The organism is Nocardia abscessus (assembly GCF_015477775.1).
In the GTDB taxonomy this organism is placed as follows: Bacteria; Actinomycetota; Actinomycetes; order Mycobacteriales; family Mycobacteriaceae; genus Nocardia; species Nocardia abscessus_A.
Map to the genome: position 1 here is coordinate 970,045 of NZ_JADLQO010000002.1, position 113,741 is coordinate 1,083,785.

General features: G+C 68.6%; 107 protein-coding genes and 2 pseudogenes. 61 read left to right on the plus strand and 48 right to left on the minus strand.

Annotated elements, in window-relative coordinates; translation table 11 throughout:
- The first annotated feature begins 674 nt into the window (after positions 1-674).
- The 4 genes from IU450_RS10165 (at position 675) to IU450_RS10180 (ending at position 4,619) form a co-directional block, all read left to right on the plus strand.
- Positions 675-1,757, plus strand: coding sequence for an ABC transporter substrate-binding protein (locus IU450_RS10165; protein WP_195149439.1), 1,083 nt, complete (start codon positions 675-677; stop codon positions 1,755-1,757).
- A complete protein-coding gene (locus tag IU450_RS10170) occupies positions 1,754-2,611 on the plus strand; it encodes an ABC transporter ATP-binding protein (RefSeq protein WP_195149440.1) in 858 nt (285 codons plus the stop codon). Before IU450_RS10165 ends, IU450_RS10170 begins: the two co-directional genes overlap by 4 nt.
- Entirely contained in the window at positions 2,604-3,494 is an 891-nt protein-coding gene (locus tag IU450_RS10175; protein ID WP_195149441.1) for an ABC transporter permease, read from the plus strand. The genes IU450_RS10170 and IU450_RS10175 overlap by 8 nt, the downstream gene beginning before the upstream one ends.
- A 177-nt stretch (positions 3,495-3,671) precedes the next feature.
- Positions 3,672-4,619, plus strand: coding sequence for a TauD/TfdA dioxygenase family protein (locus tag IU450_RS10180; protein WP_195149442.1), 948 nt, complete (start codon positions 3,672-3,674; stop codon positions 4,617-4,619).
- 154 nt (positions 4,620-4,773) lie between these two features.
- Here the strand turns inward: IU450_RS10180 and IU450_RS10185 are convergent, their stop codons facing one another.
- Positions 4,774-5,316, minus strand: coding sequence for a hypothetical protein (locus IU450_RS10185; protein ID WP_195149443.1), 543 nt, complete (start codon positions 5,314-5,316; stop codon positions 4,774-4,776).
- A 244-nt stretch (positions 5,317-5,560) separates the two neighbouring features.
- Between IU450_RS10185 and IU450_RS10190 the strand changes: the two genes are divergently transcribed.
- Positions 5,561-6,553, plus strand: a complete 993-nt coding sequence (locus IU450_RS10190; protein WP_195149444.1) for an LLM class F420-dependent oxidoreductase — start codon at positions 5,561-5,563, stop codon at positions 6,551-6,553.
- Between the two features lie 244 nt (positions 6,554-6,797).
- On the opposite strand, the gene IU450_RS10195 is transcribed toward IU450_RS10190, so the two are convergent.
- From IU450_RS10195 to IU450_RS10215, 5 genes are all read right to left on the minus strand, one after another.
- On the minus strand, positions 6,798-7,619 hold the full coding sequence (locus tag IU450_RS10195) for an SAM-dependent methyltransferase (protein ID WP_195149445.1): 822 nt from the start codon (positions 7,617-7,619) through the stop codon (positions 6,798-6,800).
- A 182-nt stretch (positions 7,620-7,801) separates the two neighbouring features.
- Positions 7,802-9,883 carry a class 1b ribonucleoside-diphosphate reductase subunit alpha gene (gene nrdE, locus IU450_RS10200; RefSeq protein WP_228834405.1) on the minus strand — a complete coding sequence of 694 codons (2,082 nt, stop codon included), beginning with the start codon at positions 9,881-9,883 and terminating at the stop codon, positions 7,802-7,804.
- A 62-nt stretch (positions 9,884-9,945) separates the two neighbouring features.
- Positions 9,946-10,407 (minus strand): class Ib ribonucleoside-diphosphate reductase assembly flavoprotein NrdI, encoded by a 462-nt coding sequence (gene nrdI, locus IU450_RS10205; RefSeq protein ID WP_181718825.1) that lies wholly within the window; start codon positions 10,405-10,407, stop codon positions 9,946-9,948.
- A 69-nt stretch (positions 10,408-10,476) separates the two neighbouring features.
- Positions 10,477-10,710 carry a redoxin NrdH gene (locus IU450_RS10210; protein WP_039799742.1) on the minus strand — a complete coding sequence of 78 codons (234 nt, stop codon included), beginning with the start codon at positions 10,708-10,710 and terminating at the stop codon, positions 10,477-10,479.
- 392 nt (positions 10,711-11,102) lie between these two features.
- Positions 11,103-11,729 carry an NAD(P)H-dependent oxidoreductase gene (locus tag IU450_RS10215; RefSeq protein WP_195149447.1) on the minus strand — a complete coding sequence of 209 codons (627 nt, stop codon included), beginning with the start codon at positions 11,727-11,729 and terminating at the stop codon, positions 11,103-11,105.
- Positions 11,730-11,873: 144 nt separating this feature from the next.
- On the opposite strand from IU450_RS10215, the gene IU450_RS10220 reads away from it, so the two are divergent.
- Positions 11,874-12,479 carry a TetR/AcrR family transcriptional regulator gene (locus IU450_RS10220; protein ID WP_228834406.1) on the plus strand — a complete coding sequence of 202 codons (606 nt, stop codon included), beginning with the start codon at positions 11,874-11,876 and terminating at the stop codon, positions 12,477-12,479.
- Between the two features lie 22 nt (positions 12,480-12,501).
- Positions 12,502-13,326, plus strand: a complete 825-nt coding sequence (gene nadE / locus IU450_RS10225) for an ammonia-dependent NAD(+) synthetase (protein ID WP_195149449.1) — start codon at positions 12,502-12,504, stop codon at positions 13,324-13,326.
- A gap of 4 nt (positions 13,327-13,330) precedes the next feature.
- Here the strand turns inward: nadE and IU450_RS10230 are convergent, their stop codons facing one another.
- The 4 genes from IU450_RS10230 to moaA form a co-directional block, all read right to left on the minus strand.
- On the minus strand, positions 13,331-14,563 hold the full coding sequence (locus tag IU450_RS10230) for an RNA polymerase sigma factor (protein WP_195149450.1): 1,233 nt from the start codon (positions 14,561-14,563) through the stop codon (positions 13,331-13,333).
- Between the two features lie 2 nt (positions 14,564-14,565).
- Positions 14,566-15,279 (minus strand): YciI family protein, encoded by a 714-nt coding sequence (locus IU450_RS10235; protein WP_195149451.1) that lies wholly within the window; start codon positions 15,277-15,279, stop codon positions 14,566-14,568.
- A gap of 380 nt (positions 15,280-15,659) precedes the next feature.
- A complete protein-coding gene (locus IU450_RS10240; protein ID WP_195149452.1) occupies positions 15,660-15,902 on the minus strand; it encodes a MoaD/ThiS family protein in 243 nt (80 codons plus the stop codon).
- Positions 15,895-16,953 carry a GTP 3',8-cyclase MoaA gene (gene moaA, locus IU450_RS10245; RefSeq protein ID WP_195149453.1) on the minus strand — a complete coding sequence of 353 codons (1,059 nt, stop codon included), beginning with the start codon at positions 16,951-16,953 and terminating at the stop codon, positions 15,895-15,897. Before moaA ends, IU450_RS10240 begins: the two co-directional genes overlap by 8 nt.
- Positions 16,954-17,130: 177 nt before the next feature.
- Between moaA and glp the strand changes: the two genes are divergently transcribed.
- From glp to IU450_RS10265, 4 genes are all read left to right on the plus strand, one after another.
- Positions 17,131-18,375, plus strand: a complete 1,245-nt coding sequence (gene glp / locus IU450_RS10250; RefSeq protein WP_195149454.1) for a gephyrin-like molybdotransferase Glp — start codon at positions 17,131-17,133, stop codon at positions 18,373-18,375.
- Positions 18,372-19,424 (plus strand): bifunctional molybdenum cofactor biosynthesis protein MoaC/MoaB, encoded by a 1,053-nt coding sequence (moaCB, locus tag IU450_RS10255; RefSeq protein ID WP_195149455.1) that lies wholly within the window; start codon positions 18,372-18,374, stop codon positions 19,422-19,424. Before glp ends, moaCB begins: the two co-directional genes overlap by 4 nt.
- Complete coding sequence (locus IU450_RS10260) at positions 19,411-19,845, plus strand: molybdenum cofactor biosynthesis protein MoaE (RefSeq protein WP_195032463.1); 435 nt, start codon at positions 19,411-19,413, stop codon at positions 19,843-19,845. The genes moaCB and IU450_RS10260 overlap by 14 nt, the downstream gene beginning before the upstream one ends.
- 169 nt (positions 19,846-20,014) lie before the next feature.
- Complete coding sequence (locus IU450_RS10265) at positions 20,015-21,037, plus strand: AraC family transcriptional regulator (RefSeq protein WP_195149456.1); 1,023 nt, start codon at positions 20,015-20,017, stop codon at positions 21,035-21,037.
- Here the strand turns inward: IU450_RS10265 and IU450_RS10270 are convergent.
- From IU450_RS10270 to IU450_RS10280, 3 genes are all read right to left on the minus strand, one after another.
- The gene (locus tag IU450_RS10270; protein WP_043695958.1) at positions 21,027-21,218 is read right to left on the minus strand and encodes a hypothetical protein; all 192 of its coding nucleotides are present in this window, start codon (positions 21,216-21,218) and stop codon (positions 21,027-21,029) included. The genes IU450_RS10265 and IU450_RS10270 overlap by 11 nt on opposite strands.
- A 188-nt stretch (positions 21,219-21,406) precedes the next feature.
- On the minus strand, positions 21,407-22,441 hold the full coding sequence (locus tag IU450_RS10275; protein ID WP_195149457.1) for a CobW family GTP-binding protein: 1,035 nt from the start codon (positions 22,439-22,441) through the stop codon (positions 21,407-21,409).
- Between the two features lie 94 nt (positions 22,442-22,535).
- Positions 22,536-23,840: an N-acetylmuramoyl-L-alanine amidase gene (locus IU450_RS10280; RefSeq protein ID WP_195149458.1), complete on the minus strand. Its 1,305-nt coding sequence runs from the start codon at positions 23,838-23,840 to the stop codon at positions 22,536-22,538.
- Between the two features lie 549 nt (positions 23,841-24,389).
- Here IU450_RS10280 and IU450_RS10285 point away from each other — a divergent pair.
- From IU450_RS10285 to IU450_RS10295, 3 genes are all read left to right on the plus strand, one after another.
- Positions 24,390-24,761 (plus strand): hypothetical protein, encoded by a 372-nt coding sequence (locus tag IU450_RS10285; protein ID WP_195149459.1) that lies wholly within the window; start codon positions 24,390-24,392, stop codon positions 24,759-24,761.
- Positions 24,762-24,822: 61 nt separating this feature from the next.
- Entirely contained in the window at positions 24,823-25,572 is a 750-nt protein-coding gene (locus tag IU450_RS10290; RefSeq protein ID WP_195149460.1) for an SDR family oxidoreductase, read from the plus strand.
- Between the two features lie 108 nt (positions 25,573-25,680).
- Positions 25,681-26,082 carry a PaaI family thioesterase gene (locus IU450_RS10295; RefSeq protein ID WP_195149461.1) on the plus strand — a complete coding sequence of 134 codons (402 nt, stop codon included), beginning with the start codon at positions 25,681-25,683 and terminating at the stop codon, positions 26,080-26,082.
- Here IU450_RS10295 and IU450_RS10300 read toward each other — a convergent pair.
- Positions 26,079-27,203, minus strand: coding sequence for an MAB_1171c family putative transporter (locus tag IU450_RS10300; RefSeq protein ID WP_195149462.1), 1,125 nt, complete (start codon positions 27,201-27,203; stop codon positions 26,079-26,081). The two genes, IU450_RS10295 and IU450_RS10300, sit on opposite strands and share 4 nt — an antisense overlap.
- A gap of 804 nt (positions 27,204-28,007) precedes the next feature.
- Between IU450_RS10300 and IU450_RS10305 the strand changes: the two genes are divergently transcribed.
- Entirely contained in the window at positions 28,008-28,733 is a 726-nt protein-coding gene (locus tag IU450_RS10305) for a TetR/AcrR family transcriptional regulator (protein ID WP_195149463.1), read from the plus strand.
- A gap of 21 nt (positions 28,734-28,754) precedes the next feature.
- Here the strand turns inward: IU450_RS10305 and IU450_RS10310 are convergent, their stop codons facing one another.
- On the minus strand, positions 28,755-29,303 hold the full coding sequence (locus IU450_RS10310) for an ester cyclase (protein WP_195149464.1): 549 nt from the start codon (positions 29,301-29,303) through the stop codon (positions 28,755-28,757).
- Between the two features lie 460 nt (positions 29,304-29,763).
- Here IU450_RS10310 and IU450_RS10315 point away from each other — a divergent pair, with 460 nt between their 5' ends.
- From IU450_RS10315 to IU450_RS10340, 6 genes are all read left to right on the plus strand, one after another.
- Entirely contained in the window at positions 29,764-36,087 is a 6,324-nt protein-coding gene (locus IU450_RS10315) for a type I polyketide synthase (RefSeq protein ID WP_195149465.1), read from the plus strand.
- Positions 36,084-37,508, plus strand: a complete 1,425-nt coding sequence (locus IU450_RS10320; RefSeq protein WP_195149466.1) for an aminotransferase class I/II-fold pyridoxal phosphate-dependent enzyme — start codon at positions 36,084-36,086, stop codon at positions 37,506-37,508. Before IU450_RS10315 ends, IU450_RS10320 begins: the two co-directional genes overlap by 4 nt.
- Positions 37,505-39,517 carry a CRTAC1 family protein gene (locus IU450_RS10325; protein WP_324197608.1) on the plus strand — a complete coding sequence of 671 codons (2,013 nt, stop codon included), beginning with the start codon at positions 37,505-37,507 and terminating at the stop codon, positions 39,515-39,517. The genes IU450_RS10320 and IU450_RS10325 overlap by 4 nt, the downstream gene beginning before the upstream one ends.
- A complete protein-coding gene (locus tag IU450_RS10330) occupies positions 39,514-40,734 on the plus strand; it encodes an enediyne biosynthesis protein (protein WP_195149467.1) in 1,221 nt (406 codons plus the stop codon). Before IU450_RS10325 ends, IU450_RS10330 begins: the two co-directional genes overlap by 4 nt.
- A 91-nt stretch (positions 40,735-40,825) precedes the next feature.
- On the plus strand, positions 40,826-41,788 hold the full coding sequence (locus tag IU450_RS10335) for a DUF1702 family protein (RefSeq protein WP_195149468.1): 963 nt from the start codon (positions 40,826-40,828) through the stop codon (positions 41,786-41,788).
- Between the two features lie 11 nt (positions 41,789-41,799).
- Positions 41,800-42,603, plus strand: a complete 804-nt coding sequence (locus IU450_RS10340) for an SDR family oxidoreductase (RefSeq protein ID WP_195149469.1) — start codon at positions 41,800-41,802, stop codon at positions 42,601-42,603.
- 61 nt (positions 42,604-42,664) lie between these two features.
- Here the strand turns inward: IU450_RS10340 and IU450_RS10345 are convergent, their stop codons facing one another.
- The gene (locus IU450_RS10345) at positions 42,665-43,102 is read right to left on the minus strand and encodes a hypothetical protein (RefSeq protein ID WP_195149470.1); all 438 of its coding nucleotides are present in this window, start codon (positions 43,100-43,102) and stop codon (positions 42,665-42,667) included.
- Positions 43,103-43,202: 100 nt separating this feature from the next.
- Between IU450_RS10345 and IU450_RS10350 the strand changes: the two genes are divergently transcribed.
- The 4 genes from IU450_RS10350 to IU450_RS10365 all read left to right on the plus strand — a co-directional run bounded on the left by IU450_RS10350 (position 43,203) and on the right by IU450_RS10365 (position 47,465).
- Positions 43,203-43,772, plus strand: coding sequence for a TetR/AcrR family transcriptional regulator (locus IU450_RS10350; protein ID WP_195149471.1), 570 nt, complete (start codon positions 43,203-43,205; stop codon positions 43,770-43,772).
- An 85-nt stretch (positions 43,773-43,857) separates the two neighbouring features.
- Positions 43,858-44,232 carry a hypothetical protein gene (locus IU450_RS10355; protein ID WP_195149472.1) on the plus strand — a complete coding sequence of 125 codons (375 nt, stop codon included), beginning with the start codon at positions 43,858-43,860 and terminating at the stop codon, positions 44,230-44,232.
- Between the two features lie 170 nt (positions 44,233-44,402).
- Positions 44,403-46,937 (plus strand): tetratricopeptide repeat protein, encoded by a 2,535-nt coding sequence (locus IU450_RS10360; protein ID WP_195149473.1) that lies wholly within the window; start codon positions 44,403-44,405, stop codon positions 46,935-46,937.
- Positions 46,938-47,132: 195 nt separating this feature from the next.
- On the plus strand, positions 47,133-47,465 hold the full coding sequence (locus IU450_RS10365; protein ID WP_195149474.1) for a hypothetical protein: 333 nt from the start codon (positions 47,133-47,135) through the stop codon (positions 47,463-47,465).
- 10 nt (positions 47,466-47,475) lie between these two features.
- Here the strand turns inward: IU450_RS10365 and IU450_RS10370 are convergent, their stop codons facing one another.
- From IU450_RS10370 to IU450_RS10400, 7 genes are all read right to left on the minus strand, one after another.
- The gene (locus IU450_RS10370) at positions 47,476-48,753 is read right to left on the minus strand and encodes an MFS transporter (RefSeq protein ID WP_195149637.1); all 1,278 of its coding nucleotides are present in this window, start codon (positions 48,751-48,753) and stop codon (positions 47,476-47,478) included.
- A 420-nt stretch (positions 48,754-49,173) separates the two neighbouring features.
- Positions 49,174-49,938: a 3-oxoacyl-ACP reductase gene (locus IU450_RS10375; protein ID WP_195149475.1), complete on the minus strand. Its 765-nt coding sequence runs from the start codon at positions 49,936-49,938 to the stop codon at positions 49,174-49,176.
- 26 nt (positions 49,939-49,964) lie between these two features.
- Entirely contained in the window at positions 49,965-51,326 is a 1,362-nt protein-coding gene (locus IU450_RS10380) for an aldehyde dehydrogenase family protein (protein ID WP_195149476.1), read from the minus strand.
- Complete coding sequence (locus tag IU450_RS10385) at positions 51,323-52,069, minus strand: gamma-glutamyl-gamma-aminobutyrate hydrolase family protein (RefSeq protein WP_195149477.1); 747 nt, start codon at positions 52,067-52,069, stop codon at positions 51,323-51,325. Before IU450_RS10385 ends, IU450_RS10380 begins: the two co-directional genes overlap by 4 nt.
- Positions 52,050-53,414, minus strand: a complete 1,365-nt coding sequence (locus IU450_RS10390) for a glutamine synthetase family protein (RefSeq protein ID WP_228834211.1) — start codon at positions 53,412-53,414, stop codon at positions 52,050-52,052. The genes IU450_RS10385 and IU450_RS10390 overlap by 20 nt, the downstream gene beginning before the upstream one ends.
- A gap of 129 nt (positions 53,415-53,543) precedes the next feature.
- Complete coding sequence (locus IU450_RS10395) at positions 53,544-54,926, minus strand: lipase family protein (RefSeq protein WP_195149478.1); 1,383 nt, start codon at positions 54,924-54,926, stop codon at positions 53,544-53,546.
- A 166-nt stretch (positions 54,927-55,092) separates the two neighbouring features.
- Positions 55,093-56,229 (minus strand): esterase/lipase family protein, encoded by a 1,137-nt coding sequence (locus IU450_RS10400; protein WP_228834212.1) that lies wholly within the window; start codon positions 56,227-56,229, stop codon positions 55,093-55,095.
- A gap of 276 nt (positions 56,230-56,505) precedes the next feature.
- Here IU450_RS10400 and IU450_RS10405 point away from each other — a divergent pair, with 276 nt between their 5' ends.
- The 8 genes from IU450_RS10405 (at position 56,506) to IU450_RS10440 (ending at position 63,644) form a co-directional block, all read left to right on the plus strand.
- On the plus strand, positions 56,506-57,777 hold the full coding sequence (locus IU450_RS10405; protein ID WP_195149480.1) for a PucR family transcriptional regulator: 1,272 nt from the start codon (positions 56,506-56,508) through the stop codon (positions 57,775-57,777).
- A gap of 25 nt (positions 57,778-57,802) precedes the next feature.
- Positions 57,803-58,510 (plus strand): class I SAM-dependent methyltransferase, encoded by a 708-nt coding sequence (locus IU450_RS10410; RefSeq protein ID WP_195149481.1) that lies wholly within the window; start codon positions 57,803-57,805, stop codon positions 58,508-58,510.
- 90 nt (positions 58,511-58,600) lie between these two features.
- Positions 58,601-58,999, plus strand: a complete 399-nt coding sequence (locus IU450_RS10415; protein WP_195149482.1) for a TOBE domain-containing protein — start codon at positions 58,601-58,603, stop codon at positions 58,997-58,999.
- A 6-nt stretch (positions 59,000-59,005) separates the two neighbouring features.
- The gene (modA, locus tag IU450_RS10420; RefSeq protein WP_195149483.1) at positions 59,006-59,782 is read left to right on the plus strand and encodes a molybdate ABC transporter substrate-binding protein; all 777 of its coding nucleotides are present in this window, start codon (positions 59,006-59,008) and stop codon (positions 59,780-59,782) included.
- Positions 59,779-60,591, plus strand: coding sequence for a molybdate ABC transporter permease subunit (gene modB, locus IU450_RS10425; protein ID WP_195149484.1), 813 nt, complete (start codon positions 59,779-59,781; stop codon positions 60,589-60,591). The genes modA and modB overlap by 4 nt, the downstream gene beginning before the upstream one ends.
- Positions 60,588-61,637, plus strand: coding sequence for an ABC transporter ATP-binding protein (locus IU450_RS10430; RefSeq protein ID WP_195149485.1), 1,050 nt, complete (start codon positions 60,588-60,590; stop codon positions 61,635-61,637). The genes modB and IU450_RS10430 overlap by 4 nt, the downstream gene beginning before the upstream one ends.
- A 100-nt stretch (positions 61,638-61,737) precedes the next feature.
- Entirely contained in the window at positions 61,738-62,907 is a 1,170-nt protein-coding gene (locus tag IU450_RS10435; protein WP_195149486.1) for a thiolase family protein, read from the plus strand.
- Positions 62,904-63,644 carry an SDR family NAD(P)-dependent oxidoreductase gene (locus IU450_RS10440; protein WP_195149487.1) on the plus strand — a complete coding sequence of 247 codons (741 nt, stop codon included), beginning with the start codon at positions 62,904-62,906 and terminating at the stop codon, positions 63,642-63,644. The genes IU450_RS10435 and IU450_RS10440 overlap by 4 nt, the downstream gene beginning before the upstream one ends.
- 209 nt (positions 63,645-63,853) lie before the next feature.
- Here the strand turns inward: IU450_RS10440 and IU450_RS10445 are convergent, their stop codons facing one another.
- From IU450_RS10445 to IU450_RS10455, 3 genes are all read right to left on the minus strand, one after another.
- Entirely contained in the window at positions 63,854-64,183 is a 330-nt protein-coding gene (locus tag IU450_RS10445) for a transglycosylase family protein (RefSeq protein ID WP_174189259.1), read from the minus strand.
- Positions 64,184-64,864: 681 nt separating this feature from the next.
- Entirely contained in the window at positions 64,865-65,329 is a 465-nt protein-coding gene (locus tag IU450_RS10450) for a PaaI family thioesterase (RefSeq protein ID WP_195149488.1), read from the minus strand.
- Positions 65,330-65,474: 145 nt separating this feature from the next.
- On the minus strand, positions 65,475-66,620 hold the full coding sequence (locus IU450_RS10455) for an acyl-CoA dehydrogenase family protein (RefSeq protein ID WP_195149489.1): 1,146 nt from the start codon (positions 66,618-66,620) through the stop codon (positions 65,475-65,477).
- 111 nt (positions 66,621-66,731) lie between these two features.
- Between IU450_RS10455 and IU450_RS10460 the strand changes: the two genes are divergently transcribed.
- Complete coding sequence (locus IU450_RS10460) at positions 66,732-67,403, plus strand: TetR/AcrR family transcriptional regulator (RefSeq protein ID WP_195149490.1); 672 nt, start codon at positions 66,732-66,734, stop codon at positions 67,401-67,403.
- A 23-nt stretch (positions 67,404-67,426) separates the two neighbouring features.
- Here the strand turns inward: IU450_RS10460 and IU450_RS10465 are convergent, their stop codons facing one another.
- The gene (locus IU450_RS10465; RefSeq protein WP_195149491.1) at positions 67,427-67,993 is read right to left on the minus strand and encodes a type 1 glutamine amidotransferase domain-containing protein; all 567 of its coding nucleotides are present in this window, start codon (positions 67,991-67,993) and stop codon (positions 67,427-67,429) included.
- Positions 67,994-68,053: 60 nt separating this feature from the next.
- A complete protein-coding gene (locus IU450_RS10470; RefSeq protein ID WP_195149492.1) occupies positions 68,054-68,713 on the minus strand; it encodes a MerR family transcriptional regulator in 660 nt (219 codons plus the stop codon).
- Positions 68,714-68,821: 108 nt separating this feature from the next.
- On the opposite strand from IU450_RS10470, the gene IU450_RS10475 reads away from it, so the two are divergent.
- The 6 genes from IU450_RS10475 (at position 68,822) to IU450_RS39590 (ending at position 72,809) form a co-directional block, all read left to right on the plus strand.
- Positions 68,822-69,784: a hypothetical protein gene (locus IU450_RS10475; RefSeq protein ID WP_324197609.1), complete on the plus strand. Its 963-nt coding sequence runs from the start codon at positions 68,822-68,824 to the stop codon at positions 69,782-69,784.
- Positions 69,781-70,227, plus strand: coding sequence for an ABA4-like family protein (locus IU450_RS10480; RefSeq protein WP_195149493.1), 447 nt, complete (start codon positions 69,781-69,783; stop codon positions 70,225-70,227). Before IU450_RS10475 ends, IU450_RS10480 begins: the two co-directional genes overlap by 4 nt.
- Positions 70,224-70,823: a DoxX family membrane protein gene (locus tag IU450_RS10485; RefSeq protein ID WP_195149494.1), complete on the plus strand. Its 600-nt coding sequence runs from the start codon at positions 70,224-70,226 to the stop codon at positions 70,821-70,823. The genes IU450_RS10480 and IU450_RS10485 overlap by 4 nt, the downstream gene beginning before the upstream one ends.
- On the plus strand, positions 70,820-71,365 hold the full coding sequence (locus IU450_RS10490; protein WP_195149495.1) for a TetR/AcrR family transcriptional regulator: 546 nt from the start codon (positions 70,820-70,822) through the stop codon (positions 71,363-71,365). The genes IU450_RS10485 and IU450_RS10490 overlap by 4 nt, the downstream gene beginning before the upstream one ends.
- A complete protein-coding gene (locus tag IU450_RS39585) occupies positions 71,365-71,757 on the plus strand; it encodes a DUF6463 family protein (RefSeq protein WP_228834214.1) in 393 nt (130 codons plus the stop codon). Before IU450_RS10490 ends, IU450_RS39585 begins: the two co-directional genes overlap by 1 nt.
- Before the next feature lie 98 nt (positions 71,758-71,855).
- Positions 71,856-72,809: an alpha/beta hydrolase family protein gene (locus tag IU450_RS39590; RefSeq protein WP_324197610.1), complete on the plus strand. Its 954-nt coding sequence runs from the start codon at positions 71,856-71,858 to the stop codon at positions 72,807-72,809.
- 41 nt (positions 72,810-72,850) lie between these two features.
- On the opposite strand, the gene IU450_RS10500 is transcribed toward IU450_RS39590, so the two are convergent.
- Complete coding sequence (locus tag IU450_RS10500; protein WP_195149497.1) at positions 72,851-73,159, minus strand: hypothetical protein; 309 nt, start codon at positions 73,157-73,159, stop codon at positions 72,851-72,853.
- A 437-nt stretch (positions 73,160-73,596) separates the two neighbouring features.
- Here IU450_RS10500 and IU450_RS10505 point away from each other — a divergent pair, with 437 nt between their 5' ends.
- Both IU450_RS10505 and IU450_RS10510 read left to right on the plus strand, forming a co-directional pair.
- The gene (locus IU450_RS10505; protein WP_195149498.1) at positions 73,597-73,812 is read left to right on the plus strand and encodes a hypothetical protein; all 216 of its coding nucleotides are present in this window, start codon (positions 73,597-73,599) and stop codon (positions 73,810-73,812) included.
- 18 nt (positions 73,813-73,830) lie between these two features.
- Positions 73,831-74,109 carry a hypothetical protein gene (locus IU450_RS10510; RefSeq protein ID WP_195149499.1) on the plus strand — a complete coding sequence of 93 codons (279 nt, stop codon included), beginning with the start codon at positions 73,831-73,833 and terminating at the stop codon, positions 74,107-74,109.
- Between the two features lie 29 nt (positions 74,110-74,138).
- Here IU450_RS10510 and IU450_RS10515 read toward each other — a convergent pair whose 3' ends face one another.
- Positions 74,139-75,602: an MFS transporter gene (locus tag IU450_RS10515; RefSeq protein WP_324197611.1), complete on the minus strand. Its 1,464-nt coding sequence runs from the start codon at positions 75,600-75,602 to the stop codon at positions 74,139-74,141.
- A gap of 155 nt (positions 75,603-75,757) precedes the next feature.
- Between IU450_RS10515 and IU450_RS10520 the strand changes: the two genes are divergently transcribed.
- Complete coding sequence (locus tag IU450_RS10520) at positions 75,758-76,657, plus strand: LysR family transcriptional regulator (protein ID WP_195149500.1); 900 nt, start codon at positions 75,758-75,760, stop codon at positions 76,655-76,657.
- Between the two features lie 4 nt (positions 76,658-76,661).
- Here the strand turns inward: IU450_RS10520 and IU450_RS10525 are convergent, their stop codons facing one another.
- Positions 76,662-77,729, minus strand: a complete 1,068-nt coding sequence (locus tag IU450_RS10525) for an ADP-ribosylglycohydrolase family protein (RefSeq protein WP_195149501.1) — start codon at positions 77,727-77,729, stop codon at positions 76,662-76,664.
- A gap of 271 nt (positions 77,730-78,000) precedes the next feature.
- Between IU450_RS10525 and IU450_RS10530 the strand changes: the two genes are divergently transcribed.
- Positions 78,001-78,651, plus strand: a complete 651-nt coding sequence (locus IU450_RS10530) for a TetR/AcrR family transcriptional regulator (protein ID WP_195149502.1) — start codon at positions 78,001-78,003, stop codon at positions 78,649-78,651.
- On the opposite strand, the gene IU450_RS10535 is transcribed toward IU450_RS10530, so the two are convergent.
- Positions 78,631-79,935: a PucR family transcriptional regulator gene (locus IU450_RS10535; protein WP_195149503.1), complete on the minus strand. Its 1,305-nt coding sequence runs from the start codon at positions 79,933-79,935 to the stop codon at positions 78,631-78,633. The genes IU450_RS10530 and IU450_RS10535 overlap by 21 nt on opposite strands.
- A 224-nt stretch (positions 79,936-80,159) precedes the next feature.
- Here IU450_RS10535 and IU450_RS10540 point away from each other — a divergent pair, with 224 nt between their 5' ends.
- The 6 genes from IU450_RS10540 to IU450_RS10565 all read left to right on the plus strand — a co-directional run bounded on the left by IU450_RS10540 (position 80,160) and on the right by IU450_RS10565 (position 85,659).
- Entirely contained in the window at positions 80,160-80,918 is a 759-nt protein-coding gene (locus tag IU450_RS10540) for an ABC transporter ATP-binding protein (RefSeq protein ID WP_195149504.1), read from the plus strand.
- Entirely contained in the window at positions 80,915-81,634 is a 720-nt protein-coding gene (locus IU450_RS10545) for an ABC transporter ATP-binding protein (protein WP_195149505.1), read from the plus strand. The genes IU450_RS10540 and IU450_RS10545 overlap by 4 nt, the downstream gene beginning before the upstream one ends.
- A 2-nt stretch (positions 81,635-81,636) precedes the next feature.
- Positions 81,637-82,518: a branched-chain amino acid ABC transporter permease gene (locus tag IU450_RS10550; RefSeq protein ID WP_195149506.1), complete on the plus strand. Its 882-nt coding sequence runs from the start codon at positions 81,637-81,639 to the stop codon at positions 82,516-82,518.
- Between the two features lie 5 nt (positions 82,519-82,523).
- Positions 82,524-83,588, plus strand: a complete 1,065-nt coding sequence (locus IU450_RS10555) for a branched-chain amino acid ABC transporter permease (RefSeq protein ID WP_195149507.1) — start codon at positions 82,524-82,526, stop codon at positions 83,586-83,588.
- The gene (locus IU450_RS10560; RefSeq protein WP_195149508.1) at positions 83,578-84,828 is read left to right on the plus strand and encodes an ABC transporter substrate-binding protein; all 1,251 of its coding nucleotides are present in this window, start codon (positions 83,578-83,580) and stop codon (positions 84,826-84,828) included. Before IU450_RS10555 ends, IU450_RS10560 begins: the two co-directional genes overlap by 11 nt.
- Positions 84,829-84,906: 78 nt before the next feature.
- A complete protein-coding gene (locus IU450_RS10565; protein WP_195149509.1) occupies positions 84,907-85,659 on the plus strand; it encodes a hypothetical protein in 753 nt (250 codons plus the stop codon).
- A gap of 71 nt (positions 85,660-85,730) precedes the next feature.
- On the opposite strand, the gene IU450_RS10570 is transcribed toward IU450_RS10565, so the two are convergent.
- The 6 genes from IU450_RS10570 to IU450_RS10595 form a co-directional block, all read right to left on the minus strand.
- Positions 85,731-86,018, minus strand: coding sequence for a hypothetical protein (locus tag IU450_RS10570; protein ID WP_195149510.1), 288 nt, complete (start codon positions 86,016-86,018; stop codon positions 85,731-85,733).
- Positions 86,015-86,575: an RNA polymerase sigma factor gene (locus IU450_RS10575; protein WP_195149511.1), complete on the minus strand. Its 561-nt coding sequence runs from the start codon at positions 86,573-86,575 to the stop codon at positions 86,015-86,017. Before IU450_RS10575 ends, IU450_RS10570 begins: the two co-directional genes overlap by 4 nt.
- A 282-nt stretch (positions 86,576-86,857) precedes the next feature.
- Positions 86,858-87,742, minus strand: coding sequence for a metal ABC transporter permease (locus tag IU450_RS10580; protein ID WP_195149512.1), 885 nt, complete (start codon positions 87,740-87,742; stop codon positions 86,858-86,860).
- Between the two features lie 26 nt (positions 87,743-87,768).
- A complete protein-coding gene (locus IU450_RS10585) occupies positions 87,769-88,503 on the minus strand; it encodes a metal ABC transporter ATP-binding protein (RefSeq protein ID WP_195149513.1) in 735 nt (244 codons plus the stop codon).
- Entirely contained in the window at positions 88,500-89,444 is a 945-nt protein-coding gene (locus IU450_RS10590; RefSeq protein WP_195149514.1) for a metal ABC transporter substrate-binding protein, read from the minus strand. The genes IU450_RS10585 and IU450_RS10590 overlap by 4 nt, the downstream gene beginning before the upstream one ends.
- A 98-nt stretch (positions 89,445-89,542) precedes the next feature.
- Complete coding sequence (locus tag IU450_RS10595; protein ID WP_195149515.1) at positions 89,543-90,790, minus strand: cytochrome P450; 1,248 nt, start codon at positions 90,788-90,790, stop codon at positions 89,543-89,545.
- 234 nt (positions 90,791-91,024) lie between these two features.
- Between IU450_RS10595 and IU450_RS10600 the strand changes: the two genes are divergently transcribed.
- Together IU450_RS10600 and IU450_RS10605 are read left to right on the plus strand one after the other, a co-directional pair.
- On the plus strand, positions 91,025-92,389 hold the full coding sequence (locus IU450_RS10600; RefSeq protein ID WP_195149516.1) for a flavin monoamine oxidase family protein: 1,365 nt from the start codon (positions 91,025-91,027) through the stop codon (positions 92,387-92,389).
- 63 nt (positions 92,390-92,452) lie between these two features.
- Positions 92,453-93,343: a class I SAM-dependent methyltransferase gene (locus IU450_RS10605; protein WP_195149517.1), complete on the plus strand. Its 891-nt coding sequence runs from the start codon at positions 92,453-92,455 to the stop codon at positions 93,341-93,343.
- 10 nt (positions 93,344-93,353) lie between these two features.
- Here IU450_RS10605 and IU450_RS10610 read toward each other — a convergent pair whose 3' ends face one another.
- Positions 93,354-94,169: a DUF1206 domain-containing protein gene (locus IU450_RS10610; protein ID WP_195149518.1), complete on the minus strand. Its 816-nt coding sequence runs from the start codon at positions 94,167-94,169 to the stop codon at positions 93,354-93,356.
- Between the two features lie 599 nt (positions 94,170-94,768).
- On the opposite strand from IU450_RS10610, the gene IU450_RS10615 reads away from it, so the two are divergent.
- Both IU450_RS10615 and IU450_RS10620 read left to right on the plus strand, forming a co-directional pair.
- A complete protein-coding gene (locus IU450_RS10615; RefSeq protein WP_195149519.1) occupies positions 94,769-95,578 on the plus strand; it encodes an alpha/beta fold hydrolase in 810 nt (269 codons plus the stop codon).
- Positions 95,575-96,834: a PP2C family protein-serine/threonine phosphatase gene (locus IU450_RS10620; protein ID WP_195149520.1), complete on the plus strand. Its 1,260-nt coding sequence runs from the start codon at positions 95,575-95,577 to the stop codon at positions 96,832-96,834. The genes IU450_RS10615 and IU450_RS10620 overlap by 4 nt, the downstream gene beginning before the upstream one ends.
- 159 nt (positions 96,835-96,993) lie before the next feature.
- On the opposite strand, the gene IU450_RS10625 is transcribed toward IU450_RS10620, so the two are convergent.
- Positions 96,994-97,293: a hypothetical protein gene (locus IU450_RS10625; RefSeq protein WP_195149521.1), complete on the minus strand. Its 300-nt coding sequence runs from the start codon at positions 97,291-97,293 to the stop codon at positions 96,994-96,996.
- Between the two features lie 423 nt (positions 97,294-97,716).
- On the opposite strand from IU450_RS10625, the gene IU450_RS10630 reads away from it, so the two are divergent.
- The 7 genes and pseudogenes from IU450_RS10630 (at position 97,717) to IU450_RS10660 (ending at position 102,720) form a co-directional block, all read left to right on the plus strand.
- Positions 97,717-98,037, plus strand: a complete 321-nt coding sequence (locus tag IU450_RS10630; protein ID WP_195149522.1) for a hypothetical protein — start codon at positions 97,717-97,719, stop codon at positions 98,035-98,037.
- A complete protein-coding gene (gene cutA / locus IU450_RS10635; RefSeq protein WP_228834419.1) occupies positions 98,034-98,318 on the plus strand; it encodes a divalent-cation tolerance protein CutA in 285 nt (94 codons plus the stop codon). Before IU450_RS10630 ends, cutA begins: the two co-directional genes overlap by 4 nt.
- Positions 98,319-98,422: 104 nt before the next feature.
- Positions 98,423-98,963: pseudogene (locus IU450_RS10640) on the plus strand (aldehyde dehydrogenase family protein); the annotation flags it as partial.
- 74 nt (positions 98,964-99,037) lie between these two features.
- A pseudogene (locus IU450_RS10645) lies at positions 99,038-99,599 on the plus strand (type 1 glutamine amidotransferase domain-containing protein).
- Positions 99,600-100,006: 407 nt separating this feature from the next.
- Positions 100,007-100,948 carry an RNA polymerase sigma factor SigJ gene (gene sigJ, locus IU450_RS10650; RefSeq protein ID WP_195149524.1) on the plus strand — a complete coding sequence of 314 codons (942 nt, stop codon included), beginning with the start codon at positions 100,007-100,009 and terminating at the stop codon, positions 100,946-100,948.
- Between the two features lie 82 nt (positions 100,949-101,030).
- The gene (locus IU450_RS10655) at positions 101,031-102,218 is read left to right on the plus strand and encodes an NAD(P)/FAD-dependent oxidoreductase (protein ID WP_195149525.1); all 1,188 of its coding nucleotides are present in this window, start codon (positions 101,031-101,033) and stop codon (positions 102,216-102,218) included.
- 286 nt (positions 102,219-102,504) lie between these two features.
- Positions 102,505-102,720 carry a hypothetical protein gene (locus IU450_RS10660; RefSeq protein ID WP_195149526.1) on the plus strand — a complete coding sequence of 72 codons (216 nt, stop codon included), beginning with the start codon at positions 102,505-102,507 and terminating at the stop codon, positions 102,718-102,720.
- Between the two features lie 801 nt (positions 102,721-103,521).
- Here the strand turns inward: IU450_RS10660 and IU450_RS40540 are convergent.
- The 8 genes from IU450_RS40540 to IU450_RS10695 form a co-directional block, all read right to left on the minus strand.
- A complete protein-coding gene (locus IU450_RS40540; RefSeq protein ID WP_267470514.1) occupies positions 103,522-103,650 on the minus strand; it encodes a hypothetical protein in 129 nt (42 codons plus the stop codon).
- Positions 103,651-103,691: 41 nt separating this feature from the next.
- Entirely contained in the window at positions 103,692-104,615 is a 924-nt protein-coding gene (locus tag IU450_RS10665) for an RNA polymerase sigma-70 factor (RefSeq protein ID WP_063048669.1), read from the minus strand.
- Positions 104,616-104,790: 175 nt separating this feature from the next.
- Positions 104,791-106,524 (minus strand): L-aspartate oxidase, encoded by a 1,734-nt coding sequence (locus IU450_RS10670; protein WP_195149527.1) that lies wholly within the window; start codon positions 106,522-106,524, stop codon positions 104,791-104,793.
- A 64-nt stretch (positions 106,525-106,588) separates the two neighbouring features.
- Entirely contained in the window at positions 106,589-107,329 is a 741-nt protein-coding gene (locus IU450_RS10675; RefSeq protein ID WP_195149528.1) for an SDR family oxidoreductase, read from the minus strand.
- Between the two features lie 107 nt (positions 107,330-107,436).
- Positions 107,437-108,483, minus strand: coding sequence for a ferritin-like domain-containing protein (locus IU450_RS10680; protein WP_195149529.1), 1,047 nt, complete (start codon positions 108,481-108,483; stop codon positions 107,437-107,439).
- A 548-nt stretch (positions 108,484-109,031) separates the two neighbouring features.
- Positions 109,032-110,285: a tyrosine-type recombinase/integrase gene (locus IU450_RS10685; RefSeq protein ID WP_174190123.1), complete on the minus strand. Its 1,254-nt coding sequence runs from the start codon at positions 110,283-110,285 to the stop codon at positions 109,032-109,034.
- 73 nt (positions 110,286-110,358) lie between these two features.
- Complete coding sequence (locus tag IU450_RS10690) at positions 110,359-110,793, minus strand: helix-turn-helix domain-containing protein (RefSeq protein WP_195149530.1); 435 nt, start codon at positions 110,791-110,793, stop codon at positions 110,359-110,361.
- Positions 110,790-113,720 carry a PrgI family protein gene (locus IU450_RS10695; protein WP_195149531.1) on the minus strand — a complete coding sequence of 977 codons (2,931 nt, stop codon included), beginning with the start codon at positions 113,718-113,720 and terminating at the stop codon, positions 110,790-110,792. Before IU450_RS10695 ends, IU450_RS10690 begins: the two co-directional genes overlap by 4 nt.
- Between the last annotated feature and the right edge of the window lie 21 nt (positions 113,721-113,741).

A 113,741-nucleotide genomic window follows, 5' to 3' on the forward strand; every position in this document is an offset into this window, starting at 1 on the left:
CACCATTCGGATCAACATCTCGCGGACGCGGAAACGTCCTCGTGCAGCTTACATCGCTTCGGGGACGATGATCACCATACGGCAGCGCGTTGTGACCGAAGCCGCTCCATATTGATCGAATCCGGGTGTGTCGCGCCCGAGGATGCCGGTGTCGCATCGGCGCGGCGCGCCGACCGCGACGGTGACCGACCGAACCCGGCGCACCTGGCGACGCCACGACGCCCCGCCGCCCAGTGCCGTCGTCGCCTCAGGATGCGCACGCCGATCACGCAGCGTGGAATATCACCGCAACCGATGACCGTCGCACCAGGCTCGGCATCGATAAACCGCCGGAATACAGGGTTATACGCAGTCGGCGTCGAACTGTTGCTCCCATGCGCGGGAAGCGGGACAGTGTTTGCCAAGCAGGTGCCGAGCTTCGAAAGTCACCGGCACAGGCCCACACCCAGCACAGCTCACGGAAGTCTCGCATGTCGACAGCAACAGCATTGATCCGCCGTCGCGCGGTCGACTTCATGCGCATTCCGCACGGAATCTGTTGCCGCTGAGTCAGCGCGGCCGAGGTTTGCGACCGAATCCGCGCGGTCATCCACCGCCGCATCGCTCCGCTGTGGTGTCGCCGGATGCCGAGCATCGAACCGCACGGCGTCCTCTCGTCTTCGAAAGAACGAACAATGCCCTTCCCCCTACCCACCCGGCGCGTCACCCGCGCGCTCTCCGCCGCCGTCGCCGTGCTCACCGGCCTGTCCGTGCTCACGGGATGCGGCCAAACCGCTCCCGCCAAGACCGCCGACGGCAAGACCGTGCTCCGCTACCAGGGAGCGACCGGGCAGGTGAACCACTTCGAACTGGCCGAAGACCTCGGCTACTTCAACAAGATCAGCCTGCGCTGGGAGGGCGACACCACCAGTGGCCCCGCCAATATCCAGGCCGCGGCGACCAACCAGGTCGATTTCGGCAGCGCGTTCAACGGCGCCGTGGTGAAACTGATCGCCGGCGGGGCGAAGGTCACCTCCGTGCTCAGTTCCTATGGCGCGGACGAGCAGTCGTTCACCGGCTACTACGTGCGCGACGACTCCGGCATCACCTCGGCACGCGATCTGATCGGCAAGAAGGTCGCCGTCAACACCCTCGGCGCGCACCACGAATTCATCACCAGGGAGTGGCTGCATCAGCAGGGCCTCAGCGACGACGAGATCAAGCAGGTGCAGCTGATCGTCGTGCCACCGGCCAACACCGAGGACGCGCTGCGCAAGGGACAGGTCGACGTCGGCGCCTTGGGCAGCGTCTTCCGGGACACCGCCCTGCAGCGCGGCGGTCTGCGGCCGCTGTACACCGACAAGGCCATCTTCGGCACGTTCGACTACGGCACCTACGTCTTCCGCGACGACTACATCGCCAAGAATCCCGAGGCCGTGGAGGACTTCGTGCAGGGCACCGCACGCGCGATCCGCTGGTTGCAGGTGACGCCGCGTGATCAGGTGCGCGAGCGGTTCATCCAGATCATCGGCAAGCGCGGCCGCAACGAGAACACCAACCTGGTGCCGTACTGGCTCAGCTCGGGCATCCCGGTGCCGGGAGCGGTGGTCGCCGAGAAGGAGCTGCAGATCTGGATCGACTGGCTGGTACGCAACGGCGAACTGCCGAACGGCAAGTTGAAGGCCGCGGATCTGTACACCAACAAGTTCAACCCCTACGCCAACGGCAGATTCCAGCCGCAGGCGGGACCGACCGGAGAGGTGGTGGCCGCGAAATGACCACGGCGACGAAATTATCGCTCACCGGAGTGCACAAGCAGTTCGCGGTGCGCGGCTCCGCCGAGCGGTTCACCGCGATCGAGGACATCTCGCTGGAGCTGCGCGAAGGCGAGTTCCTGGTCCTGGTCGGGCCGAGCGGCTCGGGCAAGTCGACGCTGCTGGATCTGCTGGGCGGACTGAGCAAGCCGACCTCCGGTGAGATCCTGCTGGACGGCAAGCCGATCACCGGGCCGGGACTGGATCGCGGCATCGTCTTCCAGCAGTACGCGTTGCTGCCCTGGCGCACGGCGCGGTCGAATATCGAATTCGGTTTGGAGGCCAAGGGTTTGCGCCGCAAGGCACGGCGCGAGCTCGCCGAGCACTACCTGGAACTGGTAGGGCTCTCCGGTTTCGGCGACCGCTACCCGCACGAGCTGTCCGGTGGCATGAAGCAACGCGTCGCGATCGCGCGCAGTCTCGCGTTCGATCCCGAGGTGCTGCTGATGGACGAGCCGTTCGCCGCGCTGGACGCGCAGACGAGGGAATCGTTGCAGGACGAGCTGTTGCGCATCTGGCGAGCCACCGGCAAGACCGTCCTGTTCATTACGCACGGCATCGACGAAGCGGTGTACCTCGGTCAGCGCGTCGCCGTGCTGACCTCACGACCCGGCCGGATCAAGGCCATCGTCGACGTCGAGATCGATCGAGACACCGACGACGACGTCCGCTCGTCCGAACGCTTCCGCGACTACCGCCACGAGATCTGGACGCTGCTGCACAGCGAGGTCCAGCGGGCGGCGAGCCTGGAGCTGGAGTCCTTGTCCGACCACCCGGCCGATGTCGAATCCACCATCGAGAGGACAGCCGATGTCTAGTGCCATTCAGCTGAGCGAACGGCCGGTGCGCGAGCACACGGCCGCGCCCACCCTTCCGACTCCGGTGCGCCCGGCCGAGGCGCGTCCCGCTGCCGTGCCGCAAGCGCTGCGGGTGGTCAGCCGGTTCGCCTGGCGGGTGTTCAAACCGACGGTCGTGATCGCGCTGTTCTTGCTGCTGTGGCAGCTCGCCCCCACGCTCGGGCTGGTGGACGAGGTGTTCCTGCCGCCGTTCTCGGTGGTCGCCCAGGCGTTCGCCGACTTGGTGGCGAGCGGAGAGATGTGGACCCACCTCTCCGCGAGCCTGAATCGTTCGCTGGTCGGGTATGCGCTCGCTCTGGTCGCCGGCATTCCGGTGGGCATCGCGATCGCCTGGTACAAGCCGGTGGCGGACTTCCTGAACCCGATCCTCGAACTGTTCCGCAACACCGCGGCGCTGGCGTTGCTCCCGGTCTTCCTGCTGATCCTCGGCATCGGCGAAACCTCGAAGGTCGCCATCGTCGTGTACGCGAGCTTCTTCCCGATTCTGCTCAACACCATCACCGGTGTGCGCACCGTCGATCCCCTGCTCGTCAAATCCGCCGCGTCCCTGGGCTTCTCGCCGTTGCGATTGTTCCAGAAGGTGATTCTGCCCGCGGCGCTGCCGTCCGTCTTCACCGGTCTGCGGATGGCGGCCGCCAGTTCGATCCTCGTGCTGCTGGCCGCGGAGATGTTCGGGGCAAGGGCCGGGCTCGGCTATCTGATCACCGCCGCCCAGCAGAATTTCGCGATCCCGAACATGTACGCGGGAATCCTCGCCATCTCGCTGCTCGGCCTCGGCTTCAACGGCCTGCTGGTCGCCCTCGAACGCCGCCTGTCGCGGTGGCGCGCCCCGGCGAACGGCTGACCGATGACCGCCCGTCGCCGGGCTCGCCGCACCAGGAGGGCGGTCGTCGTCCGGGCGCTGACCAAACGACGCGTCGTCGACTTCATGCGGACCTGCGGCAGCGCCTGTCACCCGGCCGAACACCCGCATCTCCGGTCGCAGCCGGCCCGATCCGCTATCCCGAAATGAGTTCTTCCCATGACCGCCGTACACGAAACCCCTGTCTCGAACGCCACCGATCACGCGGTGCGCGTCGCACCCGTCGCCGGCTACATCGGCGCCGACGTCTCCGGCGTCGACCTGCGTGAGCCGCTGACCGACCAGCAGGTCGCGGCCATCACCGACGCGCTGCACACCTACAAAGTGCTGTTCTTCCGCGATCAGCACATCGATCACGCTCAGCAGATCGCCTTCTCCCGCCGGTTCGGCGCGGTCACGCCGTCGCACCCGTACGACGACGACGCGCCGACCGAGCACCCGGAGATCCTGGCGGTCGACAGCAGGCTGTACGAGAAGCGGTTCGGTGTGCGGAAATTCAGCTACACCAACCACTGGCACACCGACGTCTCCGCGCTGATCAACCCGCCCGCTGCCTCGATCCTGCGCGCGGAGATCGCGCCGGAGCGCGGTGGCGACACCGGCTGGACCAACCTCGTCGCCGCCTACGAGAACCTGCCGGAGTCGCTCAAGCGGTTCGTCGAAGGGTTGCGCGCCGAGCACCGCTTCGGCGGCAGCAGGCCGGCCTGGGACGCCGACAGCGACTACGCGAAGAAGGTGGCCGCCACGCCGCTGATCACCGAGCACCCGGTGGTCCGGGTGCACCCGGTGACCGGCGAGCGGGCGCTGTTCGTCAATCCGGGTTTCACCACCCGGATCGTCGGCCTCCGGCCGAGCCAGAGCGACGCGGTGCTGAAACTGCTGTTCGACGAGGTGACCAACCCGGCGTACACGGTCCGGTTCCGCTGGGAGACGGGCAGTCTCGCGTTCTGGGACAACCGCGCCACCGCGCATCTGGCACCGAGCGATCTCGACCATCTCGACGTCACCCGGGTGCTGTACCGCACGACGCTCGAGGGCGACATCCCGGTCGGCGTCGACGGCGAGCCGTCGAAGTCCATCGCCGGAGCGAAGTTCACCGGCGCGTAGGAATCGGATAGGCAAAGATCGGCCGGGTGCCTCGCGGGTACCCGGCCGATTCGCGCAGTCGCCACGGCACCGATTCGACCGGATGACGGGCTCTCGGCAGCCGGCGCCGGGAGGATCGAGCCGTACCCGAGCGCATATCCGGCCCGGTGCGCGCTCACACCGGCGGCGTCGGACTCGTGGTCTCCAGCACGGCGCGCTCCACGTCGTCCCAGGTCGGGACGTGGCGCACCCAGCCGGGAATCGGCTCCGGCTGCACGCCGAACAGGAACCGGTACGGCACCAGATCGCACAGCACGCGGTGCACGTCGAGGCGATCGTCGATCATGTGCGTGATGCCGAGTTCGGCGCAGTGCACCGCCTTGTCCGCCCGCGCACGGCAGAAGCGCACGTTCTCGCGTGCGATCCCGGTCCGGTCGTAGAAGTCGTGGTGATCGAGCCACTGGCGGGTGCGCTGCTCGATCCGGGGGCCGCATTTGGAAATGACCCAGGCGCGCCCCTCGAAGCGCCGGACCAGGCGCGGCAGGACGTCGAAAGCGCCCGTGGTGGGCGGTGTACGCAGTGCCTCTTCGAGTCCGCCGGAGAGGAAGACCGTGTCCTCGTCGCCCGGCGCCATGGCCGCCCCTTGGATGACTCGGCCGAAATCGACGCCGAGCCGAGGTTGCCTTTCTTCGTTCGGCTGTGTTCTCACTTCGTTCATACGGTTCCAGCCTGCGGCAATCGCACCGTCTTCCGCCAGCGGTTTTCCCCGCGGACAGTATCCGGCGGCATGGCGACCTGGCTTGTGACGATCTGGCTGTAGGGCGAGCCTCGGTGGCCGACGCGTTCCTCGCCGAATTCGATGCGTCGAGCGCCGAACGGTTGCCCACGAGCCGCGGACTGGGAACAGTGAGATATGGAGGCCGCGGCGTTCGCCGCGGCGGGTACACACGAGGGAGATTTTCGTGCGCTTCGGCATCTTCATTCCGCAGGGTTGGCGGCTGGATCTGGTGGGCATCGACCCGGCGGACCAGTGGGAGGTGATGCGAGACCTGGCCCAGCGCGCCGATGCGAACCCGGCGTGGGAGTCGCTGTGGGTCTACGACCACTTCCACACCGTCCCGGTCCCCACCGAGGAGGCGACGCACGAAGCATGGACGCTGATGTCGGCGTTCGCCGCGGCCACCTCGCGCATCCGCCTGGGCCAGATGTGTACCGCGATCAGCTACCGCAATCCGGCCTACCTGGCCAAGGTGGCCGCGACGGTCGACCTGATCTCCGGCGGCCGCGTCGAGATGGGCATCGGCGGTGGCTGGTACGAACACGAGTGGCGCGCCTACGGCTACGGCTTCCCCTCCGCGGGCGAACGCCTGGGCCGTCTCGACGAAGGCGTGCAGATCTTCCGGCAGGCCTGGACCGCGGGCTCGGCCACGCTCGACGGCAGGTACTACCAGGTCGACGGCGCCATCGTGCGCCCGCTCCCCTTGCAGGAGAACGGAATTCCGCTCTGGATCGCGGGAGGCGGCGAGAAGAAGACGCTGCGCATCGCCGCGAAGTACGCGCAGTACACCAACTTCAGCGGTGATCCCCAGGAGTTCACCCGCAAGTCCGACATCCTGCGCACCCACTGCGCGGAGGTCGGCACCGACTTCGAGGCCATCGTGCGCACGTCGAACTTCAACGTCGCGATCGGTTCGACGGAGGCCGAAGTCGAGGAGCGCCTCGCGACCCTGGCCGCGCGCCTGACCCCCTTCATCGGCGCCGACGGAGCCAAGACCCACATCGATGACGTCTACCGCGGCTCTGCCGCCGTCGGCACCCCCGAGCAGATCGTCGAAAACCTCACCCGCGTCCGCGACCTCGGCCTCGGCTACGCCATCCTCAACTTCCCCGAATCCGCCTACGACACCTCCGGCATCGAACTCTTCGAACGCGAAGTGATCCCCGCTCTGAACTGATCCGCTTCGGGGGCAGGCCCCTCGAGTGACCGAGCCCTCGAAAGTTCCTGCCCGGCACAACTTCGTAGCCCAGCTCACCGCTTACGCGCCACCGACGGAGCGAGTCTTACGAGCGACCGTTCGCGGCCGTCTCGCTGCCGAGCGATCGAAGCGCATGCGCCGCAGGCGCGAGTCTCGATTGCTCGGCTGCGAGACAGAAGGGGCCGCGAACACGCGGCGCCGCAGGCGCTGCCGAACACACAGCTCACCGCTTGAGGCCGACCGCGCTCCAGCAGTTCACTTGCGCGTCGAGCCAGGCCGGTGACTCGGTCGCCGGGCGCCACTGGTTGGCGACGACGACTCCTGGGTCCAGGAGTTCCAATCCGGTGAAGAATCGGGCGACTTCGTCCCGTGTGCGCGCTTGGGCGTAGACACCGCTCTGCCGGTACACGTCGAGGGCGTCGGACATGATCTCCGGTTCGAGGTCGGCGGTGATGTGCGAAACCACGAGGTACGAACCCGGGGCAAGCGCATCCAGCAGAGTCTCGACGATTGCGTAGGGCTTGTGCTCGTCGGACAGGAAATGCAGCACGGCCACCAGGCTCAGCGCCACCGGGCGCGTCAGGTCCAGGGTCTCGACGAGTGCGGGCGCGGACAGGATCGCCGCGGGGTCTTTCAGGTCGGCATCGACGTAGGCGGTGCGGCCCTCCGGGGTGCCGGTGAGCAGAGCGCGGGCGTGGCTCAACACGATCGGGTCGTTGTCCACGTAGACCACACGCGCCTCGGGCTGCGGCGCCTGCGCCACCTGGTGCAGGTTCGGCTCGGTGGGGATGCCGGTGCCGATGTCGAGGAACTGTGTCACGCCCAGCGCGGTGAGGGCGTTCACCGCGCGGTGCATGAACAGCCGGTTCTGCCGTGCCGCGACACGGACGGTGGGAAACGCCGCGACCACCTTCTCGGCCGCGTCCCGATCCGCCTGGTAATGATCCTTCCCGCCCAGGACGTAGTCGTATATTCGGGCGCTGCTCGGCACGCTCGGGTCGTGAATCGGCCGGAGCGGCGCGGCGTCGCCGCCGAGATCGGTCATCGTCGTTCCTATCGCTACCAGATCGCTTCTGCGCCAGCTTATTCCAGACGCGAGGCGGGCACTGCCGCAGCGGCGGAAGCTCGGCAACGGATCGGATGACGGTGGCCGTGATCAGGCCCGGCTGCAGGCCCGAGCGAGACAAGGGCCCACCCGGCGGCAGGCCCCTGTTCGTTGCCGAGAAACTACAGCATGCAGGAGACGCAACCCTCGACTTCGGTTCCCTCCAGAGCCATCTGGCGCAGCCGGATGTAGTAGAGGGTCTTGATGCCCTTGCGCCAGGCGTAGATCTGGGCGCGGTTGAGGTCGCGGGTGGTGGCGGAGTCCTTGAAGAACAGCGTCAGCGACAGGCCCTGGTCCACGTGCTGGGTGGCCGCGGCGTAGGTGTCGATGATCTTCTCGTAGCCGATCTCGTAGGCGTCCTCGTAGTACTCGAGGTTGTCGTTGGTCATGTAGGGCGCCGGGTAGTAGACGCGCCCGATCTTGCCTTCCTTGCGGATCTCGATCTTCGACGCCACCGGGTGGATGGAGCTGGTGGAGTGGTTGATGTAGGAGATCGACCCGGTCGGCGGCACCGCCTGCAGGTTCTGGTTGTAGATGCCGTGTGCCATGACCGAGGCCTTCAGCTCCCGCCAGTCCTCCTGGGTCGGGATGTGCACGCCCGCGTCGGCGAACAGCTGCCGGACGCGATCGGTCTTCGGCTCCCACGCCTGATCGGTGTACCTGTCGAAGTACTCACCGCTGGCGTACTTCGATTCGGGGAAGCCGCCGAAGGCCGTGCCTCGCTCGATCGCGATCCGGTTCGACGCCCGGATCGCGTGGTAGACCACGGTGTAGAAGTAGATGTTGGTGAAATCGATGCCCTCTTCGGACCCGTAGTGGACCCGTTCGCGCGCCAGATAGCCGTGCAGATTCATCTGCCCGAGGCCGATGGCGTGCGAGGTGTTGTTGCCCTGCTCGATGGACGGCACCGAGTAGATGTGGGTCTGGTCCGACACCGCGGTCAGCGCCCGGATGGCCACCTCGATGGTCTGCGCGAAGTCGGGTGAGTCCATTGTCTTGGCGATGTTCAGCGACCCGAGGTTGCAGGAGATGTCCTTGCCCACCTTGGCGTAGGACAGGTCGTCGTTGAACTCCGAGGGCGTGGAGACCTGCAGGATCTCCGAGCACAGGTTGGAGTGGGTGATCTTGCCCGCGATCGGGTTCGCCCGGTTCACCGTGTCCTCGAACATGATGTACGGGTAGCCGGACTCGAACTGCAGCTCGGCGATGGTCTGGAAGAACTCGCGCGCCTTGATCTTCGACTTGCGGATGCGCTTGTCGTCGACCATCTCGTAGTACTTCTCGGTGACGTCGATGTCGGCGAACGGCTTGCCGTAGATGCGCTCGACGTCGTAGGGCGAGAACAGGTACATGTCCTCGTTCTTCTTGGCCAGCTCGAAGGTGATGTCCGGGATGACCACGCCCAGCGAGAGGGTCTTGATGCGGATCTTCTCGTCCGCGTTCTCCCGCTTGGTGTCCAGGAACCGGTAGATGTCCGGATGGTGCGCGTGCAGGTAGACCGCGCCCGCGCCTTGGCGCGCGCCGAGCTGGTTGGCGTAGGAGAAGGAGTCCTCGAGCAGCTTCATGATCGGGATGACGCCCGAGCTCTGGTTCTCGATCTTCTTGATCGGCGCGCCGTGCTCGCGGATGTTGCTCAGCAGCAACGCGACCCCGCCACCACGCTTGGACAGCTGCAACGCGGAGTTGATCGAGCGCCCGATCGACTCCATGTTGTCCTCGATGCGCAGCAGGAAGCACGACACCGGCTCGCCGCGCTGCTTCTTGCCCGAGTTCAGGAAGGTCGGGGTGGCCGGCTGGAAACGGCCGTCGATGATCTCGTCGACCAGCTTGCCCGCCAGCTCTTCGTCACCGGCGGCGAGCGTGAGCGCGACCATGCACACCCGGTCCTCGAACCGCTCCAGGTAACGCTTGCCGTCGAAGGTCTTCAGCGTGTACGAGGTGTAGTACTTGAAGGCGCCGAGGAAGGTCGGGAACCGGAACTTCTTGGCGTAGGCCCGCTTGAACAGCTTCTTGATGAACTCGCGGCTGTACCGGTCGAGAACCTCTGCCTCGTAGTAGTTCTCGTCGACCAGGTAGTCCAGCTTCTCGTCCAGGTTGTGGAAGAAGACGGTGTTCTGATTGACGTGCTGCAGGAAGTACTGGTTGGCGGCCTCACGGTCCTTGTCGAACTGGATCTCGCCGTCCGGACCGTACAGGTTCAGCATGGCGTTGAGGGCGTGGTAGTCGAGGACCTCGCCCGCTTCGGCGCCGCGGACCGGGGGCTGCTCTAAGCGAGCTGTTTTTCCGGCCGGTGCTGTCGTTGCTGTTGCCAAAACAATCCCAATCCCTCTCGGACGCGTTCGACGTCCTCAGCGGTTCCCATGAGTTCGAAGCGATACAGGTACGGCACGCCGCACTTGCGTGCGATCAGCTCGCCCGCGTAGCAGAAGGTGTCGCCGAAGTTCGTGTTCCCCGCCGCGATGACGCCGCGCAGCAGCGCCCGGTTGTGCGGATCGTTGAGGAACTTCGCGACCTGCCGCGGTACGAAATCTTTGTCGGAACGGTCGCCCCCGAGCACGTGCCGACCGCCCCCATAGGTGGGGACGATCAGCACGTACGGTTCGTCTACGCGCAGCGAGTCGGCGGTGTGCAGTGGTATGCGAGTCGCCGGGAGACCCAGCTTCTCGACGAAGCGATGTGTGTTCTCCGAAGCGCTGGAGAAGTAGACCAGCGCCGTCGTGTCCGGCATGGTCGCCTTCCTCTCTCGGGAGCGCCGCGGCGCTCGCCCCTCGGATGAACCGGAAGCGGTGGAAGCGCCTCAGGCCGCCACTGTCGCGAGCGACTTGATGCGGTCGGGACGGAAGCCCGACCAGTGATCGTCTCCGGCCACCACGACCGGCGCCTGCAGGTACCCGAGGGCCATGACGTAGTCACGCGCCTCGTCGTTCTCCGAGATGTCGATGACCTCGTAGTCCACCCCGGCCTTGTCGAGGGCCTTGTAGGTGGCGTTGCACTGGACGCAAGCGGGCTTGGTGTACACGGTGACGGTCAATTGATGTCCCTCTCTCCTTGTGCCTGATCCACAGCCTGAGATCCGTATGCATGCACGATCGACGTATGCTGCGCAAACTCCTGGAGCCGGACTCGAATCCCCTGATCAGCCACTCGTGACCGACTTCTGACGAGGGCGACCTCTGACCGTCTTCCAGTAGCGAAGACACTACACCTAGTGGCCGACAGATTCCTACAACACGACATGTAGCGAGTCACATTGATGAAATTCCATCGAGAGAAGTACCAGGACGCTCGATTCACCCCCGAATCAAACAGTGGCGCAGATCACTGTTCGGCGTATCAGCATACTTTCAGCAAACCATCGGGCAAGCGAAGAGGGCCACCGCTGCGCCCGCAGCGATGACCCTCGTCCGAGACCGGAGATGGAGCTTACACCGACGCCAATTCGCCCCGCGTGGCCTCGACCAGTTCGCGCACGGTACCAGCCAGCTGGGTCAGCGCCTCGGCGTCGTCGCGCGGATGCCCGGCGCCGAACCGCTCGCCGACGACACCGAAGTGCAGATGCGCGGACTCGACCACCTGCGCGCCCGCCACACCGAGCGCCTTCACCGCGTCGCCGTGCGCCCACTGCGCCGCGTTCGGGCTGATCGACGCGCTCACCACGGCGGTGGGCTTGCCCTTGATCGCGCCCGCGCCGTACGGGCGGGAAGCCCAGTCGATCGCGTTCTTCAGCACCGCCGACAGCGTGCCGTTGTACTCCGGCGTCACGACCAGCAGGCCGTCCGCCTCGGCGACCGCGTCGCGCAGCGCCTGGGCAGCCGCGGGAACGGCGCCGGGGACGTCGATGTCCTCGTTGTAGAACGGGATGTCGGCGAGTCCGTCATAGAGAGTGACCTCGACACCTTCCGGCGCGGTATGCGCGGCGGCCTCGGCGAGCCGCCGGTTGACCGAGGCGGCACGCAGGCTACCGACGAGTGCGAGAATGCTGGTCCGACTCCCGGCTTCGCCGGAGTCAAAGGACGCTGTATTGACGATTCGCTCGCTTCGCTCACTCATGACGACTCCTGGTGTACTGAATGGTGTGGTGTCCTTACGTTCACCACACACTAACCGGACCATGGTCCGAATACTTCCCGCGGAGTCTGCGTGAGCGCTGTGAACTACCCCACACCGGACGCATCCACACCCGGCCCGCGCCGGTTGCTCGACGTCGGCGCGCCGCTACTCGGCACCGCCGAGCCCGCCGAGCGCGCCGACGCGGCGCGCAACCGCCGACTGCTGCTGGACGCGGCGCAGCAGCTGGTGCGTGAGCAGGGCGTGGACAGCCTCACCATGGACGCGCTGGCCAAACGCGCCGGGGTCGGCAAGGGGACGGTGTTCCGCCGGTTCGGCAGCCGGTCCGGCCTGATGCTCGCGCTGCTGGACCACTCCGAGCGGAAGTACCAGGAATCGTTCATCTTCGGACCGCCGCCGCTGGGTCCCGGCGCACCGCCGGTGGAACGACTGGTCGCCTTCGGGCGGGCCCGGCTCTTGGACATCGAAGTGGAAGGCGAACTGCACCGCGCCGCCGAACTCGGCGAGGCCGGTGACCGCTATTCCGGCGGGCCGTACGGATTGCTGCGTGCGCACGTCGTGATGCTGTTGCGGCAGGCCGACGCGCCCGGTGACCTCCTGCTGGTCGCCGACTGGCTGCTGGCGATGCTCGGCGCGGCGCTGATCATCCACCAGATGCAGGTTCTCGGCTATACCCGCGAACAGATCGGCGACAACTGGGAGAGCATCGTTCGGCGCGTTGTCGCCCGGTGATCGGCCAGTAGACTCGGGCGCCATGGGGAACCTGCGCGAACAGATCATCAGTGAATTGGGCGTCCTGCCGAGCATCGAACCGAAGGACGAGGTGCGCCGCCGGGTCGATTTCCTCAAGGACTATCTGAACGCCACTCCCGCACGAGGTTTCGTCCTCGGCATCAGCGGGGGGCAGGACAGCGCGCTCGCAGGCCGGTTGTGCCAGCTCGCGGTCGAGGAACTGCGCGCCGACGGCGTGGACGCCACCTTCCTCGCGGTCCGGCTGCCCTACGGCGTGCAGGCCGACGAGGCCGACGCGCTCACCGCGCTGAGTTTCGTCCAGCCCGATCGGCAGGTGGTGGTGAACGTCCGCCCCAGCGCGAACGCGGCGGCCGCCGAGACGGCGTCCGGGTTGCAGGTGGACAACTTGCGCGACTTCGTGCGCGGCAACATCAAAGCCCGTGAACGCATGGTGATCCAGTACGCGCTGGCCGGGCAGGAGAACCTGCTCGTGGTCGGCACCGACCACGCGGCCGAGGCGGTCACCGGTTTCTTCACCAAGTACGGCGACGGCGGCGTCGACCTGACCCCGCTGACCGGTCTCACCAAGCGTCAAGGCGCGGCACTGCTGCAGGAACTCGGCGCGCCCGCCAGCATCTGGTCCAAGGTGCCCACCGCCGATCTGGAGGACGACCGGCCCGCCCTGCCCGACGAGGAGGCGCTGGGCCTGCGCTACAGCGAGATCGACGACTACCTGGAGGGCAAGGAAGTCACCGCCGAGGTCGCCGAGCGGCTGGAGAAGATCTTCCGCGACACCCGCCACAAGCGCACCGTCCCGGTGACTCCGCTGGACACCTGGTGGCGCTGAGCGCCTAGACCGGCTCGCATTCCGCGAGACGGCGCGCCAGGAACCGCCGCACCTGGTCGTTGCCCGCGAGTTCCAGCGCCGCCCGGTAGTTTCCCGCGGCCTCCCGGTGACGACCGCTGCGCCGCAGCAGATCGGCGCGGGTCGCGGGAAGCACGTGCGACCCGGTCAGCCGCGGGTCGCGGGCGATCTCGTCGAGGGCGGCCAAGCCCGCGTCGAACCCACGGGAAAACCCCACGGCCACGGCGCGGTTCACCGCCACGGCGGGCGACGGGGTGAGCCGCAGCAGCTCGTCGTACCCGGCGACGATCGCGTGCCAATCGGTCTGCGCCCAGCTCGGCGCCGTGGCGTGCGCGGCGGCGATGCGCGCCTGCACGAGGTACGGGCCCGCGCCGTCGGTTTCGGCGGACCGCAGACACGCCAGTCCCGCCCGGATCATCGCGCGGTCCCACCGGGACCGATCCTGCTCCTCCAGCGGTACCGATTCCCCGTCGGCGCGCCGCCGCTGCCCCCGGCGGCTGTCCTGCAACAGCATCAGCGCCAGCAACGCGCGCGCCTCGGGCTCGTGCGGCAGCAACCGGCACAGCAGCCTGCCGAGTCGAATCGCCTCGTCGCACAGCTCGTCACGCACCGCGGTGGCTCCCGCTGTGGCGGAATACCCTTCGGTGAACACCAGATACACGCAGGCCAGCACACCGGGCACCCGCTCCGGCATCAGGTGCGCGGGCGGCACCCGCAACGGGATGCCCGCCTGGCGGATCTTCGCCTTCGCGCGCGTCAGCCGCTGCGCCACCGTATGTTCCGGTTGCAGGAACGCCCGCGCGATCTCGGCGGTCCGCAACCCGCACACCAGGCGCAGCGTCAGCGTCACCTGCGCGGGCCGCGCCAGCGCAGGGTGACAGCAGGCGAAGATCATCCGCAACTGGTCGTCCGGCACCGCGGACACCTCGTCCTCCTCGTTCGGCGCCCGGGTGCGGACCGCGTCGTATTCCTTGACCGCCCGCACCGATTCGCGCCGCAGCCGGTCCAACGCCCGATTGCGGGCGGCCGTGGTGATCCACGCGCCGGGGTTGGACGGCAGTCCGCGCTCGGGCCAGGTGCGCACGGCGTCGGCGAACGCCTCCTGCACGGCGTCCTCGGCCAGTCCGATGTCGCCGACCGTCCTGGCCACCGTCGCCAGCGCCCGGCCGAACTCGGCGCGGTAGACGGCGTCGATCGTCGCGGCCGGGCTCGTCCGCACCGTCAGTCGCCCAGATCCACGACCCGGCGCAGCTCGGTGCGCCCGCGCTCGCCGAGCGGGATGGCCGACGCGATCTCCGCCGCCTGCCCGCGGTCCGGCGCGGCGAACAGGTACAGCCCGTCGACCACTTCGGCCAGTTCCGCGTACGGCCCGTCGGTGAGCAGCAGTTTCCCGTCGCGCACCCGCACCGTGGTCGCCGAGGACGGCGGTTGCAGCGCACCGCAGCCACGGATGGCGGCCGCGTACTTCTCGCCGAAGCGCTTGTGTTCGGCGACCGCGGCGTCCCACTCCGGATCGTCCGGCGCGATCACCGCGTCCGGTACCTCCCACAGCAGCGCCAGCCACCAATCCGCGCCGGGGGTGTCGTGCGGCGACCACATCACCATGGGACGCACCTCGACCGCTCCGTCCTCGGCCGCGGGCACCTGGCGCGCCAGCCGGATGGCTTCGTCCAGGTCGGCGGCCTCGAACACGTAGAACCCGCCCACGACCTCGGCCTGCTCCGCGAACGGGCCGTCGGTGACGAGCACCTGCCCGCCCGCGCGCCGGATGTGCAGCGCGTCGGCGGAGGGGAACAGCGCCGCTCCGCCCGCGACCGCGGCGCCCTCGCGCTCCTCGAACGCCGCGTACTTCGCCACCTCGGCGTCGAACTCCGGCGTGCCGGGCGGGATGCCCGGCCCGTCTTCGCGTCCTACCAGTGTCGCCAGGTAGTGCATAGCGTCATCCTTCCTCGCATCGAGGGGCTCGGATACCCCTTGCTACTCGGACGACGAACCGCACCTGCCGTTCTCTACACACCCGCGCGGAAAACTTCGCGAAGTCTCAGCAGACCAGCCCGCCCTCGCCCGCTGCGGTGACGCGCAGCAGGTCACGGATCAGCTCGAAACCGATCGATCCGTTCCGGCGCGCGGAAACGCAGGCACCCTTTGCCCATGTCGTGTCCCGCCAGACGGTCGGCGAAGGCCGCGCGCACGTCGGTACGCAGTAGATAGCGCCTCCCGGCGCCCATCGGGCGCCTCGTCCAGATAGCCGTCGACATCGCTCGCCTTGCTCTGCACCACAGCGCGACTGTAGACCGCAGCGTGACGGGGCGCGGCTATCCGCCCGCGAAAGGGGGCAGGACGTCGACGCGCGAGCCGATCTCGACCGTGGGGTCGCGGGTGAGTTCGTCGCCGATCAGGTACGCGCACACCGACAGCATCTTGTCCAGGTCCGGACCGTAGGTCGCCGACAGGGTCGCGCGCAGGTCGGCCACCGTGGCCCTGGCCGGGAAGTCCAGGGTTTCGCTGTCCTTGCCGACGGCGTCGGCGATCGCGGCGAAATAGCGGATCTCAACCACCGATGGCTCCCATCGTCCGCTCCGGGGGGACGAAGCCCTCGGCATCGATGCCATGACCTGCCCACTTGTTCCACATCGCGCCGCGCCAGAGGTCGGCGACCGCCTCGTCGCCGGCGCCGGAGCGCAGCGCCTGACGCAGATCGAACTCCTGGTCGCTGAACAGGCAGGAGCGCAGCATGCCGTCGGCGGTGAGCCGGGTGCGGTCGCAGGTGTCGCAGAACTTGCGGGTCACCGTGGCGATGATGCCCACGGTGCCGGGGCCGCCGTCGACCAGCCACTTCTCCGCCGGAGCCGACGGATCGGCGCGGCCGACCTCGGTGAGGTCGAACCGGGCGCCGAGCACCTCGAGGAGTTCGGCGGCGGTGACCATGTTGGCGCGCGCCCACTCGTGGTCGGCGTCGAGCGGCATCTCCTCGATGAAACGCAGCTCGCAACTCTCGTCCAGACACCAGCGCAGCAGATCCGCCGCGCCCGACAGGGTTTCGCGCATCAGGACGGCATTGACCTTGATCGGGGCCAGTCCCGCCGCACGGGCGGCGCGGATACCCGCGAACACCGATTCGAGGCGGTCGCGGCGCGTCAGCCGCGCGAAACCGGCCCGGTCGACGGTGTCCAGCGACACGTTCACCCGGTGCAGGCCCGCGGCGGCGAGGCCGAACGCGCGGTGCTCGAGCCCGATGCCGTTGGTCGTCATGGCCAGCGGGATGTGCGGCACCTCGGCATGACAACCGGAGATGATGTGTTCCAGGTCTCGGCGCATCAGCGGCTCGCCCCCGGTGAAGCGGACCTCACGCACCCCCAGATCGCGCACCGCGAGGCGCACCAGGCGCACGATCTCGTCCACCGTGAGCAGTTCGTGCCGGGGGATCTCCGGCAGCCCCTCCTCCGGCATGCAATAGGTACAGCGCAGCGAGCACTTCTCGGTAATGGATATGCGCAGGTCGCGGGCGACGCGTCCGAAACGATCCAGCAAGTGCGGGGTGTCGGGACGGCCGGCGAGCGAGGGACGCCCGGAACGCACGGCGGGAATCCCGATCTCGACCAGAGTCACACGTCCATTATGACCGCCTGTCCCGATTCGTCAGCGGGCGGAATACCCGCCCGAGGCTCACCACGATCGCGGACCGGCGGTGAGGCGCCTGCCCGCGACGCCGAGCGACCCGCTGGCGAACCGGCGCCCGGCGACAGCGGCGGAAAACCGCTCCGATCGGGCGTTAGGCTGACTCGCATGAACCCTCGGCCCGCCGGCCTCTCGGCCAGGCCCGTCGACGACTACCGCGACAGCATCGAACAGCTGCTGCGGCCGCTGGCCGCGCGCGCGGTCGAGTCCGTCGCGGTGCCGCGGGCACTGGGCAGGCAGGTGGCCGAGGACGTCCGTTCACCGATCGACCTGCCGGTGTTCCGCAACTCCGCGATGGACGGATACGCGGTGCGCGCGGAATCGGTGCTGGTCGCCCCGGTCACCCTGCCCTTCACCGGCGTGGTCGCGGCGGGCGCGGCGGGCCGCGCGCCGCTGCCGGAGGGCGCGGCGATGAAGGTCATGACCGGTGCGCCGATCCCGCCCGGCGCGGACTGCGTCGTTCCGGTGGAGGACACCAGCACCGGCGACGGCACGGTGACCATCGAACGCGGCCGCAACGCAGGCGAATTCGTGCGGGAACCGGGCACCGACGTACGGGCCGGGGACTTGCTCGTGCGTGCGGGAACGGTGCTCGCGCCCCGGCACGTCGCCGCGCTCGCCGCGGTCGGCTTGCCCGCGGTGACGGTCTTCCGCGCGGTACGCGGGGCCGTGATCACCACCGGCGACGAACTGGTCGCCGCCGGGAATGCGCTGCGCCCCGGGCAGATCTACAACTCCAACGGCATCGCCCTCGCCGCGGCGCTCACGGCGAACGGCGTCGACGTCGTCTCGGTCGCGCACAGCACCGACGATCCGGCGCGCTTCCGCGCGCTGCTGTCGGCCGCGACCGAGGGCGCCGACGTGGTGTTCACCTCCGGCGGGGTGTCCAAGGGCGATTTCGAGGTGGTCAAGGACGTGCTCGAGCCGATGGGCGGGCAGTTCGGCGCGGTCGCGATGCAACCGGGCGGCCCGCAGGGGCTGACCGTCATCGACGGCGTGCCGGTGCTCAGCTTCCCCGGCAACCCGGTCAGCACGATGGTGTCGTTCGAGGTGTTCGCCCGCCCGATGCTGCGCCACCTCGCCGGGCTGCCCGAGGTGGACGCCTACGAACTTCCGCTGCGCACCGCCATCGCGCGCTCGCCGGAGGGAAAACGTCAATTCCTGCGCGGCAAGCTGGTCCGCGCGCGGCCGGGGCGAACGCAGGCGTCCCGGCAACCGGAGGCGGTGGAAGTCGTATCCGGTGCGGGCTCGCATCTTGTGGCGGCCATGGCCTGGGCCGACGTGCTGATCGACGTGCCCGCCGAGGTCACCGCGCTGCCCGCGGGAGCGCTTGTGCGAGTGTGGTCGCTATGAGCGAGCTGTCCCATGTCGACCACGAAGGTCGCGCCCGCATGGTCGATGTGAGCGCGAAGAGTGAGACCAGCCGGATCGCCGTCGCGGCAGGCGAGTTGCGCACCACGCCCGAGGTGGTCGCGCTGGTACGGGCCGACGACCTGCCGAAGGCGGACGTGCTGTCCACCGCCCGCATCGCGGGCATCGCGGGGGCGAAGAAGACCTCCGAGCTGATCCCGCTGTGCCATCAGCTGGCGCTCTCGTCGGTGCGGGTGGAGTTCGGTTTCACCGACACCGCCATCACCATCGAGGCCACCGCGAAGACCAAGGGCCCCACGGGTGTCGAAATGGAGGCGCTCACCGCGGTCGCGGTCGCCGGGCTCACCCTGCACGACATGGTGAAGGCGGTCGATCCCGCGGCTACACTCACCGACGTGCGGCTGCTCACCAAAGAAGGCGGCAAGCGCGGACATTGGGAGCGCCCCGCCGACGAGGACACGAGCACGCCTTCCGCCGACGACGACCTCTCCACCGGGGCGGACGCCGCGGAGGAAACCGCCGAGGTCGCCGAACCGGTATTCGACGAGGGGGAACGCTCGGCCGTGGTGCTGGTCGCCTCGACCGGCGTCGCCGCGGGCACCCGCGAGGACACCACCGGCCCGGTGCTCGTGGACTGGCTGGCCGGTCTCGGCTTCTCGGTGCGCGGTCCGCTGGTCTACGCCGATGCCGAGATCGAGTACGGGCTGTCCGACGCGTTGCGCTTCGAACCCGACCTCGTCATCAGCACCGGCGGCACGGGCGCCTCCCCCACCGACGCGACACCCGAAGCCACCCTCGCCGTGCTCGACCGTGAACTGCCGGGTGTGGCGGAGGCGATCCGGCAACGCGGCACCGCGAAATTCCCGCTCGCCGCACTCAGTCGCGGCGTGGCCGGGCTCGCCGGACACTCGGTGGTCGTGAACCTGCCGGGCTCGCCGGGCGGCGTCCGGGACGGCATCGCGGTGCTGGAACCGCTGCTGGATCATCTGCTCGCACAAGTTGCCGGAGGTGGAAGTCATGACAACGGCTGAGGCCACGGTCCGGCTCGCCCGGATCAGCGACCAGCCGCTCGACGCGGCGGAGGTCGAGGCGGCGGTCACCGGGCCGCACTACGGTGCGGTCGTGGTGTTCACCGGGAAGGTCCGCGACCATGATGGCGGACAGTCCGTTTCGGCCCTGGAGTACTCCGCGCATCCGCAGGCGGAGCGGTTCCTGCACACGGTCTGCGCGGAACTCGCCGCCGCGCACGGTTTGCCGGTCGCCGCCGTGCACCGCGTCGGATCGCTCGGCATCGGTGACCGCGCGATCGTCGTCGCGGTCGCGGCGGCGCATCGCGGCGAGGCGTTCGCGGCCTGCGCCGAACTGGTGGACCGGATCAAACACGAAGTCCCCATCTGGAAGCGCCAGTTGTTCGCCGACGGCCTGTCCGAATGGGTGAACGCCTGCGGGTGATCTGCCCGTGACATGAATCTCATGACGAATCAACACTGCGGGTATAGCGTGTCCGCGTCGCGGTGTTGCTCTCCGGGCGCCCGCGGCGCTGCGGCCGGAACCTGCTCGGTCTCGCTTCGCGCGCAGGCCGGTACGGCCGCTCGGTAGCCGTGAGAGAAGGGAGCGCGCGATGGGAACCGACCAGGTTCTGCTCCACCGATTCGTCGTCTCCCAGCTCACCGCGGCCGGCGTGGACCGCGACCGGTTGCTACGGGAATCCGGTTTGCCGGAGTGGACCATGGCGGGCGACGACGTGCACCTGCCCAGCCAGATGTTCTCCCGGTTGTGGGAGATCGGCGAACACGCGCTGGGCGACCCGGACGTCGCGCTGAACGTGGCGAGCCGCTACCGACTGACCTGCCTCGGCCTATACGACTATTTGTTCTCCTCGGCTCCGACGCTGGGCGCCGGACTGGCGACCTGCGGGCCGTACGTCACCGCGGTGACCACCAACCACCGCTTCGATCTGGTCGCGGAGAACGACGAAGAGGTGACGCTGTACCTGGACATGATCGACGGGGCGGGCCGCGGCCGCGACCTGACCCAGCTGTGGGGCCTGAGCGCGGTGCTCAGCCGGGCCCGGCGCGTGGTGCGCGAACCGCTGGCCCCGCTGCGGGTCTCGCTGCGCCAGCGCGCGCCCGCCAGGGCCGGCGCCTTCATGGAGGTATTCGGAACCGCCGCGATCGAGTTCGACGCGCCGGTGGACGCCATGACCTTCCGCGCCTCGGACATGGATTTGCCGCTGACCACCACCGATCCGGTGCTGGCCGGCATACTCCAGCCCTTGGCCGCCGCCCTTCCGCCACCGCCGCCGCTGGCCACCGCCTGGCCGGAGCGTGTCGCGGCGGCCCTGGCGGACTGCCTGAACGACGGTGACGCCTCCCTGGAGCGGGTGGCGCGCAGGCTGGCCACCAGCCCGCGCACGCTCCAGCGCCGGTTGCGGGAGGCGGGCACCACCTGGCGAGCGGAACTGGATCGGGCCCGCGGCGCCCGGCTGGTCGCCGCCAGCGCCGCCGGGCCGCTGAGTCCGTCGCGCCAGGCCGAGATCCTCGGCTACTCCGACCCGGGTTCGATGCGCCGAGCTGCTCGGCGGTGGTCGCTGGCCACCTCCGCACACCGCGCCGAGCGGGTCGAGCGCACGTTCACGGCCTGAGGAAACGCGCCGCGATCGACCAGAACGTCGCGTCCTCGATCGCACGAAAATCCCAGCTGTTGGTGAGGGCGTGGGTCTCGGCGACGATCGCGGGTACGTCGAAGTCGTCACGGGTGGCGGTGCCTTTGGCCTCCAGCGCCTCGATGACGTACGCGGTGGCGCTCTCCATGGAATCTGACACGGGACACTCCCATCGGTCGCAGAACGATTCGGTCGGTCACGGATCGGCTGCCGAGCGGCGCCGTTCGCGGCAGTTCGCTCCCGGCGCCCGCGGACCGGCGGACACCGCTTTCAGTCTCATGAAAAGACCGCTCTGTCACCAGCACCGAACGCGACAGGTCGCTACCGAACGCGCCAATCTGGTGTGTCTCAGTGCGGTGTATAGCGCCACACGCCGAGCATGCTCTGCGGGTCGAGCGGATCGGCGGCATCGTGCACCGTCTCGCGCAGCCGGGCCAGCGCCGCGTCGGTGTGCAGGCCCGCCCCGATGAGCACCAGCCGCGCGCCCCGTGCTTCGTCCCGTGACCAGTGGCCCGGCTCGAAGACGATGTGGCGGCCGACCATGTGCAGAACGAACTTCCTGCGTTCCTCCGCCACCCCGAAGGCGGCGAAGCCCTTGGCCCGGAACAGTCCCGGCGGCGGGTCCTCCAGGAAACCGATCAGCTTGCGCGGGTTCAGTGCTCGGCCGCTGGCGAAGGAGACGCTGGTGTAGTCGTCGTGCAGATGGCGGTGCCCGGCGTGGTCATCGTGATCGTGCTCGGCGAAGAGTTCGTCGAAACTCAGCTGCTCGGCCACCAGCGGGCGTTCCCGCGACGGCTCGTCGAACAGCAGCCCGGGATCGATCCGGCCGTACGTGGTCGCGTACACCGGAACCGAGCCGACGAGTTCCGCGAGGTCCGCACGCAGCCGCGCGAGCCGCTCGGCCGGAACCCGATCGGCCTTGTTGACAACCACCAGGTCGGCCAGCCGCAGATGGGTGCGCAGCTCCGGATGACGGGCGCTGCTCTGCGGGAACTGTTCGGCGTCGACCACCTCGACCAGGCCGCCGTAGCGCAGTCGCGGGTTGTCGCTGCCGACCACCATCCGGATGAGATTGCGCGGCTCGGCCAAGCCGCTGGCCTCCACCACGATCACGTCGATCCCGGCGCGCGGCTGGGTCAGCCGGGTGAACAGTTCGTCCAGCTCGGTGACGTCGACCGCGCAGCACACGCAGCCGTTGCCGAGCGAGACCATGGCGTCGACCTGTCCGGCGACCAGCATCGAATCGATGTTGATCGCCCCGAAATCGTTGACCACCACGCCGATCCGCGTCCCCCGGTTGTCCCGGAGCAAGTGATTGAGCAGCGTGGTCTTCCCGGAACCGAGAAACCCCGCGACCAGCACAACAGGAATCCGGTCAGCCATTCCGTTCACCCTAGTGCGCCGCGCGGCCCGCGGAAAAAGCCGGACGCCACCCTCGCGCCGACGGGGATGGCGTCCGGCGGGTTCGGTGTGCGGACTATTTCAAGGGCCCCAGCAGCATGCCCGCGAGGCTGTAGCCGAGGTTGATCAACTCCGTGGCGATGGCGTTGTCGTCCAAGCCGAGCAACTTCGCCAACGGCATCAGCAACTCCATGATCGACGCGTCGCCGCCCGCGGTCCCGGGTGACTGCTGGGCGTTCGGCGTCCCCGGTGACTGGTTTCCGGACGTGCCGGGCGATTTCGGCGCCGCCGACGTACCCGGCGACTGCGGTGTGGCCGTACCCGGCGCCGGCTTCGGCGTCGAGGTGCCCGGCGCGGACTGCGCCTGCGGTACAGCAGGAGCCGCAGGGCTCTGCGGCACCGCCGGAATCGTCTGGGCCTGCGGGACCACCGGGTTCGTCTGCGCTTGCGGAGTACCCGGGCTGGTCTGCGACTGCGGTACCGCCGGGTTCGTCTGACCCTGCGGAGTGTCCGGATTCGCCGCGGGGCGGTCGAACGACGCGCCCTGCGGAACGGACTGCGCCGCCTGCTGATCCGGCGACGTGCCCGGCTGTGCGCCGAGCAGGTGGCCGACCACACCGGTGGTGAGCGCGATCGCGTGCTTGAGCTGCCCATCGGGTGTTTCCAGCAGCGCGGCGTCCTCGGGATTGGCGCCGTTGCCCATCTCGAGGAAGACGACCGGAACAGTGGTCAGCGCGGGCCCGGCGATGTCCTTGCGGGTTTGCAGACCGTCGACCACGCCGCCGTAGTTCGCGGGCGGGAATCCCGCCTCGCGATACGCGTCGCGCACCGACTTCGACGCGGCCAGACCCGCTCCCGATTGGGCCTGATCGACGATCAGATTCGGGATGGGCAGCTCGGGAACGATCAGGTGGAACCCGCGATACTGCGCGGGCGCGCTGTCGGCGTGGATGCTCACGGCGACGTCGGCGCCGGACTGGCTCGCCGCGCGGGCCCGGTCGTCGACGCAGCCACCCCAGTTCATGTCGTCCTGGCGGCTCAGCACCACGTGCGCGCCGAGTGTCTCCAGCGACGTCTTGACTATCTGGGCGACGTTCCAGGTGATGGTGTGCTCGGGAACGCCGTTCATCGTGGTCATACCGGTGGTCTGGCAGTCCTTGGTGCCGCCGCGACCATCGCTGACCTGCCTCGCCAGATCTTGCGAGTGGTTGGACCCCTGATGTCCGGGGTCGAGGAACACGGTCTTGCCTGCGAGCTTTTTCGACATATCCAGCGCCGACGGCGCCGCATGCGCGCTGACCGGGAGCAATCCGGACAGCGTCACCGTTACCGCGGTCGTTACGGCGGTACAGATACCGGCTTTGACGATGCTTGGCTTCATAGTGCGGTCGGCGCCCCGGGACGGGGCGCCCCTCCCTTCCCACTTGTAACACCAAACCCAGTGGTTAACTCTGGCAACGTGCGTATCAGCAAAGCAAGGAGCGTTATCGAAGTGTTACCGCAGGTCCAGCGCCCGGCTGTCGGATCAGCCGTGGCAGTTTGCGCAGAGATAGCAGAGCGTAATGCACCCGAGTCGGCGCCATGCCGACCGGCACGCCGAATTCGTCGGGAAGTTGTCGACTTCCTGATAGGCGCGGTCGCGCAAGATTACCCCGGGAACCACAGCACGCGGCAACAGGTGGAGTAAAGCAGGTAGCTGGGCCGCCAGAAATCCCTCGACCGACCGTCGGCGAAATCCGGGTGCGCCGAGCGGGACTCGGCCGCAGCGCGGCCATCGACCCCTCGGCATCGACCGCCGGATCACGGAATTTCGGCACACCACTCGGTCGGTTCTGGTATTTCTGGCCGCGGAGATGCGGGGATCTCCCGAGTCGGCCGCGACCACGCACGACCGTGGACGCGGCGGTAGTACAAGTCAAGGAGAACCGGTATGCGTGCAAGCACGCTTCTGCTCGCTGGGGCCATGACCTCCGCGGTGACCCTGCTCGCCACGGGTACGGCGGCGGCCGAACCGTCGAACACCATGTCGCACGACGGCGTCTATCTGGTCGGCGTCGACATCCTCCCCGGCGTCTGGGAGGCGCCCGGCACGTCCGACCCCGCCTACGCCTGCGATTGGGCCAGGCTGTGGAAGGTCGAGGGCGACAACACGAATATGCAGAACATCATCGCGAACAACTACACCCGGCTGAGCCCGGTGCGGGTGGTGATCAAGCCGACCGACGTCGGCTTCAAGACCGAGAACTGCGGTCCGTGGCGATTGCTGCCGACGCCGCCGCCGACCGGATCGTTCGGCGGCTGAACCGGCAGCGCCCACCGGGCGGTCTATTGACTGGCGTTCAACAGGCGCTAGGGTCGGCCGCATGACGAGGAGCAAGATTCTGATCACCGGCGCGAGCGCGGGCCTCGGGGCCGCCATGGCGCGGAACTTCGCGGCCATGGGCCGCGATCTCGCGCTGTGTGCCCGCAGGCTGGACGCGCTCACAGCGCTGCGCGACGAGCTGGCGGCCGCCCATCCCGGCGTCACCGTCGCGATCCGCGCACTCGACGTGGACGATCACGCGGCGGTGCCGGTGGTGTTCGGCGAATTGCACGATGAACTCGGTGGACTGGACCGCGTGATCGTCAACGCCGGGATCGGCAAGGGAGCGCGCGTCGGCAGCGGCCGGGCCGACGCGAACATCGCGACGGCGACGACGAACTTCGTCAGCGCACTCGCGCAGGCGGAAGCGGCGCTGGAGATATTCCGCGCCCGCGACGCCGGACATCTCGTCCTCGTCTCCTCGATGAGCGCGGTGCGCGGGCTCCCGGGCAAGAAGGCGGCCTACTCGGCGAGCAAGGCGGGCCTCGCCGCGCTCGGCGAGGGACTCGCCACCGAGTTGGCCGGCACGCCGATCGCGGTGACCACGCTGCTGCCGGGATTCATCGCCACCGACATGGCGGCCAAAGCGGGTGACGCGCGGATGGTGGCGCCCCTGGACAAGGGTGTGGCGGCGATGGTCGCCGCCATCGAGAAAGAGCGCCGCCGGGCCTGCGTGCCGGGATGGCCGTGGCGCCTGATCGATTTCGCCCTCCCCCGCCTACCCGACGCCCTCGTGACACGGATGAGCTGAGCCCGCCGCCTACACCTGTGGAGGTCACCGTTGCGCGACAGGGCGGGCAGCCGTCGATTACCCGCCAGGTAATCGACTCGATGACTCGCGGCGGGCAGGATCACGGCCATGATCGATGAGTTGGGCACCGAACTGTTCCACCAGACCATGCCGTTCACCGAACGCCTCGGCATCGAAGTCCTCGCGCACGGACCGGAACTGGTCCGCAGCCGCCTGGCCTGGGACGAATCGCTGTGCACACTCGGCGGCATGCTGCACGGCGGTGTGCTGATGTCGCTGGCCGACGCCACCGGCGCGGTCTGCGCGTATCTGAACCTGCCCGAAGGCAAGCAGGGCACCACCACGGTGGAGTCGAAGACCAATTTCCTGCGCGCGGTCCGCTCGGGGCATGCCATCGCCTCGGCAGCGCCGCTGCACGCCGGACGCTCGTTCATCGTGGTCGAGACGGTGATCCGGGACGACGCGGACAAACTGGTCGCGAAGGTCACCCAGACCCAAGCGGTGCTCTAGCCGACGCCGGCGCCGACGGCCACCGGCGCCCGCTCGCCCGCCGACGCGCGGGCCGCGGGCCAGACCCGGGCGAGATCGAGCAACTGCCGCAGCTCGGCGTCGAAATCCGCCGCCGGGACCGGTAGCCGGGCCGAGTTCGCTCCGATCGGCGCCGACCCCGCCTTTCGCGCGACCGCCGCGCACGCCACTTGGTGTGCGTAGTCGGTCATCGCGCACCTCGAGCCGGGCGGCGCGGGGGCGTAGCGACCGAGATGCAGCAGCGCGTCTTGGATCTCCACCGTCATCCGCAGCAGCTGCGTCCCCGGGTCGGCCCGCTCGCCCACCGCGGGCCGCAGCACGATCTCGGGCACCGCCGTGGTGAGATCGCGCCACAGCGGGCGCAGTCTGCGGCAGAACCGTCCGGCTCGATCGAGTTCCGCCGTGGCCAGCAGCGACCGGATCAGCGGAATGGCGATCACCGTCGCGTCGAGCGCCAGGCAGATGGTGACCGTCGCTTCGATCCTGATCAGATGGGTGCCCCAGCGCTGCCATCCGGTGATCGCCCGCACCGTCGAGAGCACCAGGTTCACCCCGAACAGTGTTGCCGCCCAGATCATCAGGCCGCACACCAGCTTTTCCGCCAGGTCGATACCGCCGGTCCGCAGCTCACGGACGCACATGCGGGCCAGCAGCGAGACGTTGACCAGCAGCGGTAGGCCGAAGGCGGTCCACACCACCAATCCCTCGACGTCCAGCGTCAGGTCGACCGGTCTGCCTTCCTGCCGCGCCGACGTGCCAGCCCACAGGATCGCGGCGGTGGACGCGGCCGCGAGCACACAGCAGACGCGGTGCCTGCGCCGGACCGCGGCCGGGTCGGCGTCGAAGGCCCAGATGCGGACGATCCCCTGCAAGCACATCGACGCCATCACCGTGCAGCCGAGCGAGAGCTGATGAGCGAGGCTCGCGATGCCGGGTGTCATGGTGCAGCGATACAGCAGCAGACTCAGCAAACCCCAGAGGAACAGCTGATTCAGCAGTTTATCGACGGGCGTGTCGCGTACCAGCAACCACCGGCCCGCCAGAACGGCGGCGACGAAGCCGATTACCGGCCACGCGACGATTCCCGAAATCGATGACGACATCGGCCGACCTCCCACCCGCGAAACTGTCCTCTGCGAACGATAACGTTGCCGCGTGTTCGTGACCGCGCAGATCGAGAAGCGGCAGCAGCCGATTACCGAGGCGCGTCATCCCCTCGCCGGTGATTCCCCCTTCCCGGAGTGTTCCCGGGACCGGCAAGTCGCCGCTTCCGCACATTCGAGGTCGATCTTGACAAATACGCGATACGCTCACTCGTTCACCGAGCCCGTGTCCCCTTTGTCCAGTTTGCGAAAGCGCGTGCCGATGCCGGGATGGACGGCGATTGTCACCGCACCCATCACTTCGGCGTCTCCGTCGTTCGATCTCACAACGTCGTCCGATCTCACAACGCGTCGCCGCGCGACGAATTCGAAAAGGGCGCAAAACATTTGGCGTATCGTGCGTCGATGTTACGCTGTATCACATAGAGTTTCAGTGACGACACTCACTTCCGACACGCACCTCTCGCTGGGTGCGCCTACTCTTCGTAGTCCGCGAACGCGGTCCCACCTCATGCTCTGCCCGCCCGTTCGTGCGGCAAGAACGGAGATATCTGTGCGCGATGAACCACGATCAGCTTTCCGGACCGAGCGAGTCGATGGTGCATCGATCGGAACAGATGTCGTTCCGTTGGCACTGACAGGGCAGGGCCGGGCACTCCGGCCGCGGTCGACGGCCGCGAGACCGGCCTTCGCGGTGGCGACGACCGGAGGGTGCTCGGCCGCGCCGCGATACCGCGTTCCCGAAGACAGCGCACTAGCGGATCTATGCGTCACGGCTTGACCGTGTTCGGGGAAACGGAAGCGATGAGCAAGCAGACTGCCGGAACAACCGAACTAGCCGTGCGCCCTGCCGGGACGGACTCGATGAACACCGCCCTGCGCGATCGCCTGATCGACGCGACCGTCGAGGTGGTGTCCACCGAGGGTTTGCACGCACTCACCGTCCGCCGCGTCTCGCGCATGTGCGGAGTCTCCACGATGGCCGTGTACTCCAATTTCGGGGGAATGCCCGGCCTGATCCGGGCGGCGGGTTCGGCCGGCTTCGCGCAACTGGCCGAGCGCATGAACGCGGCCGGGGTGAGCGAGGAGCCGATCACCGATCTGCTCGTGCTCGGCCTGGTGTTCCGGGACGAGGCCCAGCGCAGGCCGGAGCTTTTCCAGCTGATGTTCGGCACCGGCACACGCATCGACATGAAGATCAACCGCGGCAACGTGCTCGTGGCCGGGCACGATTCGGAGTTCGAGCACTACGCGGAGACCTTCGACAACGTGGTCGGCGCGGTGCAGCGCGCACAGGACGCCGGGCTGATCAACACCTCCGACGTCCGTTCGGCCGCGGCGCAGCTCTGGATGGGCCTGTTCGGTTTCGTCCAATTGGAGATGGCCGGACACCTCGGTGACGACGGCCTGCTCGAAGTGCTGGTGCCCGCGATCGTGAATCTGCTCGTCGGCATGGGCGCCGAACTGGAGACCGTCGGCGCCTCGGTCCTGCTCGCGGTGGAGCGCTTCGCCGAGCGATTCGGCGACTGAACCCCGCGGGCCGGGTACCGGTCAGAACGGCAGCCGGGACCGCAACCGCTGGGCGCGGGCCATCGCGCGCTCGGCGGCGCTTCCGCGCGGCGGCATCAGACCCAATTGCAGCAACATCTCCGTCAGGTCCCAGGTGGCCTGGCTACGCCAGATCAGCCCCGAGCGGAACTGCCACGCGTCGATGACCAGCAGGTCGATCCGCTTGCCGGTCGGCCCGAAGCCGGGCGGATCGATCGGCCCGAGATGGGTACCGGTCATTCGCCACGGCACCAGGGCGATCCGGTCGTCCGCGGCGAGCACCGGCGGAAACGGGTTGGTGTAGGCCACATCCGGGAACGAGCGCACCGTGTCGGCGACGAATTTCTCCACCCCCGCTCGCCCGTGCGCGGGCGCGTCCAGCGAAGGGTCGTGCCAGATCGTGTCCTCGGTGACGCATTTCGCGACCGCCGCACCGTCCCCGCTGTTCCAGCCCGCGATGTATCGCTCGGTGAACCCGAGCAGCCAGGCGAGGCTTTCGATGGGTTCGGCCTCCGGCTCGATACGGAACTGCCCGGTGTTGTACGGATCCACGCCCATCGCCTTTCGCCCAGTGCGTATTCGACGAGTCATGGTAGCCACGAATCGAGCGCGCACTCAACAGCTTCCGGCAGCTCGGCGCCGGGACGCACCGGAATAACATCGGAATAACGGTGTAATCGACCGCATTCGGGCTGCTATAACCGTGTAATAACAGCAGAATAATACCGTCATACCGGCGCTGAACTGCGATGATAACGAGTTCGGCATTACCTCCCGTGCAACATTTTTCGGCCTCCGGCCGCACAGTTCCGTATTGACCTTCGCGAATCGGTCCTCCTACCATGGGTGGACACTGACCTCCTACCGCGGAACCACTTCACTCCGGACGACGCTCACGGCCGAACAGGTTTACCGGCGCCGCGATTCCGGTTGTCTCCACGCTGATTCGAAGACGCTCGACGGAAAAACGCGTCGGCGATTTTTCGAATACCTGAGCACCAGGGGATTTTGCATGCCCAATGTAGCAATTGTCGGTATCGGCTGCCGTTTTCCGGGCGGAATCGACGGGCCGGACTCTTTCTGGGACCTTGTCGTGCGCAAGGGCGACGGCATCGTGGAAGTGCCGGCGGATCGCTGGAACCTCGCGAAGTTCTACGACCCCGACCCGGACGCGCCCGGCCGGATGTACACCAGGCACGGTGGCTTCCTGACCCAGTCGCTGTGGGAGTTCGACGCCGAGTTCTTCGGCATCTCCCAGCGCGAAGCGTCGATCATGGACCCGCAGCAGCGGCTGCTGCTCGAAGTCGCCTGGGAGGCGCTCGACGACGCCGGGATGGCAGGCCGGGTCGGCGGGCGCGAGGTCGGCGTGTTCGTCGGCGGCTTCATGAACGACAACGCGCTGGTGCGCAGCGGTTCGATGTCCCGCGCCTCGATCAACAGCCACAGCCCGACCAGCTCGTCGCACACGCTGCTCTCGGCCCGCATCGCGTTCCTTCTGGACCTGCTCGGGCCCACCATGACCATCGACACCGCCTGCTCGTCCTCCCTGGTCGCGCTGCATCAGGCGGTGCTCGCGCTGGAGTCGGGCGAGTGTGAATCGGCGATCGTCGGCGGCGCCAACGCGATGCTGCGGCCCGAGGCGTTCATCTCCATGTGCAAAGGCCGGTTCCTGGCGGTCGACGGCCGGTGCAAGTCCTTCGACGCGGCCGCCGACGGCTACGGACGCGGCGAGGGCGCAGGCGCGGTGGTGCTGAAGACGCTGGACGCGGCGGTCCGGGACCGCGACCGGATCTACGCGGTGGTGCGCGGCAGCGGCGTCAACCAGGACGGCCGCACGCTGGCGATCCCGGTGCCCAACCCGGTCGCGCAGGAGGCCCTGGCGCGGCGGGTGCACCGGCTGGCGGGCATCGACGCGCACGACATCCGTTTCGTGGAGGCACACGGCACCGGCACCCCGGTCGGCGACCCGCTCGAATTGGCCGCCCTCGGTGCGGTGTACGGCGCGGTCGACGGCCGCGACGACCCGCTGCCGGTCGGCTCGGTGAAGAACAACATCGGGCACACCGAGGCCGCCGCGGGCGTCGCGGGCGTCATCAAGGCCGCGCTGACCCTGCACCACGGCGTCATCGCCCCGCAACTGCGGCTGGACAACCCGAACCCGGAGATCCGGTTCGACGAACTGCGGGTACGCATTCCGCTGGCGACCGAACCGCTGCCCAACGACGACGGCCGGGCCGCGGTGGCGGTCAACAGCTTCGGCTACGGCGGCACCAACGCCCACGCGATCCTCACCCGCGCGCCCGAACTCCCCGCGCCCGCGGACGCCGCGCGGACGCCGATCACCGTGCTGCCGCTGTCGGCCCGCAACGAGACCGCGCTGCGCACCATGGCCACCCAGCTGCACGACCTCACCGAGACCGCCCCGGTGGACGCGGTGACCGAAGCGGCCTGGACCCAGCGCGCGCACCATCCCCTCCGCGCCGCGTTCGGGTACCGGGATGCCGACGACCTGCGTGCCCAACTGGCCGATTTCGCCGCGGGAGCGGGCAAGTCACCGGCCCGCGCGCTCACCGACGGCTCCACCCAGCCGGTGTTCGTGTTCAGCGGCATGGGCCCGCAGTGGTGGGGCATGGCCCGCGGCCTGCTCGAGGCCAACGGGCGCTTCGCCGCGGCCGCGCGCTCGATCGACGAGGTCTTCCGCGAAATCGCGGGCTGGTCGATCGTCGAGGAACTCCTGCGCCCGGAAGAGGAGTCGCGAATCACCGGGACCGCCTACGCACAGCCGGCGAATTTCCTGGTCCAGGCCGCGCTCATGGCCGAACTCGCCGAACTCGGCATCCATCCGGCCGCGGTGGTCGGCCACAGCGTCGGCGAAGTGGCCTCGGCCTACGCCTCGGGTTCGTTGTCGCTGCGCGACGCGCTGCTGGTGAGCTGTCACCGCGCCCGGTTGCAGGCCACCACCGCGGGCACCGGCGGCATGCTGGCCGTCGGCCTGTCGGAGGAGCAACTGCACGAGCGCCTCGCGGGCGTGGCGGGCGTCTGCGTCGCGGCGATCAACAGCCACTCGGCGGCGACGCTGTCCGGCGACCTCGCCGAATTGGACCGCATCCGAGCCGAACTCACCGAGGAAGGCGTCTTCGCCAAGGCGCTGCGCGTCGAGGTGCCCTATCACAGCCACCTGATGGACCCCATCCTCGGCGACCTCACGACGGCGCTGGCCGGTCTCACGCCGCGACCGGCGCGGGTGCCGATCTGGTCCACCGTCACCGGCGGCGAACTGTCCGGCCCGGACTGGGACGCCGAATACTGGTGCCGAAACGTGCGCGAACCGGTGCGCTTCGGCGCGGCCGTGGACAGCTTGCTCGACGCGGGTCATCGGGTCTTCCTGGAGGTGGGACCGCACCCGGTGCTCAGCGGCAACATCAAGGAGGCGTTCGTGCGCCGCGGCCTCGACGGCGCGGCGATCAGCACCCTGTCGCGCAACGCCGACGACCACGACAACCTGCTGCGCGCCGTGGGTGAGCTGTACCAGGTGGGCGGGCTCGACACCACGCACCCGCCCGGCGCGCCGGAAACGCCTGTCGCGCATCTGGATCTGCCCCGCTACCCGTGGCAGCGCCGCACGCTGTGGACCGAGGACCCCGCGATCGAGGCCGACCGCGTCGGCGCGACCGACGGTTACGTCATGCTCGGCCAGCGCACGGCGGCGTCCGCGCCGGAATGGGAGGTCGAGCTGTCGGTGGCCGCGCTGCCGTGGCTGCCCGATCACGTCGTGGACGGATCGGTCGTTCTGCCGGGCGCGGCCTATCTGGACGCCGCGCTCAGCGCCGTCGCGGTCCGCACCGGCCGCACCACCTTCGGACTCGAGTCGGTCCAGTTCGTCGCGCCCCTGGTGATCGCACAGCACGACGTGCCCGTACTGCGCCTCACCGTCGAGGAGACCACCCACCGGTTCACCCTGCGCTCGCGCGCCGCCACCGCAACCACCTGGACGGTCAACGCGCACGGCAGGCTGATCGAGGCGGACGTGGACGCGCGCACGATCGACCTCACGCCCGCGGCGGACGCGGTGGACGTGGCCGCGGCGACGCTCTACGACGGCCTCGCCGCCCACGGCCTGGCCTACGGGCCCAGCTTCCGGCTGATCACCGCGGCGCGAGTCGGCGCCGACTCTGTGCTGGCCCGACTCGATCTCGCGCCGCTGGCGGGCAGCGCGCCGAGCCTGCCGCACCTGGCCCACCCGGCGGCGGTCGACGCGGCGCTGCAGTGCTTCGCCGCGCTGTATGCCCAGACCGCGCACGGGGCGAGCGTCGTGGTGCCGTCCTCGGTCGCCGGGGTCCGCTGGACCGGGCCGCTACCGGAGCACGCGGTCGTGCTGGTCCGCCGGGTGGACGGTGACCCGCTGTGCGCCGACATCACGGTCGCCACACCGGAAGGCGCTGTGGTACTCGCTCTCTCGGGCGTGCGGTTCGCCAGTCTGGCGGCCGAGCCGGATCTGCACGACCACCTCGACGGCCTGTTCTACGAGCCGGTGTGGTCCATCGTCGACGACTCGGCGGCCGCCGACGAACCCGCGGGTGGGGAGGAGTTCCTACTCGTGGTCAGTCTGGGCAGCACCGTCTCCCAGCGCGCGAAGGAAATCGCCAGCGCCCGCGCCGCGTCGGAGATCCTCACCTTGGCGCCGGAGCAGGCAGGCGCCGCGGATCGCGTGCTGGCGACCCTGCGCGCCGCCCGCGAGCGGCCCGGTGTGACGCGCAGCCGCCTCGTCGTGGTGTCCGGCGCCGAACTGGACGCGGTGCCCAACGCCTACGGGCTCGCGCTGGTCGCCAAGGCGGTCGGCGAGCTGGTGGTCGGCGAGGAAGACGACGCCGCGGCGGCCGAGGTGCGCGCGGTGGTGGTCACCGAGCAGGCGTTCTGCCTGCCGATCGACGCGTTCGCGCATCCCGCGCAGGCCGCGCTCACCGGCGCAAGGCGCACCCTGCGCAACGAGCAACCCGCGGTGCAGTGGCGACTGGTCGACACCGAACCGGCCACGCGCGCCGCCGACATCGTCGAGCAGGTGCTCGGCGACGGACGCGCCGACGAGGTCGCGCTGCGCGCGGGCGCGTGCTGGGCGCTGCACCTGCGCAAGTCCCTGCGGGAACATCTGGCGGCCTGGGACGAGGCCGCGCCGCTGACCGACCCGGAAGCCTCTTTCCGTCTGGAGATTCCGCGCTCGCGGTTGCTGTCGGATCTGGCATGGCGCGCGGTCGAGCGCGTAGCGCCCGGTCCCGGCGAGGTCGAGATCCGGATGGACGCGGTGGGCCTCAACTACAAGGACGCGCTCAAAGCGCTCGGTGTGCTCACCGAAAAAGAGCTGGCAGGAACGTATTTCGGCACCGATCTGGGCATGGACGGATTCGGCGTGGTCGAGCGGGTGGGTCCTGGCGTGACCGAGGTCGCGGTCGGCGACGAGATGTCGGTGTGCGCCAAGGATCTGGTCCGCCGCCACGTCACCCTCCGGCCCGACGAAGGCGCCACCATGCCCCTGAACTACCCGGACTCGGTCCTCGACCCCTGCCACTCCAGCTCGGTGCTGCCCTTCCTCACCGCCGAATTCGCCTTCGGCGAGCTCGCACACCTGCAACCGGGCGAGACGGTGCTGGTGCACGGCGCGGCGGGCGGCATGGGCATGGCCGCGGTCCAGGTGGCGGTGCGTCTCGGCGCGCGCGTCATTGCGACGGCGGGTTCGGACGAGCGCCGCGCGGTGGCCGCGGCCGCGGGCGCGCACGAGGTGGTCAACTCGCGCTCGATCAGCTTCGTCGACGACGTGCTCGCGCTGACCGGCGGTCGCGGCGTCGACGTGGTCTACAACTCCTCCCCCGGCGAGATCCTCCAGCAGAACCTGCGGGCGGCCGCCGAATTCGGCCGGATCATCGAGATCGGCAAGGCCGACATCTACGGCGGCGGCGCGATCGACCTGCGCCCGTTCGACCGGAACCTGTCGTTCTTCGCCGTGGACATGGACCGCGCCCTGGCCGTGCGCCCCGAACTGGTCCGCCGCTCGGCACGGCGGGCGATGGACGCCCTGAACGACGGCACCTATGAGTACCTCCCCTACACCGCGTTCACGCTCGACGCCACCGCCGAGGCGTTCGAAACCGTGGTGCGGTCCAAGCAGATCGGCCGAGTCGTGCTCGACCTGCGCGAACCGGAGCCGACGGTGCTGGCCGCACGGCCCGGCCTGCCGATCGACCCGGCGGCCAGCTACCTGGTCACCGGCGGCTTCGGCGCGTTCGGCCTGGCCACCGCGCGCTGGCTGGTGCGGATCGGCGCGCGTCGTCTGGTGCTGGCCGGGCGCAGCGGCGCCACCACGGACGCGGCCCGCGCCGCGATCGACGAATTCACCGCCGCCGGTGCGGAAGTCGTCGAGGAACGCCTCGACATGGCCGACTACGACGCCGTCGCCGCCCTGCTCGACCGCATCCAGACCAGCGGGCATCCGCTGCGCGGGGTGTTCCACGCGGCCGGTGTGGTGAACAACCTCGAGGTCCCGCAGATCACCGCGGAGTCGCTGGCGGAGATCTTCGGTCCCAAGGTCGCAGGCGCGGTCAACCTGGACACCGCCGTCACGGCCGCCGACATCGAACTCGACATGTTCGTGCTGTTCTCCTCGGCGAGCAGCATCGTCGGCATCTCGCCGCAATTCGGTTACGCGGCGGCCAATTCCGTCCTGGACATGATCGCCGCAGCCCGCCGCGCCCGCGGCGCCGCCGCGCTGGCGGTGAACTGGGGCTTCATGAGCGGTGGCGGCGGTATGGCCGACTACGAGGCGGTCAGCCGGTACGCGGAGATGACCGGTTACCGCTCGGTGGACATGGACGTGGCCACCGATCTGCTCGGCGAGTGCCTGCGGCTGGATCTGCCGCAGATCGTGCTGTTCGACGTGGACTGGAGCCAGTGGGCGCTGGCGCACCGCCCGTCCACCCGCACGCCGCGCTTCGCCGACCAGGTGGCGGCCGCGGGCGGCGGTGCGTCGGGCGCGGGTGCCCTGCGGGCGGAGATCCTCCAGCTGGGTCTCGAGCAGCGCGGGGAGGTGGTGGCCTACCTGCTCGCCGAACAGCTCGCCGCGGTGCTCGGCGTCGACGCCGAGACCGTGGACCTGAACACCCCGCTACCCGAACTCGGTATGGACTCGCTGATGGGCATGGAGTTCGGCGCCCGCGTGGTGCAGGTGCTCGGCACCCAGCTGTCGGTGCTCGCCGTGATCGGACTGACGTTGCGCGGGCTCGGCGCGCGGATTGCCGAGCAGATTGCCCAGGAAGAAGAGCGCGCGGCGAGGAGCGAGGACGAATGACGGACAACAACTCCAGGGAGCTGGCCCGCGCACTGCTGGCCAGGCACGCGGGCGGTGAGACGACCGCCGCCCCGGCGACGACCAACGGTGCGCGAGCCGCGAACGGCTCCGCCACCGCGGCCCCCGCCAACGGCGCCACGGCGCCACGCGGAGTCGCGCACACCTCCTTCCGTGACCACCCCGGCGTGCTGGAGGCCGGGCAGCGGTTCGGCCGGTTCGACGCCTGGGTCAACCAGGTCGGTCTGGTCAACCCGTACTACTTGCCGCACGAGGGCATCAGCGGTGCGGTGACCAGGATGGCCGACCGGGACGTGGTGAACTTCAGCAGCTTCGGCTACCTGGACCTGGCCGCCGACCCGCGGGTGCGGCAAGCCGCCAAGGACGCGATCGATCAGTACGGCACCTCCGCCGCCGCAGTGCGCATCGTGGCGGGCGAGCTGCCGATCTACCGCGAGCTGGAAGCCGAGCTCGCCCGCGTCTACGACACCGAGGCCGCGCTGGTGACCGCCAGCGGCTACCTCACCAATGCCGCCGCGGTCGGATTCCTGCTCGGCAAGCGCGATCTCGCGGTCTGCGACGCGCTGATCCACCACAGCGTGGTCTCCGGCACCGAGTGGTCACGCTGCAAGCGGGTCTCCTTCCGGCACAACGATCCCGAGTCGCTGGAGACCATCCTGAAGATGTCGCGGCGCAGTTTCGACCGGGCCATGGTGATCATCGAGGGCCTCTACAGCATGGACGGCGACGTGGTCCGGCTGCCCGAGATCATCGAGGTGGCCCGCCGCTACGACTGCTCGATCATGATCGACGAGGCGCACTCGTTCGGCACGCTCGGGGCGACCGGGCACGGCGTTCGTGAATTGTTCGACCTGCCCGGCGACGCCGTCGACGTCTGGATGGGCACCCTGTCCAAGGCGCTCGGCAGCGTCGGCGGCTATCTCGCCGGAAACCGGGAACTGGTCGACGGATTCAAGTACGTCGCGGGCGGTTTGAGCATGTACACCGCCGCACCCGCACCCTCGGCCATCGGCGCGGCGCTGGCCGGACTCCAGGTGCTGCGCGAGGAGCCCGAACGCGTGACCCGGCTGCGGCACAACAGCGCGTACTTCCACCGCCGCGCCAGGGAGTACGGCTTCGACATCGGTACGTCCGAGGACTCGCCGATCATCCCGGTCATGACCGGCGCCGACGAACCCGCCGTGCTGGCGGCGCTGGCCATGCTGCAGCGCGATTTCAGCGTGAACGCCATCACCCACCCGGTCGTCCCGGCCGGGGAGGCAAGGCTGCGGTTCTTCATCAACTGCAGGCACACCGAGCAGCAAATGGATCAGGCGCTGGCCACGCTGCGCGAGGTGCTCGACGGACTCGCGGACACCGCGGGACAGCAATTCACACTCGCCCATGAGGAGCAGCACTCGTGAAAATTCCCATCAACCGATCCCTCCTCCGAAAAGCGGTGGTGCCCGGGGTGGCGCTGCTGCTGATGGGCTCGCTGTTCATTCCGGCTCGTTCGACGCTGCTGCCCACCTACGACGAGGCCGGTGGGCCGATCGCGAGCAAGTTCGACTTCACCGCGATGCCGATCGCGCTGCCCAAGGGACTGCCGACCGATCGCAAGATCCGCGAGCTGCGCGAGCCGTACAAGCACCTGTCGGCCTGGATCTCCTCGGTCGGCGCGGCGATCGCGATGAACGACTTCGACGGCAACCGGCTGGCCGACGACCTGTGCGTAGTCGACCCCCGCTCCGACACGGCCTTCATCACTCCGACGCCGGACAGCAACACCGGCCGGTACGAGCCGTTCGTGCTCGATCCGAAGCCGTTGCCCGCCGACTCCTCCACCGTGCCTTCGGGTTGCGTTCCCGGCGACTTCAACGGTGACGGCCGAATGGACGCGCTGGTGTCGTACTACGGCCGCACGCCGATCCTGTACCTGCAGCGCGCCAACGCGACCCGGCTGGAGGCCAAGGCCTTCCGCCCGATCGACATCGTCCCCACCCCGAACACCCCGGACGGGCACTACGAAGGCGAGCGGTGGATCACCGCGGCGGTCTCGGTCTCCGACTTCGACGGCGACGGCAAGCCGGACATCTACCTGGGCCAGTACTTCGACGACATGGACGTGCTCTCCGAGGAGGGCCAGCTCGCGCTGTGGATGACCGACTCGCTGTCCAACGCGCGCAACGGCGGCAAGGACCGGATCTTCACCCTCGCCTCCGCCAAGGCGGGCGACGAACCGACCGCCGACTACCGCGAGGTGGCCAACCCGTTCCCGATCGGCATGGACACCGGTTGGGCGCTGGCCGCCGCCGCGTCCGACCTGAACGGCGATCAGCTGCCGGAGCTCTACGTGGCCAACGACTTCGGGCGCGACCGCCTGTTCGTCAACCGGTCGACGCCGGGTCAGATCCGCTTCGGCTTCGCCGAGGGCGAGCGCGGCATCATCGAGCCGAAGTCGTATGTGCTGGGCCATGATTCGGACAAAGGGATGGCCGCGGACTTCGGCGACCTGAACGGCGACGGCATGCCCGACCTGTTCGTCAGCAATATCGCCGTGCGTTTCGCGCTGATGGAAGGCCACTTCGCGTTCTACAACACCGCCAAGGACACCGCCGACGCGGCACGTCAATTGGCCGACGGCGTGGCGCCGTTCAAGAACCGCGCGACGGACGTCGGACTGGCCTGGGAGACCTGGGGCTGGGACGCGAAGATCGACGACTTCGACAACGACGGCCGCAACGAAGTGGTCCAGGCCACCGGCATGATCAAGGGCGACACCAACCGGTGGCCGCAGATCCAGGAACTCGGCACCATGAACGACAACCTCACCAAGTACCCGTGGTCCTGGCCGATCATCGGCGAGGACGCCGACCTCTCGGGCAGCGATCCGGTCGGCTTCTTCAGCCGCGGTGACGACGGCAAGTTCGCCAACCTCACGCACGCCCTCGGCATGGACACCCCCGTCCCCTCGCGTGGCATCGCCGTCGGCGACACCTCCGGCAACGGCGCGCTGAGCTTCGCCGTCGCCCGCCAGTGGGGTGATCCGACCTTCTACCACAACAACAAGGCGAACAACGGCCAGTTCCTCGGCCTGAAGCTGTTCAAGCCGGCCTGGGAGGGCAACGCGACCACGACGACCATCGCCGGTCTTCCGGCCCAGGGCGTCCCGGCGGTGGACGCTCAGGTCGAGGTGCGCACGGCGGACGGCCGGTTGCTCACCAGCCACCTCGACGGCGGCAGCGGGCACACCGGCAAGCGCGCCACCGAGGTGCACATCGGCCTCGGCGACGTGGATCCGGCCGCCCCGCTGAGCGTCGTGCTCCGCTGGCGGGAGACCAACGGCACGCCGCACGAACAAACCCTCCAGCTCGCGCCGGGCTGGCACACCGTGAACCTCGCCTCGGACGCCCAGGAGGTCAAGCAGCGATGAGCGACAACGACAACAAGGACCCGGGCGACGCGACCGCCGCGTCGAACGGGCACCACGAAACCTCGGCAACCGAAGGCAACGGCAGCGCCGCCCACGGCGGCACCGGCGACAGCGCAGGCGCGCAGAGCAAAGCCGACGCGACGGGTAACGGCAACGGAACGAGCCTCACCACGGCGGAGCGCATCTCCGCCGTACAGCGGTCGGGCACCGAATTCGCCAAGGAATGGGTGGAGACACCGGCGCCGACCAAGGACACGCGCTACCTCGCGCTGCGCAATTTCGCCATCTCGATCACGATCTTCAACCTGATCGGGTTCCCGCTGCTCGGCTTCGAGCAGCCGTTCCTCTGGCCGTTCATCGCGCTGGCCACCGCGTACTCCACCGAGATCGGGCTGGAAGTGCTGGCGGCCTGGGCGTACAAGCGCCCGCCCGCCTTCCTGGGCCGTGGGCCGCGTGGGCTGTTCGAATTCCTGTTGCCCGCGCACATCACCGGTCTGGCGTTCAACTTCCTGACCTTCGCGCACGACAAGCTGTGGCCGGTGATCTTCGGCATCGTGGTCGCGGTCGGCACGAAGTGGGTGCTGCGCGCCAAGATCAACGGCAAGATGCGCCACTTCATGAACCCGTCGAACTTCGGTGTCGTGGTGTGCTTCCTGGTGTTCCCGATGATCGCGGTCGCGCCGCCGTACCACTTCACCGAGTACATCACCGGACCGGCGGACGCGCTCATCGTGCTCGGCCTGCTGATGACCGGCACCATGCTGAACGCCAAGCTGACGCTGAAGATGCCGCTGATCATGGCGTGGGTGGGCGCGTTCGCGCTGCAGGCCATCGTGCGCGGGCTCATCGAACCGAACGTCTCGATCCTGGCCGGTCTGAGCATGATGACCGGTCTGGCCTTCGTGTTGTTCACCAACTACATGGTCACCGACCCGGGCACCACGCCGTCGGGCAAGAAGCACCAGATCATGTTCGGCGCCTCGGTCGGCATCATGTACGGCGTGGTCACCGCGCTGCACATCGCCTACGGGTTGTTCATCGCGCTGGTCATCGTCTGTGGCGCTCGCGGCGTCTACTGGTGGGCGCGCGGCCTCGCCGAGTGGTGGCAGCAACGCGGCGCGACACCGAGCGCACCGGAGCAGCCCGTGGTGGCCGACGACCTGGAGGCCGACATCGCACGCGAACCCGAGCCGGCGACGGAGGCCGCCCGCTCATGACCGACCGCGCCGAGCCGCGCCGCGCGCTCGGCGCTTTCGGCACCGGCGTCACCGTGGTCGCCCCGAATTCCTCCGACGATTGGAGAACCCCATGCCCTCGCCGTTGGGTCCGCTGCGCGCGGCCCTCTTCGTCCCCAGTCCAGCCAGTGTCCGCCGGGTGCTCAGCGGATTCGAGCAGCCCGACCAGCACACCGCGCTCGAACTCGAGCAGGTGACCATGCACCTGGTCGGCGGCATCGACTCCGCGGTCCGCAGCTCGGACAACGACGAGCTGATCGCCGCGCTGCTCCAAGTGCCGCCGAAGTACCGCGGGTTCGCCTACGAAGGCGCCGCGGTCGGGCTCACCGCCATGGACTCGCTCTCGCCCGGCCGTCGCGCTGCCGAGCTGATCGACGGACCGGCCAGCGAATACGCCCTGACCATGTACGTCGGAGTCGGCCTCGCCATGGCGAAGATCCCGAAGCTCCGGTGGAAGAAGCTGTTCCCGCAGCACCCGCTGTTCCGCTGGCTGGCCATCGACGGCTACGGCTTCTACAAGGCGTTCTTCCAGATGCAGCGCTACGTGCGGGAAAAGCACGTCGAGACCCGTTACCCCGGCTGGCTCGGCGACCGCGACAACCTGAAGCGCATCGCGGACCAGGGCATGGGACGCGCGCTGTGGTTCATCGGCGGCGGCAGCCCGGCCGGTGTCGTGCGCCTGGTCGGCGAGTTCGACCCGAAGCGGCACGCCGACCTGTGGAGCGGCGTCGGCATCGCCGTCACCTTCGCCGGTGGTGTGGAACAGGCTGCGATGGAGGAACTCTGGGACGTGGCCGGCGAGTTCCGGCCGCAGCTGTCGCTGGGTTCGGCCATGGTCGCGCGCATCAGGCAGCAGACCAACAGCGTCAACGAGCACAGCGAGGCGGCGGCGCAGGTCTTCTGCGGGACCACGGTGGCGAAGACCGACGCGCTGATCGAGACCTCGCTCGACGACCTGCCCGACGACGGCACCTCCGGCACCTACCTGCTGTGGCGGGACCGGATCGCCGACATCGTCACCGCGAGCCGGGCCTGAGGATCGCCGCGATGGCACGGGTCGGCGACTGGGTCGGAAAGCACGTCATCGTCACGGGTGGCTCGGAAGGGATCGGAGCAGCGGTGGCGGGGGCCTTCGCGCGGCGTGGCGCGCAGGTCTCGATCATCGCGCGCCGCAAGTCACCGCTGCGCGACACCGCGAAACGGCTGGGTACCGACTGGGCCGCGGCGGACGTGACGGACCCGGATCAGCTCGGCTCGGCCGTCACGGAATTGGAACAGCGCAACGGGCCGTGCGAGGTCATCGCCTGCTGCGCGGGTCTCGCCCTGCCCGGCCGCTTCCTCGAGGTGGACGCGGGCGAGTTCGAGACACAGATGTCGGCGAACTATCTCGGCGCGGTGCACGCGGTGCGGCGGGTGCTGCCCGGCATGGTGGAGCGGTCCAGAGGGAAGATCCTGCTGGTCAGCTCGACGGCGGCGTTTCTCGGGATCACCGGATACACCGCCTACGGGCCGACCAAGGCGAGCGTCCGGCAGCTGGCGTTGTGCCTGCGCTACGAGGTCGAGCCCAAAGGCGTGGACGTCACGGTGATCTATCCCGCCGACACCGACACGCCGGGCCTGGCCATGGAGAACCAGCGAAAGCCGGTGGAGACCAAGGCGATCACCGGGTCGATCGAACCGATGTCGCCCGAGCGGGTCGCCGAGGCGGCGGTGCGCGGATTGGAACGCGGCCGCCACCACATCGCGCTCGACCCGTTGACGCGGTTCTTCCTCGCCTGGGCGAACCTGCCCGAGGATCTGGCGCGACCGTTCATGCGCCGCACCGTCGCGAAGGCGCTGCGCTCCAGCTGAACAGCGCCGAAGGCCCGCTCACCCACCGTGTTCCGGTGCGTGAGCGGGCCTTTTGCCGTGCTCAGCCGACGATGACGGCCACGCAGGCGGCGATGAAGAGGACCTGAACCAGCGCTCGCAGCGGCAGGGGCATGGTCTTGATGCCCAAGTCGGCGCGGGCGGCGCGGACGTTCGCGGGGAACAGCGCCACCAGCAGCGCGATCAGGCAAGCCGCGGCCAGGTCGGCGGTCGCCGGAATCACCACGCCGACGGCGCCCGCCAGTTCCAGTACGCCGGTCAGCGTCACCAGGGCGGGGGCGTTCGGCAGCCGCGGCGGCACCATGGCGATCAGCGCGTCGCGGCGCGGCTGGAGGAAGTGCGCGCTCGAGGTGAGCACGAGCATCGCGGCCAGGCCGAGAGCGGCCGCGTGCGCCCACGAATCGAGCCAGTCGTTGCCGGTCAGCCAGCCGATGAGGCGAGCGATCGCGGTGACGGCGGCGAGGACAACCAGCGGTGCCATCGGGATCTCCTGTGGAACGAAGTGCGAATCTTGACAGTGGAAAGATTATCGCCGGACGCACGAACTTGTCAATGTCTAGATAATGGGCCACCATCGAGAGATGGCGAAGGACAGCTACCACCACGGAGACCTCCGCGCCGCGCTGCTCACCGCGGCCGCCGAGCGGATCGCCGCCGACGGCGTCGACGCGCTCTCACTGCGCAACCTGGCCCGGCACGCGGGCGTCTCGCACGCCGCGCCCGCCCATCACTTCGGTGATCGAGCAGGTCTGCTCACCGCGCTGGCCACCGAGGGCTTCGATCTGCTGGCCGAGCAGCTCGCGCGGGCCGGCGCGGATTTCCGCGAAGTCGCGGTGGCGTACATTCGCTTCGCGCGCGAGCATCCCGGACACTTCGACGTGATGTTCCGGCACAACCTGTTGCACGCCGAGGACGCGGCATTGCGGGCCGCGCGGGATCGTTCCGCGGCGGCGCTGCGCTCCGGGGTCTCGGCCATCGAACCGGGCCGCAGCCGCGACCGCCAGCGGGCGACGCAACTCGCCGCATGGTCGCTGGTGCACGGCTTCGCTTCGCTGTGGCGCGAAGGGGCACTGCATAATTCGTCACTGGCCGACGATCCCGATCCGGAGGCCATGGCCCGCAATATGTTGTCCACCATCCGGTTCGACTGACCGGAAACCGGCTTGCACCGAGCCGCCGCCGTGCTATCCAGAGACCCGGAAGGAGCGGGCGGCCACTCCCCGGCTGCCACGACACATGGACATCCACGCCTACCCGACCGAGGCGATCACACCGGTTGACCTGACCGAGGCACACCGGATCGTCGGCCACCATCTCACCAACGGTGATTACACCGAACGCGGAATCACCTACCTGATAACGGAATTCGACGCCTGCTTTGTCGCTGTCGCCGCCTTTCCCCACTCGCCGCAGGCCGGCCCGGACAGCCCGCGAGTCATCGTCGGCGGTTCGGTCCACGTCATCGACAAGCCCACGGGCGCGGTCTCCTATTGGCCGACCTACCCGGCCGAGCTGGTCGCCGACCAGTACACGACGGCGCTGGAAGACGGACGCCTGGTCATCGAGGACGGCTGGCCGGAGGACGACGAGCAGTCACCCGGCTCCGCTTGACCGATCCGCCGATCGGCCTCGCGCGCCACAACGCGCGCGGCCACGCCTATGGAGTGATCCGGCACGGCGCTCGCCCACACTTGTCGGACCCTGCTGTTAGCGTCGGAGTCGACTCGTTCACGGAAACCGTTCTCACGAAACCTTTCTCACCGAAAGCATTGGGGGATGGCATGTTCGAAGATCCGCTCGACGAAAGCACCGAACCGGCACCGGCTGAGCATCCTCCCACCGCCGCGGGGCCGAGCGATCCGCTTCGCGACTGGCACGAAACCGGCCCGGACGGAGTCTCCGAAGCCGACCTGCGCCGCGCCACCGCGCTGGCGACCCTGTTCGGCGCGGACGACGCCGCCGAGGCGGACCGGCTGATGACAGTGGTCCTCGGGAACGGACCCGACACGGCCGCCGGCCGCACGGCGACCGCCCAGTGGCTGCGTACCCACTGTCCGGGCGACCGGTATCTCAACCCTCCGCCCGGCCGGCTCGGTGAATCGCTCGTAGGTCAGGCGCTGCGCGCGGAGAACGACGGGGTGCGACTGCTGGCCGACAGCGTGCACATCGCCTCTCCCCGGCAGCGTGAGCGATGTTTCGCAACCCTCACCCGGTTCTGCGCGGACGACGAACACGTCAGGTCCCCGGCCGAGAACTATCTCGCCGCACATCACCGCCGGTTGGTCGAGTATGCGGCGAAGCCCTCGAACAGCGGATCGGAACCGCCGGAGCGCGGCGTGCTTCTCGGTACGATCGCCCGTTTCCTCCTGTGCGCGGTACCCGCGGCCGCCCGGCTCGAAGCGGAGAACGCGTGCGAACTGTCGCTGTCCTACATCGCGATAGGCGATCTCACTCGCGCCGAGGCAGATGCGGCGACGGCCGGGCGACTGTACCGGCACGCGTTCCTGCTCGGCCTCGACGAAGGATTCGACGGCCGAGCCGCCGAAGAATCGATGCCCGAGAGTGAAGCGGCCCCGGGCGCGAGCGGGCCCGCCGAAGCCAGACGCCTGTACCGTAGCTCGGTCGCGATCGGCGAACGCATCGCGGCCGCGCAACCGGACAACCCGGCGTACCGCCGTGATCTTTCGGTGTCCTACGGCAAGCTGGCCGATCTGGAACGAACAGCGGGAGACGTCGATGCGGCTACCCGGCTGCACCACTGCGCCTTGGCCCTCGTCGAGGAACTCGCGGCGGCCGAGCCCGCGAACCGTTCGTATCGCCGCGATCTCGCCGTCGTCAACGAGAAGGTAGGCGACCTCGCCCATGCGGCGGGCGAGGCCGACAAAGCCGCACACCATTACCGAGTCACGCTCCTGCTCACCGAGGAACTCGTCGCCGCGGAGCCCGGAAATCCGCTCTATCGACGGGACCTTTCGGTGTCCTACAACAAGATGGGCAGTCTCGCGTCGGACACCGGGGACGTCGAGGAGGCGGCGCGGTTGCACCAGCTCGCGCTCGCCCTGACCCGAGACCTGGTCGATGCCGATCCGGACAACCTGCAGTACCGTCGCGATCTGTCGATCTGCTACGACAAACTCGCCGAACTGGCCCGAGCCGGTGGCGATCTGGCGGAGGCGATCCGGCTGTATCGGCGATCGGTCGAGCTGACCGAAACGCTCGTCGCGGCCGAACCGTCGAATCCGGGGTTCCGGCGGGACCTCTCGGTCAGCGTGGACCGCCTGGCCGGAGTGATCCGCGCGCACGGCGACCCGCACGAGGCGATCCGGCACTACCACCGCGCCCTGGCCATCACGGAGGAACTCCTCGCCGCCGACCCCACCAATGCTCGGTACCGTCGCGACCTCGTCCTCACCTGCAATGTGCTCGGCGACATCGCCAGGGAGTGGCGCGACTTCGACGAAGCGGCCCGGCTCTACCGACGTGCGCTGGACTGTACCGAGGAGCTGGCCGCCGCCGCGCCCGCCAATCTTCAGTACCGCCGCGACCTTCTGATCGTCCACGACGCACTCGGTTCGCTGGCGATCGATCAGGACGACCACGATGTGGCGGCGACGCACTGCCGTCGCGCCCTGATGCTGTCGGAGGAACTCACCGCCGCCGATCCTGGGAACCTACGGTATCGACGCGACCTGCTCTTGGCCTACAACGCCCTCGGCAGAGTAGCAATCGCTCAGGGCGACTCCGACGAGGCGACAAGACTGTTCGAGCACGCTACGGCGATCGCCACGAGCCTGGTGGAGGCCGCGCCGGACAACCGTTCCTTCAGCAGAGATCTCTCGTTCTGCTACCACAAGCTGGGCGACACCGCCCGTGCCCGAAACGATCTCGCCGGAGCCGATCGCGCCTACCACAACGCTCTGGCCATCGATCTCGCGCTGGTGGAGGCCGAGCCTTCGAACCTCTCCTACCGCCGCGACCTCTCCATCACCTACGACCGCCTCGGCGCGCTGGCGCGTTCGCACGGGGACAACCACGCGGCGCGCGACTGGTACCACCGATCGGCCGACATCGCCGAGGAACTGGCGGCCGCGGATCCCGGCAACCTCGGCTATCACCACGACCTCCTCTCCTGCTGCGACAAACAGGGCGGCCTCGCCCGCGACACCGGCGATCGCACTGCCGCCGCCCAACACTTTCGCCGCGGCTTGGCCATCGCCGACCACCTGGTCCGATCGGCGCCCTCCAACCTCGGCTATCAGCGCGATCTGGCCCTGATGTACGAGCGCCTCGCCGACCTGGCGGGCGGCATCCGGTGAAGTGAACGGGTCCGCCAGGCTCCCTGCGCGGCCGGTCGCAGCGGCTCGCGCCCGTATCCGTGTGTGAGCACACCGAAGATGTTGCCGCGATTGACAATTGAAAATCCGTGATCGGCAACCGCTTCGACGAACGACCTCCGCTGGTCCGGCACGGTCAACCTGACCTACCTCGACCTCGACTCCGTCCCACCCCGCGTGCTGTCCGGCAACAGTGGCGCCAGCACCTGGGTCAGCTACGACCGCAAGTCCTCCGGAGGATTCTCCGAGGCAACACTTTACGGACTCAGCGGCGGCTTCTTCACGATAAAGCCCACCGTCGCCCTGTGGACCACCCCGGCCGAACCGACCCGGCAACAGTGCTCGGACCTCATCGCCACCCAAGGCGCCGAAACCCTGCCGGTCGCCGAGAACAGCGCCTACTGCGTCAGAACCGCGGCAGGCCGCACCGCCTTCATCACAGGGGTCTCCCTCAACACCGCCGTCGACGCCTACACCGCCTCGGTGGTCATCTGGTCCGCAACCGACTGACCCGTCCTGTTCAGAACGCGGGTTGGGCGGGGAGGTCCGGCTCCGGGGTGGGGTCGCCCGCGTCGGGGACCTCGGTGCCGCGCAGTGATGTTCCGGCGGTTTCGCGCAGGAAGTTCCAAGCGACCAGGCCGATCAGGGACGCGCCGACCGTGTAGAGGGCGGGGAACAGTGCCCAGCCGGTGGCCTCGATGACGGCCTCGTTGATCAGCGGGGCGGTGCCGCCGAAGGCCGCGGTGGAGACGTTGTAGGCCAGGGCGAAGCCCGCGTAGCGGACGTGGGTCGGGAAGATGGCGGGGAACGTGGAGCTGATGGTGGACAGCTGCGGCACGTACAGCAGTCCGAGCACGATGAAGCCGAAAATGGCCCATGCCGTGCCCTGGCCCATCAGCCAGTACATCGGCACCGCGAGCACCGTGAGGCCGATCAGCGAGAACAACCACAGCGGGCGGCGGCCGACACTGTCGGACAGCCGGCCGAAGAACGGCAGCACCAGCATCATCACCAGCTGACCGACCAGCATCATCGCGGTGGTGGTCGACTCGCCCATACCGATGGTGTTCTGCAGGTAGGTGGGCTGGTAGGTCAACAGCGTGTAGTTGACCACGTTGAGCGCGACCACCAGTCCGGCCAGCGTGAGGGTCTCGCGCCGGTAGGTGGTCAGCACCTCGCGCAGGCCACCGGGCGGACGCTTGTGCTCGGCGACTTCGGTGAACACCGGGCTCTCCTCCAGCCTGGACCGCAGGTACCAGCCGGTCAGGCCGAGCGGGATGGCGATCAGGAACGGGATGCGCCAACCCCAGTCGTGCATAGTGTCCGAACCGAGCGCGAGCTGGCAGGCCAGCACCGTCGCGGAGCCGCCGACGAAGCCCGCGAGCGTGCCGAACTCCAGGAAGCTGCCGAGGAAACCGCGCTTGCGGTCGGTCGCGCATTCGGCGAGATACGTCGCGGCTCCGCCGTATTCGCCGCCGGTCGAGAAACCCTGCACCACGCGCAGCGAGATGAGCAGGATCGGGGCGAGTACACCGACCGACGCGTGGGTGGGCAGCAGGCCGATGGCGCCGGTCGCGGCGGCCATGAGCAGAATCGTGGTGGCCAGCACGGCTTTACGGCCGATGCGGTCACCGAGCGGCCCCCACACCATGCCGCCGAGCGGGCGCAGGACGAACGAGATGGCGAAGCCGAGCATGGTGCCGAGCGTGCCCAGTTCCCCGGGGAAGAAGGCGTCGGTGAGATACGTCGCGGTGGCGGCGTAGACGCCGTAGTCGAACCATTCGGTCGCGTTGCCCATGGCGGAGGCCGCCACGGAGCGCCGCAGCGGGAAACTCTCCGAAGTCCGGTCGGTCACGTGCACGTCCTCTCCAGCCCGTCCACGGACCTCGATTCGATCCACCTCCGATCCCGACAACCGCAGGTGTGGCACGAAACAGACCGATACCCGCAATTCCCGCCCAGCAAACAGTCACCGTCCCGGCGACGCCCGGATACGTCCGATCTGACCTGCGACTACTCCCCAATTGTGAAGCCGGTCACACTACTCGGTGACTACTACCGACTCCGCGAGCGAATCCAGCCACGTACCGCCGGGTTTCGTAGCGCGAAGAAGCCCGCGGCCGATCCCGCCCGCAGGAGGGCGATACCGGCCGCGGCCCGGAAGCGCGGTGCGCGCCGAGTGCGGCGCCCGGTCGGGAGCGCCGACATGGGACCTGTCCTACAGCGGCGTCACGTACGCGCCCGCGATGCCGCCGTCGACCAGGAACTGCGACGCGGTGATGAACGAGGAATCGTCGCTGGCGAGGAACGCGACGGCGGCGGCGATCTCCTCCGGTTCGGCGAAGCGGCCGAGCGGCACGTGCACCAAGCGCCGCGCGGCGCGTTCGGGGTCCTTGGCGAACAGTTCCTGAAGAAGTGGCGTGTTCACCGGACCGGGGCACAACGCGTTCACCCGGATGCCGTTGCGGGCGAATTGCACTCCGAGCTCCCGGCTCATCGCCAGGACACCGCCCTTGGAGGCGGTGTAGGAGATCTGCGAGGTGGCCGCGCCCATCACCGCGACGAACGAGGCGGTGTTGATCACCGAACCCTTGCCGCGCTCGAGCATGTGCCCGATGGCGTACTTGCTGCACAGGTACACCGAGGTCAGATTGACCTCCTGCACGCGCCGCCAGGCATCGATGCCGGTGGTCAGGATCGAATCATCCTCCGGCGGTGAGATGCCCGCGTTGTTGAACGCGATGTCCAACCCGCCCCAGGTATCGACCGCGGTCTGGAACAGCGCCTCGACCTGGGCTTCGTCGGTGACGTCCACCTGCACGTAGCGCCCGCCGACCTCTTCGGCGGCCGCCTCGCCGGTCCCGGCGTCGATGTCCGCGACCACCACCTTGGCCCCCTCCGCCGCGAAACGACGGACCGTGGCCAGACCGATACCGCTCCCGCCGCCGGTGACGACGGCGACCCGATCCTGTAAGCGCTGCAACGTATCTCCTGTCGGATGTGGTGGTGTCACTGGGTGGCGAGGAAGACGTTCTTGGTCTCGGTGAAGGCGAGCGCGGCGTCCGGTCCGAGTTCACGTCCCAGCCCGGACTGCTTGAAACCGCCGAACGGCGTCCAATACCGCACCGACGAATTCGAGTTCACCGACAGATTGCCCGCCTCCACGCCGCGGGCCACGCGCAGCGCCCGGCCGACGTCCCTGGTCCAGATCGAGCCGGACAGACCGTAATTCGTGTCGTTGGCGATGCGCAGCGCGTCGGCCTCGTCGTCGAACGGCACCACCGCGACCACCGGGCCGAACACCTCCTCGGTGAGGACCCGGTCGGTGGGGGCGCCGGGCAGCACCACCGTGGGCGGGTACCAGAAGCCAGGTCCATCGGGCGCGCTGCCGGTGAACGCCACTTTCGTCGACGGCTGCACGAACTCGGCGACGCGCTCCCGGTGCGCGGCGGAGATGAGCGGGCCCATCTCGGTGGATTCGTCGGACGGGTCACCGACTCGCACGCCGTGCACCGCAGGCTCGAGCAGTTCGAGAAATCGGTCGAATACGCTGCGCTGCACCAGGATCCGCGATCGGGCACAACAGTCCTGCCCGGCGTTGTCGAAGACGCCGTAGGGCGCGGTGGCCGCCGCCTGTTCCAGGTCGGCGTCGGCGAACACGATGTTGGCGCTCTTGCCGCCCAGTTCCAGCGTCACCCGCTTCACCTGCCGCGCGCAGCCCGCCATGATCTGTGTGCCCACCTCGGTGGAACCGGTGAAAACCACCTTGCGCACTCCCGGGTGGGTGACGAAGCGCTGCCCCACCACCGAACCCTTGCCGGGCAGTACCTGGAACACGCCCTCGGGCAGGCCCGCCGCGAGCGCGAGCTCACCGAGCCGCAGTGCGGTCAGGGGCGTGACTTCGGCGGGCTTGAGCACCACCGTGTTGCCCGCGGCGAGCGCCGGGGCGAAACCCCACGCCGCGATCGGCATCGGGAAGTTCCACGGCACGATCACCCCGACGACGCCGAGCGGTTCGTGGAAGGTGATGTCGACCCCGCCCGCGACCGGGATCTGGTTACCCAGCAGCCGCTCGGGCATACCGGCCGCGTAATGCAGGACGTCGCGGACGTTGCCCGCCTCCCAGCGCGCGTTGCCGATGGTGTGCCCGGCGTTGGCGACCTCGAGCCGGGCGAGGTGCTCCAGATCCGCGTCGACCGCTTCGGCGAACCGGCGCAGCAACCGGGCCCGATCACCCGGCGCCACCTCGCGCCACTCGGCGTACGCTCGCTGCGCGCGGGCGATGGCCGCGTCGGTCTCCGCTTCTCCGACGAGCTCGACGGTCGTGACCACCTGTTCGGTCGCCGGATTGACCACCTGCGCTGTCGTCACGAGTTCCGCTCCCTTCGATAGGTGTCCGCCGCCTCGACCAGGGCCCGGATCAGCCGGCGATCGGCGGCGTCGGCCTCCGGATGCCATTGCACACCGACCAGGAACGAACCGTCGACCGACTCCACGGCCTCGATCGTGCCGTCGGCGGCGTACGCGGTGGCGGTCAGGACCCCGGCGAGCCGATCGACGGCCTGGTGATGGTGGCAGTGCACCTTCACCTCCGGACCGGCCAGTCGCGCGACCCGGCTGCCCGCGATCGTCAGCACCCGGGTGGTGGTGAATCCGCCCTCGACGCCGGAGTGCTCCTCGTGCCCGACGACGTCGGGCAGGTGCGGGATCAACGTGCCGCCGAGGGCCACGTTCGCCAGCTGAAGTCCGCGGCACACCGCGAAGATCGGCAGGCCCGCCGCCCTGGCCAGCTCGAACAGACCGAATTCCGATTCGTCGCGGTCCGGTCTGGTGTACCCGGGTATCCCGGCCGAAGGGCCGCCGTAACGCGCGGGATCGATGTCCGCGCCGCCGGTCAGCACCAGCCCGTCGAGCCGCCGCACCAGCTCGGGACGCGCGGCGCCCGCGGGCGGCAGCAACACCGGGATGCCGCCCGCGGCCGCCACCATGTCGACGTAGGAGTGCGGCAGGACCGCGCACGGCAGGTCCCAGGCATTGAAGCGGGTCTGCTCCACATAGGTGGGCAGGCCGATCACGGGACGGGCTCCCGCGACCTCAGAGTCGTTCGAAACCACGGATACGCTCCCAGTCGGTGACCGCGGCGTCGTAGGCGTCCAGCTCGACCCGCGCCGCGTTGCGGTAGTGCTCCACTACATCATCACCGAAGGCCGCGCGGGCCACCGTGCTGCCTGCGAACAGCTGGGCCGCTTCCCGCAGCGTATGCGGCACCCGAGGACGCTCGGAGCGGTAGGCGTTGCCGTGGAATTCCGGCTCCAGCGGCAGCGCGCGATCGATACCGTGCAGTCCCGCCGCGATCAGCGCGGCCACCGCGAGGTAGGGGTTCACGTCACCGCCGGGCACTCGGTTCTCGAAGCGCAGCGAATGGTCCTCGCCGACCACACGGATGGCGCAGGTCCGGTTGTCCCGGCCCCACGCGATCGCGGTCGGCGCGAAGCTGCCCGCGACGAAGCGCTTGTAGGAGTTGATGTTCGGCGCCAGCAGATAGGTGAACTCGCGCAGGCAGTCCAGCTGGCCGGCGATGAAGTGCCGCATGAGCGCCGACATGCCGTCAGCTCCCTCACCCGCGAAGACCGGCTCGCCCGCGTCGCTACGCAAGCTCAGGTGGATGTGACACGAATTGCCCTCGCGCTCATTGTATTTCGCCATGAACGTGAGGCTGCGCCCCTCCTGCGCCGCGATCTCCTTCGCACCGGTCTTGTAGATGCTGTGGTTGTCGCAGGTGACCAGGGCGTCGTCGTACCGGAACGCGATCTCGTGCTGACCGGGGTTGCACTCGCCTTTGGCCGACTCGACGTACATCCCCGCGCCGTCCATCTCCTTACGGATGCGGCGCAGCAACGGCTCGATCCGCCCGGTGCCCAGCATCGAGTAGTCGACGTTGTACTGGTTGGCCGGAGTCAGCCCCCGATACCCGGCGTTCCAGGCCGCCTCGTAGCTGTCGTCGAACACCAGGAACTCGAGTTCGGTACCCACGAACGCGCGCAAGCCGCGCTCGGTCAACCGGTCGAGCTGTTTGCGCAGCACCTGGCGCGGCGAGACCGGCACCGCCTTACCCTCCGGCACCACGTGCTCGACATCGCACAGCACCAGCGCCGTGCCCGGCCACCACGGCACGGTGCGCAACGTGCGCAGATCCGGCCGCAGTACGAAGTCGCCGTACCCGGTCGACCAGGAGGACAGAGCGTATCCGTCGACGGTCGTCATGTCCACGTCCACCGCGAGCAGGTATCCACACGCCTCGGTGGCGTGCTCGACCACCTCGTCCAGGAAATATCGTGCCGCGCAGCGCTTCCCTTGCAGACGGCCCTGCATGTCGGTCATGGCGACCAGCACCGTGTCGATCTCACCCGTGTCGACCCGGTCCCGCAATTGCGCCACACTCAGCATCCCGCTACGCATCCACGACCCCTCTCGGCACCAACCGTGCTCACGCTAGAGCAAAACGGACAGGTTCGTGACGGGACACACGAACTTCCGGACACGCGCGCGAGGGTGCGGGATCAGCCGCCCCGGCAGTGAGCGCGCAGGTCAGGACAACGGATTGCGAAGCGCGGCGGAAAGGACCGACAGGGCGCGGGGGCGCGACAGCGCGAGCGGGCGCGGTGCGCGGATCGGCCGTCCGAGCCACATGCGGACGAGCAAAGCCGCGAAACGCAGGTGGCCGCTCAGCGCCGGGCCGGCGAGGGCGAGCGACCAGCTGGTTCGGGTACCGGCCGCGGGCAGCTCGCGGCCCGCGAAGCGCCCCGCGAGCCAGTCGACCATGACCGGCAACGCGAGGAATTGCAGCAGCAGATGGGTGCTGAGCCGGTCGCGTAGGTAGCGCACGTGCACGCCGGCGTCGACGTAGCGCGCGACGTGACCGTCCACGTCGGCGACCGCGATCACCTCGTCGTACACGCCTTGCAGCATGAGCATCGGCATCGCGGGCGCCTGGCGACCGGGGTGGATGTCTTCGAGGATCCGCTGCAATCCGCCCTGGGCGATCATGGCGGTGAGCCCCTCTCCGCTGTGCTTGTCGATATCGCGCCGGGCGAAGCGATACAGCAGGGGGAACGTCGCCGTGGTCTCGGTCTCGGCCAGCCAGCCGAGATATCGCGCGTCCAGGTGGGTGCGCAGCATGCGGTCCAGTTCGGGGTAGCCGCGGCGTAGCCCGGCGGTGAAGACGGCCGCGAACCCCGCGAACAGGGTCCCGTTGAGCCGGATGAAGGCGGCGGCCGGATCACCGACCGGCGACCCGGCGACCGCGCCGACGATGTTCAGCTCGGGCGCGTACTCCGCGGCCACCTCCGCGGCCCACGCGGTGGCCAATCCCCCGCCCGAATATCCCCATAGCGCAACGGGTGTGGCGGGGTCCAGCCCGAGCGGGACGAAGGCGAGACCGGCGCGAACCGCGTCCAGCGCGCGATATCCGGGCTCCCTGGCCACGCCGAACCGACCCTCGGTTCCCCCGTGGTCCGGCACCGACACCGCCCAGCCCCGTGCGAGGGCACTGGCGATCAGCGGCAGCTCGAGCTGGGGTATCGACCCCGCCGCCCGCGCCCCACGCCGTAGCGAGTAGGAAGGGGAACATTTCGAGGCCACCGCGTCGATCGCGCACTGGAACGAGACCAGCGGGCGCGGCTCGGCGGGGTCCGCGCCCCACGGCAGCAGCACGGTGGTCACCGCGACCTCCGGGACGCCGTGCAGATCACACGTGCGGTAGAGCAACTGCCAGGCCGAAACACGTTGCGTCACAAGGCCGAAGAATCCGATCTCCACCTTGCGCGTGCGGACGATCGCGCCGGGGCGCAAGCGCCCGACCGCGGGCGGCGGAGCGTAGAACGGATCGTCTTCCGGCAACATCGGCCGATGCGAGAACGACGCAGGGTCGGGCGGCACCGAGCCACCGTCCCACTCGAGCTGCACACTCATCCGGTTCTCCCTTTCGACGGCACGGCCGTGAGCACGGGCGCCACCGCCGCGGTGACGGCGCGTGGCGCCCGTATTCCAGCCAACCAATGTCGTGGCGGGAAAAGAATTGTCCCGGGCGCCAATTAGACGCTCGCGAATTCTCGCCCCGATGCAGTGACAGCGCGGATCACAAGCTGCCGTTGCCGCCGATCATCCACGGATTGAACGTGCATTCCAGCGACGGATGCGCGACCGGATCGAGCGCGTGCAGCACGATCGATGCCGCCCGCGGGGAATACATCATCGTCAGGTGATCGGACATATCCTGCTCGCACCCTTCTTGCAGGGTGACGTTGTCCACCGTCGCGTCCGGACCCGCCTGCAGGAACGTCCATTGATAAGGGTTGGTGACCTCGTCGTGCCGGGAACCGATCGAGGTGTAGGCGACGCCGGGCACGGTGTCGCCCTGGGCGTTCAAGCTGGCGTAGAACGACGACCCCACCGCCTGCTGGATATTGGCGATTCCGACCAGCGGCTCGTAGAAACCCAGAATATTGACGCCCAGGTTGTTGATGATCCGGCCCAGCGTCGCGATACCCATCAGCGAGGTGCCGTGGTGGGTGGCGCCCAGACTCACCAGCCTGCCCACTTTGCCCTGGCCGCCTTCGAATTTCAGGTAGTGGTTGGCGACCGTGCCGCCCTGGGAATGCCCGACGATGTCGACTTCCTGCGCCCCGGTGGCGGCCAGCACCCGATCGATGAAGTCACGCAATTGCGCGGCGGAATCCTCCATTCGGCCGACGCCGTAGCGCCCGGGCAGGACCGGGCCAAGCCCGCCGCCTTGCAGCAGGCCGGATCGCCCGAAGTTGAAGGCGAACACGCAGTGTCCGGCGCGCGAGAGGCGCGGCGACAAGTAGGAGAAGGTGTCGTAGGCGTTCAACCAGGTGCCGTGCAGCAGCACCACCGGCCGCGGGTGTTCGGCGGTGGGAGTGCAGTTCCAGCGGTTGGCGCCGGGCGGGGCGGAGTCGGGATGGGTCAGGCCATAGGCGAACGCGGCCAGATACGCCGACATCTCCGGGCCCTCACCGGACGCCTCGGAAGCGACGCTGGTCGCCCAGCCCGACGAGCTGCCGGTGTCCACGATCGCGCGCGGCTGCCTGCCGTCCGGCGCGGGGGTCAGCCCCGCGCTGATGTAGTCCGCGAGCGCCTGCTGCGTCGGTTCGATCTCTTCTTGCGCGTGCGCCACCCCGCCGCCGAGTGCGGCCGCCATTGTCACGCCCACGATCAACGCCGCCTCGAGAATCGCCCGCCGAGCGTTGTGCATTATTGCCAACATCCAGTTCACTTCCATTCGCGCCGAACGAACGCGGCCCGGCGGTGAATCGAACACCGCCGAATAATGTTTCCCACGCCACATTCGAAGCAGAGATGTGATCCGGGCCATATCGAAGAGCCGCTTTCCGAATGTAGGGCGCGCCCCGCGGCGATGTCACTACACCCGGAGGAGAACATTCCAGCCGGATATTGTTGTGCGAGCCAAATTTCACGGGACGGCGCCGACGACCTTGCCGCGGGTTCTGTGGTCGGAAACAATCGGCCCATGTCCGTCGTGTTGTCCCCGGTGGCCGGTGACGCCCCGCTCGTCACCCGGTTGCTCACCCGCTGGCCGCAGATCGCCGAGCGCATGCTCGCCGCGGGACTCGGCACCACCCCGCCGGCCGCCGACCTGCCGGAGGGACATTTCACGGCCGAGGTGCTGCCCGCGATCTACGCGTGCGGCCGCGCGGTGCTGCAAGCGATCGGCGAACAGCGCAGCTTCACCAAGGCCGAGGTGGCGACGTTCGTCGCCCCGGTGGCCGAGCGGCACGCCGAGGACCGGTTCCCGCTGCCCGTGCTGATCGAGGCCATCCACGGTTCCGCGCAGTCGGTGCTGCAGGAGGCGGCCGCACTGGCCTCCCGCGAGGAACTCGACGATCTCGTCGTGATCGGCAGCCGCCTGCTCGACCTGCTGATGCAGATCAACATCACGGTCGTGGAGACCTACGCCGACGTCGAGCAGTCCATCTACAACGCCGAACGGGAGGCGCGCCGCGCACTGTGCTCGGCGCTGCTGCACGGGCTGCCCACCGCCGAGCTGGCGGCGCGGGCGGACACCGCCCTGGCCGAGCACTACACGGTGCTCGCGATCCACATCAGGCACGACGATCAGCCCAGTACCGTCGCGACGCTCGTCGGGCGCCGCCGCATCCGCATCCTGCACCGCGCGCTGGACGCCCTGGCCGGCACGACGGCGTTGGCCACCTTCGACGGCTGGACCGGAATCGCGTTGCTGCCCAGCGCATCCGACGCCGAGCCGGACGACACCCGGCACGCCCGGCTGGCCACGGAACTGACCGAGCACTTCGGAGTTCCGGTCTACGTGGCCGAATATCCGTCCGTGCCGAGAGACGCCATTCCGCACACCGCCGAAGAAGCCACCGACCTCGCCGACCTCGCGCGGCTGCTCGGCCGGCCCTCGGGCGTCTACCAGCTCGACGACCTGCTGCTGGAGTACCAGCTCACCAGACCGGGCACCGCCCGCGCGCGGCTGGCCGAGCGCATCGCCCCGATCCTGGACAGCCCGCACCTGCTCGAGGCGCTCGACGCGCATCTGCGGCACGGTTCCGATCGCAAGGCCGCGGCCGCCGAGATCCACGTGCACCCCAACACCTTCAGCTATCGCCTCCGCCGCGTCGCCGAACTCACCGGCGTCGATCCCACCGATCCGCACGACTCCCGGCTGCTGGCGGCCGCGCTGACGATCCAACGCCTGTATCCGGTCCGGCCGACCGGCTCCGGCCGGACCCCGGGCGGAAACTCGCTCGCACCGTGAGCCGGTTCTGGCTACCGTCCGTCGCATGGAAGGCGAGCACGATGCGGCGGACGCGAGCGGCTACCTGCTGACCGGTCGATCGCTGTGGGAATACCGTGCCATGTTCGCGCTCGACGACGAGGACCTGCGTGGCGACATCCTCGACTGCCCCGGTGGCGCCGCGAGTTTCGCGGCGGAGACGGCCGAGCTCGGCGCGCGGGCGATAGCGGTCGATCCGGTCTACCGCCTGCCCGCACCGGAGCTGATCGCGCTCGCGGCCGCCGAACTCGACCGCAACGCGGCTCACACGGCAGCCGCCGCCGACCGCTACGTATGGGACTTCTACGGCGATCCCGACGGCCATCGGCAGCTGCGACAGACCGCGGCGCACCGGTTCGCCGAAGATTTGCGCGCCAACCCGCGGCGCTACCGCTACGGTGCGCTCCCCGCGCTCGACTTCCCCGATCGCTCGTTCGATCTGGTGTTGAGCTCGCATCTGCTGTTCACCTACTCCGACCGGCTGGATTTCGATTTCCACCTGGCGGCGCTGCGCGAGCTGGCGCGCGTGAGCCGTAGTGAGGTCCGGGTGTTCCCGCTCGTCGATCATGCGGGCGGGCGCCTGGACGACCTCCTCGAACGCCTCCGGGATGCTTTGCGCGGCGAAGGGGTCCGATCGGACATCGCGGTCGTCGATTTCGAGTTCCAGCGCGGGGCGAGTTCGATGCTGCGCTTGACCGTCGGCGCTGGTGCCTAGCGCGCACCGCTCGCAAGCCGCGGTGGACAGCTGGATCACTATCGGTGGGCCGAGCTTGCGTTCCGCAGATGCGGAAATAAACTGCTCCTCATGTCGAATTTGCGGATCAGTGAGGCAGCCGCGCTGCTCGGGGTCAGCGACGACACCGTGCGGCGCTGGATCGATCAGGGCAAGCTGACCGCCCTCCAGCTCGACAGCGGGCGCAAGGGCGTCAGCGGCCGGGAACTCGCCGAGTTCCTCCGCGCCGGCGCCGAGGCGCCGGAGCCAGGCGTCACCGTGGCGGCCTCGGCGCGCAATCGCCTGCGCGGCATCGTCACGCGGGTGGTGAAGGACACCGTGATGGCCCAGGTGGAGATGCAGGCGGGACCGTTTCGCCTGGTGTCGTTGCTGAGCCGGGAGTCGGTCGACGAACTCGGGCTCGAGGTGGGCAGCGTCGCGGTGGCGTCGGTCAAATCGACACATGTCGTCGTCGAGATACCGGAGAGTTGACCAGAGATGATTCGATCGCTGAGCGTGGTGGCCGTTGCCGGAGTCAGCGCGGTCGCGTTGACCGGGTGCGGCTCGGCCGAGCCCGCGCCGACCCGGTCGAACGGGATCGGCGGCACCGTCACCGTGTTCGCCGCGGCCTCGCTGACCGAGACGTTCACCGAACTCGGCAAACGATTCGAGGCCGCACACCCGGGGGTGCGGGTGGTCCACAGCTTCGGAGCCAGTTCCGCGCTCGCCCAACAGATCGTCCAGGGCGCCCCGGCGGACGTCTTCGCCTCGGCCGCGCCGAAGAACATGCAGCAGGTCGTGGACAAGGGTGAGGTCACCGCCGTGCCGGTCACGTTCGTGCGCAACCGGCTGGAGATCGCGGTGCCCAAGGGCAACCCCGCCGGTATCACCGGCCTGGCCGACTTCGGCAAGACCGAACCGAAGATCGCGTTGTGCGCCGAGCAGGTGCCGTGCGGAGCGGCGGCGAAGACCGTCTTCCAGGTGGCAGGCGTCGATCCGCGGCCGGACACTCGGGAGGCCGACGTGAAAGCGGTCCTGACCAAGGTGAAACTCGGCGAGGTCGACGCGGCCCTGGTCTATCGAACCGATGTGCGGGCGGGCGGCGCCCAGGTGCAGGGCATCACCTTCCCGGAGGCCGACAAGGCAGTCAACGACTACCCGATCGCACCGCTGGCGCACGCGCCGAACGCCGCGGCGGCGGCCGCGTTCGTCGAGTTCGTGCGCTCCGAGCAGGCACGCGCGCTGTTCACGGAGGCGGGATTCGACCTCCCGTGATCCGCTCGGCACGGCGGCGGACGTCCGCGGGACGACGACCGCTCGTCCTGGTGCTGCCCGCGGTCGCCGCGCTGGCGTTCCTGCTCGTGCCGCTGCTGGGATTGCTGGTGCGCGCACCGTGGCGGACGCTGCCCGAGCGGCTGGCGGCCGCCGAAGTCGGCCAGGCGCTGCGCCTTTCGCTGCTGTGCGCGAGCCTGGCGACGGTGGTCTGCCTGGTGTTCGGGATTCCGCTGGCCTGGCTGCTGGCGCGCGGCGAGGTGCCGGGCAGCGGGGTGATCCGGGCGCTGGTCACCGTGCCGCTGGTTCTGCCGCCGGTAGTCGGCGGCGTCGCGCTGCTGCTGGTGCTCGGCAGGCGGGGGCTGGTCGGCCGGTATCTGTACGAATGGTTCGGGGTGTCGCTGCCGTTCACCACCGCGGGAGTCGTGGTCGCGGAAGCGTTCGTGGCGATGCCGTTTCTGGTGATCTCGGTGGAGGGCGCGCTGCGTGCGGCCGATCCGCGATTCGAGGAGGCGGCCGCGACCCTCGGGGCGTCGCGCTGGCTGACGTTCCGGCGGGTCACGGTGCCGTCGGTGCTGCCGGGCATCGTCGCGGGCGCGGTGCTGTGCTGGGCGCGGGCGCTCGGCGAATTCGGCGCCACCATCACCTTCGCGGGCAACTTCCCCGCCCGGACCACCACGATGCCGTTGGCGGTCTATCTGGCGCTGGAGATCGATCCGGACGACGCGATCGTGCTGAGCCTGGTGCTGCTCGGCGTCTCGGTGGCGGTGCTCGTCGGGCTGCGCGAGCGCTGGATCCGGGGGGTGCCGTGACCCTGGACGCGCACCTGCGGATCACCCGGGAGTCCTTCCGGCTCGACCTCCGCGTGACCGTCGCGCCGGGTGAGGTGGTCGCCCTGCTCGGCCCCAACGGCGCGGGCAAGACCACGGCGTTGCGGGCGCTGGCCGGGCTGACCCCGCTCACCGCGGGCTCGATCCGGCTCGACGGCGAGACCTGGGACGCGCCGCCGAAAGCGTTCGTGCCCGCCGAGCGACGGCGGATCGGCGTCGTCTTCCAGGACTACCTGCTGTTCGCCCACCTCAGCGCGCTGGAGAACGTCGCGTTCGGACTGCGCGCTCGCGGGCACGGCCGGGCGGCGGCTCGCGAACGCGCCGCGCACTGGTTGGAGCGCGTCGGCCTGGCGCCGCAGGCCGGCGTCAAGCCGCGCGCCCTGTCCGGCGGTCAGGCGCAGCGGGTGGCGCTGGCCAGGGCACTGGCCACCGACCCGGCGCTGCTGCTGCTCGACGAACCCCTGGCCGCGCTGGACGCGAGCACGCGCCTTCGGGTTCGGTCGGATCTGGCCCATCATCTGGCCGACTATCCCGGGCACACCGTGCTCGTCACGCACGATCCGCTCGACGCGATGGTCCTGGCCGACCGCTTGGTGATCGTCGAGCACGGCACCGTGGTGCAGCAGGGCCCGCCCGCGGAGGTCGCGCGACAGCCGCGCTCCGACTACGTCGCCAATCTGGTCGGCCTCAACCTCTATCGCGGGACGGCGCGGGGCACCACCGTCGACCTCGCCGCCGAAGGGTCGTTCACCGTCGCCGGGCCGGACGAGGGGCCGGTGCACGTCGCCTTCGCACCGACCGCGGTCGGTTTGCACCCGCAGCCGCCGTCGGGCAGCCCGCGCAACACCTGGCCGGTCACCGTGGCCGCGATCGAGCAACACGCCCACACCGTCCGGGTCCGGCTCGACGGCGCCCCGTCGGTGCTCGCCGACATCACCCCGGCCACCGTCGCCGAACTGCGCCTTCTACCGGGCATGCGACTCTGGGCTGCGGTCAAAGCCACCGAAATCCGCACCTACCCCGCGTGAGATAACCGGCGGAATGGCCCGATGTGGCGAATTCGTGTTAACTTAGCCGAGAATGGCAATTAACTTAGCTGACCATTAACTTAACTGATCGGAGATGGCCATGACGTCCGCCGTCATCGTCGATGTCGTCCGTACACCGTCCGGTAAGGGCAAGGCAGGCGGTGGCCTGTCGGAGGTGCATCCGGCCACCCTGCTGGCAGGCGTGCTCGCCGAACTCGTCGCCCGCAACGACCTCGATCCCGCGGTGGTGGACGACGTGATCGGCGGATGCGTCACGCAGAGCGGTGAGCAGGCGTTCAACATCAGCCGGACCGCCGCGCTGGCCGCCGGGTTCCCGGAGTCGGTGCCGGCCACCACGGTGGACCGGCAGTGCGGGTCCAGTCAGCAGGCCGCGCACTTCGCGGCGCAGGGTGTCATCGCGGGCGCCTATGACGTCGTGATCGCGTGCGGCGTCGAATCGATGAGCCGCGCCCCGATGTTCTCCAATGGCCAGGGCAAGGACGCCAACCGCGGCCCGCTCGCGCACCGATACCCGGACGGCCTGGTGCAGCAGGGCATCGCCGCCGAGGTGATCAGCGCCCGGTGGAAGTTCGATCGCACCGCGCTCGACGAATTCGCCGCCCGCTCGCATCGCCTCGCCGCCCAGACCGCGGCGGCAGGCGGTTTCGACAACGAACTGGTCTCCGCGGGCACGCTGACGGCGGACGAGACCATCCGGCCCGCCACCACCGGCGAGAGCCTCGCCGAGCTGCGGCCCGCCTTCGCCGACGACCAGTACACCGCGCGTTTCCCCGAGATCGAGTGGTCCATCACACCGGGCAACTCCTCGCCGCTGACCGATGGCGCCTCCGCCGCGCTGATCATGAGCGAAGAGGCCGCGGCGAAGCTCGGCTTGCGTCCGCGCGCCCGATTCCATTCCTTCGCGGTGGTGGGCGACGATCCGCTGCTGATGCTCACGGCCGTCATCCCCGCCACCCGCAAGGCGCTGGACCGGGTGGGGCTGCGCATCGACGACATCGACGCCTACGAGGTGAACGAGGCATTCGCGCCGGTGCCGCTGGTCTGGCAGCACGAGGTGAACGCCGATCCGGACCGGCTGAACCCGCGCGGGGGCGCGATCGCCCTGGGCCACCCACTGGGCGCCTCCGGCACCCGCATCCTTGCGACGCTGGTCAACCATCTGGAGCAGACCGGCGGCCGGTACGGCCTGCAGACGATGTGCGAGGCGGGTGGCCTGGCCAACGCGACGATCATCGAACGTCTCGGATGAGCGCCCGCACCGCGCTGGTCACCGGCGGGTCACGCGGCATCGGCGCCGAGGTGGCGCGCCGCCTGGCCGGCGAGGGTTATCACCTGACCCTGGCGGCGCGCACGGCCGAGACCCTCGAGGAGACCGCGGCCCGCCTGCGCGACGAAACGGGAGCCGAGGTGCATCCGGTGGTCGCGCAGATGAACGACCTCGAGCAGGTGCGCGCCCTGGTGCGGGCACACGAGGACCGCTTCGGCGGAATGAACGCGCTGGTGCTGAGTGCGGGCACCGGCACGGCCGGGAACGTGGCCGATCTGGCCGCGAAAGCCTACGAGCGCATGCTGGACGTGAACTTCCGCGCGCCGCTCACGCTGATCCAGGCCGCGCTTCCGCTGCTGCGCAAGAGCGCCGACGCCGACCGGGAGCGAGGCGCGAAGATCATCGCGCTCGCATCGATCACCGGCGTCGCCGGGGAGGCGGGCCTCGCCGCCTACGGCGCCACCAAAGCGGCGCTGATCTCGCTGTGCGAGACGGTCTCGCTGGAGGAATCCGGGAACGGCGTCAGTGCGACCGCGGTGTCCCCCGGTTACGTCGACACCGACATGACCGCGTGGAAGCGCGACGTTCTCGACCGGTCCGCCATGCTCACCCCCGGCGATGTCGCCGAGATGGTCCTGGCGATCACCCGGTTGTCCCGCAACGCGGTGGTGCCGAACATCGTGCTGTCGCGAGCCGGCGACCAGCTGTGGCGCGCCTGAACACCGTTACCGGGTAGCGACCGATGTGGCGGTTCGGTCTCGCCAAAGCGCGCCGAATCGTCGTCCGGTGAATTCCGATTCGATTCGATCAATTCGATTCCGAATTGTCTAATTCATCGCGCTGAGCACCGATATCAGATGTTCGATAGCAAAGCTGCAAAATAGCCCGGCGCCTACCGCATAAATGCGATAGGCGCCGGGGTTGCGCATCAGAGGTAGGCGCCACACACGGGCCAGGCGCCCGGACCCTGGGTCGCGAGCACGTTCTCCGCGACGCGGATCTGCTCCTCGCGGCTGGCGTTGGAGGGGCTGCCGGTGCCGCCGTTGGCCTCCCAGGTGCTCTGGGTGAACTGCAGGCCGCCGGAGAAGCCGTTGCCGGTCTCGGTGGACCAGTTGCCACTGCTCTCGCACTGTGCGACGGCGTCCCAGTTGTGGGCCGACGCGGTGGCGGTGGTGAGACCGAACGGCACGGCGACGAAGGCGCCGACAGCCGCGGTGAAGCCGAGAACACGAGTGGTGAATTTACGGTTATGCGACATGAGATTTCCCGCCTGCGCCCACCGGCTCGGCAATTGTTCGCCGCGCCCCTGTCCCCAGGAAGGTTGTGGACACTCGAACCGCGGGACAGGGTTTCCGGCGTTCTGCGATTCGAGCTCGATCTCGGTGTTGCCCCGAGCCGTGATCGACGTTAGCGGAGATGTCGCGGCAGATCACGTTCGAATAACTTGCCACCAGGTTTGACCCTTGGTCGAGACTCGTGGTCATTACCCCAGGTCGATCGGCGGAAAATCGGCCATACCGTACGGATGTAATGCTACCGTTATGTGTTCGAGATCACCGTTTGATAGTGAAACGAGTCGCATTTTCCCAGGTCAACGACTTGCAGTAGTAGACAGACGACCGGCCCGGCGCGCGACGAACGCAACCCAGCGACCGACTCGTTACGTTTCATACCGAAGGACCGGCCGCCACTACGCCCGGCGCGACGACAGCCCGGCGCGGGACCGATTCGTGACCTCGGCGCATGCCGCCACGAGATCGCCGACGCAGGCGGCGGGCGCGCGCCGGGCGTAGCGAAACCGGCGTGGACCAGGCACGACAGCCGTCGGCACGCGGGGCCGGGATCACCCTCGACCCCGCGGCGCCGATCGACGAACGCACCGACGGCCACCGCCGACGAAGGCGACGGCCGGAGCCATCGGCGCAGGTAACGACTCGGATTACTTCCCGTGCGCCCGCAACTGGTAGAGCCCCTCGGTTTCCGCGACGACCACGCCCGCGGTATCGGTGACCACGGCCCGCAAGGTGAAGTCGGATTTGCCGTTCGCCGCCGCCTCCGCGGTGATGCGCGCGATCTCCTCCTCCGACAGCGTCGCCTCCGCCCGCACGTCGGTCTTGGCCGGCTTGCGGAAGAAGATGTGCAGGTCCTTCACCAGCGGATAGAACGCCGAGTTGTCGAAGGTCGCCACCGCGATCGCGCCACCGAGGATCTCGGCCACGGTGAACAGCACGCCGGCGTACATCACGCCGAAGTGGTTGCCGTTGCCCTCGGCGGGCACCGAGGTCGCCGCGAAACCGCGCCGCACCTCCACCGCCTGGACACCCATCTTGTGCGCGATCGGGATGGTGAATTCCAAGGCCCCGTTGACGATGTCCTTGAACGGAGGAGTCTCGACGTCGCTCATCGCAATCGTCCCTTCACGCCGGAGGTGGCCAGCACCTCGTTGTCTCTGCCACGGCCACCTCGGTGGACCTCACCGAAGCGTAGGCCGTCGGATTCGCGCGCCGACAGAGTGTTGGCAGTTTGCCAACACTGTCGGCCGCAGGCGCTCAGAGGCTTCGGGCGATGATCTCCTTCATGATCTCGTTGGTGCCGCCGTAGATCTTCTGCACCCGGTTGTCGGTCCACATCCGCGAGATCGGGTATTCGGTCATGTAGCCGTATCCGCCGTGCAGCTGCAGGCATTCGTCGGCCACGGACGCGGCCCGGTCGGTGGTCCACCACTTGGCCATGGCGACGGTCGGGATGTCCAGTTCACCCCGCAGATGCCGCACGATGCAGTCGTCCAGGAAGACCCGGGCCACCCTGGTCTCGGTGGCCACCTCGGCGAGCTTGAACTTGGTGTTCTGGAACGCGAACACCGGCTTGCCGAAGGCGTGGCGCTCCTTGGTGTAGCGCAGCGTCAGCTCGAGCGCGGCCTCCATCGCGGCCACCGATCCCACGGCGATGATCAGCCGCTCCTGCGGGAGCTGCTGCATCAGCTGGATGAAACCCTGCCCCTCCTGGGTGCCGAGCAGGTTCGCCACCGGGACCCGCACGTCCTCGAAGAACAGCTCGGAAGTGTCCTGCCCCTTCTGACCGACCTTGTCCAGCACCCGGCCGCGCCGGAAGCCGGGCCGGTCGGCTTCGACCAGGATCAGCGAGATGCCGCTGGCGCCCGCGCTGGTGTCGGTCTTGGCGACGACGATGATGAGATCGGCCTGGCTGCCGTTGGTGATGAAGGTCTTCGAGCCGTTCACCACGTACTCGTCGCCGTCGCGGATCGCCTTGGTCTTGACGTTCTGCAGGTCCGACCCGGTGCCGGGCTCGGTCATGGCGATCGCGCCGACGACCTCGCCGCTGGCCATCTTCGGCAGCCACTGCTGCTTCTGCTCCTCGGTGCCGTAGTGCAGCAGGTAGTGCGCGACGATGCCGCTGTGCAGGGTGGCGCCCCACGAGGTGTCGAACGCCTTGGCCTGTTCCTCGATGAGCACGGCCTCGTGCGCGAAGGTGCCGCCGCCACCGCCGTACTCCTCCGGGATCGACGCGCACAGCAGGCCGAGCGCGCCCGCCTTGGTCCAGAAGTCGCGGTCGACGTGATGCTGCTCGATGAACTTGTCGATGTTCGGCGTCAACTCCTTCGCGAAGAACGAGCGGGCGAGCTCGCGCAGGGCGTCCAGGTCGTCGTCGAGCCAGGCGGACCGGTAGGTCGTCATCGGGGTTCCTTGCGAAAGTCTGATACCGACAGTTACGGGTACAGTGTGTACCAATCGTCTGCCGGGTACAAGGTGTACCACCGGATTGCCCGGACCGATACGCTGAGCGCCGTGGCACGACAACCCTGGGTGGACACCGCCGACGCGCGGCGCTCCACCAGCACGAGGCCCGGCCGCGACGAGCGCCGCCGAGCCATCGTGCAAGCCGCGATCGCGGCGATCGAGGAGGACGGCCCGCACGCGCTGACCGGCCGGATCGCCGACCGCGCCGGATTGGCCAGAACCCACGTCTACCGGCACTTCGCCAGCAAGGAAGAGTTGGACCTGGCGGTGGCCCGGCACGCGCACCACGATCTGACCGAGCGGATCCGCGCGCGACTGGCCGTGCACGGCACGCCGCTGGACATCATTCGGGCGCCCTTGGCCCAGCACGTCCGGTGGGCCGCCGAGCATCCCAATCTCTATCGATTCCTGGTCGGACGCGACTATCGGCGCGGCCGCAACGAGCCGCGCGTCGGCGGGAGCGCCTTCGCCGCCGAGATCTCCGCGGCCGCGGCTCGCTACCTGCCGGAGTTCGGGGCCGACCCGCTGGCCGCCGATCGCGTGGTGGTCGCGCTGCTCGGCCTGGTCGACGCTTCGGTGCGGTGGTGGCTGGAGCACCACGACACCACCGAGGACGCCCTCGTCGATCGCCTCACCACCGAATGCTGGCTGCTCATCGACAACCGGCTCCGCGATCTCGGCATCGCGATCGACCCACGAAAGCCCTTGCCGGGCAACTGATCAGCACATCCGGCGTGGCGGCATCAGCGCGCGGCGGGAACCACTTCCCGCGTGATGGCGTGCACGAAATCGGGAAGATCACCGGGATTGCGCGAGGTGAGCAGTGTCCACCCGCCCTCGGTGGAGCGGACCGCCGGTTCGTCGACCCACGCGCCGCCGGCATTGTCGAGGTCGATCCGGAGCGAGAAGTACGAGGTCAGCGTCTTACCCGCCACCAGTCCGGCATTCACAAGCAGCCAGGGGCCGTGGCAGATCGCGGCGATCGGCTTGCCCGCGCCCGCGAATTCCCTGGCCAGTTCGATCGCCCGGTCGGTGACCCGCAGCTTGTCCGCGTTCACCGTGCCGCCGGGCACCACGAGCACGTCGAAGTCGTCCACGGAGACCTCGTGCAGCGACGTATCCGGTTGCACGAGCGCGTCTTTGTCCGTGTCGTGCCGGAAGGTCTGCACCTCTTCGCGCTTCGGCGCGGCATGGGTGACTCGCGCGCCCCGTTTACGCAATTCGTCGCGCGGCACCACCAGTTCGTCCCGCTCCACCCCGGTGTTCGAGGTGATGATCAGGACCCGCGTCCCATCCAGCTGATCGGTCATGAGCGACTCTCCTTTCGCCTCGGGTTGGTCCTGTTTCCGGCATGCCGCGCGCGGGCCGGACTAAACCTCGCGGGGGCCACGCTCCGCGGCGTCGTCCGGCGGCAGCAGCGTGCTGGACAGATGTTCCTGCGCCAAGCGACGCAGCGCGGCGAGCAGGGTATCGCCCAGAATCGTTCCGACGATCGCGGTTTCGGTCATCCGCTCCACACCGGGCTCGGTGCGGACCAAGGCGATATCGGTGGCCGCGATGGCTTCGCTGGCGGCCGCGTAGTCGTCCATCGCGCCGACCACGTCGTCGTGGCCGAGCAGGCGCAGCGCGGCGCAGACGTCGACGAGGGTGCCACGCGCCGGGCTTTCGTCGTGGATGCGCCAGCCGCGCCGGTCCAGCAGTGCCGCGACGTCCTCGGCGGCGACCTCCCGCTGCTCGCCGCCCACCTGTGACCGACGCCCACCCAGCGCATACTGCACACGTCCGAGTGAATCCCGGGCGGACAGGCTGCCGCTGTCGAGCGCGGCGAGCAGGTCCTTGGCCGCTTCGATGGACACGCCGCCGATATCGACCAGCGCCCGGATCAGCCGCAGCCTGCTGACGTGGGCGTCGTTGTATTCGGCCTGGTTGCGATGAGTTCGCACGCCGGAAGGCAGTAATCCCTCCCGCACGTAGTACTTGATCGTCGCGGCGGGGACGCCGCTGGCGCGGCTGAGTTCGGCGATCCGCATCGGATTCCTCGGGCTCGGGCGGCATCTTGACAGTGGATAGTACGACTATCCATACTTCGAATAGATAGTGCAACTATCGATACTTCTAGTTCCGAAAGGTCCAGCGCCGTGGCCACCCTCTTTCCGCGCTTCCCCGCCCTGTCCTGGCATCGCCCGCTGATGCTGCTCGCCGTCGCGATGGCGCTGCTGGTCGCCTGGTCGATCGGCGGCATGATCGTCGACGACCGCACCCTGACCGGACTGCCGATCTGGGCGAAGTCCGCCAAATTCGCCCTTTCCGTCCTGATCTACGCCGTGACCTGGGCCTGGCTGATCGCCCAGCTCACGCGCTGGCGGCGCATAGCCTGGTGGGCGGGCACGGTCGCGGCGCTCGGCCTGGCGCTCGAGCTGGTCGTCATCACCACCCAGATCGTGCGGGGCACGACCAGTCACTTCAATTTCACGACGCCGTTGAACGCGGCGCTGTGGGAGATCATGGGTTCCTCGATCGTGGTGGTCTGGTTCGCCACCTTGATCGCGTCGGCCGCGTTGTTCGTCGACCCGGCCACCGACCCCGCCCGCAATGCCGCGATCCGCTCGGGCACCGTGCTGTCGCTCGCGGGCGCCGCGCTCGGAATGCTGATGGTGCAGGCAACGCCCGAACAGCGCGTGGAGGGCGGCTCGATCAGCGGCGCTCACACCGTCGGGCTTCCCGACGGCGGACCCGGACTGCCCATCCTGGGTTGGAGTACGGCCGGAGGCGATCTGCGCGTTCCGCATTTCATCGGAATGCATGCGCTGCAGGTGCTTCCGCTGCTGCTGCTCGCCCTCGAGTACGGGTCGCGACGGATTCCGGCCCTGCGGTCGGCGGCTGTCAGGCGACGGCTCGTCGTGATCGCCGCGGCGACCTACGCCGCGCTGCTCGCGGTGCTGACCTGGCAGGCGCTGCGCGGCCAGTCGGTGGTCCACCCCGACGCGGCGACCCTACTGGCCTTCGCCGCCGTCGCGCTCGGCGCAGCCGTTTCCACAGCGGCGGCAGTGCGGCCGAAAAACGTTGCGGTGTACGAACTCCCGATCGGGGCGAGCCGATGACGGAAGTGCTGTTCGACCTCACCTTCTGGTTCGCCGCGCCGTTCTGGGCACTGATGATCCTGGCGCCGCGGTGGCGGCGGACCGCGGCGATGGTCGCGTCACCGCTCATCTGCCTGCCGCCCCTGATCATCTACGCGGTGCTGATCGCGCCCGAGTTCGGCTCGTTCGCCGCGGCGCTCGTCGACCCAGAACTGTCAGGGCTGCGAGAAGTGCTCGGCCAGGAGTCCGGGGCCGCGGCGGCGTGGGCCCACTTCGTGGCCTTCGACCTGTTCCTCGGACGCTGGATCTATCAGGACAGCCGGGCGAGCGGCCGCTCACCACTGCTGATCAGCCCGCTGCTCGTGCTCACCATCCTGTTCGCGCCGATCGGCGTCCTGCTCTACCTGCTCGTCCGACTCACCACGAAACCGGCGCCCGACCGGGCCCTCGCCACGGAGGCATGATGGAAACCCTCATCGTTCTGCTGACCACCCTGTTGCTGCTGCGCACGGCAGGCGCGCTCGGCGCGCGCCGGTTCGATGCCTGGCCCACCTGCGGCGCCTACGCCCTCGGCGTAATGCTGATCATGACCGGCACAACGCATTTCCTTCCCGAGGCGTTCGCCGGGTCCCCCGCTCCGACCCATGCCGATTTCCTCCCGATGGTGCCGCCGTTCGTCCCGTTCCCCGGACTGATGATCTACCTGACGGGTCTGTTGGAACTGCTCGGCGCGGTGGGCCTGTTCCTGGCCAGAACGCGCCGGCCCGCGGGGCTCGGGCTCGCCGCCCTGTTCGTGGTGATGCTGCCCGCCAATATCTACGTGGCCGTCTCCGACGTCCCGTTCAACGGCGCGCCCGCGACACCGCTGTGGGCACGCATCCCGGAACAGGCGCTGTACATCGGCGTCGCCCTGTGGGCGGCCGGAGTCCTGCGGTTCCCACGACGAGACGGGCGAGACCTGGGCAGTCACGCGGACAGCACTCCGAACCACTGGGTGGCCTGCCCGGTCGACATGCCATACGGTATGGTATGTTCGGTCAGGACCGAGGAGGTCGGATGAGCAAGCGGGATTGGCTCGACGCCGGGTTCGCGGTGCTGGCCGAGGACGGGGCACGGGCGCTCACCGTGGAGCGGTTGTGCGCCGACCTCGATCTGACGAAAGGGTCGTTCTACCACCACTTCCGGGGCCTGTCCGGCTACCGGACCGACCTGCTCGACCACTTCGAGACCGAGTACACCGGTCGCTACATCGCCGAAACCGAACAGCGCGACATCCCCGCGGCCGACAAGCTGGCCCTGCTGACGGAACTGGTGCTCGCGGGCCAGGACGCGGACAACGCGGTGGAAATCGCCATGCGCGCCTGGGCGACGCAAGACCCGCAGGTCAATCTGATCCAGCAGCGCGTGGACCGGAGACGGGTCGAATATCTCGAGTCGCTGTTGCGCGACATCGCCGACAACGACGACGAGAGCCGGCTTCTGGCGCGCTTGCTCTACCTCGCACAGGTCGGCGCACAACAGGTCGTTCCTCCGCTGCCCACCGAGGACATCGCCGATATCTACGCCTTGGTGCTGCGGATGGCCATTCGGAAGGAGAACTGATGCCCGCACTCGGCCCATGGGTACCCCGCCTCATCTTCGTCACGGCGGCAATTCATTTCGTGTACGCGTTCATCCAGCCCAACGACTGGTCCGGCATCGCGGCCGGAGGATTCCTCGCGACCGCGTCCGACACCACCGATCCCAGCTACTTCGCCCGCGACGCCAGCGTGTGGTTCATGATGTGCGGCATAGCGATGCTGTCCATCGGCGCCCTCACCCGCAACGCGCTCACCGCCACCGGCCGCGTCCCGGCCCACGTGGGCTGGTGCCTGATCGCGATCGGAATCCCCTTGACCCTCATCTATTTCCCGATCACCGGCGGCTGGTTGATGCTCGCCATCGGCGCAGTGGCACTGGCCGCCGCGTACCGTCCGGTGCAGCCGGGCCGGTAACGCTCGATCAGTTCGAGCGAAGCCCGGAACTCCCCCGCAGCAACCGAATTCGCGTCGACGGCCGGAGTACGGCGCCCCGGGGTGGGTACAACGGAATAGTGAGTGCTTCTAAGTTTTTGGGCGCGCTCGTCAGCGCGCTGACGACCGCTGTGGCGGTGTCCGTCCTTTCCGTTCATCCTGCCGGAGCCGAACCCGCGCGTGGGCGCGTGGTCGGGGAGGTTCCACTCGGCGGCTCGGTCTCGCAGATCGATGTCTATTCCCCGTCCATGGACCGGGTGGTCACCAATCGGGTGATCCGCGCGGCGGGCGGCGGTCCCGCCCCCACGCTGTATCTGCTCACCGGGATCGGGGGTGGGGTCGACGGTATCTCGTGGTGGGACGACACCGATGTCCGAGAGTTCTTCGCCGACAAACGCGTCAACGTCGTGATGCCGGTCGGCGGCGCCTACAGCATGTACACCGACTGGCTCGCCGACGATCCGGCGGTCGGGCGCAATCGCTGGCAGACCTATCTCACGCGCGAGCTGCCTGCCACGCTCGACGCCGAACTCGGCACGACCGGACGCAACGCGATCGCCGGGGTGTCGATGAGCGCCGCCTCCGCGATCGATCTCGCGATCCAGGCGCCCGAGGTGTACGACGCGGTGGCGGCCTACAGCGGGTGCCCCTGGGCCGCGGACGCCGCGGGTGCGGCGATGGTCTCCGCGCAGGTCATCCGCGGCGGAGGCAACCCGGCCAACATGTGGGGATCACCGGGCGACGCGATCTGGCGGGCGCACGACGCTTTCGCCAACGCGGCCGCCCTGGCCGGGAAGACCATCTACCTGTCGGCCGCTTCCGGCACTCCGGGCCCGATCGACCGGGGCGGTCTGCCCTTCCCGCCGATCGAGGCGATCGCGAGTTCCTGCACGGCGGCCTTCGCCGATCGCCTCGAGCAGCTCGGACTACCGGCGACTCACGTCAACCGCTCGGAGGGCTCGCACACCTGGGGGCAATTCGAGACCGACCTGCACGATTCCTGGCCCCACCTGGCCGCTGCGCTCGGCGCGTAATCGGAGGTCCAGGCCAGACGGGTGCTCACTTCGGACGAAGCTCACTTCGCCTCCTCGGCCACGGCGTCGGCGGGCGGTTCGGCTTCGGCACCCGGATCGGCACCCGGTACGCGTAGTACCAGGACCGTGAGAAGGCAGCCGAGCAGTGCCAAGGTGGCCGCGGCGGCGAAGCCCGCTCGGATTCCGTCGACCGAAGAGCCGCCTGCCCTTTCGGTCACCGTCTGCGCCAGCAGGAGCACGGCCGTGACGCCGATTCCGGAGCCCACCCGCTGCGCCGTGTTGACGACGTCCGCGGCGATGCCGCGATCCGCCTCGTCGACCGCCGTGACGGCCGGAACAGTGACACCCACGAACGCGGCAGGCAACCCGATGCCGAAAACGATCGCTCCTGGCAGTACGTCGATCAGGTAGGAGGTGTTGTTCGGGCAACCGGGCTAACCACGCCAACGCCGCTGTCTGCAGCGCCATTCCGGCGGCCAGGACACCGCGGGGGCCGATCTTCGCGAGCAGGAACGGGATGAAGGTGCGGGAGACGACGATGTCGACCACCGCTACCGGCAGTACCGCCAGATCCGACGCCGTCGGACTGTTGCCCTGGGTGTTCTGCAGATAGAGCGCGAGCAGGGCGAAGGCGGGCACGTGCGCCGCGCCGACGAGCGCGTTCACAGCCGACGAACCGCTCACCTGACGAATCGCGTACAGCCGTAACGGCATCAGCGGGTGCGGGCTGCGCAGCTCGATGACCAGGAAGCCTGCGAAGAGGACCGCACCCAGGACGAGGAGCGCGGTGGCGAGCGTCCGGGTGTCCGGATCGCCCCACGCCCCGATCGAGTATCCGATGATCAGCAGCGCGCCGGTTCCGGTGAGCGCGCCGGGCACATCGAGTCTTCCCGCCGTCGCGGTGCTCGCGGAGTCCGCGGGCAGTGCGCGCAGCAGCGCCAGCGCGAGCAGCCCGACGGGCAGATTGATCAGGAAGATCGACGGCCACCCTCCACCACGGTGATCAACAGCAGCCGCAATCGTGGAGACCGTCCGCTCGGCCGCGGCTACCGACGCGGAGCTGGCCGAACTGTGGCAGGCCAGTATCGCCCAGCGGCACACCGTGCAGCACCGCCTCGCGGCGGCGCTCGCCGCCAAAACCGCACTGCGCGAAGGGATCGACCCCGATCGCGCCGCCGATATCGCCTTGGTCGTCCTCGCGCCCGAGACCTACCGCCTACTCGTCCACCACCGGGGCTGGAGCAGCCGGGACTGGGAGGGCTGGGCCGTCGACACCCTTGTTCGTCAACTATTGCCGTGATCGAGAGGAACCGCACGCGCGCCTTCCTGTCAGGACGACGCGACGGCCCCTTCCGCGCCGACGGCCGAGGAACCCCCGCCGCTGGGTGGGCGGGAGGGGGATCGTCGCATCCGCAGCGCCAGGACGATCGCCAGTCCGAGGGCGACGAGAAGCGCTGCGACGGCGAAGGTCCCGTGCGTCCCTCGCGCCACCTGCTCCGGCGTAGCCGTGGTGACATCGCCCGAACCCGCGGCGAAAGCGAAGACCGCTCCCATGACCGACGCGCCGGTGATGAAGCCTGAGTTGCGCGACAGGTTCAGCATGCCGGAAACCAGGCCCCTTTGCCCCGGGGCGACATCCTTCATGACCGCCGTGTTGTTGGCCGCTTGGAACAGCGCGTAGCCGCAAGTCGTGATCACCAGCGGCAGAACGTATCCGATGACCCCTGCGGACGTGGGCAGCACCGCGAGCGCGGTGGTGCCGCCGATGACGCCGCCGAGCCCGACGACGATCACGGTCCCGACGCCGAAGCGATCGGCGGCGCGCCCCGCTGGCACACCGGTGAGCGCGGACACGACCGGACCGGCCGACATCGCCAGTCCGACGAGCGCCGGGTCGAGGTGCAAGGCACGGGAGAGGTGGAACGGCCCAACGACGAGGGTGGTCATCATGACGGTCGAGACCGACGCACTCGTGGTCAGGCCCGCGGCCATGACGGGATCGCGGAACATCGCGAGGGTGAGCAGTGGGGACGAGACGCGGCGCTCCGCGACGACGAACAGTCCGAGGCAGGCCGCGGAAAAGCCGAGCAACCCGATGCCGAGTGGGTCGAACGGCGTCCCCTCGATCGTCATGGCCAGCGCGTAGGCGCCGAGGGTGACGGCCAGCAGCAATGTGCCGAGCACATCGAAACGTGCTGGCGCACCGGTCGTTTCGGACGCGGAAGCGGGCAGCACACGGGCAGTGAGCCAGAGCGTGAGCAGCCCGAGCGGCACGACGACGAGGAAGATCGCACGCCAGCCGAAGGCCGTGATGAGGATTCCGCCGAGGGAGGGCCCCAGCGCGGTGCCGACCGCCGACATCGTCCCGAGCAGTCCCATGGCGCTGCCGGTGCGCTCCTTCGGGACGATGTCGCCGACGAAGGCCATGGTCAGCGCCATCATGCACGCGGCGCCCGCTCCCTGCAGGCCGCGGGCGGCGACCAGGAAGGCGAGATTCGGGGCGAGACCACAGAGCAGGGTCGCCACCGTGAACAGGCCGATACCGACGAGCAGTAGGCGGCGTCGACCGGCGATGTCACCGAGCCGGCCCGCGCCGACGATCAGTGTCGTCGTGGTGAGCAGATAGGCGATCACGACCCACTGGACGTCGCGGAAGGCAGCGTCGAACGCCGCCGCCATGGTCGGCAGCGCGACGTTGGCGATGCTGATGCTCAGCGAGGGCAGCAGCATCGACAGTGCCGGCGCGAGCAAGCTCCAGGACGACGGTGGACGGGGCGCGGGTGATGTCCGCACGACTGATTCCGCTGGTTTCAAGACGATGACCTCTTCCGTCAGGGGGTGCCGTAATGGACGGTAGGTCCGGTTCTCACCTGGCGGAAGGCGCACAAATGGAAAGTTATTTGTGCACCGAACGCCATGTCACGCAGGTTCTGTGCGAGGGTGTGGGCATGGCTCGACCCGATCTGAACTTGCTGGTCACCTTGGATGTACTGCTCGAGGAGGGCAGCGTGACCCGGGCGAGCGAACGGCTCGCCCTCAGTCCGTCGGCGATGAGCCGCCAACTCGCGCGGCTGCGCCGGGCCACCGGTGACCCGCTGCTCGTGCGGGCCGGGCGCGGGCTGGTGCCCACACCGCGCGCGGTGGAACTGCGCGACCGCGTGCGCGGCCTGGTCCACGAGGCCGAAGAGGTGCTTCGACCGGCCGAGAAGCTGGACCTGGCCGCCCTGGCGCGGGCGTTCACCGTGCGCAGCAGCGACGGGTTCGTGGAGCGGTTCGGACCCGAATTGGTGGCCGATGTGGGCCGCGCCGCTCCGGGTGTGCGACTGCGGTTCGTGCAGAAGACGAAGAAGGACACGGGGCCGCTGCGCGATGGCAGCGTCGACCTGGAGACCGGAGTCATCGAGCGCGAGTTGCCCGCGGACATCGCGAGCACACCGCTGTTCACCGACCGGTTCATCGGGGTGGTGCGCGGCGAGCATCCGCTGACCACCGGTGTGGTCACGACGGCCCGCTACGCCTCCGCCCGGCACGTGAACATCTCACGGCGCGGTTCGGACGAGGGCCTGGTCGACGAGGCGCTGCACCCCACCGGCCACCGACGGGACGTCGTGACCGTCGTGGACGGCTTCAGTGCCGCCCTAGCGCTGGCACGCGCGTCGGACCTGGTCGCGACGGTCCCGCAGCGGCACACCACGATCCTGCGGCACGGCATGCACTCGTTCGCCTTGCCTTTCCGCGCTCCCGAGGTGACGGTGTCGTTGCTGTGGCACGTCCGGCTCCAGTCGGACCCGGCTCACCGATGGCTGCGCGGCTGTGTGCTCGACGTGTGCCGGCGATCGCCGGAGTGACGTTTCACAAACCCTCGTCGGCGGGATAGCGGGCGGCGAGCCCGGAACGGTCGCCGAGCCCGAAATTCATGACCAGATCGTCGGCGACCTGAACCAGCACGTCGCGCCCCTCGACCGCGGCCGCCCACTCCTGCGGCAATCCGGAGACACCGTGCACGGCGCCGATCAGATTGCCCGCCACCGCACCGGTGGAATCGGAGTCGCCGGAATGGTTCACCGACAGCAGCAGCGCCGCGCGCACGTCGCCGGTCCTGGCCGCGTGCAGGGCGCAATACACGGCGATGGCCAGGCATTCCTCGGCGATCCACCCTGCGCCGACCAACTCGACCTGCTCGGCGGAGACCGCCTGCTCGGACAGCTCGACGGCGCGGGTCAGTGCCGCCACGGTTTCCGCACTCGCGGGAAGATCGGTGAGCTGAGCGATCGTCTCCCGCACGGCGATCGAGAGCTCGGTTCCACTCGTCACGCGATCGATCAGTGCCGCGAACGCACCGGCGGCGAGGTACCCGGTGGGATGTCCGTGGGTCAACTGCGCTGCCCGCGCGGACATGGTGAACGCGCGCTCGGGCCCCGCGCCGATCAGCCCGAACGGCGCGGACCGCATGACCGTGCCACATCCCTTCGACTCGGGGTTCACCCGACCCACAGCCCCGAGCGGGCGCGGCGGGAGATATTCCCGCGCTTGCCGTTTCAATCCGGACATGCACGCGTTGCCCGGTGCACGCACCGCGTAGAGAAACGGCAGGCTCGCCAGCCAGCCGTCGACCTCGACCGCGGGCTCGTTCCGCAGCTGAGTGTGCAACCAGCGCAGATACGCTCGGTGCACGGCCCGCACCGGGTCGGCGCCCGGCGCCGAACGCAACAGCGCTTCGGCGGTGAACAAGGTCATCTGGGTGTCATCGGTGATCTGCTGCGGCGCCCCCTTGTCACGCGAAGGCAGGAAGCCCGTCACACCGTCGTCGCCGTATCGCCCGCGAATCTGCTCCAACCGCAGGAATTCGATAGGCCACCCGAGCGCGTCACCGACCGCCCCACCCAGTAATGACCCCCGGACTCGGTCGAAGACCGTCATGTAATCCACCACGACACACCATCATCGACCATCCGGGCACACACGCCACAGGTGCCACACGACATCGCGCATGGAGCACGGCCCGGGTGACCACGCCGACGGCACAACCAGATTCCGCGTCCGGTCAGTGACCGGCCCCGCCGATCTGACAATCGACATCGTTCTCCAAAACTAGCAGCGCAAGTTTCGTTCACCGTAGGACAGGCGGACTAGCGGCGCAAGTTTTTTCTCGAGCGCCTGCGAGAATGCGGAGGACCGAAAAGGAGACGCCATGGCCCGACCACGGCGGCCGCTACTGACCCGCGACCGCATCATCGAGACCGCGCTCGCCCTCGTCGACGCCGAGGGCCTCGCCGCCGTCTCCACGCGGCGACTGGCCACCGAACTGGGCGTGCAGGGACCGTCGCTGTACAACCACGTGCGCACCAAGGACGACCTCATCGATGCCGTGGTCGACGCCGTACTCGGCGAGGTGGACATCTCGATGTTCGACGGACTCTCCGCCGAGCATCCGAACTGGCGCTTCGCGCTGCGTGATTGGGCACGCTCCTACCGGACCGCGATGGCCGCGCACCCGCACATCGTTCCCGCCCTCGCCGGCGGCCCCCGTCATCGACCCAACGCACTGCGCATGGCCGACGCGGTCTTCGGCGGGCTCGTCGCGGCGGGCTGGCCGCGCCGCGAGGCCACCACGGTCGGTACGACCATGCGGTATTTCCTCACCGGAGCGTCGCTGGGATCGTTCGCCGGGGGCTTCCCCTCCGATGTCGCGGTGTACGCCGACGCGTATCCGCACCTGAACGAGGCGCACCTACTGGCCGAGCGGCAGCAGCGGATCGATCGGGACGCCTTCGAAGTCGGCCTGGAATCGCTGCTCGACGGGCTGGAGAGCCGGTACCGGCTACTGGTCGGCGGCGTGTAGCTCGATCGCCACCAGCAGGTCCATCAGATCGTCGACGCTGCGCATATTCCGCCCGGTGAGTTCCTGGATGCGGCGCAGCCGATATTTGGCCGTGTTGTGATGGATGCGGAGCGCGTCGGCGGCCTCGCGCAGGTTCATGTCGGCCCCGGCGAACGCGCGGACGGTCTGGGCCAGCACACCTCCGCGTACGCCGTCGTCGCGCAGCAGCGCGCGGATTCGCGGGTCGACCAGCTGCCTGGCGGTCTCGTCGGCGCGCAGCATCAGGTACCGCAGCGGCGTCAGGCACGGCAGTGCCATGATCCCGCCCTCGTTGGGGAGCAGCTCGAGCGCCGCGCGAGCTTGCTGGTGCGCCTGCGGGATCTCCGCGACGTCGGTGACGACCGCGCTGACTCCGACCCCGAGCGTGATGCCTTCCTCGCGCAATCGCTGCGCCGTCGCACGTAGCCGGTCGCACAACTGCTCGGCGGTACCGGTCCGGCCGAGCGCGGCCACCGCGACTACGCCCGACCCGAGCACCACCGACAGCGTGCGCAGGCCACTGACGCCGGTTCGGGCGATCGCCGCCGCCGCGAGATGCCTGGCCTGGGAGTCGGAAGCGTCAGACGACCCGATCCCGCCCTTGCCGCGCCCGGCCGCCTTCAGCACGACCGCGTCGACCACGACCATCGGCGCGGTCTTCGCCAGGCCGATGCCGTGCGCCTGGGCGAGCGACAGCGCGGCGCCCCGTTCGGGCAGCACGCCATCGAGCAGGCTTTCCATCAGTCGCGCGTTGTCCCGGCTCGCCTCCGCGGCGAAGTACTGCTGGAACTCCAGGTACGCGTTGGCCGCCTGGGTGCTGATCAGATCGCAATACCGCGACAACGGCGTGACCATCGACAGAGCCGCCTCGCGCCCGGCCTGCGACTCCCCGGCACGGGTCACCAGCGATTGCCACAGCGCCTGCTGTCCGAGGCGGAAGGCGTTGAGGTAGTCCGCCAGGGTGAGCCCCGCCTGCGCGCGACGGGCCGCGGCGCGACGGGTGTAGGCGACGTCGTCGAGGGTCACCTTGCGCCGCTCGAGCAGCGCGCCGAGTCCCGTCCGGCACAGCTGGGCGAGCTGATCGTGCACGTCTGCCCGAAAGCTGAGGTCACGGGCGGCGTAGGCGGGAATGCGGGCGACGATCGCCGACATCCCGGCGTCGGCCATCTCGTCCGCGTGGTCGTACAGCGCGCTGACGATCCGCGTCCGCTCGGCCAGCATCGTCGCCGAACTTCTCGCGCCGACCGAGTGTGATGAAGCTGACATAACCGGGCATACTCCACGGCCCCGTTCGGAGCTGTCAACCGCGCCGAGGCGATCGCAGGAGGTGTCCGCAGCGGACAAACCGGACGTCCCAGATTGGGCCGCCGCGTCCAATGTGCAGGTTGACCAGCGAATTTACGCTGACCACGTTCTATACGCCGGTCACACGACCGCGCTGTCCCCGCACTGGATCGCACCCACGTCATCGGACGCGGGCCGGAGGACGCATGCTCGAGATAGCCAACCTCACCGTCCGCTTCGGCGGCATCACCGCCCTGCAGGAGGTCGGGCTCCACGTCGACCCCGGCGAAATGGTCGGTCTGATCGGGCCCAACGGAGCGGGCAAGACCACGCTGTTCAATTGCCTGACCCGGCGGTACCAACCGGCCACCGGCACCCTCCGGTACCAGGGCACGGACTTGCTGACCGTGCGCCCGGACGGCCTCGCCGCACTCGGCGTCGCCCGGACATTCCAGAACCTCGGGCTGTTCGGGCGCATGTCGGTGCGGGACAACATCCTGGTCGGCGCGCACCATCGGGCGAGAGCCGGGTTCCTCGCCGCGGGTCTGCGACTGCCCCGGGTCCGGCGCGAAGAGCGTGAGCTGCGCGCGCAGGTCGATGCGCTGCTGACCAGGTTGGACCTCACGGCGGTGGCCGATCGCCCGGCCGCCGGGCTCCCGTTCGGCACGCTCAAGCGGATCGAGCTGGCGCGGGCCCTGGCCGTCCAACCGCGACTGCTGCTGCTCGATGAACCGGTCAACGGACTCAGCCACGGCGAGGTCAGGGAGTTCGCCGACCGATTGCGCGCCTTGCGGTCGGAACTCGACCTCACGGTGATCGTCGTCGAGCATCACATGGGTTTCGTCATGGGCACCTGCGACCGCGTGGTGTGCCTGGAATTCGGCCGGGTCATCGCGGCGGGCGAACCCGAAGAGGTACAGCGCGATCCGGCCGTCATCCGCGCCTACCTGGGGACGGCGGCATGACCGTGTTCCTGTCCGTCACCGATCTGCACGCGGGCTATGGCGGAGCGAAAGTGTTGCACGGCTTGACCTTCGCCGTGGCGGAAGGCGAGGTCTGCGCGATCCTCGGCCCCAACGGCGCGGGCAAGACCACCCTGTTGCGCGCCTTGTGCGGCATGACCGGCGCGCGGGGCTCCGTTCGGCTGGGCGGCGGCGAGTGCACCGGAAAATCCCCGGACGCCATGGCCCGCGCCGGTGTCGCGCACGTGCCCGAGGGCCGCGGAACCTTCCTGCCGCTGACAGTCGAAGAGAACCTGCGGCTCGGCGCCTACCGGCACCGGGATCGGGTCCGTATCGAGGCCGACCTGCGCCGGGTCTTCGACTACTTCCCGGTGCTGAGAGAACGGCTGAAGGAGCCCGCGGGCGGACTGTCCGGCGGACAGCAGCAGATGTTGGCCATCGGCCGGGCCCTCATGTCGCGGCCGAGACTCCTGCTGCTGGACGAGCCGTCGCTCGGCCTCGCGCCTCTGGTCACCCAGGAGCTCTTTCAGATCGTGCACACCATCAACGCGGAGGAACGCACCACCGTGATCGTCGTCGAGCAGAATGCCCATCTGGCGCTGGAAACCGCACACCACGCCCACGTCCTGGAGTCCGGGCGAATCGTCCTGTCCGGCACCGCGGCCGAGATCCGAGCCGACGAACAGGTCGCGCGCTCCTACCTCGGATACCGGATCTGATCATGGCCGGATTCCTACAGCAGATCATCGAAGGGCTCAGCGCCGGAGCGATCTACGCCGGGCTGGCGCTGGCGTTGGTGCTCATCTACCGATTCACCGGCATCGTGAACTTCGCCCAAGGCGAGCTTGCGATGTTCTCGGCCTTCCTGGCCTGGCAGTTCGTCCAGTTCGGCATGCCGTTCTGGTCGGCGCTGCCCGCGACCCTCGCGGTGTCCTTCCTCGGCGGCATGCTGACCGAGCGCGTCGTCATCCGGCCGGTCGAGGGCGCTCCCGAACTGACGCTGGTCATCGTGACGGTCGGGTTGTTCTTCTTCGTCAATGCGGCGGCCGGCTGGATCTGGTCGTACCAGGTCAAGTCGTTCCCGAATCCGTTTCCCGAGGGCGGGTTGCGCGGCGGCGGCGTCACCGCCGGGTACGCCGGTCTGGGGGTACTCGCGGTGGTCGGCGTGGTGATGACGCTGCTGTACCTGCTGTTTCGCTACACCAAGATCGGACTGGCGATGCGCGCGGTCGCCGCTGATCCGGAGTCGGCCGCGCTCGTCGGAATCCGGGTCGGCACCGTGCTCGCATTGGGCTGGGGGCTCGCCGCGCTGGTCGGCGCGGTGTCGGGAGTGCTGTCGGCGCCGCTGCTGTTCCTGGAGCCCAACATGATGGGCGGGGTCCTGATCTACGCCTTCGCGGCGGCCACGCTGGGCGGGTTCGACAGTCCGGGCGGTGCGGTGGCCGGTGGGTTGATCGTCGGCGTCGCCGAAACCCTCACCGGCGCTTACGTCGACGTCATCGGGACCGAACTGAAGATCGGCGTGCCGCTGCTGATCATCCTCGGCGTCCCGCTCCTGCGCCCACAGGGTCTGTTCGGGACCGCGATGGTGGAAAGGGTGTGAGCGACATGCGAACTCGGAATCCCGTCAGCGAACCGTCCGCGTCATCGGCCGACGACTCCGCTCCGGCGCCCGCGAAGACCTCGCGTCTGCTCGCGATCGCGACGGCACACCGGCAGACGGTGGCGATCGCCGCCCTGCTCGCGCTGGCCTGCTGCGCCCCGTTCCAGCTTGCGCCTTTCCACACCTTCCAGCTCGCGATGGCGATGGTCTACGCGATCGCTCTGCTCGGCCTGAATCTGCTGGTCGGTCACGCCGGCCAGATCTCGCTGGGGCACGGCGCCTTCTTCGGCGTCGGGGCCTACACCGCGGCGGTCCTGATGGACCGTTGGGACGCGCCATATCTGGCGACCGTCCCGGTGGCCGCGGCGGTGACGTTCGCGCTCGGGTTCGCCCTCGGCGTGCCCGCGCTGCGGTTGCGCGGGCTGTATCTGGCGCTGGTCACCCTCTCCATCGCGATCTTCCTGGTACCGCTGCTCAAACGCTTCGAATCCCTCACCGGCGGTTCGATGGGCCTCACGCTGGCCAAACCGGCCGCACCGGAGTGGACGGGTCTGGCCGAGGATCAGTGGCTGTACTTCCTCGCGCTCGCCACCATGGCCCTGAGCTTCCTGCTGGTCGCCGGGATCATGCGGTCGAGGGTGGGCCGTGCCCTGCACGCCATCCGCGACAACGAGACCGCCGCCGAGGTGATGGGGGTGCGGCTGGCGTTCTACAAGACGCTCGCCTTCGCCTGCAGCGCGCTGCCCGCCGGTGTGGCGGGTTGCGTCTACACCTGGGTGATCGGATTCGTCTCCCCGGACTCGTTCGCGGTCGGCTTGTCGATCACCCTGCTGGCCGGGCTGGTCGTGGGCGGGCTCGGCTCGCAGTGGGGGCCGCTGCTGGGCGGACTGTTCGCGATGTACGTGCCGAGCTTCGCCCAGGACGTCGATCAGGCCGCCCCCGGTGTCGTCTTCGGACTGCTGATCATCGCGGTCATGTACCTCGCGCCGAACGGATTGGCCGGGCTCCTCGGCCGTGCGGCGCACCGGCTCGGACTCCTCGTTCGGAAAGGAAAATTCAATGCGCACTAAGGCGATCCGCACCATCGGAGCCGCGGCCGCGGTCCTGCTCGCCGTCACGGCCTGCGGCGGCCGCGACGACAGCGACGGCACCGTCGGCCAAGGCGAGTGCCGGGGTCAGCAGACCACGGGCATCACCGACACGGGCATCAAACTCGGTGGGATCTATCCGCTCTCCGGCCCGGCGTCCGCGTACGGCGAACTGCCGAAGGGTATCCGCGCCTACTTCGACTACCTCAACGCCGAGCAGGGCGGTATCGACGGCCGCAAAGTCGACTACCTGGTGCGCGACGACGGCTATCAGCCGCCCAAGACCGTGGAGGAGACCCGCAGGCTGGTCGAGCAGGACCAGGTGTTCGCCGTCTTCCAGACCCTCGGCACACCGACCTCCTCCGCGGTCTGGGACTACTTGAACCAGCGCAAGGTGCCGCAGGTCTTCGTCGCGGGCGGTGCGACGAAATGGGGCGCGGACACCGAGCATCCGTGGACCATCGGCTGGCAGCCCAGCTATCGCACGGAGGGCCGTGCGTTCGCCAGGTACGTGCGCGAGCAGCGGCCGAACGCGACGGTGGCGGTGCTCTACCAGAACGACGACTTCGGCAAGGAACTGCTGACCAGCTTCACCGAGGCGGTGGCGGGCAGCGGCGTAGCGGTCGTCGCCGAGCAGAGCTACGAGGTCACCGATCCCACGGTCGAACCGCAGGTCCGCAACCTGGCCGGCTCGAAGGCGGATGTGCTGCTGAACTTCTCCACACCGAAGTTCGCCGCCCAGGCGCTGGCCGCCGATGCCCGCAACGCGGACTGGAATCCGCTGCACATCGTCTCTCAGGTCGCCAACACGGTCAGCACGCTGAAGCCGGTCGGCCTGCAGAACGTCCAGGGCGTGGTGTCGGCGGCCTTCACCAAGGACCCGGCCGACCCGCAGTGGGCCGCCGATCCGGCGATGCTCGGCTACCGGGAGAAGCTGGCGAAGTACGGACCCGGCGCCGATCCGACCAACCAGTACACGGTCGTCGGCTGGGCGATGGCGCAGAGCTTCCACAAGGCCATGGCGGCCGCGACATGCCCGACCCGCGAGGGTCTTCGCGACTCGGTGCGCGCGCTGAACCAGATCGGCGTCGACCTGCTGCTCCCCGGCATCACCCTCGCCACCGGCCCCGGGGACGCATTCCCGATGGAGGCGGTGCGGATGCAGCGCTTCGAGGGCGACCACTGGGTGCTCACCGGCGACGTCATCGAGGCCGGTCGATAGGCACCCCGCAGTACTCCCGCTCCGGCGCGATCCGGCGTCGGGGCGGGCCGGCAAGAAAACGATTGATGAGGAGCAACAATGCAGTTGCGAAATTCAGCTGTGACCGCCCTGCTCGTGGCGGCCACCGTCGGCATCGGCGCGGGCGCCACCCAGGCCGCACCGGCGCAGGCGCAGCAAGAGGTGCGCTACGAAGTGAACCGCCAGGGCGACTCCGCGGTGCTGACCACCGACGGCGACCTCCGCATCGTCGCCGACCAGCTCGTGCTCACCGACCAGCACGGCACACCGGTAGCGGCCGTGCCGCTGACCTATCGGATGGACGACATCGCCTACCCGATCACGGCCCGGATCGACGGCGACGCCGCGACATTGACGCCTTCGCGCGAGAGCGGCACACCGGTGCAGGCGGTTACCGCCGCCGACATCGTCAGCGTGGATCAGGCCGCCAAGTCGGTGGCGGAATCCTTCACTCCCCGCGATCAGCTGGCACTCGGCGCATTCACCCAGCGGGTCACCATCGGCGGTGCGATCAGCGCCATCATCGGCGCGGTCCTGGGCGGCGGCGTCGGCTGCCTGCTCGGCGCCGCGGCGGGGGCGACGATCGCCAGCCCGGTGATCGCCCTGCTGCTGCCCTGGGTGGGCGCGACGATCGCAGGCTGCGTCCTCGGCGCCGCCACCTTCGGCGCGGTGGGATCGATGGTCGGACTGATCACCGTGGGCGGCCCGATCGCCCTGTTCTCGGCGTTTCAGTACTTCTCCACCATCCTCACGCCCTGCCCGCCCGACCTGCCCTACTGCAAGGACCCGGCCGCGCCCCCGCTGCCGCGATAACCCTCGCCGGTCCGCCGGCTCGCTCTCGCCGGGCGAGCCGGCGCTGGTCGTCGACTCGGCCGGGCGCCCGGTCAACCGTCGCCGTGTCCGGACCGAACGTCCCCGGCACCGGTCAGTCGGCATTGCCCGTTGTCACACGAACGCCGCAGCCTGCCCCGCGAGACGGTCTGCATCAGTCCGATCGCCCAGCAGGTCGGGCACCCGCGCAGGGCGAGCAGACCGATCGGGGCGAGCAGCAAGCTGAACGCCCCGAACACCGGCATGAACGCGATCGCGCCGATCAACGCGCCGAATCCCACTACGCCGCGTACCAGGTGCCGGGGCACCGAGGCGCTGGCGAAGCTCCGATCGTCGGTCACTGTCCGCTCCTTTCTGCAGGCGCGTGCGGTGTGTTCCGCAACTGGTGCTGGACCGTCGCCCGGGCGCGGTGCAGCCGTGACTTCATCGCCGCGACGCTGAGGCCGAGCGTGCCCGCGACCATCCGGCCGCTGTAGCCCTGAACGTCGCGCATGATCAGCACCCGCCGCTGGTCGGCGGGCAGCGCGGCGATCACCGCCGCCACCCGGCCCGCTTCGAGCCGCTGCACGGCCTCGTCCTCGGCCGACGCGACGGCGGACTCCGGGATCGGATCGGGTCGCCGGGTCATCGTCCGCCACTGCCGCAGGCACTCGTTGCGGACGATGCGGAACATCCACGACGCCAGCGCGCCGGAGGCCCGCAACGTCCCGATCTTGCGATAGAGGACGATCAGCGCTTCCTGTGCCGCGTCCTCCGCGTCTTCGGCGGAGGCGCACAGTGTGTGGGCGAACCGGCGCACATGCGGGTAGGAGCCCGATACCAGCGCGGTGATCGCCGCGGCGTCGCCTTCTCGAGCGGCGGTGACCAACTGCTCGTCGGGCCAGGTCCGGTCAGTCACGGGAGCGGCTCCAGCGGCGAAACAGGGTCAAGCTACACCAGCCCACCAGCACGGCGGCGACGGCGATGGCGGCAATGATCACGACGACCTCCTCGAAGCTGTGCCGACCCGGTTGCCGGCACAACTATGAGAGGGCCGGATATCGCCGAAGGATTCACACCGATTGCCGAAGGATTCACACCGATTGTCGGCACAGCCCGCGCCGTGCCGAGTTCGGCGAGTAGCGGGCTGCCGGGTCCGCCGGCCGACGCGAGTCCGCGCAGCGCCGCGGCCGGACTCGCCTCACCCTTGAACGCCGACCGCGCCCGCCCGCTTCGACCGACGCCCCGCCGCGATCCGCCGCCCGATCACGCCTTGACCGGGCGCGAACAGGTACACGGCAGTGAAGACCAGACCTTGGACGACGACGACCATGCCGCCGGGAGCCGTGTCGAGGTGGTAGCTCAGGTACAGGCCCGTCACCGCGCAGGTCACCGAGACGGCGGGGGCGATGACCAACATCCGGCCGAACCGGTCGGTGAGCAGGTAGGCCGTCGCACCCGGGATGATCAGCATGGCCACCACGAGGACGACGCCGACGGCTTGCAGAGCGACCACGGCGGTGAGCGCCAGCAGGCCCAGCAGCGCCGTGCCGAGCGACCGGGGACTGAGCCCGATCGCATGCGCGTGGGTGGGGTCGAAGGCGTAGAGGGTGAAGTCACGGCGTTTGAGCACGAGCGCGGCAAGGGTGATCGCGGCCAGGATCACGACCTGGACCAGTTCGGAACGGCTGACACCGAGCAGGTTGCCGAACACGATGTGGTTGAGGTCGGTCTGGCTGGGCGTCACGGAGACGAGCACCAGGCCGAACGCGAACAATGTCGTGAAGACGATGCCGATGGCGGCGTCCTCCTTGATCCGGCTGGTGTCGCGGACCAGGCCGATCAGCGCCACCGCCAGGAACCCGAACACGATCGCGCCCACCGCGAACGGCAGCCCGACGATGTAGGCCAGCACCACACCGGGCAGCACCGCGTGCGAGACGGCGTCCCCCATCAGCGACCACCCGATCAGCACCAGCCAGCACGACAGCACCGCACACACCAGCGCCGCGGTCACGGTGGTGGCCAGCGCACGCACCATGAATTCGTAACGCAGCGGGTCGACGAAGATTTCGGTCAAGCTCATACGCCTGTCTCACACTCGGCCGGGGTTCACACCCGGTTCATCACATCCAGGCCGAACGCCCTGGCCAGGTTCTCCGGGCGCAGGACCGCGTCGGGCTCGCCGTGGGCCAGCACCGTGCGCATCAGCAACACCGCCTCGTCGGCCAGGCCGGGCAAGGCTTGCAGATCGTGCGTCGACACCAGGATCGTGGCGCCGTCGGCGGCGAGTTCACGCAACAGCGCCGTGATCGTGGCCTCCGACCGTTTGTCGACGCCCGCGAACGGCTCGTCGAGCAGCAGGACGGTCGCGCCCTGCGCCAGCCCGCGCGCGACGAAGGCGCGTTTCCTCTGGCCGCCGGACAACTGGCCGATCTGCCGGTCGGCCAGGTCGGTCAGTTCCACGCGGGCCAAGGCGTGCGCGACGGCGTCGCGATCGGCCTTGCGTGCGCGACGGGTGAAGCCGAGGCGGCCGTATCGGCCGGTCATCACCACGTCGCGCACCGAGAGCGGGAACGTCCAATCGACGTCCTCGCTCTGCGGCACATAGCCGAGGATGCCCGCCCGGCGCGCCGCCACGGGTGCGCCGCCGTTGATCCGCACCGTGCCCCGGTCGGGCGCGGCGAGACCCATGATCGTCTTGAACAGCGTCGACTTGCCGGAACCGTTCATCCCGATGAGACCGCAGACCCGTCCCGAGTGCACGGTCAGATCGACATCCTCGAGCGCGGGCGCTTCGCCGTAGCGGACGGTCACCCCCCGCACCTCGATCGCGGGCGCGTTCACGGCCTGCGTCCCGTCAGCGCGGTGCCGATGGTCTGCGCGTCGTGCCGGAGCAGGGCCAGGTAGGTCGGTACCGGTCCGTCGGCTTCCGACAGCGAATCGACGTACAGCACGCCCCCGAACGCCGCGCCGGTGGCTTCGACCACCCGGCGCATCGGCGCGTCCGACACCGTGGACTCGCAGAACACCGCGGGCACCTGTTGTCGGCGGACGAAGTCGATGGCCGACGCGATCTGCTGGGGCGTGGCCTGCTGCTCGGCATTGACCGCCCAGATGTACTTCTCGGTGAGACCGGCGTCGCGGGCCAGGTAGGAGAAGGCGCCCTCGCAGGTCACCAAGGCCCGCTCGTTCGGCGGCAGCGCGTTCAGGGTGCGGGTCAGTTCGTCCTGCACCTGGCGCAGTTCGGTCTTGTACCGCTCCCCGTTGGCACGGAAGTCGGGCGCGTGACCGGGTGCGAGATCGCTGAACGCGCGGACCATGTTGTCGACGTAGATCTGCGCGTTCTGCGGCGACATCCACGCGTGCGGGTTCGGTTTGCCCTGGTAGGCGTCCTCGCGGATCGGCATCGGGGCCACGCCCTCGCTGACCACGACGTGCGGCACCCGCAGATCGGAGACGAACTGAGCGAACCACGCCTCCAGGTTCAGGCCGTTGTCCACGATCAGGTCGGCCTTGGACGCTTTCTTGATGTCACCGGGCGTGGGCTCGTAGCCGTGGATCTCCGCACCCGCCTTGGTGATCGACTCCACGGTCAGATGCTCGCCGGCCACGTTCCTCGCGATGTCCGCCAGCACCGTGAACGTGGTGAGCACCACCGGCCGTTCGTTGGGTCCGGCCCCGCTGCCTGCGCAGGCGGTGAGCGTGAATGCCAGCGCGCTCACGGCGATCGCCGCCGCCCATCGGCGCGGAGACAGGGCGAGCGAGCGGTGGAGCCGAACCTTCATATACCGAGGTTAATGTTCGCCTACCCGAACTTTCAAGTTCGAGTCATTGAAGTAGACTCGATCCGCGACTCGCAGCCGCCGGAACGGACGCCCGCGCACTACGGCAGCAGCAGCGGCGGCGAGTCCGGAAAGACGACGGGCAGGGCGGTCAGCGCCCGGTGGAACGGACCCGGGCGCCAGGTCAGCTCGTCGGCCGGTACCGCGAGACGCAACTCCGGCAGGGCGTCGAGCAGCTGGTCGATGGCGTCCTGGGCGATCAGGTAGGCCAGCGAATTCGCTGGACACACGTGCGGCCCGCCGCCGAAGGCGAGATGGGCACGATTGCCCGCGTACTGGTCGGTGCTGATCGCGGGATCGGTGTTGCACGCGGCGATGCTGATCACCACCGGCTGGTGGGCGGGCAACCAGACATCGTCGATCAGGATCGGCTGCTTCGGGAAGCTGAAGCAGAAGTTCGCCATCGGCGGATCGTTGAACAGCACCTCGTCCAGCGCGTCCCGGGTCGACAGGCTGCCGCCCAGCACACTGCCGCCGAACCGCTCGTCGGTGAGGATCAGCAGCAAAGTGTTGACGATCAGATTCTGCTGCGGCTCGATGCCCGCGCCGTACAGCGTGCCCAGCTGGTGCACCATCTCGGTGTCGCTCAACCCGGCCGGATGCGCGAGCATTCGACTCGCGATGTCGTCGCCGGGTTCGGCCCGCTTCAGCAGCGTCAGCTCCCCGAGCGAATCGATGAGCATCTTGTTGCCGCGTTCCGCCTCGACACCCTCGAAGATCGCGGCCATGCCGGTCGCGGCGCGCTGCGCGATCTCCGCCGGACATCCGAGCAAGGCGTTCAGCACCGCGAACGCGAGCGGAAAGGCATACTGGCGCACCACATCCGCGGATCCGTCCGCGCAGAACGAGTTGATCAGCGGTACCGCCAACTGCGCGACGGTGTCGCGCAGGCCGTAGAGATCGACCTTCTCCAGACCCGCGACGTTGGCTTGCCGATAGCGGGCATGCTCGGCTCCGGCATTGCGCAACGCGTTCGGCCGCCACTGCATCATCGGCAGCACCGGGCAGTCGGCGGCGATGTTCTGCTGCCATGTGCGCGGGTCGGCCGGAAAGTGGTCGGGATCGTTCACGATCCGCACGGCGGTGTGGTAGCCGATCACCAGGGTGGCCGGTACGCCCGGCGCCAGTTCCACCGGCGCCAGCGACCCGTACCGGGCACGCATCCGCCGATAGGCGCTGTGCGGATCCGCCGCGAATTCCGTTGAGAACAGCGGAATCCGCGGGCCGTCGGTGTCGATCGGCGAACCATGCGGTGCACGGCTGTGCGCGGAGGACGGGGACATCGTCATCGAAGGAGCTCCAGGCAGTCGGCAACAAGCTTCGTGAGCGTAGGCAGCTTGCCGACCGCGCGTACCGGAAACGGCAGGAGATGCCCGGGAAACGGTATTCGCTATAGAATTGCCGAAGATTCGACGCGTAGACCTGATCGAAGTTGTCCGCACCCGCTGTGTCGAGGGTGCGCCCGATCGAGCGCAGGTCGCACGGCGGCCGTGCGCGGTACTGCAACACGAGGACGGCACGCAATGACAGACGTCGACTTTTGCGTAATCGGCGGGGGATTCGCGGGATTGACGGCCGCGCTGCGGCTGAAACAAATGGGTCGATCCGTCGCACTGCTGGAAGCCAGGGACCGGCTCGGCGGGCGCACGTTCACCGAGGTACGGGAGGACGGTTCCTGGATCGATCGGGGCGGAGCCTGGATCGGGCCGGGTCAGGACCGGATCCAGGCACTGATGACCGAATTCGGCGTACCGAGCTACAAGCAGTACACCGACGGCGAAGCCATGATGGTGGTCGACGGCAAGCAACACCGCTACACGGGCACGATTCCGTGGACCATGAGCCCCTGGGCGGCGATGAACCTCGGTGCGGTGTTCCTGGAGCTGGGACATATGTGCAAGTCGGTTCCCCTGGAAGCGCCGTGGGCAGCGAAGAAAGCCGACAAGTGGGATCAGGTCAGCCTGGCGCACTGGCTGGAAAGCAATATCCTCTCCAAGCCCGCTCACGATTTGCTCGAGACGGCCATAGCCGGCTGCTACACCTCCGCGGCTTCGGAAGTGTCGCTGCTTTTCGTGCTGTACCAGATGGCGTCAGGCGGCGGGCCGAGCTTCGTGCTGGGCGTCAAAGACGCAGCCCAGGATGCCCGGCCGGTCGGGGGAATGGGCGCGATCTACCGGCCGATGGCGGCCGAACTCGGCGATTCGATCCACCTCTCGCAGCCGGTCCGGTGCATCCATCAGGACGCCGACGGAGTGCGGGTTCGCGCGGCCGATCTGACGGTGCGCGCCCGGCGCGCGATAGTCGCGGTTCCGCTGGCGATCGCCGACAAGATCTCCTACAAGCCGATGTTGCCCGTCGATCGCTCGTTCCTCCACCAGCGGATGCCGAGCGGCTCGATCATCAAGACCTCCGTCGTCTACGACGAACCGTTCTGGCGCGGCGACGGGCTTTCGGGCCAGTCGGCCGCCCCGGGTTCACCGGCGACGATCACGATCGACGCGTGCACGGATACCGGACGACCGGGCGTGCTGTGCGTGATCACCGAGGGACCAATGGCGCGGCAAGTGGGCCTGCTCGACGACGCGGAGCGCAGAGGCGCGGTTCTCGGCGCACTCGTCGAGCGATTCGGCCGGAAGGCAGGCTCCCCCGTCGACTACATCGAGCAGAACTGGAGCGCCGAGCGCTATTCCGGCGGGGGAATGCTCAGCCACGCGCCGACCGGGGTACTCACCCAATTCGGCCATGCGCTGCGTGAGCCGTGCGGCCGTATCCATTGGGCGGGCACCGAGAGCTCCGCGGTCATGTGCGGCTGGATCGATGGGGCCATCCGCTCGGGCGAACGCGCGGCCAGCGAAGTGCTGGAGCACGAGACCGCCGTGGTGGGCTGAGCAGTCTGCTCGCTCGATTGTCAGGTTCGGAGTCCGTCGACGAGATCGGTAGGTGCAGCGGCCATGCGAACTGATGGAGACGTGTGGGACATCGTCAGTAGCGTGGGCCTGACCGCGCTCGGGGTCGCGACGTTCCGGGCGCTGGAAGCGACCTCTCCCGACCCGTTGATCCAAGACGATTACGCGCCGCTTTTCGTCGCGGCCTCGGGTCATTCCCATTTCATCGGGCTGCTGGCCGATCCCTCCCCACTCGCCGACATACCGCTGGTCCCCGGATTCATGGGTGTCCGGACAAGATTCTTCGACGAGTTCTTCTCGGCGGCCGCGGCGGACGGAGTCCGGCAAGCCGTGATCGTGGCCGCGGGGCTGGATGCGCGGGCGTATCGCCTCGACTGGCCCGCGGGTACCGCGGTGTTCGAGATCGATCAGCCCAAAGTGCTGGAATTCAAGCAGAAGGTGCTCACCGAGAACGGTGCGCGACCGAAAGCCGACCGGCGCACGGTGGCCGTCGACCTGCGTGAGGACTGGCCCGCCGCCCTCCGCGGCGCGGGGTTCGACCCTGGCGAACCCACCGCCTGGTCGGCCGAGGGACTCCTGCCCTACCTTCCCGGTGCGGCGCAGGACAAATTGTTCGAGCACATCGATGAACTGTCCGCACCCGACAGCCGGCTCGCCGTGGAGAGCTTCGTGACCGGCGTCGATGTCCAACGCCTCACCAGCATCGAGTCGAAATACTTCGGCAACTTCCACCCGTTCGGCGATGTCGACCCGGCCGAGCTGTTCTACGACGACGAGCGGGCCGATCCAGCGCAGTGGCTGACCGGGCGCGGCTGGTCGGTGCGTAGCTCCAGCTCGAGCGAGCTGGCCGCGTCCTACGGCCGATCCGTCCCGGAGCTCCCCGAGGACCTCGACGATCTCTGGCGCCAGCCCAGGCTGCTGACCGCTGCGCGCTGACCGGTCGGCCCTACATCTTCGCGCTGCGGGCCATGACGAAGCTGTAGAGCCCGTAGGTGATGATGCCCAGCCCGGCGACGAGCAGCAGAGCCACGCCGAAGGGTTGCGCGCCGAGCGTCTTCAAGGCGCCGTCGAGTCCGGCGGACTTGTTCGGATCGGATCGGGTCGCGGCGAGGATCACCAGCAAGCCGACCGCGGCGATCGCCAGTCCCTTCGCGACGTAACCCACAATGCCCAGGCGCCGCACGAAGGCGCTCGGGGTGCCGTGCAGATCGTCGAGAAAGTTCTGGCTCGCTCCTTTGTACACGTGGTAGCCGCCGACCGCGATGATGATCAGCCCACCCACGACGAGCGCGATCGTTCCCGCCGTGTTCTGCATCAGGCGCGCGGTGAGCCCGACACTCTGGCTGCTACTGGACTGTCCGCCGCCCTGTGCGAAACGGAATGCCGAGAAAGCCAACGCGAGATAGACCCCGAACAGCGAAAACGCTTTGACGCGGTCGAACGCTTCGGACTTCTTGCTGTCGGAATGGGGCTTGGACGAGCTGCCCAGAACAGCCTCCACCAGCCGCCACAGCGCCATCAGCAGCAACGCGACCACCCCCACCCAGAGCGTGACGGCGCCACCTGGTTTGTCGGCCAGTTCCGCCATGGCGCCGGATTGATCGGCGCTGCCGCCCCCGCCACCGAGTGCCAGGCGGATGGCGATGTAGCCGATGAGCAGATGCACGATGCCGGACATGACGAAGCCCGCGCGGGCGAATCGCTCGAAGACACCGTTCTGGGCGATCCGCCCAGCGGTGTCGGAAAAATTCGTGTGAGCCATGCTGCTTCTCCATACAGGTAACGCGGCGCGGGCCGCTCGCAGAACATCGAGCGGATACCCACGCCCGTGCGAAAACCACGCTCGATCTTCGGCCGATCCGCATACCCGGGCATGCCGGATGACTCACTCGCGGATGGTCGCGGGTGGCTGCCCAGGTGGCGAGGAGTTCGAGTCCGTCCGCGGCGGGGCGGTCCCCCACCCCGTCTGATGCGCGAGTGTCTCCCCGGCCGATACCGGCAGCCGGAGCGGGTAATCGACCAGCAAATACGAAGGGTTCTCTCCCCCAGTCCTGACCACCAACCATCTCGACAGAAACAAAGGATTCTCATGCGAGCGACCTATATGTACGGAGCCGGTGACGTCCGCGTCATCGACGTCCCGGATCCGATCATCCAGAAACGGCAGCGCCGAACCGGGCAAGGTGTTCGACCGGGAAATCGGCCTCGACGCCATCGCCGATGGCTACCGAGCCATAGACACCCGCGAAGCCCTCGAGGTCCTGGTCCGCCCCTGAGCGGGCGCCGGACCGGACCCGTGCGCTCAGCAGGCAGAACGGTCGGCGGCGGGCATTCGCGCCCGTTTTCTGCGAGGGTGTCTGTGTGGAGTTACTGAGCAGGAACCATGTGAGCGTGAGCGGCAAGACCGGTGCGCCGGTGGTGGTGCTCGCCCACGGCTTCGGATGCGACCAGCAGATGTGGCGGCTGGTGGTGCCGACCCTGGAGCGGGATTTCACCGTCGTGCTGTTCGATCACGTGGGCGCGGGCCGCTCGGATCTGTCGGCGTGGACCCCGCAGCGGTACTCCAGCATGGACGGCTACGTCGAGGATGTGCTGGCGGTTCTTCGCGAACTGGAGCTGGGTCCGGTGGTCTTCGTCGGGCACTCGGTGAGCGCGACGATGGGAGTGCTCGCCGCCGCGCGCGAGCCCGCCGCGTTCGCCGGCCTGGTGCTGCTGGCTCCCTCGCCGTGCTTCATCGATGATCCGTCCACCGGATACCGGGGCGGTTTCAGCACCGACGACATCGAGGAACTCCTGGAGGCACTCGATGCGAACTACCTGGGCTGGTCGGGCGCGATGGCGCCGGTCATCATGGGCAACCCGGACCGCCCGGAACTGGCCGAGGAACTCACCAACAGCTTCTGCCGCACCGACCCGGAGATAGCGCGCGTCTTCGCCCGCGTCACGTTCCTCTCCGACAACCGGGCCGACCTCCGCGCGGTGGGCGTGCCCACGCTCGTTCTGCAATGCTCCGACGACGCTATCGCCCCTCCCGAGGTCGGAGCCTTCGTCCACGAGCAGATCCCCGGCAGCAGACTGGTCACCCTCACGGCAACCGGCCACTGCCCTCAGCTCAGCGCTCCGGCGGAGACCGCCGCCGCCATCGCCGCCTTCGCCCGCGGGACCGGATGACGAGCGCAGCGGACGACCGCGACGCCGGCTGTGGCCTCGGAGCCGAGCCGGACGACCACGCGGCGTTCGCCGCGCTCCTCGAGGACAGCGTCGAGGACCTGTACGAGAACGCACCCTGCGGATACCTCTCCACCTCGCTCGACGGCCGGATCGCCAAGGTGAATGCCACGCTGCTGGACTGGCTGGGCTACCTGCGCGAAGAACTGGTCGGCCGCAAGCACTTCTCCGAGCTGCTCACCGTGGGCGGCCGCCTCTATCACGAGACCCACTTCGCTCCCCTGCTCCGCATGCAAGGCGAAGTCCGCAGTGTCGCCCTGGAAATGAAGACCACCGACGGTCGCCGACTACCCGTGCTGGTGACCTCCCTCGTCAAAACCGGCAGCCAGGGACAGCCGCTACTGATCCGCACCACGGTCTTCGACGCCCGCGAGCGCCGCGCCTACGAGACCGAACTGCTACGGGCACGGCGCGAAGCCGAGCAGGAACGCGAACGCCTGCAACGCCTGAACGCGACGCTGCAGAGCACACTGCTACCACCCCAACTGCCCCAGGTCCCCGGCCTAGAGGTCGCCGCGCATTATCACATCGCCTCGGCCGATGAGGTCGGCGGCGACTTCTACGATCTGTTCCCCATAGACGGCGAAACCTGGGGGATGTTCCTGGGCGACGTCTGCGGCAAAGGCGCTCCCGCCGCGGTACTCACTTCAGTGGCCCGCTACACACTGCGTACCGCCACCGCCTACACCCGCGATCCGGCCGCCGTACTCGACACGCTCAACACCACCCTCATCGAGCGAAACCACGGCCACAACCGACGGTTCTGCACGATCATCTTCGGACTGATCACACCCACTCCGCACCGCGGAGGCTGCGACATCACCCTGGCCGGCGGGGGGCACCCCCCGGCCCTGCTCCTGCATCCCGACGGCAACGTGGAGGAGATGCACACCCGGGGCGGTCAACTCATCGGCGCGATCCCGCACGCCCAGATCGTCACCCGAAGCGTCCGGCTCGAGGCCGGGGACACCCTGCTTCTCTACACCGACGGACTCACCGAAGCTCGCACCAGCGCGAACGGTGGTCGCTACAGCGACCGAGCCCTCGTCGAATTCGTGCGCACCCTGGCTCCGGTCACGGCCTCCCGCACCGTCGAAGCGCTCCGAGAACTGCTCAGCTCCTTCGGATCCGGATTGGAAGACGACACGGCCGTTCTGGCCATCCACGCGCTGCCCGCGCCGCACGGTAAGGCGCGGTGAGCGGCTGCGATATCTAACGGGAGCCGACCTGATTCCGACCTCAGCGGCACCGCGCCGCTCGACGGCGCGGGCCGAATTCCCTGCGGTAGAGCAGCTCTGAGGTCTGCGCGAGAAGTACGCGGCCGCAAGCCCGATCGCACTTCGAGTCCCGCACGCTCGTCAGCGCGCCAGCCACCCGGCGAAGCACCGGGACAGGAACGGCGTGACCACCCATACCATCGCCGCCACCGCGACGGGAATGATGCAGGCCAGCTGCAACGGCGTCGGGAGGGGTTCGAGCAGTGGCGCGGTGATCGTCACCAAGGCGGTGAGCAGCGGGTACAGACCTGCCATGGTCAGCAGCCAGAACTTCCACTTCGCTGGGTGGGCGCCGCCAGCCGCGGCATCGTCGCGGCGTCCTTGTGCCGCGCCGTGTGCCGCCGATGCTCCGCTCGCGGTGAATTCCTTCGTATCGAGCATTTCACGATCCTTACTTCGGCTCTCGCGGGTAACCCGCCGTCATCGAGGAGACGAAACGCACCGCGCGCCTGTGACATCCATGGCTAAGCCAGGTATCAGGAGGCGGCGAGCTCGGTTGCACCGGCCCCAGAACAGCCCCGGTCGCCCATCCGTCAACTCTGTGTCTGTGGCGTCGGACGCCCAGCCACTGATCCGCAGGACTTCGTCCGGAGCATCACAGGCTGCGGTTCTGCCGACGCGATGTTCCGGTACCTGCCCGAGCAGCCCGGCTGCAACCGGTAAATCCGGCCGAGGGGTGGTCGACTCGGTCCACTCACCATTCCCAGGAGGGAGGTGGGCATAGTATGAAACGCTCGCGCACCTGAATGACTGCTTGCCGCTTCTGCGTGCGCGAGAGTCATTTACCCACACCCTAGGGGAACCATGATCAAGTCGTTGTCCTTCGCCGCTGCGGTCGCTGCGGCCGCCGCCACTCTTGTCTTCCTTCCGGCCACGGCCGCGCACGCCCAGTCCCCCAGCTGCGCCAAAGCCATCGAGCTGATCAACATCGCAATCGACACGAGCGGCGGCACTCTGGACCAGGCGACGGCGACAGCCCTGTCCGACAGGCTGACCGGTCTGGCCGATTTCACCCAGGGGCCCGAAAGGGACGCCATCACGGCCTACGCTCGCGCGCTGGTCGATGACGAGGTCACAGAACTCACCCCCTTCACCGACGAACTGAATCGCGTCTGCGGCGCCTGACCCGCGCCCAGCAGCGGAGGCGGCGCACGTTTCGGCGCCGCAGCCGGTGCGCATACATCACCGGGCCGATCACATCCGTGTTCTGGCACCTCGGCGAGTCCGGTGAAGGCCAGGAGTGGAGCGTCGAGTTCCGAACATCCGCCGCCACCCGGGACAAGCTGGCTGACCGGATCAAAGAGTTGCACCCTTGGGACAATCCGGAGCTCATCGGACAGCCGATCGAGTGGTGCCCGGAGGAGTATGCCACCTGGGTCGACCGGTCTACAGGCGGCTCGGAGTAGGAACGCGCGCCGTCGTAGCGCGCGCACAGCTGGTCGCCTCCGGGCATCTCGGCCACGCGCCGGGCTACCTGTCGGACGCGAGCCAGTGGCCGGACTGATGCGTGGTCACCGCCCACGTGGCCGATGCCGTCGCCAAGGGGGGCGACCGTCCTCGCGGGCGGCCATGCGAGGCCGGATCTGGGGCCTTTGTTCCACGAGCCGACGATCCTGGCCGACGTCACCCCCGAGATGACATTGTTCGCCCAGGAGACCTTCGGTCCGGTGGTGTCGATCTATCCCTACCGCGATGGCGAGGAGGCGATCGCGATGGCGAACGCCACGCCGTACGGGCTCAACGCCAGCGTCTGGTCCCGCAACGGTGCCAGGGGCCGGGCAGTCGCGGCCCGGCTGCACGCCGGAACCGTCAACGTCAACGAAGCCTTCGCCGCCGCGTGGGGCAGCATCGACGCCCCGAGGGGTGGCATGGGCGACTCCGGTCTCGGCCGCAGGCACGGCGCCGACGGGCTGCTGAATTACACCGAGCCGCAGACTGTCGCGCACCAGCGTCTGCAAGGCTTCAGCCCACCGCGCGGTGTCGGCCATGACCGGTGGTCCCGAATCCTCACCCTTGCACTCGGGACATTGCGACGAGTGGGTGCACACTGAATCGACCGGAATTCGCATCAGCGAGGAGACCACGTGAAGAAGTAGAACCAACGACGCACGGAGGAAGATCACATATGACCGAGCGCATCTTGAACGTCGTCACCAACGTCGGCCACTACGACGACCCATCCCACCCGACCGGATTGTGGTTGTCCGAGCTCACCCACGCCTGGCACGTCTTCGAAGAGCACGGGTTCGAGCAGACCATCGTCAGCCCGGCCGGGGGCCCTTGCCCCTTGGAACCGCGGTCGCTGAAGTTCCCCAGTTACGACAAGACCGCGAAGGGCTGGCGTGCCGATCCGGCAGCGCATCACCCGTGAGATCTACGAACGTGGCGGAATCGTCGCCTCGGTCTGCCACGGTTATTGCGGCCTGCTCGACACCAAGCTCTCCGACGGCACGTACCTCGTCGCCGGGCGCAAGCTCACCGGGTTCGCCTGGCAGGAGGAAGTCCTGGCCCGAGTGGACAAGCTCGTGCCCTACAACGCCGAGGACGAGATAAAGAAGCGTGGCGCCCGCTACGAGAAGGCCAAGCTGCCGTTCGTCTCCTACGCCGTGGCGGACGGGAACCTCGTGACCGGGCAGAACCCCGGGTCGGCCGAGAAGACGGCGAAGAAGATCGCCGACCTCCTGTGACTCGTCCGGCATTTCCCCGGCCTGGACATCGAGGCCGGGGTAACGCCATCGATGACGCGGAAGCCTGTGTCCGCGCGGCGGTTCCGGCCGTCCACGACACCTTCCGGAGCAGAACGAGTTCGGCGGCACGGCCGATCCGTGCAGACCCGCCCACGCGCATAGCAGCAGCGTAAGCACAACGGGTGGGGACCGCGAGGTAACCGTGGGGCCGGCTCAGGTCTGCGCCCACACCCGGGAACCACCACCAAACGATACGCAACCCGGTCCCTTGCTCTCGGCAATCCGGTGGTCCCATCACCCTGGCAGGCGACATCTGGAGCGCACTCCAGGCAAGCCCTATTTTCGCGTGGATGCGAAGGTCCGGTACGGCTGGACGCGACCGGTGCGCATGGCCGACCATGGCTGACATGTTGCTCACGCGCGAGGCCGATCTGTTCGAAAGCTCCAGGGGCCGCCTGCAGGCGATCGCCTACCGCTTGCTGGGCTCGGCCGGCGACGCCGAGGACGCGGTGCAGGAGACGTATCTGCGCTGGCAGACCGCCGACCGTGCGCACGTGGAGACGCCCGAGGCGTGGCTGACCAAGGTGCTCACCAATCTCTGCCTCAACCAGCTCACCTCGGCCCGCGCGCGCCGGGAAACCTATGTGGGGCAATGGCTTCCGGAACCGGTGTTGGCCGGCGACCCGATGTTGGGCCCGGCCGACACCGTCGAACAGCGTGAATCGGTGTCGATCGCCATGCTCACGCTCATGGAGCGGCTCACCGCCAAGGAGCGCGTGGTGTACGTGCTGCGCGAAGCCTTCGGCTACTCGCACCACGAGATAGCCGACCTGCTCGACATCACCGAATCCAATTGCCAGCAGATCTATCGCCGCGCCAAACAGCACTTGGCCGTGGAACGGGCGCGCATCGAGGTGGACGAAACCGCCGCCCGCCGGATCGTGGAGGAATTCCTGACCGCGGCGGTCAGCGGCCGGACCGACGAGCTGGTGCGACTGCTCACCGATGACGCCACCATCATCGGCGACGGCGGCGCCTTCTTCGCCACCTTGAACAGGCCGCTCGTCGGCGCCGAGCGCATCGCGCTGTTCGTGCGGCTCGCCATCAAACCCTCGGGCGCCAAGTGGGACAAGCTCGGCGGCAAGCCCACCCCGTTCGCCGCGATCGTCAATGGCAGGCCCGCGCTGGTCCTGGTGGCCGAGGATCGCATCGTCGGCGTCGTGGTGCTGGAGGTGACCGCCGACGGCATCGCCGCCGTGCACGCCCACGTCAACCCCGACAAGCTGGCGCACGCCAATCGCCAGTGGGCCACGTACGCACCGGGAGCGCCCCTGCCCGATTTATGGTGACCCACATCACAGTCGACTCCTGTCAGCATTCGTGCGGCTGTCCGGTTCAAGTTCCGAACCCACCGGAGACAGGAGCAACACCATGAAGCACCGCATCGTCGTTCTCGGAGCCGGATACGCCGGAGCCACCACCGCCGGCCGCCTGGCCAAGCGACTGCACCGCGACGACGTCGAGATCACCCTGGTCAACGCCGATCCCGACTTCGTCGAACGGGTGCGCCTGCACCAGCTCGCCGCCGGGCAGGACCTGCCGGTCCGCCCACTGCGGAAGATGTTCGCGGGCACCGGCGTCGAGGTGCGCATCGCACGGGTCGATTCGGTCGACGCGGACCGCAAGACCGTCGAACTGATCGGCGAGCAGGGGGCCGAGACCCTCGCTTACGACATACTCGTCTACGCCCTGGGCAGCACCGTCGCCGATTTCGGCGTGCCCGGCGTCATCGAGCACGCCCACCAGGTGGCGAGCAAGCAGGCCGCGCTGCGGCTGCGGGAACGCCTGAACCAGCTGCGAGCGAACGAAACCGTGCTGATCGTGGGTGGCGGCCTGACCAGCATCGAGATCGCCACCGAGATCGCCGAGGCGCGCCCGGATCTGAAGGTCGCCATGGCCGCGCGCGGCGGTGTCGGCGACTGGCTCGACGAGAAGGCGCAGAGCCACCTGCGCGGCGCGTTCGAACGCTTCGGTATCACCGTCCACGAGCACGCCGACGTCACCCGGGTCACCGAAGATGGCGTGTCCACCCGGTCGGGCGCGCAGATCCCCGCGCAAATGACCGTCTGGGCAGCGGGATTCGCCGTGCACCCGATCGCGGCAGCCAGCACGCTGACCGTCTCCGAGACCGGGCGGATCGTCGTCGACGCCACGCAGCGCTCGGTCTCACACCCGGATGTGTACGCCGTCGGCGATGCCGCGCACGCCGCGGGAGTGGGAGGCAAGACGTTGCGCATGGGCTGCGCCACCGCCTCCCCGATGGCCTGGCTGGGTGCCGACGCCATTGCCGCCCGGCTGACCGGACGTGCAGTCCCCGATGCCCCGATCGGCTACAACGGCCAGTGCATCAGCCTCGGTCGCCGCGATGCCATCGTGCAGAAGGTGACCAAGGAGGATCAGCCGACCTCGAAGGTCGACGTGGGCCGCAAGGCCGTCCGCGCGAAGAAGCTGATCTGCTCGATCGCGGCCTGGTGCGTGCGGCACCCGACCCTGTTGGCCCCGAGCCGGCGTCGCCGGGTGGTCGAGACCGGCGCGGCGGCCCCGGTCGCAACCGTCTGAGCGCGCGGGTGCGCAACCGGCACAGGTCCGCCCCAGCCGGAACGAGCCGGGGCGGACCGGGATGCCGCAGGACAATCAGTGCGTCTGCGCGGCACCTTCTTTCGACAGCGTCGAACGCCACCGCGTCGATCACGGACTCTGTGCCCAGAGCCCCGCGACGACGACCTGGCTTGGACCAATCACTGAGTTCTGCACCCCTCGTTTCGAGGACAACACAATTCGGGTCATGCGTGGTGAGGGCTTGCCGATTAGGTTCGGCCGTCTACCCGACGCACGAGGAGTTCGAATGTTCGCAGTACGTGGATTTGCTGCCGCCCTGATCGGTGCCGCAACCCTGACCGGCGCTGGGGCGGCCGCCGCGGCGCCGTTGCCGCTCGAACCGCAGGCGCCCGCACCGGCCGTGTCGGTCGCAGGGAGCTGTGGTGGTATCACCGACCCGTTCGTGGCGCTGGTCTGCGCGATCAGCAGCCTGTCAGGCGGAGGCGGCACCGCCGCTCGATGAGCGGCCGTGAAGTCGGCTCAGCCGAATAAGCCGCGCACGAACGGCGCCGAGTTCGGCAGGACGCGTTCACTGCCGAACCAGCCGAGTGGAAGCTGAGCGCGCACAACGAACTTGCCGCGGTCTCGCGGGTGATCGGGTTGTCGAGACGCCGACTCATGCTGAACAGAGTTCTGAGCGCAGGCCCGATCTCGGCATACGATCTCGACTCCGGGATGGGTACGCAGCCACGCCGCGAGCGTGTCGGCGGTGCGGTCGGTGAGCGCGTCGACCGGTCGCCGGGTTTGTCGGCCCCGCGCACACGGGAATGGTCCAACACTGGGACGCAGCAGATCAGCTAAGGCATCGTTGCCCCCGTACGCGGGCCAGAGGAGCACGGATTCGGTCTCGCCACCAAAGCTGCGTGCCGGACGAAGCAAGCCCAACCGGTCGATCCAACAACGCTGACCGACAGCCACCACGAACCAGCATCTTTCTCAACGTCACCCGTAGGCGGCCGAACCTACATGGGTGATGCCGACAGCCGAAACCGAACCGCGGGGTTTTCGTGGGGTTGGGCCAAATGAAACAGGTCAGGACCGGTGCAATACCGGTCCTGACCTGCGTTTTCTGTGGAGCTAAGCGGGGGGCCAGCTCAAGTCTCCATCGGGACGGCCAGATTGCTCCTCGAGATCGTCAGACTGCTGTCAGCACAGCCGAGCTGTCCGGCGAAGACGATCGCGGTCGATGTGCGGCTCCACGATGATCGGTGACATCCCGGGCCTCGGCGGATCGGGCGCCGTTCGCCGGGTCAGGCCCGAGGGTTCACGACGAGCCGTCCGCCACCGTCGGTCGCACCATATCTGAACCTTGACTCGCACAGCTCACCATCACGAATGCAGCGGCGCTGACGTAGACGGTGACGCTGACCGTGGTTTTCTCGACGATCGCCATTCGTGGTTGCCGCAGGCGCTGAACCAGGGGCCGATGATGTTTCACGGCGCGGCGGAGTCCCCCGGAACAGCGACGACATGGGCGATATGACCGAGCTTTGCGGGGTTGAACACCCAGTAGAGCCGGTCGATCGTCTCGTCGTCGGCCGCACCGACCCCGAGCCAGGCGATGGGGGCTCCGTCGCGGCTGATCACTACCGACGCGCGACCGTTGGCGTCGACCCAGTCGATGGCGACCCCCGTCCAGAAGTGTGAGGCGAACGCGGCCACGTACTTCGCCACGCGCGTCCGTCCGAATACCGGAATGCGCGAGGCATTGCGCACCGCGCCGCCGCCGTCGGAGTAGCTGGCGACATCGGTGGCGAAAAGCGCCTCGAGTTCATCGAATTCACCGGCGCGCGCGGCATTCAAGAAGGCAGCGAGCAGACGTCGCTGATGCACGGTGTCGACTGATACTTGCCGGTCGGACTCGATGGCCTGGCGTGCCCGGCTCACCAGCTTCCGCGCGGCTGGTTCCTTGATTTCGAGGACTTCGGCGATCCGGCCGTAGGGGTAGTCGAAAGCTTCCCGCAGGACGAACGCCGCCCGCTCGGTCGGCGTCATCTTCTCCAGGACGACCAGTACCGCGGTTTCCAACGCCGCGGCGCGCTCCGCGCCGAGCGAGGGATCAGCACTGGTGTCCACGGGCTCGGGCAGCCACGGGCCGATATAGGTTTCCCGGCGGACCCGCGCCGTCTGCGTGGCATTGATCGCCTGCCGGGTGGTCATGGTGACGAGGAACGCCTCCACATCACGCACGGAATCGCGGTCGGCGTAGGACTGCCACTTCACCCAGACGTCCTGGACGATGTCCTCGGCGTCGGCAACAGTGCCGAGCATTCGGTAGGCGATGCCGAACAGCCGGCCCTTGTGCGCGGAGAAATCGTCGACGGCTTTACCCAGGTCGGTACCCGCGGGTCCGCTCATCGCGCGGTCGTTCCGGCGCCACCGGCAATCGCGTGATTCATATCCCCGCCTCGATTCGGACACCATCTGCCACGACATTACTCGCGCCAGCCGTACGCGGGTGGCGTGGCATACAGCAACCACGCTGAGCGAGCAGCACCGAACAGCGGGTGTCGAGTGCGCCCACACGACGCCGTCATTCGACCAATTTGCCTTCCGTCGATACATCTCGCATGAGCCGGGCGATATCGTCGGGGATCGCGGGGATCTCCTCGCGTTCGAGCTTGCCGGGACCGGACCACACGAGGTTCACCCGCAGCGCCGGATCCAGGTCAGGGTAATCGGACCGATTGTGGCAGCCACGGGTTTCGCGTCGCTCCAGCGCGGCTTCCAAGGTGGCGCGTGCCGCGAGCACCGAGGACTTCAGATCGAAGGCGTGCGCCAGATCCTGGAACCCGGCGGCGTCGGGGTGCACGCCGATATTCGTCATTCGATCCTCGACCTCGTCGAGTTCGGCCAAGCCTGCCCGAATCCCGGTCTCGTCGCGCACCACGCCGGCGTGCTCTGTCATGGTGTCGCGCACGGCGCGTTGCAGGGCCCGTACGTTCTCCTGCCCGTCGACCGCCAGCAGCTCATCGATCTCGGCGCGAGCCTCGACGAGCGCACGGTGGGACCGACGCTGTGCGACCAGCTCGGCCGAGTACCGCGCTGCCGCCTCGCCGACGATCCGGCCGTAGACGAGCAGTTCGATCAGCGAGTTGCCGCCGAGCCGGTTGGCGCCGTGCAGACCGCTCGATGCCTCGCCGATCGCATAGAGGCCCTCGACGCCGGTACCGTGATCTTCGGAGCGAACCCACACTCCGCCCATGGAATAGTGCGCCGTCGGCGCGATTTCGATCGGATCGCGAGTGATGTCGAGCATTTGCAGCTCCAACATCGTCTGGTAGACGCGCGGCAGTCGCCGCATGATCGTTTCGCGAGGCAGGTGCGAAACATCCAGCCAGACAGCACCGTTCGGGGTTCCTCGACCCTCCTTGATCTCGGTATAGGCGGCCAGTGCAACCCGGTCGCGGGTCGAGAGCTCCATGCGTTCCGCGTCGTAGCGCCGCATGAAGCGCTCTCCCGCGGCGTTGCGAAGAATGCCGCCTTCTCCCCGTGCGGCTTCCGATACCAGTGTCCCGGCCGCATTCTCGGGTTCGATGAGCCCGGACGGGTGGAACTGCACGAGCTCCGGGTCACGAATCCGGCCGCCCGCGAGGACTGCGAGCCGGAACGAATCACCGGTGTTCTCATCACGTCGGGAAGAGGTGCGACGCCAGATGCGGGTGTGCCCCCCGGCGGCGAGGATTACCGCGTCGGCTCGGAACACGTAGCGCTCGCCACTGTCGAGATCGAAACCGTAGGCGCCGAAAACCACGTTGTCACGCATCAGGATTCGGGTCACATAGCAGGTATCGATGATCTGGATGCCGAGCTGCGCGACCCGGTTCACCAGGGTCCGCTGGATCTCGAGGCCGGTGTAATCACCGGCGAACGCGGTGCGCCGGTAGGTGTGCGCGCCGAAGAATCGCAGCGATATCCGTCCGTCGGATTCGCGAGCGAACGGCATGCCCCAGCGCTCGAGATCCTCGATTCCGCGCGCGGCGTTCTCGGCGACGACCTGGGCGGTATCGGGCCGCGCCAGTAGGTAGCTTTCGGTGATAGTGTCCGCCGCGTGCTGCTGCCAGCTGTCCTCGACGTCCATGGTCGACAGCGCGGCATTGATGCCGCCGGCAGCGAGGGTGGTGTGCGCGTCCGCCTTCGGCCGCTTTCCCACCACCAGGACGTCGATGCCGCGCTCGGCCAGTTCGATCGCCGCACGGAGGCCGGATCCGCCGGTGCCGACGACGAGCACCGACGTCGCGATCTGACGTTCGCCGGATGTGAGCATCGATTCGTTCCCTTCCGAAGGGGCAGTTCGCGCGGGCGGGCCGATTGCCGCCCGCGCGAACAGTTCAGTTGCTGGTCAGCCACTCCGACAGCCGCGTCTGCGCCAGTTGCGCATCGCTGCCGGGCAGCAGCTCGCGCTGCGGCACCGCCCCGAAATACCGGGCCTCGGGATCGGTGACCACCGTGCGCGCATCCGACCGCGCGCTCAGCACGGTGCGGATCCATTCGTCGAGGGCGATGATCTCCGGGCCCCCGATCTCGATGGTGCCGTTCTTCGGCTCGCCCGCCGCCGTACGGCCGACAGCGGCTGCCACATCGTCCGCGGCGATCGGCTGCACACTGGAACCCGGGAGCCGTACCTGACCGTCAACGGTCGCGGAATCCGCTATACCACCGGCGAATTCGAAGAACTGCGTGGCGCGCACGATCGAGTACGGCAGGCCCGATCCCTCGATCAACTCCTCCTGCGCCACCTTCGCCCGCAGATACCCGGAATCCGGCAACCGTTCCGAACCCACCACCGACAGCGCGACGTAATGCCCGACACCGGCCGCGCCGGCGGCCTCGAGCAGGTTCGTCGTGGAGGTCCGGAAGAACTCCATCACGTCGTTGTCGGCGAACGACGGCGAATTGGAAACGTCGATCACCACGTTCGCGTCCTGCAGTGCTTCTTTGACTCCCTCACCGGTGATGGAGTTCACGCCGGTATTGGGTGCAGCCGGAACCGCCTGGTGGCCGTGCTCACCGAGTCGTGCGACGAGCTTGGAGCCTATCAGGCCGGTACCGCCGATGACGACGATCTTCATGCTCATTCCTTTCGTTCGGACGTTGCCGCGGGGCCAGCGAAACTCCGCTATATCAAGGACAGGGCAGGCGGTGATTTTGTGACAGTGCTTGTGCCGAGGCCGTTCGATTACGCTCGATCCTGCGGCGCTACGTACTCGAAGGTCGGCCCCGCGGTGGTGCGGCCGTCACCGCTGGGCATCTTCATGAGAGCTTGGGCTTGGGACTTCAACGCGTACATCGCCCCCACCGCATCCCGCATCAGCGACGGGCTGCCGTTGAAGGTGTCCTCGAGTAGATACAACAGCAGGCAGTAGGTGTTGTTGAATTCCACCTGCGCGAGGCGGACCGCGCTGCCTTCCGGATAGTCGGCGGTGCGGGGGTTGGGGCGCATCGGCAGCACTTTGTTGGGGTCGAACAGGATCGGTTCACCAGTGGGCCCGGACTGCGGGGTGTCACCGAGCTGGAACCGCTTACCTTCCTTCAGTTCGAGGAAGCGATAGTAGTGGGCGACCTCGTCGCGATCGGGATGGAAGACGTCCTTCTCGCCGTCCCACACCTCGGTCCGCGCCGCGCCTTCGCCCTGCTCGACGATCTCGGCCAGCGCCGTCAGCGCCGACTTCAGATCGTGCACCGGAACGACCTGTCCGCCACCACTGTTGAAGTGCATCTCGTTGATCTGCCGACCGGGGTCGCCGCAGAAGACGGCATCCTCGCCGAGGGTGTCGACCAGCGAGATGAGACCGAGTTCGACGGCCGCGTAGAACTGCCCGATCGTGTGGTAGCCGTCGGATTCGGGTAGCGCGTCCGCCGAGGCGGGCCGTTCGATGTTCAAGAACAATTCGAGGGCTTCGGAACCGAACGGCGCGAGCTGTATTTGTACGGATCGATCGCCGTGCGGCAGCGGATGCGGATACGCGGGCAGCATTTCGGGCGCGTCGAGCTTGGGCTCGCCACCTACCGCATTGAGCAGATTAGCCGCCAGCGCCAAGTGCAGCATCTCCTCTACGAATACGCTGCTGATGACCTGTGCCGCTTCGGCATTGGCGCCCGGCTCCAGCGAATACAGCGCGCACATGTACGGCGGTATGGTCGCGTGCTCGAGCTCGATCGCCCACTGCAGATGGCGACGCAGATCGTCCATTGTCTCGATGGCGTGACCCGTGCTGATGTCCATAATCGAACCTCGTCTCGACAGATGTTCATGTGGTGTCGACAACTAGGACAGTGCGTCCGGTAGAACTGTGACAAGAACTTGCGACTCGCCGTCGCAACACCGGGCCGAGCTCGCGGGGCTCGAACACGGCGATCGTTTTCGGGTCCGGCGGCGGGAGAAAGCCGCTGAAACACGACCCAACCAAAACGCGGGGTAACCGCGGGGCCAGACCCATGAAACAGGTCAGGCCCGGTCTTAGACCGGGCCTGACCTGCTATTTCTGTGGAGCTAAGGGGACTCGAACCCCTGACCCCTACGCAGGGGTTCTAGATGTCTCGTGGTTCCCATCGCTTCCTGAAATATCCTGTGAACTGCGGGAACGGTACGGTGGTTGGTCCCGACGCTTCCCATTGGTTCCCGTGGTTTCCCGTTCAAACCGGGGGGTTAGCGCGGGGGCGGTCAAGTTTTGCACGGTTCCCGGCGGCGGATGTCCTGCGGCCCCGTAGCGGTGCGGGGTGCCTGCCGCGCTGTGGGCCCGGCGGCAGGGCGTCGACAGATTGTCGCGTTCCCTACCCATCCTGGTTCCGGGGGTTGTCCTGGGCGGTGCCGGAGACGAATGGTGCTAGCTGGTTGAGAACGGCGGTGGAATCGGGGGCCAGCGCGGGCCGGTCGATGTAGTGCTGTTCGGTGGTGGCACTGTTGCGGTGTCCGGCTTGCCGCTTGGCCTGTTCGGGTCCGAACCCTTCAGCCACGGCGGTCAGGTTCGTCTTGCGGTAGGTCTTCGGGGTGATCCAGGCGTAGGTGGTTCCGCGTGCGGCGCGCCAGGTGCGACCGAAGTTATGAGGGTCGCGCCAGCCGCCACGCCGCGAGGGAAAGAGCGGAGTTTCGTCGTCGGGATCCCAATCGTCGGCACCAAGTGCCCGCAGGGTCTCGATGGTGAACGTCGGTAGCACGACGGTGCGGTACCCGGCGTCGGTCTTGGTCCACTCCTGCCGGTACAGCCCCACTCCGGTCACACGGACGATGGTGCCGCTGATGGTCATCTCCCACGGGGTCGCGGAGGTGTCGACATCGCAGCGACGGAACGCGAGGCATTCACCCGGCCGGGCTCCGGTTCCCAGGAGTATGTCGGCGGCGTTGAGGATGTCGGGGTCGCGTGCAGGGCCGCGCGTGTAGGCGGGCGTGCCGGGGATCGCCTTTCCGGCGAGCCAGGTTTCGAGCTGGGCGCGTAACCCGTTGCGGGTTGTCTCGTCCATCGCTTTCGGTTTCTTCTTCTTGCGTTTGATCTTGCCGACTTCGCGCATGGGGTTCTCACTAATCGCCCCGTGACGAACGGCCAGGCTCATCATGCCGGTGAGGATGATCTTGTGGCACTGGGCTTTACGGGTGTGCCCGTTCTTCTGGATCATCTTCAGGTGAGCATCCAGGTAGGAGGTGTCAGCCTCGAACAGCCGCACGCCGCTCATCGCCGTTTTGATCTTCACGGTGCCCTTGCGGGCACGTGGATCGTCGGAGGGTTCGATCTCCTCCCGATACCATTGCAGGGTTTGGGGGGCCACAGTCTCGTCGAGTTCCATTTCTTCGAGCCAGAGGTCCGCCAGTGCGGGGATCAGGGTGTTCCAGGTGACGGCACCGTTCCGCTGACGCCCCTCGGACTTGATCCGTTCCTGAACGACTTCTTTAAGTCGGTGCTCTGCGGCGGTTTTGCTGGCTCCCCATCCTTCGACCCGGATGGTTTCTCCGCTGTAGGAGCGGTATCGGGCCCGTGCCCGGTATTGCCGTGTGCCGAGTTTCGTGCAGCTGATCTTGCCGTATGTTCCCATTGCCAACGCCTGCCGAGGCATCTCTCCAGTACCTTTCCACACTGTTTGGTCTGCGATCCGGATCCGGTCGGATTCACGCGCTTTCCCCGAGTTCGAGCTGGGCTTCCTCCCAGGCGAGGAGGTCGCTGAATCGATATCTCCGATATCTGCCCATTCGAGCAAAGCGAGGACCTTTTCCGAGCGAGGCCCAGTTCGCGAGGGTTTTCTCAGGGATCTGCAATCGCTGAGATACTTCCTCCGTGCTGAGCCAATGGTCCGTCACCGAATTTTGGATACTTCCATTTCCCGGTGACGGTTCTATATTCACGCTCGATATCGGCCCGCGGTCAAGCGGTGCGGTCGAATTGTTTTTCGATCTGCGGTTATTCCCCCTGCTTCGGAATTTGTGCGCCGTTTCGTCCGGCCCGTTGGCCCGGTGTGGGACGTCCGCACCGCCCGCCCGAATCGGCCTGTCCGGGGTTGCTTTCGACGTGGTCGGGTCACCGGCCGACTTGCGAGTGGGCGTCATCGCTGTGGGGCCTTTCGCTGCTCAGACGCTTCCGTGCCGGGGTTCGCAGGCACCGGGAGCGGTGGCTCGCCGAGGTCGACATCGGAGTAGTCCATGTCGCCGGTGGCGGTGAGTTCACCGGGATCGGTGGTGATGAGGGCGTTCTCGGTGTGCGAGGCCAGCGACCCGAACACCGCCCGGTCGGTGCCGCCGACCGCGAGCAGCCCCGAACCGCGTGCGGCCGAGAGCAGGAACTGCTGCTCGCCGTCGGAGAGGTGGAAGGCGGTAGCGACCTCGTCGATGGCCTGAGGTGCCTGGCGCAACAGAATTTGAGTCGCGGCGTTGGAGATGATCGCGCGACCCAGCTCGGTCGAGCACACATCTGCGCAGTCCTGCGTCGCGACGGTCAATCCCGCCCAATACTTGCGGAAGCTCTTCGCCGCCCGGAACAGGAACGCCGCCCCGGCGGGCTGGCGCAGCAACAGCCATGCCTCGTCCACGGTGATCATGCGAGGCCGTCGCTGGCCGGGGTTGGACACCCGTCGCCAGGTCGCGTCAAGCACGAGCAGGGTGCCGATGGTTTTCAGCTCGTCGGGCAGCTCCCGCAGCGAGAACACGATCATCCCGCCCTCGGGTTCGGTGGTGGTGGGCCCGTCGATCAGCCCGGCATAGGCTCCCTCCCCGGTGTAGGGGTGCAGTCCGGCGGCCAGCTCAACGGCGGCGGCCGTGCCGGACTGGTCGAGCTGGTCGCGCAGATCACTCAGCGTGGGCGCGGGTCGGGTCCAGGTGGCGGGGTCGTCGGTGATCCCGGCGTCGGTGTAGGTGGCTGCCAGCGCGGCGTCCAGGGCCGCCCGTTGCGCGGCGGTCTGGTTCCCCAACAGCACCTGGATCAGGGTGTGCAGGAACAGCTTCCGTCGGGTGAGCGCATCGGCCGGGGCGCTGCGGCGGCCGTCAGGCCGCGTGTGGACTTCCAGATCGAACGGGTTGAGCCGGACCCCGGGTGCGCCGAGGCGGATGTGGGTGCCGCCCACGGACTCGGCGAGGCGGCGGTATTCGTCTTCGGGGTCGATGACGACCTGCTCGATCCCGCGATAGAGGGCTCGTAGGATCTCGGTTTTGACCAGGTAGGACTTGCCCGCACCGCTGCGCCCGAGGACGACGAGGTTGTGGTTGTGAGCCTCAGGCCCGAACCGGTCCACGAACAACAACCCCGACGCGGCGTCGCGGCCGTAGAGGACGCCCTGGGGCCGGGCGGCCTGGGCGGGGTCGGCCGCAGGGAGTTGGGGTGAGTCGAACGGGAATGCCGCGGCGAGGGCGGTGGTGTCGAAGGTCCGCCGCACCCCGATCAGGTCCACACCGAGCGGCAGGGTCGTCACCCACGCCTGAGCCGACCGGTAGGACAGCGTGCAGGTGTCCACGAGCAGGCTCGCCGCCAGAGCGCGGACGGCGGCTACCTCGTCGGCCAGCTCGGATTCCGAGGCGGCATGGACGGTCAGGTAGACCCCGACCCGGAACAACCTTGCCTCGGCCCGCGCGACGCGGGCCGACAGGTCAGCGGCGTCTTCGACCGCAACGTCGACCTGCGGGTCGGTCAATCGGCCCCGCCCGAGGTCGTGCATCCTCGAGGACTCGAGGCGGGCCTGCTGGCGGCGCAGCCGGGTGGCGGCGGTGGCCGGGTCGACGGGCTCAATGTGTACCGCGACCTCGACTCTGCCGGGGTGTGAGAGCAGGGGCGCGAGCCAGCCGGCCGTCACCTCGCGCGGGTAGCCGGTGACCGCGAGGGTCGCACTCCAATCGGAGCCGATCTCGAGATGGCGGGTACCGATGGTGAGGGACTCGGGGGCGAACCGGTCGAGCCCCTCACCGAACGGGTCCGGTGCCGGGGTGTCGGGGTCGGTGGTGATCACGGTGTCAGCGGCGGCGATGTCGGCGGCGGCCGACACCAGGCCCTCGGGGTTGGTGCAGCTGGCCACCACGGAGGTCGCGGCATCGTGGTCGAGGGCGGTCACCGAGATCCCCAGCGGGGACAGGACATCGGCGGCCTCGTTCATCCGGCGCAGGAGGCGGGACTCGGCGGCCCGGCGCGCACCACCCGACAGTGTGCGTCGGGCCCGGCGCTGTCCGGGTAGCCGGGCACGTAGCCCGCTGGTGGGCTGGGTCTGGGTCTGTTCGCGCCAGATCAGCAGTACCTGCCGGTGGACCGGGTCCTCGCGGGCGGTCAGGTCGGCGAGGTGATCGGCGTGGTCCAGTGCTGCCGCGGCGAGGTCGGTCGACATCTGGGCGGCGGCGGTGTGCAGGCCGGTGATGTGTTCGGTCAGGTCCAGGCGTGCCGAGCGGATGAGGATTTGCACGGGTTGGCGCAGGGTGTGCAGCCAGCCCGCGAGTTGGCCGACGAGGCTGTCCTGTTCGGCCGGGGTCCGCAGCGACAGGTTGAGGGTTCCGGCGACTGCGATGGCGGCGAGGCCGTCGGCGCCGAGGTCGATTACCCCGACAGCGCCGCTGCCGCTGCTCGACACCGACTCGGGCAGGCGTGTCTGAGACGCTGACAGTTCGGCGGGCACCGGTAGCCGGGAACGTTGAGGTTTGGTGCGGGTTGTGATCCAGCGCGGTGCCTGGGCACGAGTGGCACCGTGCGATCGGATGAGGTGGCGTGGGCGGAGACGGTGGCGAACAGCCGCGACGAGTAATAAGTCGGCGGACAGGCCGTCGCGCCGAGTGAGCACCGCGACCGCGACCACGACGAACACCGGGGCTGCCGCGGCGGCGAACACCGCCGGGGCGAGCACCGTTTTGGTCGCGGTCCATCCCGTGTACAGCAGCACGGCGGTGGTGGCCAGGAGGGCGAGCTGGCGGGCGGTGAAGGGCCCCAGCAGCCGGTCGGAGCGGTCGACGTCGGCGGGGATACGAAATGCATAGGACCCGTTCGTCCGGGTCTCGTGGTAGCTCATTGGTAGTCACGCATCCTTTTC

Excerpts from the sequence above, each read along its gene's own strand:
- IU450_RS10165 (WP_195149439.1), top strand. The coding sequence starts at position 675 with ATGCCCTTCCCCCTACCCACCCGGCGCGTCACCCGCGCGCTCTCCGCC.
- IU450_RS10170 (WP_195149440.1), top strand. The coding sequence starts at position 1,754 with ATGACCACGGCGACGAAATTATCGCTCACCGGAGTGCACAAGCAGTTC.
- IU450_RS10175 (WP_195149441.1), top strand. The coding sequence starts at position 2,604 with ATGTCTAGTGCCATTCAGCTGAGCGAACGGCCGGTGCGCGAGCACACG.
- IU450_RS10180 (WP_195149442.1), top strand. The coding sequence starts at position 3,672 with ATGACCGCCGTACACGAAACCCCTGTCTCGAACGCCACCGATCACGCG.
- IU450_RS10185 (WP_195149443.1), bottom strand. The coding sequence starts at position 5,316 with ATGAACGAAGTGAGAACACAGCCGAACGAAGAAAGGCAACCTCGGCTC.
- IU450_RS10195 (WP_195149445.1), bottom strand. The coding sequence starts at position 7,619 with ATGACCGATCTCGGCGGCGACGCCGCGCCGCTCCGGCCGATTCACGAC.
- nrdE (WP_228834405.1), bottom strand. The coding sequence starts at position 9,883 with ATGCTGAACCTGTACGGTCCGGACGGCGAGATCCAGTTCGACAAGGAC.
- nrdI (WP_181718825.1), bottom strand. The coding sequence starts at position 10,407 with ATGCCGGACACGACGGCGCTGGTCTACTTCTCCAGCGCTTCGGAGAAC.
- IU450_RS10215 (WP_195149447.1), bottom strand. The coding sequence starts at position 11,729 with ATGAGTGAGCGAAGCGAGCGAATCGTCAATACAGCGTCCTTTGACTCC.
- nadE (WP_195149449.1), top strand. The coding sequence starts at position 12,502 with ATGGGGAACCTGCGCGAACAGATCATCAGTGAATTGGGCGTCCTGCCG.
- IU450_RS10235 (WP_195149451.1), bottom strand. The coding sequence starts at position 15,279 with ATGCACTACCTGGCGACACTGGTAGGACGCGAAGACGGGCCGGGCATC.
- glp (WP_195149454.1), top strand. The coding sequence starts at position 17,131 with ATGAACCCTCGGCCCGCCGGCCTCTCGGCCAGGCCCGTCGACGACTAC.
- moaCB (WP_195149455.1), top strand. The coding sequence starts at position 18,372 with ATGAGCGAGCTGTCCCATGTCGACCACGAAGGTCGCGCCCGCATGGTC.
- IU450_RS10260 (WP_195032463.1), top strand. The coding sequence starts at position 19,411 with ATGACAACGGCTGAGGCCACGGTCCGGCTCGCCCGGATCAGCGACCAG.
- IU450_RS10265 (WP_195149456.1), top strand. The coding sequence starts at position 20,015 with ATGGGAACCGACCAGGTTCTGCTCCACCGATTCGTCGTCTCCCAGCTC.
- IU450_RS10275 (WP_195149457.1), bottom strand. The coding sequence starts at position 22,441 with ATGGCTGACCGGATTCCTGTTGTGCTGGTCGCGGGGTTTCTCGGTTCC.
- IU450_RS10280 (WP_195149458.1), bottom strand. The coding sequence starts at position 23,840 with ATGAAGCCAAGCATCGTCAAAGCCGGTATCTGTACCGCCGTAACGACC.
- IU450_RS10285 (WP_195149459.1), top strand. The coding sequence starts at position 24,390 with ATGCGTGCAAGCACGCTTCTGCTCGCTGGGGCCATGACCTCCGCGGTG.
- IU450_RS10290 (WP_195149460.1), top strand. The coding sequence starts at position 24,823 with ATGACGAGGAGCAAGATTCTGATCACCGGCGCGAGCGCGGGCCTCGGG.
- IU450_RS10295 (WP_195149461.1), top strand. The coding sequence starts at position 25,681 with ATGATCGATGAGTTGGGCACCGAACTGTTCCACCAGACCATGCCGTTC.
- IU450_RS10300 (WP_195149462.1), bottom strand. The coding sequence starts at position 27,203 with ATGTCGTCATCGATTTCGGGAATCGTCGCGTGGCCGGTAATCGGCTTC.
- IU450_RS10305 (WP_195149463.1), top strand. The coding sequence starts at position 28,008 with ATGAGCAAGCAGACTGCCGGAACAACCGAACTAGCCGTGCGCCCTGCC.
- IU450_RS10315 (WP_195149465.1), top strand. The coding sequence starts at position 29,764 with ATGCCCAATGTAGCAATTGTCGGTATCGGCTGCCGTTTTCCGGGCGGA.
- IU450_RS10320 (WP_195149466.1), top strand. The coding sequence starts at position 36,084 with ATGACGGACAACAACTCCAGGGAGCTGGCCCGCGCACTGCTGGCCAGG.
- IU450_RS10330 (WP_195149467.1), top strand. The coding sequence starts at position 39,514 with ATGAGCGACAACGACAACAAGGACCCGGGCGACGCGACCGCCGCGTCG.
- IU450_RS10335 (WP_195149468.1), top strand. The coding sequence starts at position 40,826 with ATGCCCTCGCCGTTGGGTCCGCTGCGCGCGGCCCTCTTCGTCCCCAGT.
- IU450_RS10340 (WP_195149469.1), top strand. The coding sequence starts at position 41,800 with ATGGCACGGGTCGGCGACTGGGTCGGAAAGCACGTCATCGTCACGGGT.
- IU450_RS10345 (WP_195149470.1), bottom strand. The coding sequence starts at position 43,102 with ATGGCACCGCTGGTTGTCCTCGCCGCCGTCACCGCGATCGCTCGCCTC.
- IU450_RS10350 (WP_195149471.1), top strand. The coding sequence starts at position 43,203 with ATGGCGAAGGACAGCTACCACCACGGAGACCTCCGCGCCGCGCTGCTC.
- IU450_RS10355 (WP_195149472.1), top strand. The coding sequence starts at position 43,858 with ATGGACATCCACGCCTACCCGACCGAGGCGATCACACCGGTTGACCTG.
- IU450_RS10360 (WP_195149473.1), top strand. The coding sequence starts at position 44,403 with ATGTTCGAAGATCCGCTCGACGAAAGCACCGAACCGGCACCGGCTGAG.
- IU450_RS10370 (WP_195149637.1), bottom strand. The coding sequence starts at position 48,753 with ATGGGCAACGCGACCGAATGGTTCGACTACGGCGTCTACGCCGCCACC.
- IU450_RS10390 (WP_228834211.1), bottom strand. The coding sequence starts at position 53,414 with ATGCGTAGCGGGATGCTGAGTGTGGCGCAATTGCGGGACCGGGTCGAC.
- IU450_RS10395 (WP_195149478.1), bottom strand. The coding sequence starts at position 54,926 with ATGAGTGTGCAGCTCGAGTGGGACGGTGGCTCGGTGCCGCCCGACCCT.
- IU450_RS10400 (WP_228834212.1), bottom strand. The coding sequence starts at position 56,229 with ATGCACAACGCTCGGCGGGCGATTCTCGAGGCGGCGTTGATCGTGGGC.
- IU450_RS10405 (WP_195149480.1), top strand. The coding sequence starts at position 56,506 with ATGTCCGTCGTGTTGTCCCCGGTGGCCGGTGACGCCCCGCTCGTCACC.
- IU450_RS10410 (WP_195149481.1), top strand. The coding sequence starts at position 57,803 with ATGGAAGGCGAGCACGATGCGGCGGACGCGAGCGGCTACCTGCTGACC.
- IU450_RS10415 (WP_195149482.1), top strand. The coding sequence starts at position 58,601 with ATGTCGAATTTGCGGATCAGTGAGGCAGCCGCGCTGCTCGGGGTCAGC.
- modA (WP_195149483.1), top strand. The coding sequence starts at position 59,006 with ATGATTCGATCGCTGAGCGTGGTGGCCGTTGCCGGAGTCAGCGCGGTC.
- IU450_RS10435 (WP_195149486.1), top strand. The coding sequence starts at position 61,738 with ATGACGTCCGCCGTCATCGTCGATGTCGTCCGTACACCGTCCGGTAAG.
- IU450_RS10440 (WP_195149487.1), top strand. The coding sequence starts at position 62,904 with ATGAGCGCCCGCACCGCGCTGGTCACCGGCGGGTCACGCGGCATCGGC.
- IU450_RS10445 (WP_174189259.1), bottom strand. The coding sequence starts at position 64,183 with ATGTCGCATAACCGTAAATTCACCACTCGTGTTCTCGGCTTCACCGCG.
- IU450_RS10450 (WP_195149488.1), bottom strand. The coding sequence starts at position 65,329 with ATGAGCGACGTCGAGACTCCTCCGTTCAAGGACATCGTCAACGGGGCC.
- IU450_RS10455 (WP_195149489.1), bottom strand. The coding sequence starts at position 66,620 with ATGACGACCTACCGGTCCGCCTGGCTCGACGACGACCTGGACGCCCTG.
- IU450_RS10465 (WP_195149491.1), bottom strand. The coding sequence starts at position 67,993 with ATGACCGATCAGCTGGATGGGACGCGGGTCCTGATCATCACCTCGAAC.
- IU450_RS10470 (WP_195149492.1), bottom strand. The coding sequence starts at position 68,713 with ATGCGGATCGCCGAACTCAGCCGCGCCAGCGGCGTCCCCGCCGCGACG.
- IU450_RS10480 (WP_195149493.1), top strand. The coding sequence starts at position 69,781 with ATGACGGAAGTGCTGTTCGACCTCACCTTCTGGTTCGCCGCGCCGTTC.
- IU450_RS10485 (WP_195149494.1), top strand. The coding sequence starts at position 70,224 with ATGATGGAAACCCTCATCGTTCTGCTGACCACCCTGTTGCTGCTGCGC.
- IU450_RS10490 (WP_195149495.1), top strand. The coding sequence starts at position 70,820 with ATGAGCAAGCGGGATTGGCTCGACGCCGGGTTCGCGGTGCTGGCCGAG.
- IU450_RS39585 (WP_228834214.1), top strand. The coding sequence starts at position 71,365 with ATGCCCGCACTCGGCCCATGGGTACCCCGCCTCATCTTCGTCACGGCG.
- IU450_RS10520 (WP_195149500.1), top strand. The coding sequence starts at position 75,758 with ATGGCTCGACCCGATCTGAACTTGCTGGTCACCTTGGATGTACTGCTC.
- IU450_RS10525 (WP_195149501.1), bottom strand. The coding sequence starts at position 77,729 with ATGACGGTCTTCGACCGAGTCCGGGGGTCATTACTGGGTGGGGCGGTC.
- IU450_RS10530 (WP_195149502.1), top strand. The coding sequence starts at position 78,001 with ATGGCCCGACCACGGCGGCCGCTACTGACCCGCGACCGCATCATCGAG.
- IU450_RS10535 (WP_195149503.1), bottom strand. The coding sequence starts at position 79,935 with ATGTCAGCTTCATCACACTCGGTCGGCGCGAGAAGTTCGGCGACGATG.
- IU450_RS10540 (WP_195149504.1), top strand. The coding sequence starts at position 80,160 with ATGCTCGAGATAGCCAACCTCACCGTCCGCTTCGGCGGCATCACCGCC.
- IU450_RS10545 (WP_195149505.1), top strand. The coding sequence starts at position 80,915 with ATGACCGTGTTCCTGTCCGTCACCGATCTGCACGCGGGCTATGGCGGA.
- IU450_RS10550 (WP_195149506.1), top strand. The coding sequence starts at position 81,637 with ATGGCCGGATTCCTACAGCAGATCATCGAAGGGCTCAGCGCCGGAGCG.
- IU450_RS10555 (WP_195149507.1), top strand. The coding sequence starts at position 82,524 with ATGCGAACTCGGAATCCCGTCAGCGAACCGTCCGCGTCATCGGCCGAC.
- IU450_RS10560 (WP_195149508.1), top strand. The coding sequence starts at position 83,578 with ATGCGCACTAAGGCGATCCGCACCATCGGAGCCGCGGCCGCGGTCCTG.
- IU450_RS10565 (WP_195149509.1), top strand. The coding sequence starts at position 84,907 with ATGCAGTTGCGAAATTCAGCTGTGACCGCCCTGCTCGTGGCGGCCACC.
- IU450_RS10580 (WP_195149512.1), bottom strand. The coding sequence starts at position 87,742 with ATGAGCTTGACCGAAATCTTCGTCGACCCGCTGCGTTACGAATTCATG.
- IU450_RS10590 (WP_195149514.1), bottom strand. The coding sequence starts at position 89,444 with ATGAAGGTTCGGCTCCACCGCTCGCTCGCCCTGTCTCCGCGCCGATGG.
- IU450_RS10595 (WP_195149515.1), bottom strand. The coding sequence starts at position 90,790 with ATGACGATGTCCCCGTCCTCCGCGCACAGCCGTGCACCGCATGGTTCG.
- IU450_RS10600 (WP_195149516.1), top strand. The coding sequence starts at position 91,025 with ATGACAGACGTCGACTTTTGCGTAATCGGCGGGGGATTCGCGGGATTG.
- IU450_RS10605 (WP_195149517.1), top strand. The coding sequence starts at position 92,453 with ATGCGAACTGATGGAGACGTGTGGGACATCGTCAGTAGCGTGGGCCTG.
- IU450_RS10610 (WP_195149518.1), bottom strand. The coding sequence starts at position 94,169 with ATGGCTCACACGAATTTTTCCGACACCGCTGGGCGGATCGCCCAGAAC.
- IU450_RS10620 (WP_195149520.1), top strand. The coding sequence starts at position 95,575 with ATGACGAGCGCAGCGGACGACCGCGACGCCGGCTGTGGCCTCGGAGCC.
- IU450_RS10625 (WP_195149521.1), bottom strand. The coding sequence starts at position 97,293 with ATGCTCGATACGAAGGAATTCACCGCGAGCGGAGCATCGGCGGCACAC.
- IU450_RS10630 (WP_195149522.1), top strand. The coding sequence starts at position 97,717 with ATGATCAAGTCGTTGTCCTTCGCCGCTGCGGTCGCTGCGGCCGCCGCC.
- sigJ (WP_195149524.1), top strand. The coding sequence starts at position 100,007 with ATGTTGCTCACGCGCGAGGCCGATCTGTTCGAAAGCTCCAGGGGCCGC.
- IU450_RS10655 (WP_195149525.1), top strand. The coding sequence starts at position 101,031 with ATGAAGCACCGCATCGTCGTTCTCGGAGCCGGATACGCCGGAGCCACC.
- IU450_RS10660 (WP_195149526.1), top strand. The coding sequence starts at position 102,505 with ATGTTCGCAGTACGTGGATTTGCTGCCGCCCTGATCGGTGCCGCAACC.
- IU450_RS40540 (WP_267470514.1), bottom strand. The coding sequence starts at position 103,650 with ATGGCGATCGTCGAGAAAACCACGGTCAGCGTCACCGTCTACGTCAGC.
- IU450_RS10665 (WP_063048669.1), bottom strand. The coding sequence starts at position 104,615 with ATGAGCGGACCCGCGGGTACCGACCTGGGTAAAGCCGTCGACGATTTC.
- IU450_RS10670 (WP_195149527.1), bottom strand. The coding sequence starts at position 106,524 with ATGCTCACATCCGGCGAACGTCAGATCGCGACGTCGGTGCTCGTCGTC.
- IU450_RS10675 (WP_195149528.1), bottom strand. The coding sequence starts at position 107,329 with ATGAAGATCGTCGTCATCGGCGGTACCGGCCTGATAGGCTCCAAGCTC.
- IU450_RS10680 (WP_195149529.1), bottom strand. The coding sequence starts at position 108,483 with ATGGACATCAGCACGGGTCACGCCATCGAGACAATGGACGATCTGCGT.
- IU450_RS10685 (WP_174190123.1), bottom strand. The coding sequence starts at position 110,285 with ATGGGAACATACGGCAAGATCAGCTGCACGAAACTCGGCACACGGCAA.
- IU450_RS10690 (WP_195149530.1), bottom strand. The coding sequence starts at position 110,793 with ATGACGCCCACTCGCAAGTCGGCCGGTGACCCGACCACGTCGAAAGCA.
- IU450_RS10695 (WP_195149531.1), bottom strand. The coding sequence starts at position 113,720 with ATGAGCTACCACGAGACCCGGACGAACGGGTCCTATGCATTTCGTATC.